This is a genomic window from Actinoallomurus soli (assembly GCF_024055715.1).
Classification (GTDB): Bacteria; Actinomycetota; Actinomycetes; order Streptosporangiales; family Streptosporangiaceae; genus Actinoallomurus; species Actinoallomurus soli.
Genome location: NZ_JAMXMV010000013.1, coordinates 114,645 through 225,372, shown reverse-complemented (window position 1 = coordinate 225,372; position 110,728 = coordinate 114,645). Strand labels below are relative to the sequence as shown.

At 71.9% G+C, this 110,728-nt stretch carries 121 protein-coding genes and 3 pseudogenes (2 of these 124 only partly in view); 62 read left to right on the top strand and 62 right to left on the bottom strand.

What is annotated here, in order from left to right; genetic code table 11:
• A protein-coding gene (locus NDW01_RS28955; RefSeq protein ID WP_252826906.1) for a TetR/AcrR family transcriptional regulator crosses the window boundary here: on the bottom strand, positions 1-39 show its beginning. The gene continues 561 nt to the left of window position 1, outside the view; 39 of the gene's 600 nt are visible here — the first part of the coding sequence; its start codon is at positions 37-39; its stop codon lies off the left edge, out of view.
• A gap of 97 nt (positions 40-136) precedes the next feature.
• Between NDW01_RS28955 and NDW01_RS28950 the strand changes: the two genes are divergently transcribed.
• The 3 genes from NDW01_RS28950 to NDW01_RS28940 all read left to right on the top strand — a co-directional run bounded on the left by NDW01_RS28950 (position 137) and on the right by NDW01_RS28940 (position 3,016).
• Entirely contained in the window at positions 137-1,300 is a 1,164-nt protein-coding gene (locus NDW01_RS28950) for an epoxide hydrolase family protein (RefSeq protein ID WP_252826895.1), read from the top strand.
• Positions 1,301-1,540: 240 nt separating this feature from the next.
• Positions 1,541-1,996 carry a nuclear transport factor 2 family protein gene (locus NDW01_RS28945; protein WP_252826893.1) on the top strand — a complete coding sequence of 152 codons (456 nt, stop codon included), beginning with the start codon at positions 1,541-1,543 and terminating at the stop codon, positions 1,994-1,996.
• Positions 1,997-2,050: 54 nt separating this feature from the next.
• Positions 2,051-3,016: a pyridoxal-phosphate dependent enzyme gene (locus NDW01_RS28940; protein WP_252826891.1), complete on the top strand. Its 966-nt coding sequence runs from the start codon at positions 2,051-2,053 to the stop codon at positions 3,014-3,016.
• A 71-nt stretch (positions 3,017-3,087) separates the two neighbouring features.
• Here the strand turns inward: NDW01_RS28940 and NDW01_RS28935 are convergent, their stop codons facing one another.
• Positions 3,088-3,927, bottom strand: coding sequence for a helix-turn-helix transcriptional regulator (locus NDW01_RS28935; protein ID WP_252826888.1), 840 nt, complete (start codon positions 3,925-3,927; stop codon positions 3,088-3,090).
• A 102-nt stretch (positions 3,928-4,029) separates the two neighbouring features.
• Here NDW01_RS28935 and NDW01_RS28930 point away from each other — a divergent pair, with 102 nt between their 5' ends.
• From NDW01_RS28930 to NDW01_RS28910, 5 genes are all read left to right on the top strand, one after another.
• On the top strand, positions 4,030-4,737 hold the full coding sequence (locus NDW01_RS28930) for an SDR family NAD(P)-dependent oxidoreductase (RefSeq protein WP_252826886.1): 708 nt from the start codon (positions 4,030-4,032) through the stop codon (positions 4,735-4,737).
• Positions 4,738-4,817: 80 nt separating this feature from the next.
• Positions 4,818-5,837: an aminotransferase class V-fold PLP-dependent enzyme gene (locus tag NDW01_RS28925; protein ID WP_252826884.1), complete on the top strand. Its 1,020-nt coding sequence runs from the start codon at positions 4,818-4,820 to the stop codon at positions 5,835-5,837.
• A 620-nt stretch (positions 5,838-6,457) separates the two neighbouring features.
• Positions 6,458-7,471: a zinc-dependent alcohol dehydrogenase family protein gene (locus NDW01_RS28920; protein WP_252826882.1), complete on the top strand. Its 1,014-nt coding sequence runs from the start codon at positions 6,458-6,460 to the stop codon at positions 7,469-7,471.
• Positions 7,472-7,496: 25 nt separating this feature from the next.
• Positions 7,497-8,162, top strand: a complete 666-nt coding sequence (locus NDW01_RS28915) for a class I SAM-dependent methyltransferase (protein ID WP_252826878.1) — start codon at positions 7,497-7,499, stop codon at positions 8,160-8,162.
• A 42-nt stretch (positions 8,163-8,204) separates the two neighbouring features.
• Positions 8,205-8,735, top strand: coding sequence for an alpha/beta fold hydrolase (locus NDW01_RS28910; protein ID WP_305883823.1), 531 nt, complete (start codon positions 8,205-8,207; stop codon positions 8,733-8,735).
• Between the two features lie 13 nt (positions 8,736-8,748).
• On the opposite strand, the gene NDW01_RS28905 is transcribed toward NDW01_RS28910, so the two are convergent.
• Positions 8,749-9,846, bottom strand: coding sequence for an NAD(P)/FAD-dependent oxidoreductase (locus NDW01_RS28905; RefSeq protein WP_252826875.1), 1,098 nt, complete (start codon positions 9,844-9,846; stop codon positions 8,749-8,751).
• 142 nt (positions 9,847-9,988) lie between these two features.
• Between NDW01_RS28905 and NDW01_RS28900 the strand changes: the two genes are divergently transcribed.
• Positions 9,989-10,489, top strand: a complete 501-nt coding sequence (locus NDW01_RS28900) for a MarR family winged helix-turn-helix transcriptional regulator (protein ID WP_252826864.1) — start codon at positions 9,989-9,991, stop codon at positions 10,487-10,489.
• A 112-nt stretch (positions 10,490-10,601) separates the two neighbouring features.
• On the opposite strand, the gene NDW01_RS28895 is transcribed toward NDW01_RS28900, so the two are convergent.
• A complete protein-coding gene (locus tag NDW01_RS28895; RefSeq protein WP_252826802.1) occupies positions 10,602-10,799 on the bottom strand; it encodes a hypothetical protein in 198 nt (65 codons plus the stop codon).
• 356 nt (positions 10,800-11,155) lie between these two features.
• On the opposite strand from NDW01_RS28895, the gene NDW01_RS28890 reads away from it, so the two are divergent.
• A complete protein-coding gene (locus tag NDW01_RS28890) occupies positions 11,156-11,305 on the top strand; it encodes a hypothetical protein (protein WP_252826800.1) in 150 nt (49 codons plus the stop codon).
• Between the two features lie 103 nt (positions 11,306-11,408).
• The gene (locus NDW01_RS43155) at positions 11,409-11,534 is read left to right on the top strand and encodes a hypothetical protein (protein WP_256513288.1); all 126 of its coding nucleotides are present in this window, start codon (positions 11,409-11,411) and stop codon (positions 11,532-11,534) included.
• A 19-nt stretch (positions 11,535-11,553) separates the two neighbouring features.
• Here NDW01_RS43155 and NDW01_RS28885 read toward each other — a convergent pair whose 3' ends face one another.
• From NDW01_RS28885 to NDW01_RS28860, 6 genes are all read right to left on the bottom strand, one after another.
• Positions 11,554-12,285: a dienelactone hydrolase family protein gene (locus NDW01_RS28885; protein ID WP_252826797.1), complete on the bottom strand. Its 732-nt coding sequence runs from the start codon at positions 12,283-12,285 to the stop codon at positions 11,554-11,556.
• A 315-nt stretch (positions 12,286-12,600) separates the two neighbouring features.
• Positions 12,601-13,803 carry a hypothetical protein gene (locus NDW01_RS28880; protein WP_252826795.1) on the bottom strand — a complete coding sequence of 401 codons (1,203 nt, stop codon included), beginning with the start codon at positions 13,801-13,803 and terminating at the stop codon, positions 12,601-12,603.
• A 290-nt stretch (positions 13,804-14,093) separates the two neighbouring features.
• Positions 14,094-15,335, bottom strand: coding sequence for an RNA polymerase sigma factor (locus NDW01_RS28875; protein WP_252826792.1), 1,242 nt, complete (start codon positions 15,333-15,335; stop codon positions 14,094-14,096).
• Complete coding sequence (locus NDW01_RS28870; protein WP_252826781.1) at positions 15,332-15,655, bottom strand: YciI family protein; 324 nt, start codon at positions 15,653-15,655, stop codon at positions 15,332-15,334. Before NDW01_RS28870 ends, NDW01_RS28875 begins: the two co-directional genes overlap by 4 nt.
• Before the next feature lie 53 nt (positions 15,656-15,708).
• A complete protein-coding gene (locus NDW01_RS28865) occupies positions 15,709-16,332 on the bottom strand; it encodes a dihydrofolate reductase family protein (protein WP_252826769.1) in 624 nt (207 codons plus the stop codon).
• A gap of 184 nt (positions 16,333-16,516) precedes the next feature.
• Entirely contained in the window at positions 16,517-17,200 is a 684-nt protein-coding gene (locus tag NDW01_RS28860) for a TioE family transcriptional regulator (protein WP_252826766.1), read from the bottom strand.
• A 90-nt stretch (positions 17,201-17,290) separates the two neighbouring features.
• On the opposite strand from NDW01_RS28860, the gene NDW01_RS28855 reads away from it, so the two are divergent.
• The 4 genes and pseudogenes from NDW01_RS28855 (at position 17,291) to NDW01_RS28840 (ending at position 20,195) form a co-directional block, all read left to right on the top strand.
• The gene (locus NDW01_RS28855) at positions 17,291-18,466 is read left to right on the top strand and encodes an erythromycin esterase family protein (RefSeq protein WP_252826764.1); all 1,176 of its coding nucleotides are present in this window, start codon (positions 17,291-17,293) and stop codon (positions 18,464-18,466) included.
• A gap of 483 nt (positions 18,467-18,949) precedes the next feature.
• Positions 18,950-19,081 (top strand): annotated as a pseudogene (locus NDW01_RS28850) (recombinase family protein); the annotation flags it as partial.
• 232 nt (positions 19,082-19,313) lie between these two features.
• A complete protein-coding gene (locus NDW01_RS28845; RefSeq protein ID WP_252826762.1) occupies positions 19,314-19,865 on the top strand; it encodes a hypothetical protein in 552 nt (183 codons plus the stop codon).
• Positions 19,866-19,931: 66 nt separating this feature from the next.
• Positions 19,932-20,195 (top strand): hypothetical protein, encoded by a 264-nt coding sequence (locus NDW01_RS28840; protein ID WP_252826750.1) that lies wholly within the window; start codon positions 19,932-19,934, stop codon positions 20,193-20,195.
• A 93-nt stretch (positions 20,196-20,288) separates the two neighbouring features.
• On the opposite strand, the gene NDW01_RS28835 is transcribed toward NDW01_RS28840, so the two are convergent.
• Positions 20,289-21,374: an IS110 family RNA-guided transposase gene (locus NDW01_RS28835; protein WP_252826748.1), complete on the bottom strand. Its 1,086-nt coding sequence runs from the start codon at positions 21,372-21,374 to the stop codon at positions 20,289-20,291.
• On the opposite strand from NDW01_RS28835, the gene NDW01_RS28830 reads away from it, so the two are divergent.
• A complete protein-coding gene (locus NDW01_RS28830; RefSeq protein WP_252826737.1) occupies positions 21,324-21,620 on the top strand; it encodes a hypothetical protein in 297 nt (98 codons plus the stop codon). The genes NDW01_RS28835 and NDW01_RS28830 overlap by 51 nt on opposite strands.
• Positions 21,621-21,723: 103 nt before the next feature.
• Here NDW01_RS28830 and NDW01_RS28825 read toward each other — a convergent pair whose 3' ends face one another.
• The gene (locus tag NDW01_RS28825; protein WP_252826735.1) at positions 21,724-22,236 is read right to left on the bottom strand and encodes a hypothetical protein; all 513 of its coding nucleotides are present in this window, start codon (positions 22,234-22,236) and stop codon (positions 21,724-21,726) included.
• A gap of 542 nt (positions 22,237-22,778) precedes the next feature.
• Between NDW01_RS28825 and NDW01_RS28820 the strand changes: the two genes are divergently transcribed.
• Entirely contained in the window at positions 22,779-22,973 is a 195-nt protein-coding gene (locus NDW01_RS28820; RefSeq protein WP_252826732.1) for a hypothetical protein, read from the top strand.
• A 135-nt stretch (positions 22,974-23,108) separates the two neighbouring features.
• On the opposite strand, the gene NDW01_RS28815 is transcribed toward NDW01_RS28820, so the two are convergent.
• The 3 genes from NDW01_RS28815 to NDW01_RS28805 all read right to left on the bottom strand — a co-directional run bounded on the left by NDW01_RS28815 (position 23,109) and on the right by NDW01_RS28805 (position 24,983).
• Positions 23,109-23,552: a DUF4158 domain-containing protein gene (locus NDW01_RS28815; RefSeq protein WP_252827179.1), complete on the bottom strand. Its 444-nt coding sequence runs from the start codon at positions 23,550-23,552 to the stop codon at positions 23,109-23,111.
• 240 nt (positions 23,553-23,792) lie between these two features.
• Positions 23,793-24,221 (bottom strand): hypothetical protein, encoded by a 429-nt coding sequence (locus NDW01_RS28810; RefSeq protein ID WP_252826729.1) that lies wholly within the window; start codon positions 24,219-24,221, stop codon positions 23,793-23,795.
• 54 nt (positions 24,222-24,275) lie between these two features.
• On the bottom strand, positions 24,276-24,983 hold the full coding sequence (locus tag NDW01_RS28805) for an SDR family oxidoreductase (protein WP_252826727.1): 708 nt from the start codon (positions 24,981-24,983) through the stop codon (positions 24,276-24,278).
• A 62-nt stretch (positions 24,984-25,045) separates the two neighbouring features.
• Between NDW01_RS28805 and NDW01_RS28800 the strand changes: the two genes are divergently transcribed.
• Positions 25,046-25,456, top strand: coding sequence for a MerR family transcriptional regulator (locus NDW01_RS28800; protein WP_252826717.1), 411 nt, complete (start codon positions 25,046-25,048; stop codon positions 25,454-25,456).
• A 190-nt stretch (positions 25,457-25,646) separates the two neighbouring features.
• Positions 25,647-25,973 (top strand): SbtR family transcriptional regulator, encoded by a 327-nt coding sequence (locus tag NDW01_RS28795; RefSeq protein ID WP_308211806.1) that lies wholly within the window; start codon positions 25,647-25,649, stop codon positions 25,971-25,973.
• 176 nt (positions 25,974-26,149) lie between these two features.
• Here the strand turns inward: NDW01_RS28795 and NDW01_RS28790 are convergent, their stop codons facing one another.
• The 5 genes from NDW01_RS28790 to NDW01_RS28770 form a co-directional block, all read right to left on the bottom strand.
• The gene (locus NDW01_RS28790) at positions 26,150-26,782 is read right to left on the bottom strand and encodes a TetR/AcrR family transcriptional regulator (protein WP_252826708.1); all 633 of its coding nucleotides are present in this window, start codon (positions 26,780-26,782) and stop codon (positions 26,150-26,152) included.
• A gap of 2 nt (positions 26,783-26,784) precedes the next feature.
• Positions 26,785-27,129, bottom strand: a complete 345-nt coding sequence (locus NDW01_RS28785; RefSeq protein WP_252826691.1) for a nuclear transport factor 2 family protein — start codon at positions 27,127-27,129, stop codon at positions 26,785-26,787.
• 333 nt (positions 27,130-27,462) lie between these two features.
• A complete protein-coding gene (locus NDW01_RS28780) occupies positions 27,463-29,853 on the bottom strand; it encodes an ATP-binding cassette domain-containing protein (protein ID WP_252826679.1) in 2,391 nt (796 codons plus the stop codon).
• 254 nt (positions 29,854-30,107) lie between these two features.
• A complete protein-coding gene (locus NDW01_RS28775) occupies positions 30,108-30,560 on the bottom strand; it encodes a pyridoxamine 5'-phosphate oxidase family protein (RefSeq protein WP_252826669.1) in 453 nt (150 codons plus the stop codon).
• 134 nt (positions 30,561-30,694) lie between these two features.
• On the bottom strand, positions 30,695-31,105 hold the full coding sequence (locus tag NDW01_RS28770; protein ID WP_252826659.1) for a VOC family protein: 411 nt from the start codon (positions 31,103-31,105) through the stop codon (positions 30,695-30,697).
• A 146-nt stretch (positions 31,106-31,251) separates the two neighbouring features.
• On the opposite strand from NDW01_RS28770, the gene NDW01_RS28765 reads away from it, so the two are divergent.
• Positions 31,252-32,325, top strand: coding sequence for a tyrosine-type recombinase/integrase (locus tag NDW01_RS28765; RefSeq protein ID WP_252826657.1), 1,074 nt, complete (start codon positions 31,252-31,254; stop codon positions 32,323-32,325).
• A gap of 73 nt (positions 32,326-32,398) precedes the next feature.
• Here the strand turns inward: NDW01_RS28765 and NDW01_RS28760 are convergent, their stop codons facing one another.
• Positions 32,399-33,322, bottom strand: coding sequence for an alpha/beta hydrolase (locus NDW01_RS28760; protein WP_252826646.1), 924 nt, complete (start codon positions 33,320-33,322; stop codon positions 32,399-32,401).
• A gap of 54 nt (positions 33,323-33,376) precedes the next feature.
• Between NDW01_RS28760 and NDW01_RS28755 the strand changes: the two genes are divergently transcribed.
• Positions 33,377-33,838 (top strand): MarR family winged helix-turn-helix transcriptional regulator, encoded by a 462-nt coding sequence (locus tag NDW01_RS28755; protein ID WP_252826635.1) that lies wholly within the window; start codon positions 33,377-33,379, stop codon positions 33,836-33,838.
• Positions 33,839-33,871: 33 nt separating this feature from the next.
• On the opposite strand, the gene NDW01_RS28750 is transcribed toward NDW01_RS28755, so the two are convergent.
• The 4 genes from NDW01_RS28750 to NDW01_RS28735 all read right to left on the bottom strand — a co-directional run bounded on the left by NDW01_RS28750 (position 33,872) and on the right by NDW01_RS28735 (position 36,146).
• Positions 33,872-34,594, bottom strand: coding sequence for a DUF3159 domain-containing protein (locus tag NDW01_RS28750; protein WP_252826603.1), 723 nt, complete (start codon positions 34,592-34,594; stop codon positions 33,872-33,874).
• On the bottom strand, positions 34,591-34,809 hold the full coding sequence (locus tag NDW01_RS28745) for a hypothetical protein (protein WP_252826593.1): 219 nt from the start codon (positions 34,807-34,809) through the stop codon (positions 34,591-34,593). The genes NDW01_RS28750 and NDW01_RS28745 overlap by 4 nt, the downstream gene beginning before the upstream one ends.
• Positions 34,810-34,956: 147 nt before the next feature.
• Positions 34,957-35,436, bottom strand: a complete 480-nt coding sequence (locus NDW01_RS28740; protein WP_252826590.1) for a hypothetical protein — start codon at positions 35,434-35,436, stop codon at positions 34,957-34,959.
• Between the two features lie 38 nt (positions 35,437-35,474).
• Positions 35,475-36,146 carry a DJ-1/PfpI family protein gene (locus tag NDW01_RS28735; protein ID WP_252826578.1) on the bottom strand — a complete coding sequence of 224 codons (672 nt, stop codon included), beginning with the start codon at positions 36,144-36,146 and terminating at the stop codon, positions 35,475-35,477.
• Positions 36,147-36,332: 186 nt separating this feature from the next.
• Between NDW01_RS28735 and NDW01_RS28730 the strand changes: the two genes are divergently transcribed.
• Positions 36,333-37,280, top strand: coding sequence for a GlxA family transcriptional regulator (locus NDW01_RS28730; protein WP_252826506.1), 948 nt, complete (start codon positions 36,333-36,335; stop codon positions 37,278-37,280).
• Positions 37,281-37,312: 32 nt separating this feature from the next.
• On the opposite strand, the gene NDW01_RS28725 is transcribed toward NDW01_RS28730, so the two are convergent.
• Positions 37,313-37,645, bottom strand: a complete 333-nt coding sequence (locus NDW01_RS28725) for an ArsR/SmtB family transcription factor (RefSeq protein ID WP_252826504.1) — start codon at positions 37,643-37,645, stop codon at positions 37,313-37,315.
• Between the two features lie 99 nt (positions 37,646-37,744).
• Between NDW01_RS28725 and NDW01_RS28720 the strand changes: the two genes are divergently transcribed.
• The gene (locus tag NDW01_RS28720; protein ID WP_252826502.1) at positions 37,745-38,479 is read left to right on the top strand and encodes an SDR family oxidoreductase; all 735 of its coding nucleotides are present in this window, start codon (positions 37,745-37,747) and stop codon (positions 38,477-38,479) included.
• 234 nt (positions 38,480-38,713) lie between these two features.
• Positions 38,714-39,178 carry a TetR/AcrR family transcriptional regulator gene (locus NDW01_RS28715; protein WP_252826493.1) on the top strand — a complete coding sequence of 155 codons (465 nt, stop codon included), beginning with the start codon at positions 38,714-38,716 and terminating at the stop codon, positions 39,176-39,178.
• Positions 39,179-39,201: 23 nt separating this feature from the next.
• On the opposite strand, the gene NDW01_RS28710 is transcribed toward NDW01_RS28715, so the two are convergent.
• The 7 genes from NDW01_RS28710 to NDW01_RS28680 form a co-directional block, all read right to left on the bottom strand.
• Positions 39,202-39,822, bottom strand: a complete 621-nt coding sequence (locus NDW01_RS28710; protein WP_252826491.1) for an ABATE domain-containing protein — start codon at positions 39,820-39,822, stop codon at positions 39,202-39,204.
• Positions 39,823-39,901: 79 nt separating this feature from the next.
• Positions 39,902-41,299, bottom strand: coding sequence for an NAD(P)/FAD-dependent oxidoreductase (locus NDW01_RS28705; protein ID WP_252826489.1), 1,398 nt, complete (start codon positions 41,297-41,299; stop codon positions 39,902-39,904).
• Positions 41,300-41,306: 7 nt separating this feature from the next.
• A complete protein-coding gene (locus NDW01_RS28700) occupies positions 41,307-42,134 on the bottom strand; it encodes an ABC transporter permease (protein ID WP_252826487.1) in 828 nt (275 codons plus the stop codon).
• A 64-nt stretch (positions 42,135-42,198) separates the two neighbouring features.
• Entirely contained in the window at positions 42,199-43,053 is an 855-nt protein-coding gene (locus NDW01_RS28695; RefSeq protein WP_252826485.1) for an ABC transporter permease, read from the bottom strand.
• A 3-nt stretch (positions 43,054-43,056) separates the two neighbouring features.
• Entirely contained in the window at positions 43,057-44,283 is a 1,227-nt protein-coding gene (locus NDW01_RS28690) for a polyamine ABC transporter substrate-binding protein (RefSeq protein ID WP_308211801.1), read from the bottom strand.
• Entirely contained in the window at positions 44,280-45,410 is a 1,131-nt protein-coding gene (locus NDW01_RS28685; RefSeq protein ID WP_252826483.1) for an ABC transporter ATP-binding protein, read from the bottom strand. Before NDW01_RS28685 ends, NDW01_RS28690 begins: the two co-directional genes overlap by 4 nt.
• A complete protein-coding gene (locus tag NDW01_RS28680) occupies positions 45,407-46,837 on the bottom strand; it encodes a gamma-aminobutyraldehyde dehydrogenase (protein WP_252826471.1) in 1,431 nt (476 codons plus the stop codon). Before NDW01_RS28680 ends, NDW01_RS28685 begins: the two co-directional genes overlap by 4 nt.
• A gap of 153 nt (positions 46,838-46,990) precedes the next feature.
• Between NDW01_RS28680 and NDW01_RS28675 the strand changes: the two genes are divergently transcribed.
• Together NDW01_RS28675 and NDW01_RS28670 are read left to right on the top strand one after the other, a co-directional pair.
• Positions 46,991-47,494 carry an Lrp/AsnC family transcriptional regulator gene (locus NDW01_RS28675; RefSeq protein WP_252826469.1) on the top strand — a complete coding sequence of 168 codons (504 nt, stop codon included), beginning with the start codon at positions 46,991-46,993 and terminating at the stop codon, positions 47,492-47,494.
• Positions 47,495-47,508: 14 nt separating this feature from the next.
• Entirely contained in the window at positions 47,509-48,864 is a 1,356-nt protein-coding gene (locus tag NDW01_RS28670) for an aspartate aminotransferase family protein (protein WP_252826457.1), read from the top strand.
• Between the two features lie 139 nt (positions 48,865-49,003).
• On the opposite strand, the gene NDW01_RS28665 is transcribed toward NDW01_RS28670, so the two are convergent.
• The 3 genes from NDW01_RS28665 to NDW01_RS28655 form a co-directional block, all read right to left on the bottom strand.
• Positions 49,004-49,522 carry a GNAT family N-acetyltransferase gene (locus NDW01_RS28665; protein ID WP_252826455.1) on the bottom strand — a complete coding sequence of 173 codons (519 nt, stop codon included), beginning with the start codon at positions 49,520-49,522 and terminating at the stop codon, positions 49,004-49,006.
• A gap of 92 nt (positions 49,523-49,614) precedes the next feature.
• On the bottom strand, positions 49,615-50,205 hold the full coding sequence (locus tag NDW01_RS28660) for a helix-turn-helix domain-containing protein (RefSeq protein WP_252826442.1): 591 nt from the start codon (positions 50,203-50,205) through the stop codon (positions 49,615-49,617).
• A gap of 43 nt (positions 50,206-50,248) precedes the next feature.
• On the bottom strand, positions 50,249-51,205 hold the full coding sequence (locus NDW01_RS28655) for a DMT family transporter (RefSeq protein ID WP_252826430.1): 957 nt from the start codon (positions 51,203-51,205) through the stop codon (positions 50,249-50,251).
• 553 nt (positions 51,206-51,758) lie between these two features.
• Between NDW01_RS28655 and NDW01_RS28650 the strand changes: the two genes are divergently transcribed.
• The 5 genes from NDW01_RS28650 to NDW01_RS28630 all read left to right on the top strand — a co-directional run bounded on the left by NDW01_RS28650 (position 51,759) and on the right by NDW01_RS28630 (position 55,977).
• On the top strand, positions 51,759-52,217 hold the full coding sequence (locus NDW01_RS28650) for a PaaI family thioesterase (protein ID WP_252826420.1): 459 nt from the start codon (positions 51,759-51,761) through the stop codon (positions 52,215-52,217).
• 71 nt (positions 52,218-52,288) lie between these two features.
• Complete coding sequence (locus NDW01_RS28645; RefSeq protein ID WP_252826418.1) at positions 52,289-52,951, top strand: TenA family transcriptional regulator; 663 nt, start codon at positions 52,289-52,291, stop codon at positions 52,949-52,951.
• On the top strand, positions 52,952-53,677 hold the full coding sequence (locus tag NDW01_RS28640; protein WP_252826416.1) for a hypothetical protein: 726 nt from the start codon (positions 52,952-52,954) through the stop codon (positions 53,675-53,677).
• A gap of 1 nt (position 53,678) precedes the next feature.
• Positions 53,679-54,758, top strand: a complete 1,080-nt coding sequence (locus NDW01_RS28635; protein WP_252826405.1) for a methyltransferase — start codon at positions 53,679-53,681, stop codon at positions 54,756-54,758.
• Positions 54,759-54,771: 13 nt separating this feature from the next.
• Positions 54,772-55,977: an acyl-CoA dehydrogenase family protein gene (locus tag NDW01_RS28630; protein ID WP_252826393.1), complete on the top strand. Its 1,206-nt coding sequence runs from the start codon at positions 54,772-54,774 to the stop codon at positions 55,975-55,977.
• A gap of 509 nt (positions 55,978-56,486) precedes the next feature.
• Here NDW01_RS28630 and NDW01_RS28625 read toward each other — a convergent pair.
• Both NDW01_RS28625 and NDW01_RS28620 read right to left on the bottom strand, forming a co-directional pair.
• The gene (locus tag NDW01_RS28625; RefSeq protein ID WP_252827166.1) at positions 56,487-57,320 is read right to left on the bottom strand and encodes a pentapeptide repeat-containing protein; all 834 of its coding nucleotides are present in this window, start codon (positions 57,318-57,320) and stop codon (positions 56,487-56,489) included.
• 140 nt (positions 57,321-57,460) lie between these two features.
• Positions 57,461-58,654 (bottom strand): thiolase family protein, encoded by a 1,194-nt coding sequence (locus tag NDW01_RS28620; protein ID WP_252826358.1) that lies wholly within the window; start codon positions 58,652-58,654, stop codon positions 57,461-57,463.
• Positions 58,655-58,812: 158 nt separating this feature from the next.
• On the opposite strand from NDW01_RS28620, the gene NDW01_RS28615 reads away from it, so the two are divergent.
• From NDW01_RS28615 to NDW01_RS28605, 3 genes are all read left to right on the top strand, one after another.
• Positions 58,813-59,250, top strand: coding sequence for a winged helix-turn-helix transcriptional regulator (locus tag NDW01_RS28615; protein ID WP_252826356.1), 438 nt, complete (start codon positions 58,813-58,815; stop codon positions 59,248-59,250).
• A 70-nt stretch (positions 59,251-59,320) separates the two neighbouring features.
• Positions 59,321-60,421, top strand: coding sequence for an LLM class flavin-dependent oxidoreductase (locus NDW01_RS28610; RefSeq protein WP_252826354.1), 1,101 nt, complete (start codon positions 59,321-59,323; stop codon positions 60,419-60,421).
• Positions 60,422-60,516: 95 nt separating this feature from the next.
• Positions 60,517-61,137, top strand: coding sequence for an FMN reductase (locus tag NDW01_RS28605; protein WP_252827164.1), 621 nt, complete (start codon positions 60,517-60,519; stop codon positions 61,135-61,137).
• Between the two features lies 1 nt (position 61,138).
• Here NDW01_RS28605 and glgC read toward each other — a convergent pair whose 3' ends face one another.
• Complete coding sequence (gene glgC, locus NDW01_RS28600) at positions 61,139-62,374, bottom strand: glucose-1-phosphate adenylyltransferase (RefSeq protein ID WP_252826352.1); 1,236 nt, start codon at positions 62,372-62,374, stop codon at positions 61,139-61,141.
• A 71-nt stretch (positions 62,375-62,445) separates the two neighbouring features.
• Here glgC and glgA point away from each other — a divergent pair, with 71 nt between their 5' ends.
• From glgA to NDW01_RS28585, 3 genes are all read left to right on the top strand, one after another.
• On the top strand, positions 62,446-63,627 hold the full coding sequence (gene glgA / locus NDW01_RS28595; RefSeq protein ID WP_252826350.1) for a glycogen synthase: 1,182 nt from the start codon (positions 62,446-62,448) through the stop codon (positions 63,625-63,627).
• 155 nt (positions 63,628-63,782) lie between these two features.
• Positions 63,783-64,577: an AraC family transcriptional regulator gene (locus NDW01_RS28590; protein WP_252826348.1), complete on the top strand. Its 795-nt coding sequence runs from the start codon at positions 63,783-63,785 to the stop codon at positions 64,575-64,577.
• A 107-nt stretch (positions 64,578-64,684) separates the two neighbouring features.
• On the top strand, positions 64,685-64,978 hold the full coding sequence (locus NDW01_RS28585) for a hypothetical protein (protein ID WP_252826346.1): 294 nt from the start codon (positions 64,685-64,687) through the stop codon (positions 64,976-64,978).
• Positions 64,979-65,075: 97 nt separating this feature from the next.
• On the opposite strand, the gene NDW01_RS28580 is transcribed toward NDW01_RS28585, so the two are convergent.
• Positions 65,076-66,371 carry an MFS transporter gene (locus NDW01_RS28580; RefSeq protein WP_252826344.1) on the bottom strand — a complete coding sequence of 432 codons (1,296 nt, stop codon included), beginning with the start codon at positions 66,369-66,371 and terminating at the stop codon, positions 65,076-65,078.
• 83 nt (positions 66,372-66,454) lie between these two features.
• Between NDW01_RS28580 and NDW01_RS28575 the strand changes: the two genes are divergently transcribed.
• From NDW01_RS28575 to NDW01_RS28565, 3 genes are all read left to right on the top strand, one after another.
• The gene (locus NDW01_RS28575) at positions 66,455-66,787 is read left to right on the top strand and encodes an ArsR/SmtB family transcription factor (RefSeq protein ID WP_252783411.1); all 333 of its coding nucleotides are present in this window, start codon (positions 66,455-66,457) and stop codon (positions 66,785-66,787) included.
• Positions 66,788-66,894: 107 nt separating this feature from the next.
• Positions 66,895-67,326 carry a VOC family protein gene (locus NDW01_RS28570; RefSeq protein WP_252826342.1) on the top strand — a complete coding sequence of 144 codons (432 nt, stop codon included), beginning with the start codon at positions 66,895-66,897 and terminating at the stop codon, positions 67,324-67,326.
• Positions 67,327-67,369: 43 nt separating this feature from the next.
• Positions 67,370-67,783: a MerR family transcriptional regulator gene (locus NDW01_RS28565; RefSeq protein WP_252826339.1), complete on the top strand. Its 414-nt coding sequence runs from the start codon at positions 67,370-67,372 to the stop codon at positions 67,781-67,783.
• Between the two features lie 9 nt (positions 67,784-67,792).
• On the opposite strand, the gene NDW01_RS28560 is transcribed toward NDW01_RS28565, so the two are convergent.
• Together NDW01_RS28560 and NDW01_RS28555 are read right to left on the bottom strand one after the other, a co-directional pair.
• The gene (locus NDW01_RS28560) at positions 67,793-69,091 is read right to left on the bottom strand and encodes an alpha-amylase family protein (RefSeq protein ID WP_252826337.1); all 1,299 of its coding nucleotides are present in this window, start codon (positions 69,089-69,091) and stop codon (positions 67,793-67,795) included.
• Positions 69,092-69,102: 11 nt separating this feature from the next.
• The gene (locus NDW01_RS28555) at positions 69,103-69,585 is read right to left on the bottom strand and encodes a MarR family winged helix-turn-helix transcriptional regulator (protein WP_252826335.1); all 483 of its coding nucleotides are present in this window, start codon (positions 69,583-69,585) and stop codon (positions 69,103-69,105) included.
• A 29-nt stretch (positions 69,586-69,614) separates the two neighbouring features.
• Here NDW01_RS28555 and NDW01_RS28550 point away from each other — a divergent pair, with 29 nt between their 5' ends.
• Positions 69,615-71,225 carry an FUSC family protein gene (locus tag NDW01_RS28550; protein WP_252826322.1) on the top strand — a complete coding sequence of 537 codons (1,611 nt, stop codon included), beginning with the start codon at positions 69,615-69,617 and terminating at the stop codon, positions 71,223-71,225.
• A 159-nt stretch (positions 71,226-71,384) separates the two neighbouring features.
• Entirely contained in the window at positions 71,385-72,314 is a 930-nt protein-coding gene (locus NDW01_RS28545) for an EamA family transporter (RefSeq protein ID WP_252826319.1), read from the top strand.
• A 141-nt stretch (positions 72,315-72,455) separates the two neighbouring features.
• On the opposite strand, the gene NDW01_RS28540 is transcribed toward NDW01_RS28545, so the two are convergent.
• Complete coding sequence (locus tag NDW01_RS28540; RefSeq protein WP_252826291.1) at positions 72,456-73,799, bottom strand: PP2C family protein-serine/threonine phosphatase; 1,344 nt, start codon at positions 73,797-73,799, stop codon at positions 72,456-72,458.
• A gap of 257 nt (positions 73,800-74,056) precedes the next feature.
• Between NDW01_RS28540 and NDW01_RS28535 the strand changes: the two genes are divergently transcribed.
• Both NDW01_RS28535 and NDW01_RS28530 read left to right on the top strand, forming a co-directional pair.
• Entirely contained in the window at positions 74,057-74,677 is a 621-nt protein-coding gene (locus NDW01_RS28535) for a YigZ family protein (protein WP_252826289.1), read from the top strand.
• A gap of 130 nt (positions 74,678-74,807) precedes the next feature.
• The gene (locus NDW01_RS28530) at positions 74,808-75,182 is read left to right on the top strand and encodes a VOC family protein (RefSeq protein ID WP_252826278.1); all 375 of its coding nucleotides are present in this window, start codon (positions 74,808-74,810) and stop codon (positions 75,180-75,182) included.
• A 95-nt stretch (positions 75,183-75,277) separates the two neighbouring features.
• Here the strand turns inward: NDW01_RS28530 and NDW01_RS28525 are convergent, their stop codons facing one another.
• Positions 75,278-76,174: an alpha/beta fold hydrolase gene (locus NDW01_RS28525; RefSeq protein WP_308211794.1), complete on the bottom strand. Its 897-nt coding sequence runs from the start codon at positions 76,172-76,174 to the stop codon at positions 75,278-75,280.
• Positions 76,175-76,280: 106 nt separating this feature from the next.
• Between NDW01_RS28525 and NDW01_RS28520 the strand changes: the two genes are divergently transcribed.
• Complete coding sequence (locus NDW01_RS28520; RefSeq protein WP_252826276.1) at positions 76,281-77,618, top strand: aminotransferase-like domain-containing protein; 1,338 nt, start codon at positions 76,281-76,283, stop codon at positions 77,616-77,618.
• Between the two features lie 134 nt (positions 77,619-77,752).
• Positions 77,753-78,526 carry a PIG-L deacetylase family protein gene (locus NDW01_RS28515; protein ID WP_252826274.1) on the top strand — a complete coding sequence of 258 codons (774 nt, stop codon included), beginning with the start codon at positions 77,753-77,755 and terminating at the stop codon, positions 78,524-78,526.
• 415 nt (positions 78,527-78,941) lie between these two features.
• Here NDW01_RS28515 and NDW01_RS28510 read toward each other — a convergent pair whose 3' ends face one another.
• The 3 genes from NDW01_RS28510 to NDW01_RS28500 form a co-directional block, all read right to left on the bottom strand.
• Positions 78,942-79,952, bottom strand: coding sequence for an aldo/keto reductase (locus NDW01_RS28510; protein ID WP_252826271.1), 1,011 nt, complete (start codon positions 79,950-79,952; stop codon positions 78,942-78,944).
• An 83-nt stretch (positions 79,953-80,035) separates the two neighbouring features.
• Positions 80,036-80,332, bottom strand: a complete 297-nt coding sequence (locus NDW01_RS28505) for a pyridoxamine 5'-phosphate oxidase family protein (RefSeq protein ID WP_308211793.1) — start codon at positions 80,330-80,332, stop codon at positions 80,036-80,038.
• A complete protein-coding gene (locus NDW01_RS28500; RefSeq protein ID WP_252783423.1) occupies positions 80,313-80,972 on the bottom strand; it encodes a response regulator in 660 nt (219 codons plus the stop codon). Before NDW01_RS28500 ends, NDW01_RS28505 begins: the two co-directional genes overlap by 20 nt.
• A 228-nt stretch (positions 80,973-81,200) precedes the next feature.
• Between NDW01_RS28500 and NDW01_RS28495 the strand changes: the two genes are divergently transcribed.
• From NDW01_RS28495 to NDW01_RS28485, 3 genes are all read left to right on the top strand, one after another.
• A complete protein-coding gene (locus NDW01_RS28495) occupies positions 81,201-82,022 on the top strand; it encodes a universal stress protein (RefSeq protein ID WP_252826269.1) in 822 nt (273 codons plus the stop codon).
• A gap of 137 nt (positions 82,023-82,159) precedes the next feature.
• Positions 82,160-83,368 (top strand): MFS transporter, encoded by a 1,209-nt coding sequence (locus NDW01_RS28490; protein ID WP_252826267.1) that lies wholly within the window; start codon positions 82,160-82,162, stop codon positions 83,366-83,368.
• 32 nt (positions 83,369-83,400) lie between these two features.
• Positions 83,401-84,090, top strand: coding sequence for an HAD family hydrolase (locus tag NDW01_RS28485; RefSeq protein WP_252826264.1), 690 nt, complete (start codon positions 83,401-83,403; stop codon positions 84,088-84,090).
• Positions 84,091-84,187: 97 nt separating this feature from the next.
• Here NDW01_RS28485 and NDW01_RS28480 read toward each other — a convergent pair whose 3' ends face one another.
• Genes NDW01_RS28480 through NDW01_RS28465 form a run of 4 tightly spaced genes read right to left on the bottom strand, consistent with a single transcriptional unit; the run spans position 84,188 to position 88,880 of the window.
• Positions 84,188-85,261: an alcohol dehydrogenase catalytic domain-containing protein gene (locus NDW01_RS28480; RefSeq protein ID WP_252826262.1), complete on the bottom strand. Its 1,074-nt coding sequence runs from the start codon at positions 85,259-85,261 to the stop codon at positions 84,188-84,190.
• Entirely contained in the window at positions 85,258-86,526 is a 1,269-nt protein-coding gene (locus NDW01_RS28475) for an aspartate aminotransferase family protein (protein WP_252826260.1), read from the bottom strand. Before NDW01_RS28475 ends, NDW01_RS28480 begins: the two co-directional genes overlap by 4 nt.
• Positions 86,526-87,950, bottom strand: coding sequence for a trehalose-6-phosphate synthase (locus NDW01_RS28470; protein ID WP_252783429.1), 1,425 nt, complete (start codon positions 87,948-87,950; stop codon positions 86,526-86,528). The genes NDW01_RS28475 and NDW01_RS28470 overlap by 1 nt, the downstream gene beginning before the upstream one ends.
• Positions 87,951-87,953: 3 nt before the next feature.
• On the bottom strand, positions 87,954-88,880 hold the full coding sequence (locus NDW01_RS28465; protein ID WP_252827162.1) for an SDR family oxidoreductase: 927 nt from the start codon (positions 88,878-88,880) through the stop codon (positions 87,954-87,956).
• A gap of 205 nt (positions 88,881-89,085) precedes the next feature.
• Here NDW01_RS28465 and aroB point away from each other — a divergent pair, with 205 nt between their 5' ends.
• The 3 genes from aroB to NDW01_RS28450 are packed head-to-tail and all read left to right on the top strand — an operon-like array spanning position 89,086 to position 93,384.
• On the top strand, positions 89,086-90,261 hold the full coding sequence (gene aroB / locus NDW01_RS28460) for a 3-dehydroquinate synthase (RefSeq protein WP_252826258.1): 1,176 nt from the start codon (positions 89,086-89,088) through the stop codon (positions 90,259-90,261).
• Positions 90,258-92,240 (top strand): TIM barrel protein, encoded by a 1,983-nt coding sequence (locus tag NDW01_RS28455; RefSeq protein ID WP_252826240.1) that lies wholly within the window; start codon positions 90,258-90,260, stop codon positions 92,238-92,240. The genes aroB and NDW01_RS28455 overlap by 4 nt, the downstream gene beginning before the upstream one ends.
• Positions 92,241-92,259: 19 nt before the next feature.
• The gene (locus NDW01_RS28450; protein WP_252826238.1) at positions 92,260-93,384 is read left to right on the top strand and encodes a sugar phosphate nucleotidyltransferase; all 1,125 of its coding nucleotides are present in this window, start codon (positions 92,260-92,262) and stop codon (positions 93,382-93,384) included.
• Positions 93,385-93,535: 151 nt separating this feature from the next.
• Here the strand turns inward: NDW01_RS28450 and NDW01_RS28445 are convergent, their stop codons facing one another.
• On the bottom strand, positions 93,536-94,099 hold the full coding sequence (locus NDW01_RS28445) for a dihydrofolate reductase family protein (protein WP_252826236.1): 564 nt from the start codon (positions 94,097-94,099) through the stop codon (positions 93,536-93,538).
• Positions 94,100-94,468: 369 nt separating this feature from the next.
• Here NDW01_RS28445 and NDW01_RS28440 point away from each other — a divergent pair, with 369 nt between their 5' ends.
• The 3 genes from NDW01_RS28440 (at position 94,469) to NDW01_RS28430 (ending at position 95,564) form a co-directional block, all read left to right on the top strand.
• Entirely contained in the window at positions 94,469-94,780 is a 312-nt protein-coding gene (locus NDW01_RS28440) for a histidine phosphatase family protein (protein WP_252826233.1), read from the top strand.
• Positions 94,781-94,879: 99 nt separating this feature from the next.
• Positions 94,880-95,023: a hypothetical protein gene (locus NDW01_RS28435; RefSeq protein WP_252826231.1), complete on the top strand. Its 144-nt coding sequence runs from the start codon at positions 94,880-94,882 to the stop codon at positions 95,021-95,023.
• A 127-nt stretch (positions 95,024-95,150) separates the two neighbouring features.
• Positions 95,151-95,564, top strand: a complete 414-nt coding sequence (locus tag NDW01_RS28430; protein WP_252826229.1) for a YunG family protein — start codon at positions 95,151-95,153, stop codon at positions 95,562-95,564.
• A gap of 235 nt (positions 95,565-95,799) precedes the next feature.
• Here NDW01_RS28430 and NDW01_RS28425 read toward each other — a convergent pair whose 3' ends face one another.
• Entirely contained in the window at positions 95,800-96,735 is a 936-nt protein-coding gene (locus NDW01_RS28425) for a quinone oxidoreductase family protein (protein ID WP_252826227.1), read from the bottom strand.
• A gap of 203 nt (positions 96,736-96,938) precedes the next feature.
• Between NDW01_RS28425 and NDW01_RS28420 the strand changes: the two genes are divergently transcribed.
• Positions 96,939-97,574, top strand: coding sequence for a TetR/AcrR family transcriptional regulator C-terminal domain-containing protein (locus NDW01_RS28420; RefSeq protein WP_252826224.1), 636 nt, complete (start codon positions 96,939-96,941; stop codon positions 97,572-97,574).
• An 85-nt stretch (positions 97,575-97,659) separates the two neighbouring features.
• The gene (locus NDW01_RS28415; RefSeq protein ID WP_252826222.1) at positions 97,660-98,703 is read left to right on the top strand and encodes a tyrosine-type recombinase/integrase; all 1,044 of its coding nucleotides are present in this window, start codon (positions 97,660-97,662) and stop codon (positions 98,701-98,703) included.
• Positions 98,704-98,909: 206 nt separating this feature from the next.
• On the opposite strand, the gene NDW01_RS28410 is transcribed toward NDW01_RS28415, so the two are convergent.
• From NDW01_RS28410 to NDW01_RS28395, 4 genes are all read right to left on the bottom strand, one after another.
• On the bottom strand, positions 98,910-99,209 hold the full coding sequence (locus NDW01_RS28410; protein WP_252826208.1) for a hypothetical protein: 300 nt from the start codon (positions 99,207-99,209) through the stop codon (positions 98,910-98,912).
• Positions 99,210-99,319: 110 nt separating this feature from the next.
• Positions 99,320-100,162 (bottom strand): alpha/beta fold hydrolase, encoded by an 843-nt coding sequence (locus NDW01_RS28405; protein ID WP_252826206.1) that lies wholly within the window; start codon positions 100,160-100,162, stop codon positions 99,320-99,322.
• A 2-nt stretch (positions 100,163-100,164) separates the two neighbouring features.
• Positions 100,165-100,500, bottom strand: a complete 336-nt coding sequence (locus NDW01_RS28400) for a hypothetical protein (RefSeq protein ID WP_252826204.1) — start codon at positions 100,498-100,500, stop codon at positions 100,165-100,167.
• 79 nt (positions 100,501-100,579) lie between these two features.
• Positions 100,580-102,058: an MFS transporter gene (locus NDW01_RS28395; RefSeq protein WP_252826202.1), complete on the bottom strand. Its 1,479-nt coding sequence runs from the start codon at positions 102,056-102,058 to the stop codon at positions 100,580-100,582.
• A gap of 198 nt (positions 102,059-102,256) precedes the next feature.
• Between NDW01_RS28395 and NDW01_RS28390 the strand changes: the two genes are divergently transcribed.
• Positions 102,257-103,267, top strand: coding sequence for a sigma-70 family RNA polymerase sigma factor (locus NDW01_RS28390; RefSeq protein ID WP_252826200.1), 1,011 nt, complete (start codon positions 102,257-102,259; stop codon positions 103,265-103,267).
• Positions 103,268-103,345: 78 nt separating this feature from the next.
• Here the strand turns inward: NDW01_RS28390 and NDW01_RS44470 are convergent.
• From NDW01_RS44470 to pdxR, 3 genes and pseudogenes are all read right to left on the bottom strand, one after another.
• A pseudogene (locus NDW01_RS44470) lies at positions 103,346-103,627 on the bottom strand (Tn3 family transposase); the annotation flags it as partial.
• 390 nt (positions 103,628-104,017) lie between these two features.
• Positions 104,018-104,779, bottom strand: a complete 762-nt coding sequence (locus tag NDW01_RS28380) for a class I SAM-dependent methyltransferase (RefSeq protein WP_252826181.1) — start codon at positions 104,777-104,779, stop codon at positions 104,018-104,020.
• A 251-nt stretch (positions 104,780-105,030) separates the two neighbouring features.
• Entirely contained in the window at positions 105,031-106,476 is a 1,446-nt protein-coding gene (pdxR, locus tag NDW01_RS28375; RefSeq protein WP_308211789.1) for a MocR-like pyridoxine biosynthesis transcription factor PdxR, read from the bottom strand.
• A gap of 124 nt (positions 106,477-106,600) precedes the next feature.
• On the opposite strand from pdxR, the pseudogene NDW01_RS44465 reads away from it, so the two are divergent.
• Positions 106,601-106,969 (top strand): annotated as a pseudogene (locus NDW01_RS44465) (MFS transporter); the annotation flags it as partial.
• A 19-nt stretch (positions 106,970-106,988) separates the two neighbouring features.
• Complete coding sequence (locus tag NDW01_RS28355; RefSeq protein WP_252826177.1) at positions 106,989-107,408, top strand: MFS transporter; 420 nt, start codon at positions 106,989-106,991, stop codon at positions 107,406-107,408.
• 104 nt (positions 107,409-107,512) lie between these two features.
• Here the strand turns inward: NDW01_RS28355 and NDW01_RS28350 are convergent, their stop codons facing one another.
• Complete coding sequence (locus NDW01_RS28350) at positions 107,513-108,142, bottom strand: LysE family translocator (RefSeq protein ID WP_252826175.1); 630 nt, start codon at positions 108,140-108,142, stop codon at positions 107,513-107,515.
• Positions 108,143-108,196: 54 nt separating this feature from the next.
• Positions 108,197-108,985, bottom strand: a complete 789-nt coding sequence (locus NDW01_RS28345; protein ID WP_252826173.1) for a hypothetical protein — start codon at positions 108,983-108,985, stop codon at positions 108,197-108,199.
• Between the two features lie 127 nt (positions 108,986-109,112).
• Between NDW01_RS28345 and NDW01_RS28340 the strand changes: the two genes are divergently transcribed.
• Positions 109,113-110,117, top strand: a complete 1,005-nt coding sequence (locus tag NDW01_RS28340; protein WP_252826171.1) for an AAA family ATPase — start codon at positions 109,113-109,115, stop codon at positions 110,115-110,117.
• 64 nt (positions 110,118-110,181) lie between these two features.
• Positions 110,182-110,728, top strand: partial view of a DUF58 domain-containing protein gene (locus NDW01_RS28335; RefSeq protein ID WP_252826160.1) — the 5' portion only. Its footprint extends 425 nt past the window's final position; 547 of the gene's 972 nt are visible here — the first part of the coding sequence; it begins with the start codon at positions 110,182-110,184; its stop codon lies beyond the right edge, outside the window.

The window sequence follows — 110,728 nt, the reverse complement described above, 5'->3', positions numbered from 1 at the left end:
CTCGTTCATCGAGCGCACACGGGAGGACTCGGTGGGCACGACAGCATTGTTGCACACCGGTGTGCAGTGAAGTAGATTGCACACCAGTGTGCAACGAGGAGTTGCGCTGTGCTTCGAAACCCAGGAGAAGAAGGCAATGACCGCACCGACGCCGCCGACCTCGGCCCTCGTCCGCCCGTTCACCGTCTCGATCTCGGATTCGGAGATCGCCGACGTGAAGCAGCGACTGGCCAGGACTCGATGGCCGGATCCGGAAACGGTGGGCGACTGGTCGCAAGGGGTTCGGGTAGAGAACGCCAGATCTCTGGTCGACTACTGGGAGCGCGGCTACGACTGGCGGCGCTTGGAGTCCGAGCTCAATCGCTTCCCGCAGTTCCTGACCGAGATTGATGGGCTGGACATCCACTTCATCCACGTCAGGTCCAAGAATCCCGACGCAATGCCGCTGATGCTCACGCACGGATGGCCGGGCTCGATCGTCGAGTTCCTGAAGCTGATCGGCCCGCTGACCGATCCGGTGCCGTTCGGAGGAGACGCCGCCGATTCATTCGACGTCGTCGTCCCGTCGCTCCCGGGGTTCGGGTTCTCCCAGAAGCCCACGGAGACCGGGTGGACCGTATCGCGCATCGCAAGCGCGTGGGCGGAGCTGATGAAGCGTCTCGGCTACACGAGATGGGCCGCGCAAGGCGGCGATTGGGGCGCCGTCGTCACCACCGCCCTCGGGGCCATGCAACCTGAGGGGCTTCTCGGAATCCATCTGAACACCCAGTACGCCTTTCCCGCACAGATGCCCGACACCTTGTCGCCCGAACAGCGCGACGCCGTGGAGGCCCTCGCCCTCTACGCCGGCGATCTCGGTGGGTCGAACCACCTTCAGGGCACGAAGCCGGAGACCGTCGGATTCGCCCTGGCGGACTCTCCCGCCGGTCAGGCAGCCTGGATCTACGAGAAGTTCCAGTCCAAGACCGACAACCACGGGCTCGCCGAGGACACCCTCAGCATGGACGACATGCTCGACGCGATATCCCTCTACTGGTTCACCAACAGCGCAGCGTCGTCCGGCCGCATCTACTGGGAGAACAAATCGGCCACTTTCGCCGGCCCGAAGCTGACGCTTCCGGTCGCGGTGACCGTCTTCCCGAAGGACATCCCACGCCTGCCACGAAACTGGATCGAAGACACCTACAGCAACCTGATCCACTACGGCGAGGCCGAGAAGGGCGGCCACTTCGCGGCCTTGGAACAGCCCGAGATCCTGGTCCGCGAAATCCGCACCGGCCTGCGCGCCCTTCGCTCCTGACACCAACGCGCGAGCTCAGGAGCGCACGGCGTGAGATCCACGACACCCTCCGATCGTCCGGAACCGTCAGCAGGCGCCGCAGAGCCGCAGCCGTCTCGGCCGGCGTCCGCTCTGCGGCAAGATCCTCCTCCTCACGGGCCGGTCGATCGCTCAGGGCGGTGGCACCGCCCGTTCAGCGAGCACTCCTAACGGGATTGCTACGATTCAAGCGTTAGGAGAGACCCGACCGAGGAGACCGCCGTGACCGGACGCCCGCCCTTCCCGCCGTTCACGCCGGAGACCGCGCCGCAGAAGGTCCAGGCCGCCGAGGACGCGTGGAACACGCGCGATCCCGAACGGGTGGCGCTCGCCTACACCGAGGACTCGGTCTGGCGGAACCGCGACCGGTTGATCACCGGCCGGGACGAGATCATCACGTTCCTGCGCGAGAAGTGGGACCGGGAACTCGACTACGCCCTCCGCAAGGAGCTGTGGAGCTTCCACGGCAACCGGATCGCGGTGCGCTTCCAGTACGAATGCCACGATGCGACCGGCCAGTGGTGGCGCAGCTACGGCAACGAGCTGTGGGAGTTCACCCCCGAAGGCCTGATGAGCCGTCGCGAGGCCAGCATCAACGACGTCCGCATCGCCGAGGCCGACCGGCGTATCTTCGGTCCGCGTCCCGCCGATGAACGGAGCATCCTCCCGATCCACTGAGGCAGGACCCATACGCCCACCGCCTGGCAGGAAGACCTCGCAGGAAGACGGAGCATGAACGCCACACTCCCGGTGACCCTGGAAGACGTCCGTTCCGCCGCCGCGCGCATCGAGGGCGTCGCGCACCGCACCCCGGTGCTGCGCTCGCGCACCCTCGACGCGCTCGTCGGCGCCGAGATCTTCCTCAAGTGCGAGAACCTGCAGCGGATCGGCGCGTTCAAGTTCCGCGGCGCCTACAACGCCGCCTCCCGGCTGACGCCGGAGCAGCTGTCCAAGGGCATCGCCGCGTACTCCTCGGGCAACCACGCCCAGGCCGTCGCCCTCGCCGCCCGTGAACTCGGCACGACCGCGGTGATCCTCATGCCCGAGGACACCCCGAAGTCCAAGATGGACGCCACCGCCGGTTACGGTGCGGAGATCGTCACCTACGACCGCTACACCGGCGACCGGGTCGCCATCGGCGAGGCGCTGGCGGCCGACCGCGGCCTGGCGCTCATCCCGCCGTACGAGCATCCGCACGTCATCGCGGGGCAGGGCACCGCGGCACTCGAGCTCCTCGATGAGGTCGGCGACCTCGACGCCCTGGTGGTCCCGGTCGGCGGCGGAGGACTCATCGCCGGCAGCGCCACCGCCGCCAAGGGCCTCGCCCCGGCGATCCGTGTGATCGGCGTGGAACCGGAGGCGGGCGACGACACCAAGCGCTCCCTCGAGGCAGGGCGGCGCGTGTCCATCCCCGTACCCCGCACCATCGCCGACGGTCAGGCCGCGGACATCCCTGGCGAGTTGACGTTCTCCATCAACCGGCGTCTGGTCGACGGGATCGCGCTGGTGACCGACGACGAGATCCGCGAGGCCATGCGGTTCGCGTTCGAACGCCTGAAGATCGTCATCGAGCCGAGCGGCGCCAGCCCGCTGGCCGCGCTGCTGAGCGGCCGCATCACCCCGCCGTCCCGCGTCGGTGTGATCATCTCCGGGGGCAACATCGGCGCACGGCGCTTCGCCGAACTCTGCGGCATCTGACCCCCTCGTTCACCCCGCCCGGGCCGCGGGCGGAGATCCGCCCACCCGGGTCGGGGCTGGGACAGGGGCGGTCACCCGAGGAGCGACTGAGTGCCGAGGACGGTCAGCAGCTCCAGGCGTTCGGCGTCCTCGGTGCCGGGCTCGGCCGTGTAGATCATGATGTGCAGGTCGCTGCCCGCCACGGTCACCACGTCGCAGTCCAGTGTCAGGGCGCCCACCTGCGGATGGTCGATGGTCTTACGCGCGGCCTCGTGGCGGCGGACGGCACCCGATTCCCACAGCTCGGCGAACCGGTCACTGCGCGCCTGGAGCTCCGCCACCAGCCGCCGCAGCCGCTGGTCGGCCGGATAACGCCCGACGGTCGCGCGCAGGTCGGCGACCAGAGCCGCTTGCAGCGCGCCCTGGGACTCCGGCGTCTGCCGGACCCGGTTCTCATAGCCCAGGAAGTTCCGCCACACGCCGTTGCGCTCGTTGCCCCGCCAACCGGACGGGTCGCCCATCAGCGCCGCGTACGGCGGGTTCGCGATGAGCAGCGTCCAGGACGCGTCGTACACCGCGACGGGCGTCCCGGTCAGCCGGTCCAGCAGCCGCTGGACGCTCGGAGTGATGTACGCGGGGACCGTGTCCGGCCCCGGCGGCGCAAGGCCGGCCAGGCCGAACAGGTGGGCCCGCTCGCCGCTCGACAGCCGCAGGGCCCGGGCCAGCGCCTCGACGACCTGCGGGGACGGGTTCGACGCGCGACCCTGCTCGAGGCGGGTGATGTAGTCGACGGAGATCCCGGCCAGCAGCGCCAGTTCCTCGCGGCGGAGGCCGGGCGCGCGCCGCTGCCCGCCGGTGGGCAATCCGGCGGCCTCGGGCGACACGCGGTCGCGCCAGCGGTGTACCGTCCGTCCGAACTCTGTCGTCGCCACATCCATCAGTCTGCACGGCGGGCCGGCGAACTTCCTGGTACCCGTAGTCCCAGGAAGACGGGACGACTGGGTGCCGCCGTCCCGCGGCGGCAACCTGGAGCCATGACGACAACACTGATCACCGGGGCGAACAAGGGCCTCGGTTTCGAGACCGCCCGTCGGCTCATCGCCGCGGGTCACACCGTCTACATCGGCAGCCGGGACGCCGAACGCGGCCGCCGGGCCGCCGAGCGCCTGGGCGCGCGGATGGTCCTCCTCGACGTCACCGACGACGCGTCCGTCGCCGCGGCGGCCAAGACGATCGAGGCGGACGGCGGCCTGGACGTGCTGGTCAACAATGCCGGCATCGAAGGGCGGACGCCGGACGGGGGAGTGGTCGGCGCCGCCGAGACGACCGCGGACCTGATGCGGGAGATGTTCGAGACGAATCTCTTCGGTCTCGTACGCGTCACCCACGCCTTCCTGCCGCTGCTGCAGCGGTCCGCGGCACCGGTCGTGGTCAACGTCAGCAGCGGCCTGGCCTCTCTCGCCAGGGCGACGGCCGAGGGCACCCCGGTGTACGCCTACCCGGGGATCGCCTACCCGGCCTCGAAGACCGCGGTCAACATGGTCACCGTGCAGTACGCCAAGGCGTTCCCGCAGATGCGGATCAACGCGGTCGAGCCCGGTTACACCGCCACCGACCTGAACGCTCACACGGGCATCCAGACCGTCGAGGAGGGCGCCGAGATCATCGTGCGCATGGCACAGGTGGGCCCCGACGGCCCGACCGGCGGCTACTTCGACATCGAGGGCCCTCTTCCCTGGTGAGCCACCCGGTTTCGCGTCCGAGTGCGGTCGGTCCGTACTCGGACGCGGGCGGCACCGCCCGACCCCCTAGGCTCACCAGGATGAATCTTGACGAGGCGGTACGCCTGTGGGACCCGGAGCCGGGATGGCTGAACACCGCGAGCTACGGCATCCCGCCGACACCGGCGTTCGAGGCGCTGCAGAGCGCGCTGGCCGAGTGGCGTCGCGGGGTCAACGGCTGGGACAAGTGGGATCGGTCCACCGATCGCGCGCGCGGCGCGTTCGCGCGTCTGGTCGGCGTCCCGGCCGACGACGTGGCCGTCGGCGCCTCCGCCGCGCAGGTGCTCGCCCCGGTCGCGGCCTCACTGCCACCCGGCTCGCGCGTCGTCGTCCCTGACATCGAGCAGACGTCGAACCTGTTCCCGTGGCTCGTGCAGGATCTCGACGTGCGCACGGTGCCGCCCGCGGACCTGCCCGCAGCGATCGATGAGCGTACGGACGCCGTCGCCTTCAGCCTGGTCCAGTCCGCGACGGGTGAGGTCGCCGCCGTGGACGAGGTCGTCGCGGCGGCGCGGGCGCACGGCGCGCTTATCATCGCCGACGCCACTCAGGCGGTCGGCTGGACGCCGGTCGACGCGACGCCCTTCGACGTCCTCGCCGTCTCGGCGTACAAGTGGCTGATGTGCCCGCGCGGCACCGCCTTCTGCTACGTCAGCCCGGCGGTACGCGACCGCATCCGGCCGATCGCCGCCAACTGGTACGCCGGTGACGGCGACGCCTCGTACGGCCCGCCGCTGCGGCTGGCGAAGGACGCCCGGCGATTCGACATCGCCGTCCCCTGGTTCTCCTATGTCGCGGCCGCCCCCACGCTGGAGCTGCTCCTGGAGATCGGCATCGGTCCGATCCACGACCATGACGTACGGCTGGCCAACCGGTTCCGGACCGGCCTCGGCCTACCGCCCGGCGACAGTGCGATCGTCAGCGTCACCCGCCCGGGCGCGGCCGAGCGGCTCGCGGCGGCCGGCATTCGCGCATCCGTCCGCAACGGCGCGGCCCGGCTCGCCTTCCACCTCTACACGACGGAAGCCGACGTGGACACCGCCGTCGCGGCGCTGATCTGAGCGCGGCGATCCAGTACGCCCTGGCCACCGGGGTAGGCGACCGACGACCGGCTGATATCGCCGGCGGAGGTGTGGAACGAGATCGAGCGGGTGGTGCCGCCTGAGAAGCCGACGGCTGCGGTCGAGGTGATCGCGTCGTTCGTGCCCGAGACCGACGATGAGGCCGCGGCATGCGTGGCGGGCCGAGCTGGTCAGGCGGTACCGGACGGTTTCGGCCGACCTTCAGCGGGCGCCCCTCCCACTTCCTCACCCGGCTCCCCGTCCCTGTTCCTCGAGGCCGGCTACCGCCGAAATCCGGTCCGATCCTCCTCGCGGGCCGACCGACCTTCTCTCGCCCCCGGGATCGGCTGGCGGGACCCGGCTCGGTCGTGCCCGCGTCCGCGCGGGAGGGGTGCCCTGCCAGTACACCTTCCGGCAGTGCCTTCTTCCTCTGCTGACCAGCGTCTTTGATGGGTAGTGGCCACTCAGAGGCCATGACCACTGCGAGCGGGACGTGGGCCCGCCGAGTCGGCGTCCGCGTGCGGCCGAGGCCGTACGCGGACCGCCGCCGGTGTGACGCGACACCGACCCCGGCATGTGATCGCAGTACGTCGACACACGAGTCCAAGGAAGTGAAGGCAATGCGTGGTGTGGTGATGCACGGTCCGGGTGACGTACGGGTGCAGGACCGCGAGAACCCAAGGATCATCGAGCCGACCGATGCGATCATCAAGGTGGCGGCGGCGTGTGTATGCGGGTCGGACCTGTGGCCCTACCGCGGCGTCGATGAGTTCCACGACCAGCCGATGGGCCATGAGTACGTCGGCGTGGTCGAGCAGATCGGCGACCAGGTCGAGGACATCACGATCGGTGACTTCGTGGTCGGGTCGTTCTTCGCCTCCGACAACACCTGCGAGATCTGCCGGGCCGGATATCAGTCCCGCTGTGTGCACGCCGAACTGGTCGGGGGTACCCAGGCGCAGAGGGCCCGCATCCCGCTGGCCGACGGGACCCTGGTCGCCACCCCCGGCATGCCCGACGCGGACCTGATCCCCTCGCTGCTGACCGCCTCCGATGTGCTGGGCACCGGCTGGTTCGCCGCCGTGGCGGCCGAGGCCGGGCCGGGCAAGACGGTGGCGGTCGTCGGCGACGGCGCGGTCGGCCTGCTGGGGGTGCTGGCCGCCCGGCAGCTGGGGGCCGAGCGGATCGTCATCTTCAGCCGGCACGCCGACCGGCAGAAGCTCGCCACCGAGTTCGGCGCCACCGACCTGATCATCGAACGCGGCGATGAGGGCGTGGCCAAGCTCAAGGAGCTGAACGGCGGACTGGGCGCGCACAGCGTGATCGAGGCGGTCGGCACCCAGGAGTCGATGATGCAGGCCATCCGCGCCACCCGCCCGGGCGGGCATGTGGGCTACGTCGGTGTCAGCCACGACGTCCGGCTCCCCGGCGAGGAGCTGTTCTTCTCCGGAGTGCACCTGCACGGCGGCCCCGCGCCCGTGCGCCGGTTCCTGCCCGAGCTGATCCGGCTGATCTGGGACCGCGAGATCAATCCGGGTCGGGTCTTCGACCTCGAACTCCCGCTGGAGGAGGCCGCCCAGGGCTACAAGGCCATGGACGAGCGCCGCGCCATCAAGACCCTCCTGCGCCCCTGACCCGGGCGGTCACCGGGGAGGAAGGATGACACCCACGATGGGGGGCGCGAGCGCCCGATGCCGGCATCCGCTGTTCGCTCGCTTCTACGCCCGCGTCTGCCCGCTGATGGACCGGGGCCTGGGCCCGCACCGTCACGCCCTGCTGGACGGCCTGTCCGGGCGGGTCGTCGAGATCGGTGCGGGCACCGGGTCCAACTTCGCCCACTATCCGCACCAGGTCGAGGCCGTGCTGGCCGTGGAACCCGAACCGTACCTACGGCGCCTGTCCGAGGCGACCGCCACCCGGACGCCCGTGCCGATCCAGGTCACCGGCGGATCCGCCGACCGGCTTCCGGCCGCCGACGCCTCCTGTGACGCGGCCGTGGCCTGCCTGGTGCTGTGCACCGTGCCCGCCCCGAACGCCGCCCTGGCCGAGATCCTCAGGGTGCTCCGGCCCGGCGGACGACTGCGGTTCCTCGAACACGTACAGGCCGATACTCCGGGCCGGCGGCACGTTCAACATGCCCTCGACGCCGTCCTGTGGCCGCGACTGAACGGCGGCTGCCACCTCGGACGCGACACCGCCGCCACGATCGAACGCGCCGGTTTGGTGATCGAACGACTCGACCGGCTCGGCCCTCGCGAGACCGGCATTCCCTTCCCTCTGGCCCCGCTGATCCTCGGCACCGCCGTCCGCCCGTCTCGGGGGTGATGGGGCCGGAACGGGACATCCCGCGGAGACCTCACCGCCATCATGACCGGCCCGATGGGCCACGACGCCAGGGACGCGTGGGTGCGCGCCATGTCCGGACGGTCACCCGACCCTGACGACCTTCCGCCTCCGGCGCCGGCGGTACTGGCGCACCTCGCCCGCCTCGCCGGGTCACCGCCCTCGGCACCCGAAGAGCGCATCGCGGCGGCCCTGGAGACGTGGCGGATACTGAACGGCGGCGTCCTCGCATTCGACGAGGACGCCGCGCGGCGCAACGTCGAGCTCTCCTACGAACGAGACCCCGACCAGGCCACCGCCGCCAACCATGACCTGGCCGCCAGGCGGATGACGGAGGACCGGCTCGTGCCCCTGTCCGGTATCACGGCACCGACGCTCGTCATCCACGGCACAGCGGACCCGCTCCGCCCACCGGCCCACGGCGAGGCCGTCGCCGCGAGGATCCCCGGGGCACGGCTGCGGACCACCCCCGGCATGGGGCACGGGTTCTTCTCTCCCGGGCTGCCTCACCGCATCGCCGAACTCATCCTCCAACACACCGGCGCCGCGGGCTGAGGCGATCGACCGGTCAGGCGCGGTCGAACCGGGAGGCGAACCGTGCGGTGAACAGGTCGGCGCCCTTGCGTTGGTAGACAGTCTCCGCCGTGGCCGCGGCGACGCCGTCTGGTGTCGGGAGCTGGCCGATGCCCGCCCGCGTTCCCAGCGGAAGCAGGATCCTTCGCTCGGGTGTCGGCGCGTGAACGGCGTCCGGCCGGTCGCCGGCCAGCTGCGCTCTGATGTTCTTCACCACGATGTCGGCATGTGTCATCGCGTAGGAGGCCATCTTGGGGTCGGGGAGAGCGGCGATGTCTCCGATCGCGTAGATGTGGTCGTAGCCCTGGACGTTCAGTCGCCCGGTGACCGGGACCGTCTTCCGCTCGGTCAGCGGCGAGAGGCATCCATCGGCCAGGTAGCCGGTGTTGATCTCGACCCCGAAGGCTTGGAACCAGATGTCCGCCACGATCTGCTCACCCTTGTGGGTGGTGACCGCGAAGCGGCCGGCCCGACCGGCCTCGACGGTCGGCAACGCGGTCAGACCGGCGCCCAGCCGCACATCGATGCCGAGCGCGTCCAGCTGGTGGCGTAGCCCGTCTCGCACCTCGGGAAGGAAGCCGGGGAGCAACTGATCGGTCCTGTCGAGGATGACCACATACTTGTCCGGCCAGACGTCCTTGATCTCCCCTGCGAGCTCCAGGCCGACCGGGCCGGCGCCGAGGATCAGCACGCGGTCGGTACCGGCCAGCTCCCCGTAGGTCTCGCGCAGATCGTCCAGTTGCTGGGCGATGCTCGTCGACGCGTGGTTCGGTTTGGCCGGATACGTGTAGCCGGAACCGGTGGCCAGGACCAGATAATCGGCCTCGACTCGCTCACCCGAAGCGAGGGTGACGCCCTTCGGGTCCACTGAGACGGCTCTGTCGCGGATCACCCGTCCTCGTTGGAGCAGCGTCGCGAACGGGAAGAACGCGTTGTGCGCCCAGTCCGGTCGCGTCAGTGCCCGCAGCGACGCGGCCGCATTGACGAAGGCCTCCCGGGGATCGATGAGCGTGACGTCCGCCTCGGAGTCCAGCTCCTTGGCGACCAGTGACCCCCCATACCCTCCGCCGATGACCGCCACTGTGTGATTCATTCCCGCTCCTCAGTGCATCGCCGTCATTGGGCAGGATGTGCGGCGCATGATGCCGAGAGGCCGCGCAGGACACGCCAGAAGTTGACGCGACAACTCTAGGCATGGCCAAGTTGTCGAGTCAACTTCGGGTTATGATCGTGGCATGGCGAAGCCCCGCACCCTGGAACCCGAGCAGTGGGAGCTTTGGAACAGCTGGATGCAGGCGCAGCGTCTCCTGGCCCGTGAGCTGGACCGTGATCTGCAGCGCGACTACGGCATCTCCAAGGCCGAGTTCAGCGTGCTCGTAACGCTTCACCGCGCGGCCGAGGGCCGGCTGCGCGTAAGCGAGCTCGCCGAGTCACTCGCCTGGGATAAAAGCCGCGTGGCGCACCAGCTGACGCGGATGGAGAACCGCGAACTCGTGGATCGGACCGAGGACCGGTCCGGCCGTCGGGTCGGGGTCGGGCTGACCGCCAAGGGCCGCAGCGCTGTGGAGAACGCCATCCTGGGGCACGCGGACAACATCCGGCGGTACTTCTTCGAGGCACTCACGCCCGATCAGGCCGCGGCCATTCACGTGTGGAGTCGGCGAGTCGTCGACCGCATCGAAGCGCGCTGCGGTGAGCGCGCCGATCAGCTGGACGCCAACCAGCCGATCATGTGACGGTCCGAACCAGGCGCGGCCGGGATAGACCATGCGGGCGGGTATCCGGTGCGCGGGCACCGACATGGTGAGATGTCTCAGGCGGCTCGCCTGGTGATGACTTGGTAGGCGATCAGGACGAGGACGGCTGCGACGGGGGGAAGAGTCCCGCTTCGATGAACTGGAAGGTCCGGTATCCGGATGCCGGCTGGTAGTGCACGACCAAGCGGTATCCGTCGGCGGACAGGCACTGTCGCACCCTGTCGGGGTCGTTCAAGACGCAGTCGGCCGGGATCGCCTGCTGGATGTTCCAGTCGTTTCCGCCGATCACGTGGCCGACGGCGTGATGGGTGGGATCGAGGACCTGTCCACCGAACTGCCAGGAGCCGCTGAGCAGCCCCCCGTGCAGGCGTGACAGCGGCAGGTTACGGCTCCGGCCGCGATGCCCAGCGCCACCGCGAACACTGCGTAGGCGACCGGGACCACGCCTTGCACGTCGAACTCGAACGGGTCGAACCGGTGGTGGTTGAGCGCGTTCTCGGTTCGCGACCACCAGGTCACCGAGGCGGCAACGACCGAGCCCCACACGGCGGCCGCCCACAGTGCCCCGCCGATCTTCGTCAGCAGCCATCGCCGGCGGGGTATCGATTGGGTCCAGCCGCCCCACGGCCTGCAACGTTGGCCGACATGATCCTTGAGCCCGGAATGTCCTTCGCCTTCGAACCAAGCTGCGGAATCGGCGACCACATGGTCACCATCGGCGGGACGGTTCTCGTCGGCGAGGACGAGCCGGTCGAGCTCAACCCGCTGACTGCAGAACTGCTGCGGGTCGCATAGCGCCTTTTCAGGAGTGGCGCTCCAGCATGGGGCGTTACGTGCGGCTGCTTCTCACCTGAACGCATCGGCCCGAGCGGAGGGCCCGACCGCGACGGTACCGCTGATGGCCGGTACTGCCGCGATCGGGGCGGTTGTGCATCTGCCGGCCACCGTCATCGGGGAGGGGCGGGACCTGTCCTCGATGAGCGGCGTCCTGATCGCCAACGCCCACCGTCTGCCGTCGGCCTGACGGCGGGGGTGGTCGGCGGTCAGCTCAGATGCCGGGTGAAGAACCGGATCGCGGCGTCCCCCTCGAACTGCGGGACGCCGGTGTGCCCGCCCATGTTGGCGTGGAGCGTCTTCTCCTTGGTGCCGAAGGCGTCGAACAGGTCCAGGGCCGCCTGCCGGTCGTTGCCTTCGTCGTCCCACTGCAGCAGGACATGCAGCGGAATGGTGACCTGCCGGGCCTCGTCGAACAGAGTGCGAGGCACGAAACTCCCGGCGAACAGAACGGCGGCCGAGATGCGCGGCTCGACCACCGCCAGCCGGACGCCGATGGCGATCACTCCTCCTGAGTACCCGACCGGCCCGCCGATCTCGGGCAGCGGAAGGAGGGCGTCGAGGGTGGCCTGCCATTCCGGGACCGCCGTGTCGACCAGCGGAAGGATGAGCCGGTCGACGATCTCCTCGTCGACCGGCTCGCCGGCCTGCAGCGCCCGGCGCAGGTCGGCGCGGGCCTGCTCGGCGGCGGCCGAGCGGGGCCGGTCCCCGCTTCCGGGGAGCTCGATCGTGGCAGCGGCGAAGCCGTACTCCGCCGAGTGCCGGGCCCGGGCCACCAGCCGGGGGCGCATCTTGTGCAGTCCGCCGGGGTGGCCGATCAGGATCAGCGGCGCCGGTTCGGATGCGGACACGGGTGTCCACAGGATGCCGGGGATCTCGCCGAGGGCGAATTCGCGTTCGAGGACGCCGTCGTCGAGGCGCCGCTCGGAGGTGAATCGCATGGTCGCGCCTTTCGGGAGTGCTCTGAACGGCGCTCCCGGACGACCTATCGTCCGACCGTGGCCCCAGAGGGGAGCACCCATGTCGATACTGCGTTCACGGGTACCACCTCCTCGTTCTCTCGCACGGCCTCCCGAAAGGTAGCAGTGGTCGCCGTGGTCCGCCAACGGGTTTTGCGAAGGCTCCGTGGTGGACCGGGCGTGCCCGGGGCTCCCGTTCACGACGCGGGCGATCGGGGCCCGCGGGTTCTCCCGGGTGATGTGGCCGCCCCGCACGAAGGCCACGTGCGCTCGGGGCGTAGCCGCTCGGTCCCGGTATCACTCCTCCGCGCCGGAATCGGTCTCCTCCCTACGAGGTGATCCCCCCTCTTGGGGACGGGCGGCGCGCAGCTCGGCGGTGATCGCCCGTTCGCGCTGGGTCTCTGCCTCGGCACGGGCGGCGGCGCGGTCGCGCTCCAGGTCACGGAGGCGGGCCTGCTCGACGCTCAACCGCAGTCGCGTCTGCTCGAGTTCGCCGCGCAGGCGCTCGGCGGAAGAGCGGGCTTCGGCGACTTCGGCACGGAGCCGTTCCGCGTCCGCGAGAGCCGCGTCCCGTACGGCCAGGGCGGCGGCACGCTCGGCGTCGGCGGCGGCCGCCCTGGTCTCGGCGCGCTCCCGGCCGGCCTCAGCGACCTCCGCCCGGGCGCGGGCGGCCGTCCGCTCACGGTCGGCCTGTACCGCGGCCGTCCGCGCCTCGGCGAGCTCGGCGCTTGCCTCCTCCAGCCGGGCGAGGGCCTGCTCGGTCTCGCGCTCGGCCCGCCGGGCGGCGGCCACGGCCTCCGCCTGCGCGCTCCGCGCGGCCTCGGCGTCCTGCCGGGCACGCTCGGCGTCGGCTCGGGCGCGTTCGACGTCCTCGGCGGCCGCGCGGCGGATGTCCTCGACCTCTTGCGCGGCCCGTCGTGCCGCTTCTTCGGCGGCGTCCTCGGCCTGACGCACCAGGTCGGCCGCCTCCGCCCGTGCGCGTTCGGCCTCGGTACGGGCCTGCCGGGCAGAGGTCTGCGCCTCGGCGCGGGCACGCTCGGCCTCCGCCGTCCGCTGGTCGGCGGCGTGGGCGCGGGCGTCGGCCTCCGCGGCCGCCTGCCCGGCCTGCTCGGCCGTTCGGGTCGCCTCCTCCCGGGCGGCCATGGCGGCGGCCACGCGGGCCTGGGCCTGCGCCCGCTCGGCGCTGATCCGGGCCTCGACCCCGCGGGGGGACAGCTCGGTCTCCAGCGCGGTCGCCAGGGGAGCGATGGCCGCGGCCAGGCCCTGCTCCATGCGGTCGTACAGATCTTCGGCGCGGGCCAGCGCCCCCTCCAGGCCGGGCACCGCACGGCGCAGTTCGCGGTCGCGTTTGGCGCGGGTCTGGCAGTCGGCGTCGGGGCAGTACGCACGCGGCCGGCCACGTCCACTCCGCTGGGGGACCGGCTTCCCGCAGTAGCGGCAAGGCCGCTCCGCGGGGGGCGCGTCGTTCGTAACGGAGTCTTCGGCGCTCGGAATCGTCACGCGCGCAGCCTACATTTTCTGTATTTCTGTTTCCAGTAAATAAGAAGGGTCAGAAAATCGTCCGCTCAACCCACGGGAATGATGATTCCCGCAAGTTACGGTCAGTCTTCGGGGTTCACCGCTCGTGGTCGACGTGCGTGGGGGACGCCCGGAGTGGCACCCCTGTCCTGCCTCGGGGAATCTGAGGCGGTCTCATCGCATCTGAGGCAGGCGGTGTCGTCGTCTCACTTCAGTCGGCGCATGCGGGGCGGCTGGATCGATGCGCTGCCGATGGAGAGGACCGGTGAGCGCTACCGCAGTTGGTCGCGGCGGCGGGTCAGGGAGGCGGTCTCGGCGGTGTTGCCGGCCAGCTCGATGGCTTTGTCGTAGGCCGCGCGCGATTCATGACCGCGGCCCAGCCGGCGCAGCAGGTCGGCGCGGGTGGCGTGGTAGGCGTGATAGTCGGCCAACCTGTGCTCAAGACGGTCGACGGCCGCCAGTGCCACCTCCGGACCGTCGAGTTCGGCGACCGCGATGGCCCGGTTGAGGGCGATGATCGGCGAGGGCTCGAGGCGGAGAAGCTGGTCGTAGAGGGCGAGGACCTGCGACCAGTCGGTGTCGCGTATGTCGCGGGCGGAGGTGTGCACGGCGTTGATCGCCGCGAGAATCTGGTAGCGGCCCGGAGCCGCCCCGGCGGCGGCAGCGGCGAGGCGCTCGCGCACCAGCCGATGCCCCTCGGTGATCAGCGCCGCGTCCCAGGCCCCACGGTCCTGCTCGTCGAGAGCGACCAGCTCGCCGCCGGCCGAGACCCGGGCGGGGCGGCGAGCCTCGATGAGGAGCATCAGCGCCAGCAGCCCGGCCACCTCACCGTCGTCCGGCAGGAGGGCACGGATCAGGCGAGTGAGCCGGATCGCCTCGGCGGTCAGGCCGGGACGTACCGGATCGGTGTCGGGGCCGGTGGCCAGGTAGCCCTCGTTGAACACCAGGTACAGGACGGCGAGTACGCCGGAGACACGCGCCGGCAGATCCTCGGCGGACGGCACCCGATAGGGGATGCGCGCGGCCTTGATCTTGGTCTTCGCGCGGGTGATCCGTTGCCCCAGGGCACTCTCGGCCACCAGGAAGGCACGGGCGATCTCGGGCACGGTCAGACCGCCGACCATGCGCAGTGTCAGCGCCAGGCGGGCTTCCATCGCCAGCGCCGGGTGACAGCAGGTGAAGATCAGCCGGAGCCGGTCGTCGTCGATGGCGCCGACAGGCTCGGGTGGGTCGGCGTCGTACACCATCTGAGCCTCCTTGTGCTTGTCGTCGCGCTTGTTCTCGCGCCGGAGCCGGTCGATGGCCTTGCGGCCCGCGGTGGTGGTCAGCCACGCGCCGGGGTTGGGCGGTACGCCGTCGGCCGGCCACCGCTCGACGGCGGCCGCGAACGCCTCGGCGGCCGCCTCCTCGGCGATGTCGAGGTCACCGAAGCGCCTGGTCAGGGCGGCGACGACCCGGGCCCACTCCTCGCGGTGGGCCCGGGTGACCGCCTCGCGGCCGTCGGCCCTGTTCACAGGAACGGCCGTACCTCGATCTTCCGATCGCAGACCTTCGACGCCTCGGCGGCGAGCTTGAGCGCCACATCCAGATCGGGGGCCTCCCACACCCAGACGCCGGCGAGGTACTCCTTCGACTCCGCGAAAGGCCCGTCGCTGAACACCGCCTGCTCGCCCCGGTTGTCGATGACCGTGGCCGTGGCGGTGTCCGCGAGTCCGCCCGCGAAGACCCAGTAGCCCTCGGCGATCAGTCGTTCGTTGAACGCGCTGATGGCAGGCTGCCTGTCCGTGCTGCCGGGACTGCTCTTGTCATCGATCACGGAAACCAGGTACCGCATCTGAAGATCATCTCCTGTGGTGCCAAGGCAACATGGTTCGGTGGTCAGGGGCTTCAAGCCGTTGGCGCATACTTCGGGCGCCCGGCCGGCCGGTAGACCTGGATGGTCACGCCCTTGGAGTCGACTCGCGACTCGACCAGGTCGAGCGCGAGATCCGGGCCCGCGTCGGGGAACAGCCGGGCGCCCTGGCCGACGACCACCGGGACGGTGATCAGAGTCATCTCGTCGACCAGATCGTTCTCCAGCAGCCACCGGGTCAGGATGCCACTGCCGTGCACCTGCAGTTCACCCCCCGGCTTGGCCTTCAGTTCTCGGACGGCGGCCGCGACGTCTCCGGACAGGACGGTCGTGCCCGACCACGCCGGATCGGTGAGCGTGCTCGACGCCACGTACTTGGGCCGTGTGTTCAACGCCTCCACGACGGACTCCCAGCCAGGGGCATCCCGGACCGTGAAGGTCCCCCATGAGCCGGCGAACAGCTCGTAGGTCCGCCGGCCGAACAGGAACGCATCGGCGCGCCGGTAGGTCTGGTCGATGAACGCGCGGGTCTCGTTGTCGCCCTTCCCCCGGGCCCATCCGCCGCGCTCGAATCCGTTCCTGCGGTCCTCGTCCGACGCGTGGCCGTTTCCCTGCATCACTCCATCGACGGTGACCTGAGTCATGGTCGTCAGCTTCATGGTCGCGGTTCCTTCACCTTGGCACCGCCCCTTGTGAGGGGCTCACCCCTGCTACGAACGCCACCGCCCCGATCCGACACCGCCTCCCGGATTTCTCTGAAGAACCTTCCGTCGAGGGCAACCTCGCCGGTGACGTGGCCGCCGCAAGGCGCACCGGGTATCGCCGCCCCTATCGCCGCCGGCCTCAGGATTCGCGGACGCGGAGGTAGGCGTCCAGGTCGGCGGCGCCCTTGAGCATGGCGCGGCCCCGGGCGGACAGGCGGGCCCGCCAGTCGCGCAGCGTCGACTCCAGCGGGGCGACGCCTCCGGCGGAGCGGACCTGAGCGATCAGCGGGGCGATCTGCTCGAGTAGGTAGCCGCCGCGTCTGAGCTGGTGGGCCAGGCGGACGTCCCGTACGTCGGCCGCGCTGTAGATCCGGTAGCCCGTCTGCGGATCACGGCGCGGCCGGACCAGCCCGGCGTCCTCCCATTTGCGCAGAGTCGCAGGGCGCAGGCCGAGTCGCTTGGCCAGAGGGCCGATGAACGTCTCGCCGCGTTCCTGCGGCACAGGGGCCAGATCGCGGAGCGCGGCTTCGACGGCCTGGAGGGTGCGGCGGTCGTCGAGGAGCTGGCCGTGGCTCTCGTCGACCAGCCGCAGCGCGTCCTCGGTGGCACCGCGGTTGACCGCCTGCATGATCGACGTGGCCGTCTGGTGACCGTGCCCGCGTACGAGGGCGAGGAACGCGCGCAGGGCCTGCGCGTGCAGGGGCGTGTAGGTGCGGTAGCCGTGGGCGGTGCGCTCGGCGGCGGGCAGGATGCCGGCGTCCTCGTAGTTCCTGATCGCCTGGGTGGACAGGCCGTGCTCACGCGCCAGGTCCACTGGCCTCATGGATGCACCACCGATTGAAGGTTCATGGCGTCTGACGCCGGATTTGGACGGGAAAGTTTACACCGAATGTTCAACGATACCGTTGAGGAAATGGACATCAAGAACACGGCCCGGCCGCTGGATGGCGCGGGCGTCTCGGCGTTCCTGCGGTCGCTTCCCGCCCAGCCCCTGCTGCTCGGCCTGGGCGAGGCCAGGCACTTCGTGGGGGAGCTGGGGGAGGTGCGCAACGAGATCTTCCGGCATCTGGTCGAGCACGAGGGCTACCGGTCGTTCGCCATCGAGAGCGACTGTCTCATGGGCCTCGTGGTGGACGACTACATCATGACGGGCGCCGGCACGCTCGACGACGTCATGGAACGCGGCTTCAGCCACGGCTTCGGCACCTCGCCGGCCAACCGCGACCTCGTGCGGTGGATGCGGGCGTACAACGAAGAGCATGACGAAAAGCTGCGGTTCTTCGGGTTCGACGGCCCGCTGGAGTATTGGGCGGCGAGCCCGCGCCAGGCGCTCACCGCCCTCTACTCCCTCCTCGACGGTCCGCTGCCGCGTACGGTGGTGACCAGGGAGACCCTCGACGCGCTGCTCGGCCCGGACGACCGGTGGTCCAACGAGGCCACGGCGATGGATCCGTCCCAGTCGATCGGCCGGTCCGCCGACGCGCAGCGGCTGCGGCTGATCACCGATGACCTGGTGGCACTGCTCGAAACGCAGGCGCCGCAGCTGAGCCCGGACGGCAGGGCGCGGGCGGCACTGTACGCGCGAACCGCCACCGGCCTGCTCCGCTACCACTACTGGATGGCCGACGCGTCCCCGGCGCGGTGGACCCGGCTGTCGGCCCTGCGGGCCGCGATGATGGCCGCCAACCTGCGTGCCGTCGCCGAGCACGGGCCGGCCCTGGTCTTCTCCTCCAACCTCCACCTGCAGCGGACCAGGAGCTGCATGCCGTTCGGTGACCAGCGGCTGGGGTGGTGGAGCGCAGGGGCGATCATCGGGACGCAGCTGGGCGACCGGTACGCCTTCCTGGCCTCGGCCCTCGGCACGGCCGGCGACGACACCCCGTCCCCGGACACCATTGAGGGCATCCTGTCCACGCTTCCGTGGGACCGAGCTCTCATCGACGCCCGCCGCCTGGCCGAGACCATCACGAGGCCCGCCCCCCGTGTCTCCCGCGACTTCGCCTATTTCCCGCTGGACCCGGCGCAACTCGACATGATCGACGGCATCGTCTTCCTCAAGCATGCGGTCAGGCTGCGCCCGCTGGGTTGACGGGCGCGTGGGGAGCCGGCGCCAGGGCGGCGTCGCCAGGCGACCGTGGAGTGTGGTGCGCGGCACCGTCCGGTGGCGGCGGAAGATCGAGGGCGACATCCCCGGCAACGGTGAACACCGGGTCAGACGTAGGCGTGTCCGGCAGCAACGGCCGGGTGCCGGCCAACCGCTTGGCGGAGCGCGGCCGACCGGAAGCCACCGGCTTCACCGCGCGACCGGGCCGCCAGTCGCCGTCTGGCGGCGACTGGTGCCGCGTGGGCCGCGGGGCTTGAGCAGCAACCGAACCGCCGGTCACGTTAAGGAGCCCCGGCGGGCTCGTCTTGTCGTGACTGGCCGTTCCGGCCCGAGACGTTGAGCTCGGCGAACGCGCCGCTGGTCGACAAGCAGGCCGGGCTGCCGCTGGCCCAGGCGTGGGGCGGCGGTCACTGGACACCTTCGCGCGCGGGAAGATCTTCCTGCGGAAGATCCGCCGCAACTGGGAGGATGTGGCCCGACCTGCTCACCTCGCTGTCCTACCTCCGCGACGGCGACCTGCTCACCGTCCACGAGGTCGACCGTCTGGGCCGAAACCTCCTCGAGGGGCTGATCGTCCTCAACGACCTGTTCCAGCACGGCGTCGCCGTCAAGGTGCTGGAGGGCATCGCCGCCGGCGAGCACACCGAACGCTCCCTCATCCTCGACCTGGCCTCGCGCCATCCTGGCCCGCCGCGCCCGCGGCGAGTCCATCCGCACCATCGCCACCGGCGTGAAGGTCTCCGTCGGCGTCGTTCACAGAACCGATGCGTGCGAACATTCAGGTCTACGGCAACAACGCCGCCGAGGACATCAAGAACTGGCGGGTGGCCAGATGACCAGCGCGAGCCCGGGATCGTCCCGTCTGATCGCAACGGTGGACGCCCTGCGTACGGCGCTGGCGGAGAGCACGGACCTGCTCCGGTTCACGCTCGGCGGGACCGTCGACGAGGAGACGGCGGCCGCCGCGGAGGCCGACGGGGTGCCCCGGGAGTTCCTGGACTTCTGCCGGGTGCTGGACGGTGCGAGCTGCGGGCCGTCCGTGCAGCTCTTCGGCCTGGAGGAGGCCAAGGAGCACCAGTTCTACCGCGGGCCGGTGGTCGACTCCCCGTTGGATCTGTCCCCGGAGAAGCTGTTCTGCGTCGGGTTGATCGGCGGCACACCGGTCTTCCTCGATCGCACGGGCTGCGGCATCCTCGGTATCCCGTACGAGCATTGGGAGTGGGTCGACGCGGAGCGCTTCGAGCGGCTCGCGCCCGGGCTGGAGGCGTTCTTCCTGGAGCGGTTGGCCACTCCGGAATACGCACGCCTTACGCCGATCGACGACGAGTTGGTGGAGTACGACGACTGGCTGAAGCTGTTACGACGAGCCGGTCTCGCCGGCTGAACCGCCGGCGCGGTCGGTGGGGGCCGGACACTGCTAGACGTACGACGAAGGGGAAACAGAGAACACGTGGCCACCCATGACGAGGTGGCGGAGTTGTTCGGCGCGGACCGCTTGGTCATGCTGGACCGTGCCGTCGCCGAGGATCGCGGGCTGTCCGAGGCCGACGCCAAGGTGCTGTGTGACGTCGTCCAGCATTCGATGAGGTCTTCCAGCTCCCGCTCCCGCAACCGAGAACCCGGGTGGGCCACCCGACAACCACCCGCACGACGATCGAGGACTTTAAAGACCGCTGTAACCGCCTTCCGCAATGCCACGAACTTCATCGGCTGACCCCGGCCCCAGCCACCCGCATCGGAACGGCCGGTCACGGCAAGACGAGCCCGTTGGGCTCCTTAACGCGACCGGCCGAGGCTGCTATATCTGTCAAGCCGCCAGCGGGAGGTCGTCGGTGACGGTTCGGCTTTCTTCAGCGGGCCTTCGCTCTAGGAGTTTGAAGACCTGGCGGGCGATGGTGCGTTTGAGGCAGCGTCGGGCTTCACGGGGCGATTTGCCCTCGGTGGTGCGTCGCTGGACGTAGGCCTTGGTGGCCGGATCGATGCGCATGCGGACCAGCACGATCGTGTGCAGTGCCCGGTTGAGCTGCCGGTCGCCGGTCTGGTTGAGCCGGTGACGGTTGGTCAAGCCGGAGGAGGCGGGGATCGGTGCGGTGCCTGCGAAGGAGGCGAACGCGGCCTCGGACCGGAATCGGCCGGGGTGGGACCAGCTCACCAGGATCTGCGCCGCGCTGATCGGGCCGACGCCGGGCAGCCGCAGCAGCTCAGGTGCCATCGCCTCGACCAGAAGGACGATCTCGGCCTCCAGGTCGTCGGCTTCCGCGCGCAGCGCCTGGATGCGGAGGGCAGTGGTCCGCAGAGCGCGGACGGTCATCCGGTGCTCGATGGTCTGGGCCGGCCGGTCTCGGAGCCGGGCACAGTAAGAGATCGCGGCCATGCGGCCCTTGCCGCGCAGCTCGGCCCGCAGATCCTCGGGCGCGGACACGATCAGGGCCTTGAGGTGATTGATCGCCGCCGTGCAGGAGGTGACCGCGCCCTGGCGTGTGGTCGGCAGAACCCGCAGCGCCTCGCGCTCACCGCGACGACGCGGATGGATCAGGTGCTCAGCCGTCAGCGCCTCACGGGCCGCCCGTACTGCATCGATCGCGTCGGTCTTGCGGCCTCCGCGCTGCGGGGGCCGCTTGGGACGGCACACCTCGACGACCCGTTCACCGGCAGCGTCGAGGAAGGCGGCGAGCCCGGCCCCGTAGCTGCCCGTTCCTTCCAGCGCCCAGCACCGAGCACCCGGGATCTGCTGTCGGGCGAAGGCCAGCAGCCGCTGGTATCCGCGCTGGTCGGCGAAGGCTTCGGCGTGTGCGAGCACCGCGCCGAGGACGGATACCGCCGCGGCGGCCAGGGTGTCGCGGTGGGTGTCGACGCCGATGACACCATCGACCTGTTCTGCCAGCATGGTCATGCGGTTGTTCTTCCTTCCGACGAAGACGACCGTGTGGTCGGTGTCGGCCTGGGTGAGATCACCGCGTGGCAGAACTGTGATGAGTCACGCCGCTGGGCGGCGGACAAGCTGCTGATCAAGCCAACGAAGGTGGGCCAGGCCGACGCCGGCACCCCGGCAGACATCTCGGCACACAAGGCAGCCCGTGGGCGCCAGTTCGGTTGCGAGTCAAGCCTGACAGCAATCCGACCCAGCCGGATCACCTAAATCAAGAATCACAGTTCGGTTGCTGCTCAAGCCCCGCCGCCCTCGTACAGACGAGCCACGGCCCCGAGACTCATCACTGTCTCGGGGCCGTGGTCAGGGCCGGCTATGAGATGGGTTCGGGGTTGAAGACCCAGTTCGCGGGGTTGGGGAAGGTGAAGTCGGCGCTGCAACTCGTCTGGATCCCGTCCGCGGAGGCCTCCGTGTTGGGGATGCCGCCTTCGACCAGGCCGCTGCCGTGGAAGTGCAGGTTCCGGCCGTTGTCGGTGATGGTGATCTCCGCAGGGTCGGTGCGCTGCACCGACCAGACAGGGTCCACACCGATCTTGTAGATGTCTCCTTGCTGTTCGGCGGACTTGGCGGTGCCGTCGGGGTTGAGCTGGACAACGATGTCCCAAGCCAGCGCGGCGATGCCACCCTGCCAAGCCAGGCACTGGAGCTTGACCGGCGCCGGGGTGCCGGTCGCCGTGGTGGTCGAGCCGGTGTCGGCGTGGGCGGGTGCCGTCCAGGCGGCCGTGATGGACATCGTCATCGTGGCCGCGATCGCCAGTGCGAGCGCCAGGACGAGTCGCCGCAGCTGGGCCGGGGTGTGGGTGATCGAATCGGTGAGGCGTTTCACAGCAGGTCCTCCTTCTGGGCGGAGCGGTCAATCCCAGATGTAGGACCTGGATCATTGTTCGTCACCGCCCAGGCCACGCGAACAAACAATGCCCGAACAATACCGATCAACCGCGGCGCCCTCCCCGGCGGGAGATGCCGGGCTCAGGCGCGGCGGAACGGTGCCTGACCGGCCTTCGAGGAGGATGAGTGCAGGAATCAGCGGTAGGCCACGGGGACCAGAAGTAACTCATCCGTGCCGGGATAGTCCGGGGATGGTGGTCAGCAGCAGCGGTACGGTCAGGAAGGCGAGGGCGGCGGTCAGGAAGGCGGCGGCGGTGGTGCCGCCCGCGATGCCAGCGGCGGTCGCGACGAGGGCTGGGACGGCGGGTTGGGCGATGCCCCAGGAAGAGCCGTGGAAGGCGAATCAGCGGGGGCGGTCTGCGGCGGGGGCGGTCTCGGCGAGCATGGCCTGCCAGCGGCCGAGCAGCACGCCGTTGACCGCCGTCCATCCCAGGTAGGCCGGCCACGGTGAGCGCCAGGTTGTGGCCGAGCAGCATCGCAATGGCTAGGACGCCCAGCAGGCTGGTTCCAGCGGCCGGCGCCGCCGTGTGCCGAAGGGCGTTGACCGGCCTGTGGGTCAGGCGGACGACCAACGGAGCCAGCAACGCCGAGCCGGTCAGCGTCAGGCCGGGCAGCCAGGCGGGCGCGTCCCGCTGGAGCAGCGCGAACGGCATGAACATCAAGACGGCCAGGTAGCCGTAGGCGAAGGCGGTGCCCGCCAGGGTCAGTTTCATCAGCAACGCTGGGGGCCGCCATCGGGTTCCCGACCGCTCCTGGTGGGGTCCCGGTAGCAATCGCGGAAAATCCAACGAACCTGTGTCTGAGCTGGGGTTACTCGAAGACGCGTTCAATGACTGCGGTGGTTTCGGCGGATCCGGCTCGGAAGTATCGGGCCGAGGTGTCCAGGGAGGCGTGGCCGAGGAGGGCTTGGACGGGGACGTCCTCGGCCGACTGCCGCAGGTAGGAGTAGGAGGCCTCCAGCGCAGACCGGTGCCCGTGGTCGCGGGGCAGCGGCTTCCAGCCCATCGCCGACACCTCGCGCAGCGCCTGCATCCCTATCTGCTCCCGCAAGATCAGAAACTCCGTGGCCTGCTGGAACAGCAGCGACGGGGTGTCGTGCTCCATCGCCCGGTCCAGCAGGAACTGCTCCAGCTCCTTCAACGACTCCCCGCCACTGGACGCCGGGCTCCAGTCCAGAGAGGCCTGCACCAGCCGAAGATGGTCGCTACGGGTCTGCGCCCGCCGCCCGTACTGCTCCAGCGACCCCGGGAACACCGCCAAGTATCGGAACCGACACGAACCGTAGCGGCAGAGATCAACGCCTGCCCTCGGAACCCGAATAACCCCAGCTCGGACGCTGGTTCGTTGGATTTTCCGCGATCGCTACAGGCACCCCTACAGGCTGCTGCCCCGGTCTGAACGGACCAAGCGGATCAGGCTCAGGACACCGGCGGTCCGGACAGCCGGAGGCCGCCGTGCCCGGCGAGGTGGGCACGGCGGCTCGTGGAGTGGGGCTTACCTCGGTGGAGTGTTGGTCCACTCCGCCACGGCGAACGCCTGATACGAGGAAACCTCGCCTGTCTTCAGGAAGCAGTCCGGCATGTCCGCAGCCTCCAGGCGGCGGGGCTTGCCGTCGGTCGTCTCCCGGCGGGAGTGCCCGGCTGCCGTGTGGCGGCGTGGCCACCAGGTCGCGGATGGCCAGAAGGCGCCCGCCGACCGGATCGATGATCCACTGACGCTGGTAGGTGCCCAGTTGCTTGGGCGCGGTGTACAGGCGAGCGGGACGGTCGTCGCCAGCGCTAGGGAGATCACCCTTCCGGTACGGCCCATCGGGTCGGCCGCCGTGCCCTCGGCCTTGACGCCGGGCAGGGTGGCGAGCATCTGGAACGCCGCCGCCCGCACCCGCGGCGGGGCGGGTGCCTGAGACAGCAGGGTTCCGGCCACATCGCTCAGCGCCCGGGTGCGTTCCGCACCTTGCAGGGAGCGGATGGGTTGCGGTCAGGCGTTCAGGAACTGGTGGAGCTGCTTGTCGAACTCCCGCGGGTCCTTGCTCAGCGATGCCTTGACCATTTCGGTGAACTCGTCGACGACCACCTCGAATGCGTCGGCCTCGACACCGTCGAGGGTGATACGGGCGACATCGGCTGGGTCCATCTTGGGCACGTCGTAGCCCTTCATCATGTCGGTGTCGGCCGCCCCGAGATGGACCGAGGTGACGAGCGTGCCCTGACCGGCCAGTTCCTGGCGCAGTGCTTTACTCATGCTCCAGACGGCCGCCTTCGACACCGCATAGGCGCTGCTGCCGGGGAAGACGAACCAGGACGCCGAAGAGGCGATGTTCACGATCGCGCCCCCGCCATTCGCTGCGAGGACCGGCGCGAAGGCACGGACCATCGACAGCGTGCCCCAGAAGTTCACGTCCAGCGCAGCGCGGACCGCCTGCAGGTCACCGAGCAGGGCGCCGCCTCCGATGCCGGCATTGTTGACCAGCAGATTCACATCGCCCGCTACGCGGGCTGCGGCCGCGACGGAGTCCGGGTCGGAGATGTCCAGGGCGAGGACCTCGACGCCGTCGAGATCGATGGACTCGGGACGACGGGCAGTCGCGTAGACCTTCGCGCCTCGCTCGACGAGCTGGGAGGCGAGGTGGCGGCCGATGCCGCGATTGGCTCCGGTGACGAGCGCAGTCGCTCCGTGAATGTTCATAAGACGTACGCTAGATCCTCACGCCAACGTGAGGATCAAGTCCGGACTGCACGGGAGGTGCCATGCGCATCGGAAAGGTGGCCGAACGTGCTGGAGTCAGCGTCCGCGCGCTGAGGTACTACGAAGAGCAGGGGCTCGTCATCGCCGACCGCAGCCCCAGCGGCCACCGCCAGTACCCCGAGTCTGCCGTTGAGCGGGTGAAGTTCATCCAGCTCCTCTACGCGGCCGGTCTGACCAGTAAGGCGATCCTGCAGATCCTCCCGTTCCTGGGCACCCTCATCGCGACCCCGCAGATGACACGCCGACTCACGGACGAGCGTGCCCGTATCCGGGTCAAGATCGACGCCCTGACCAGGGCGCACGATCGACTCGAAGAGCTGATCCGCCTCGCCGCCGAGTACGAGAATTCTCCGGCGACGTGCTCGGCGAGCGCGGACGTCGCCGCATCGCACACGTCACCTCCGCGGCACTGACTGCAATGCGAGAGGCTGTTCCGGCAGCGCTGGCAGGTAGACACAAGAACCGCTTCCCGGCCGAATTCATCCCGCCGGGACCTGGCGCCTCAACGGCGGCCGGGCCGGTGCTTAGCGGCGGTTGTCGCCCGGAACGACCATCCGCGCTACGCCGACTCCACCAGGCCCACTAACGCGACTTTTCGGTCCGATGCTGGTCGCCCCCCACGCCGCGCTGGAGCACTGGATCGGGCGCTTCGCTGACTTCCTAGTCACCAGGCACGGCCTGGCCACCGTCCTGCAGTCCGATCAGGCGGGCTTCGAGGTGCTGCACACCTACTTCTTGGACCGGCTCATACCCGTATGCACCCAACTGCTCAAAGCCGCGGCCGCCGTTGGCGAGATCCGCGCCGATCTGGGGGCCTACGAGCTCATGCGCGGTGTCGGCAACCTCTGCATCGGGGCCGACAGCGATCCCCGGTACGACCCGTGCCGGCTGGTCAAGGTCCTTACCGCAGGACTACGTGCGCCGCAGTAAGCACGCGGCGCGGCCAGACCACGCGCCCCGGCCGACCCGCAGCATCAAGGCGGCTGGTTGCCCCGCACCGCTTCCCCTCAGGTCGCGGCGTGACGGTCAACGGCGAACGCCGCCTCGCTGTTAGCCGCAGTACGGGCACGTGCCTTGATGCCTGCATCCCCGCACGGCCTGACGGATCATGTCGCCAGGCTCCCCTGCAGGAAGGCGAGGACCGTCTCGCGTACGCGTGCCGCGGCCTCGGGTGCCGCGTCTCGGATGATCGTGTGCAGGCCGACACCCCGTAGCATGGCGATCAGCGCCAGGGTGATGCCTTCGGTGTCGATGTCGGGCCGGATGTCGCCGTCCGCGATGCCGGCACTGAGGTCTTCGCCGATCTCGCGGGCGAACAGGTTGTCGCGTTCGGCGAACATGGCCCGCAGGTGCGGCGTGGCGCCGATCGATTCGGCCCACAGCAGCAGGAACGCACGCGCATGCTCGTCGCCGGCGGCGATCTGGTCGATGTAGCGCGCGGCCCGCTGCCGCAGCCTGGTCAGGCCAGGACTGGACGCCTCCGGTGGTGCCACTCGCAGCTGGGCCCCCGTGACCAGCGCGGCGAGCAGCGCCTCCTTGGTCCCGAACATGTGGTTCACGATGCCCCGGCTGTAGCCGGCCAGCCGCCCGACCTCCTGCAAGGTCACCGCACGCGACCCGCCGGCCGCCACCAGTGTGGCGGTCGCGTCGAGGAGGCGCCGCTCGGTCTCCTGCCGGCGCTGCCGCTGCGTGCGCGTCCCTTCCTTGGGTGACCGCTCTTTGGCCGGCTGCGACGGCATGGTCAGGGCGCCGGCTCGAAGAAGCCGGTCATCTGGGCCAGCCGGCCGTCGTCGCCGTAGCGCGCCCAGCTCGTCCCGGTGAAGATGGCCTTGCCGTCCCCGTCGAACATCGTCCAGTTCGATATCGCCTGGTCATGGTGCTGAGCGAACTTGTCGTTGCGGAACGTGGCGCCGGGGAAGTTGCGCTGCGTGGTCTGCATCTTGGCGGTCAGCTCGCGGTGACCACGGGAGACGCTCGCCGGGTCGGTGTAGACGCAGTCCGGCGTCACGCTGTCATCGAGCATCCGCTGCCGCTCGCCGTCAGAGACGGCGGACCACGCGGCCTGTTCATCAGTCAGAAACTCCACCGGCACGAGCGGACCGTAGCTAGCCCCGATACCCGCGCGGCGATCTTTCCGCGTACCCCAGCGGAGCCCTCAGCCGGTGTGCTATCCGGCGTCGCCGATGAGCGTTCCGTTGTTCCCGATGGGCCGTGCCTGGTTCAGCGGCCGCGGAGCCGGGACGCCCTCGACCACCGGTGGAAGCGCTGCCCGGAGACGTACCAGTGGTCACCGCGGACGCACTTCGCGGAGATCGGCCTGCCGGTGAACGAAGTGGTGCGGTGCATCCGCCGGCCGAGCGCGCCGTCGGGCCCGGCCCGGCCGCCGAGGCGGGGCCGGACCGGGCCCGACGGGTGTCGCTCAGGCGCCGACGTAGGCGGCGAGGTGCTCGCCGGTGAGGGTGGAGCGGGCGGCGACGAGGTCGGCGGGTGTGCCCTCGAAGACGATCCGACCGCCGTCGTGACCGGCGCCGGGGCCGAGGTCGATGATCCAGTCGGCGTGCGCCATGACCGCCTGATGGTGCTCGATGACGATCACCGACTTGCCCGAGTCGACGAGCCGGTCGAGCAGGCCGAGCAGTTGCTCGACGTCGGCGAGGTGGAGGCCGGTGGTCGGCTCGTCCAGGACGTACAGCCCGCCCTTCTCGGCCATGTGGGTGGCCAGCTTGAGCCGCTGCCGCTCGCCGCCGGACAGCGTCGTCAGCGGCTGGCCGATGACGAGGTAGCCGAGCCCCACGTCGGCGAGCCGGTCGAGGATGGCGTGTGCGGCCGGTGTGCGCGCCTCGCCCGTGCCGAAGAACTCCCGGGCCTCGGCCACCGACATCGCGAGCACCTCGCTGATGTCGCGGCCGCCGAACCGGTACTCCAGCACCGCCGCCTGGAACCGCTTCCCCTCGCACTCCTCACAGGTGGTGGCGACGCCGGCCATGATCGCCAGGTCGGTGTAGATGACGCCGGCACCGTTGCAGTTCGGGCAGGCACCCTCGGAGTTGGCGCTGAACAGCGCAGGCTTCACGCCATTGGCCTTCGCGAACGCCTTGCGGATCGGGTCGAGCAGTCCGGTGTAAGTCGCCGGGTTGCTCCGGCGCGAACCGCGGATCGCGCTCTGGTCGATCGAGACCACGCCGGCCCCGGCGGGGATCGACTCGTGCACGAGCGAGCTCTTGCCGGAGCCGGCGACGCCGGTGATGACGGTGAGCACCCCGAGCGGGATGTCGACGTCGACGTCACGGAGGTTGTTCGCCGTCGCGCCGCGGATCTTCAGGGTGTCGGTGGGCTTCCGCACCGTGTCCTTGATGGCGGCCCGGTCGTCGTAGTGGCGGCCGGTGATGGTGTCGCTGGCCCGTAGCTCATCGACGGTGCCTTGGAAGCAGAGGGTGCCGCCCCCGGTACCGGCGCCGGGCCCGAGGTCGACGATGTGGTCGGCGATCGCGATGACCTCCGGCTTGTGCTCCACGACGAGCACCGTGTTGCCCTTGTCCCGCAGCCGGAGCAGCAGTTCGTTCATCCGCTGGATGTCGTGGGGGTGCAGGCCGGCGGTGGGCTCGTCGAAGACGTAGGTCACGTCGGTGAGTGAGGAGCCGAGGTGGCGGATCATCTTGACGCGCTGGGCCTCGCCGCCCGACAGCGTCCCCGACGCCCGGTCGAGCGAGAGGTAGCCCAGGCCGATCTCGACGAACGAGTCGAGGGTCTCCCTCAGCGAGGTCAGCAGCGGCGCCACCGACGGCTCGTCGAGTCCGTGGACCCATTCGGCCAGGTCGCTGATCTGCATCGCACAGGCCTCGGCGATGTTGACGCCCTTGATCCGCGAGGACCGGGCCGTCTCGCTGAGCCGGGAGCCGCCGCACTCGGGGCAGGCGGTGAAGGTGACGGCCCTGTCCACGAACGCCCGGATGTGCGGCTGCATCGCCTCCTTGTCCTTGGACAGGATCGACTTCTGGACCCGGGGGATCAGCCCCTCGTAGGTCAGGTTGACGCCTTCCAGCTTGATCCGGGTCTGCTCCCGGTAGAGGAAGTCGTGCAGCTCTTTCTTGGTGTAGTCGCGGATCGGCTTGTCCGGGTCGAGGTATCCCGAGGCGGTGAAGAGCTTGTAGCTCCAGCCGCCGGCCTTGTAGCCCGGGACGGTGATCGCGCCCTCGTTGAGCGACTTGGAATCGTCGAAGAGCTCGGACAGGTCGATGTCGGAGACCTTGCCCCGCCCTTCGCAGCGCGGGCACATGCCGCCGGTGATGGTGAAGCTGCGGTCCTCCTTCCCGTCTTTTCCGGAGCGCTCGGAGGTGACCGAGGCCGTTCCGCTGACCGAGGCGACGTTGAAGGAGAACGCCTGCGGCGAGCCGATGTGCGGCTTCCCGAGCCGGCTGTACAGGATGCGCAGCAGCGCGTAGGCGTCGGTCGCGGTGCCGACCGTGGAGCGGGGATCGGTGCCCATCCGCTGCTGGTCGACGATGATCGCGGTCGTGATCCCGTCGAGTACGTCGACGTCGGGCCGCGCGAGCGTCGGCATGAAGTACTGCACGAAGGAGCTGTAGGTCTCGTTGATCAGCCGCTGCGACTCCGCGGCGATCGTGCCGAACACCAGCGAGCTCTTGCCCGAGCCGGACACGCCGGTGAACACCGTCAGCCGGCGCTTCGGGATCTCGACGCTGATGTCCTTGAGGTTGTTCACGCGCGCGCCGTGCACCCGGATCAGGTCGTGGCTGTCGGCCACGTGGGACGCCGGCGCCTGGGTGTCCGTCCTCGTGGCAATGCTCATCGTGTCTCCATCCATCGGGCGGGCCGCCTCCGGGGTCGCCGTCGGCGTCGCCTGGCTCAGTCTGACCGGCTTCGAGTCGTAGGTTCGGTTCTGTCCTTGCCGGCGTGGTCGCGGCGATGACCACCGCCGGCCGGCGGGGCGGCACCCGTACGGCCGACGCCGACGGGTCGCGACCGGCGCACGCGACCGAGCATCCCACGCGGTCTCGCCGGGAAGGAGGTGAGCGCGGCCACGCGGCGCGCCCGGCCGAGGCGTCAGACCAACCAGCGGCCGTCGCGCATCAGTTCGCGGTCGTCCAGTTCGTTCACCTCGCGCCATGCTTGGATACGGCGCGGGAGGACGCGGAACCAGCGGTACGGCGTGGTCAGCTCACGTGGGTCGAAGCCGGTACGGGCGGCGAACCGGTCACCCTGCTCCTGCGGCAGCGCGTCGATCTCGAGGATCTCGACCTCGCCCTCGATCATGGACACGTCGCGGGTGGGGCCCAGTCCCAGCCGAGTGGACCGGGCGGCGGCCAGGTTCCTTCCGGTCCGGCTGTCCGTCGGCGTGGCGAGCAGCAGCGCCTCGCCGTCCCAGTCGAAGGACAGCGGCACGAGGTAGGGGGCACCGTCCGCGGAGGCACTGGCCACCCAGATGTCCGTATCGTTCGCGAGCCGGTGCTCGGTGTCGCGACGACGTTGGGCGCGGGAGCGAGGATCGGCAGTCATGGGTCCTGAGAAAGGTCGGGGACGTTGCGGTCGGGAACGGTGGGCGTGGCCGCCGGGCGGCCGCCACCGGCGCCGGGCGCCGGCTCCGTCACTGCAGCCTCCGTGCCGGCCTGACCGTGACGGAGGGCGGTGGCTCAGCGGATCTCGTTGATGCGGACCATGTTGCCCGCGGGGTCGCGGAAGGCGCAGTCACGGATCCCGTACGGCTGCTCGGTCGGCTCCTGGACGACCTCGGCGTCACCGGCCTGGAGCCGCTCGAACGTGCCGTCGAGGTCGTCCGTGGCCAGGACGATGATGGCGTAGGTCCCCTTGGCCATCATCTCGCTGACCGTGCGGCGCTCGTCCTCGGTGATACCGGGATCGGCGGCCGGCGGGTGCAGCACGATGGACGTGCCGGGCTGGCCCTTGGGGCCGACCGTGATCCAGCGCATCGTGCCGTGGCCGACGTCGTTGCGGACCTCGAAGCCGAGCGTGTCTCGGTAGAAGGCCAGGGAGGCGTCCGGGTCGTCATGAGGCAGGAAGGTGTTGTGAATCCTGAGGTCCATGGCCGTCAGGCTAGTTGCGGCCGGTGCGTGCGCGCTTCTCGATTCCTGATCGGTCCGGTCGCCTGGTGCGGGGCGTAGGACGGGGTCACCGCGGTCGTACGCGCCGGTCGAAGAAGGCGGCGATCGGATGACAAGATGGTCCGCCGATGGCTGAAGACGAATCTCACGGCACGGCATCGAGCCCCGACCGGATCCGCGGAGGCGGCGTGCCGGCCCGGCCGGCGTCGGCCGCCGGGGGCGCGCTGCGCGACTGGGGGGCTCCGGGCCTGCCGTCGGCGTACGACCCGGAGCGCGACCCGTACCGCGTCTACCTGGACCGGCTGGACAGCGAGCAGTCGCGGCGTACGATGCGCGGCTGCCTTGACCGTATCGCCCGGATCGTCGCCATGGACGAGAACGTGACCGGGGCCGGACGCCCGTGGTGGCTGCTCCGCTACGAGCACACGACGCGGATCCGCGCCGAACTGCGCGCCAGGACGGGGGAGGACGGGCGGCCGGCCTACTCGCCGTCCTCGATCAACAAGCATCTCGTGGCGCTGCGGCAGGTGCTGCGCGAGTGCTGGCGGCTGGGGCTGATGACGGCCGAGGACTACCAGCGCGCCGTGGACCTGAAGTCGGTGGAGGGGAGCCGGCTGCCGAGCGGCCACCACATCCCGGACCGTTCCCTGGCCGCCGCCCTGGCCGTGTGCGACGCCGATCCCTCGCCCGCCGGGCGGCGGGACGCGGCGCTGCTGGCCGCGCTGTACACCACCGGCGCCCGGCGCGGGGAGATCGCCGGGTTGGCGGTCGGCGACTATGACCCGGCGGAGCGGTCCCTGCGGGTTCGCGGCAAGCGCGACAAGGAGCGGCTGGTCTTCGTGACGGTCGAGGCGGCCGCGCGGCTGGACGCGTGGATCGCCGTACGCGGCCGCGGGCCGGGGGCACTGTTCCCGCCGATCAGCAGGATGGGCCGGTGCCGGGTCCGGGACGGGGCCCTGGCCCACCCCACGGGTCAGGCGATCGCCGGGATCCTCGCCCGCCGACTGGCGGAGGCGGGTGTGCCGTCGCACACGCCCCACGACTTCCGGCGGACCTTCATCGGCGAGTTGCTCGACGCCGGAGTCGACCTGGCCACGGCGCAGCAACTCGTCGGTCACGCCTCACCGGCCACGACGGCACGCTATGACCGCCGTCCCGAGCGACGGCGTCGTGACGCCGTCGACCGGCTCCGCCTGCCCTGATCGGCCGGAACGCCCCGGGTACCCGCCGAAGGGCCCCGGGGGAGTCACAGCCCCCGGGGGGCCGGAGGCGGGGCTACTCCGCTGACGCGTGCGCCGTGCCTTCGGCGTGGACGCGCTGGGCGAGGAAGAGAGCCGCACGGTCGAGCGCCTCGTCCGCCTCGTCCAGGACGCCGGCGAACGACTGGAACACGTGCGGCACGTCGGCGGTGACGTCCAGGATGACGTCCACTCCGGCTTCTCTCGCGCGTGCGGCCAGGCGCGTGGAATCCTCCAGGAGGATCTCGTTGGTGCCCACCTGGATCAGCATCGGGGGGAAGCCGGTCAGGTCGGCGAGGACGGCCGGGCTGAGCAGGGGCTGGTTCGGGTCGGCTCCCGCGAGGTACATGGCCCCGGTGTATTCGACGGCCGCACGGGTGAAGATCGGGTCGATGCCCTCCTTCGTGTCCATGCTCTCGCCCGTTCGGGTGGCGTCGAGGCCCGGGGAGAACGCCACGATGGCGGCGGGAAGCGGAAGGCCCGCGTCGCGGGCGGCGAGGCAGGTGGTGACGGCGAGGCCGCCGCCGGCGGAGTCACCGGCGAACGCGATGGCCGAGGGATCCTCGCCGCTGTCGAGGAGGGCGCGGTAGGCGCTCAGGGTGTCCTCGATCGCGGCCGGGAACGGATGCTCGGGGGCGAGCCGGTAGTCCACCGAGTAGGCCCCGAGGCCGGTCTTGGCCACCAGGTGCCCCGTGAGCGACAGGGCGGTCTCGGGAGAGCCGAACACCCACGCGCCGCCGTGGAAGTACAGGATCGTCCCGGCGCGCGGCCCATCGCCCGGCTCGACACGCAGCGCGGGCCGGTTTCCGAGCGTCGTCTGCGCGGTGCGGATGTCCCGGGGCACGAGCATCTGCGCCATCAGCGCCTTGAACCCGGTCCGGAGCGCCTCGACCGACCTGGGACCTGCGGGGCGCGGCTGCCGCATCATCGCGTCGACCTTGGCGCGCTGTTCCCTGCTCATGGGTATGCTCTCCTCGAAATAGCTTCCATCGCACTATATGCCAAGGAATCTAAGTTGAGTGACGCTGACGACCTGCTGAGCCTCTTCGCCGACCTGGTCCGATGCGAGACGCGCCTGTACAACACCCTCAACGACCGTCTCCGGGAACGGCACGGGATCGTCACATCACAGTTCGAGGCCCTGCGCTACCTGCGCGACCACCCGGGGTCCCGCGTGGCGGACCTCGCCGCCGAGTTCGCCATCGGCATCGGGGCGACCAGCAAGAGCGTCGACCGTCTGGAGAGGCAGGGATGGGCCGTCCGGCAGCCGAATCCATCCGATCGCCGGTCCTCGCTGCTGGCCCTGACCCACGACGGATCGCGGCTCGTCGACGCGGCGGAGGCGACCGTCACCGATGCGCTGGCCGAGCTGATCGGAGGCGCTCTCGACCGTGCCGCGGTGGCGACCGCCGCCCAGGCCTTCTCGAAGCTGCGCTCCGTCCTCGAACGCGACCAGATCGGCACGCCCACGGGCTGACGATCCCGTGGGCGCGGTCGGCGGCGCCCTCGGTCATCGGTCCGTCGCGGCCCGGTCGGCCGGTCTCGCCGCGGCCGGGTGCCGGTGGCGGGTCACGGCCATGCGCGACAGGACGATCGAGGCGGCCGTGACGCCGGCCCACAGCGGTGCCATGAGGATGTGCAGGATCCCGAGCCAGGTGACCGCGGAAAGGCGGTAGAGGGCCACCTGTGCCGCCAGGCTCGCGAAGCTCACCACGGAGATGCAGAGGGTCGCCCGCAGGTAGAAGCGGTGGAGCGGCCGGTGCGAGCGCCAGTCGGGCGGGCCGCCCACGATCCGGTTCGCGACCAGGCCGGCCAGGGGGCGGCCGGCGAACACGGACAGGAGGCAGGCCGCCGTCGCGGCCGCCGGAAGCAGCATCGGGAGGAGGAAGAAACCTCTCGCCTGCCCCGTGCCCGCCGCCGTCGCGGCGCAGAGCAGGGCGAGGAGCGCGCCGAGGACCGCATGCCCGACCTGCCGCCGGGCGCGCAGCCGCCAGCCGAGGGCGAGGAGACCGGCGGCGACGGTCGCGATCAGGGCCGCCCGCAGTCCGCCGATGCCGTCGGCCACGACGAAGATGAGGGTGGGGGCCGCCGTGGTCACCAGTGAGGAGACTCGGCCGCCCCGCCCGATCGCCGTCGCCACCGCGCGCGCGGCCGTGTCGTGCTGGACCGGGGGCGACGCCGCGTCGGGGTTGTGATGGTTCTGCGACCGGGGCTCACTGGGCGAAGTCCTCATGACCGCCCTCGCGTCGGGGCGGCGTGCCGTCCGGAACCGGCGGCGGGATCCGCCGGCGTGTGCGGGCTCCGGGCCTGCTCGTCGGCGCGATCCAGGGCGCGGAGCGCGAGCAGGCCGCCGATGCCGGGGACCGCGGCGCGCACCGCGATCCCGGTGGTCCGGCGCGGGTCGCGCCAGGTGGCGAAGACGCCGAAGAGCCAGGCGATGCCGTGCACGGGCCCGAACAGCGCGGCGATCTGGGGTACGTGCGCGGTCGCCAGGTTGGCGAGCAGGACGGCGAGACTGACCAGTTCGACGGTCGCGGAGACGCGCAGCGGCCTGCGGATGTGCCGTGACGTCGGGGTCGTGGGCGCGGTGATGGGTCACACTCCTGTGGTGGAGCCGGGGCGGACGATCATCAGAACGGTGACCGTGGCCCACAGCAGGTTGAAGGTGCCGGTCAGCATGGCCAGTCGCTTGATGAGCGCAGGCTCGATGCCCGTCGCCGTCGCGGCGCCGGCACCGGTCAGGCCGACGAGGACGGTCTCCTGAGCCGGGAGCACCAGCAGCGCGAGCACGAGTGCGGCGGCGCCGGTGAGGAAGATGGAGATGATCAGCCAGGGCGTGCCGAGGACGTGCAGGCTGCCGGCGGTCGCGAATCCGAATACGGGAACGGCGAGGCCGACGACGGCGTAGACGCGGCAGATGCGGTGCAGCAGCCGCACGACGGCGGTCGCCTCGGTCCCGCCGGACGCGTCGGCGGCCCTGCGGGCCGCGGCGGGGAACATGCTGCCCGCGACGGTGACCGGGCCTACGGCGATGACCGCCGCGAGTACGTGGAGGATGAGGAGGATCTTGGTCATCGCCGGAGTGTGCCTTCGGTCTGAGAGAGGGAACGGGGTCAGGCGCTCAGCGGGACGGGACCGAGGTCGCGCCACACGACACCGCGGCGCTCGTGCTCGAGCAGCTCCTCGACGGCGAGGGCGATCTTCGGCCCCACCTCCCTTTCCAGCAGGTACAGCCCAAGGTCCAGGCCGGAGGTGACGCCGCCGGAGGTGACCAGGTCGCCGTCGTCGACGACCCGGGCCCGGATGACGTTGACGCCGCTCGCGCCGAGCGCGTCCAGGCCCTGGTGATGCGTGATGGCGTTGCGGCCCTGGATGAGCCTGGCCATCGACAGGAGCAGCGAGCCGCCGCACACCGTGGCCACCGTGGTGCCGGGGGCGGCCATGGCCTTACCCAGCAGCGCCGGGAGCCCGGTGGTCAGGGTGCGGCCGAGGACGGCGGGGACCGTGGCCGGCCAGTCCTCGTCGGTGACCTCGTCCTGATCCTGCGCACCGGATCGGCCGGAGGCGCCGGGAACGACGATCAGGTCCGCGCGGTCGGGGTCCAGGCCGGCGGTGGCCGGCAGGGAGACGTGGGGGATGCCGCTGGGAACCTCCCGCGGTCCGTCGGCGGCGACCAGTTCGGCGCTCACCTGCTCGGTGAACAGGCCGGCGGCGCTGAACACCTCGAACGGGGCGACGATATCCAGCGGGTCGAAGCCATCAAAGAGGACGAATTGCGCAAGCATCGATGTCTCGTCTCTGTCGTTCCGTTACTGCCGCGCTCACGCTAGGAGACCCGATGCGCGCGGACCACAGGCTGGATCGACAGATTTGAACGAGTTCTCGCCAACTCACTGAGCTGCGGATTTCATCTTCCCAGCCATTCCAATGCACGGCTACGCCTTGGCTGGAATCCGGCGTACGCTGCGTTCGTGCATACGGTGGCGGTTCTGGTGATGGATGAGACGGTGGTCTTCGACATGGCCGTTCCGGTCGAGGTCTTCGGCCGGGTCCGCCTACCGGACGGGCGCCGTCCGTATCGGGTCCGGGCCTGCGGCCCCCAGCCGCACGTGTCGACCGAGATCTTCACGATCCACCCGCCGTGGGGGCTGGAGGCGCTCACGGATGCCGACACGATCATCGTGCCCGGCCGCAGTGAGACCGCCGGGCCACCGTCAACCGACGTCCTGGAGGCGCTGCGGGACGCGGCCGCCCGCGGCACGCGCATCGCCTCGATCTGCGGCGGCGCCTTCATCCTGGCCGCCACGGGCCTGCTGGACGGTCTGGCCGCGACCACGCACTGGACCGCTGCGGAGCATTTCGCCGAGATGTTCCCCAAGGTCGAGCTGCGGCCCGACGTGCTCTACGTCGACAACGGGCAGTTGCTCACCTCGGCCGGCGCGTCCGCGGGCCTGGACCTGTGCCTGCACATGGTCCGCCGCGACCTGGGCTCGGCCGTCGCGGCCGACGCCGCGCGCCTGGCCGTCACGCCGCTGGAGCGGGAGGGCGGCCAGGCGCAGTACATCGTCCACGAGCGCCACCCGGTACCCCGGGGCTCGCTCCTCGAACCGACGCTGGCCTGGATCGAGGACCACCTGGGGGAGGACCTCACCCTGGAGGCCATGGCCGCCCGCTGCGGCATGAGCACCCGTACCTTCAGCCGCCGCTTCCGCGAGCACACCGGCACCACGCCCCTGCAGTGGCTGCTGCGGGCCCGGGTCAGGCGGGCGCAGTACCTGCTCGAGCACACCGACCACTCCGTCGAGCGGATCGCCGCCCAGGCCGGCTTCGGATCCGCGACGGCCTTCCGCGAGCGCTTCAAGCGCGTCGCCGGCACCACCCCGCATGCCTATCGGGCCGCCTTCCGCGGCTCGCGCTGAACACGACTGGAACGACCCGTTCGGCCGGCAGGTCAGGTTTCGATGAACTTGGAGGCGGTGTGGAGCACGGCGTTCAGCAAGCCGGGGAAACAGGCGTCCAGGTCGTCGCGGCGCAGGCTGAGGATGCGCTGAGAACCGCTCACCCTGACCTGGATCACCCCGGATTCGCGCAGAACCCGCTGGTGGTGGGAGAACGTGGACCGGCTGATCGTCAGGCCGGCCGTTTGCTGCAGCCGGGTGCACGACGATTCCCCCACGCGGTTCAGGGCGCGCACCATCAGCAACCGCGCAGGGTCGGCCAAGGCCGCCAAGACCTTCGGTAGTCGCAGGTCGGCCGTGACGGGGTGGGTCTCATCGATCAGCACGATGCTCCCTCAGGGCGTCGTTTCGCCATCATGTCGATGACTATCGTACTGTTCGATACCCATCGATGTATTCGTTGTCTGTCGAATCGAGGTCATGACATGGACGACAGCAAGGTGGCGCTGGTCACTGGAGGTTCTCGGGGGATCGGCGCGGCCATTGTGCGCCGACTGGCGGCCGATGGCATGCGGGTGGCCTTCACCTACGCCACCAAGCGGGACCGGGCCGAGCAGGTCGTCAACGAGGTGAACGCCCATCAGGGCCACGCGCTCTGCCTGGAGGCCGATGCGGCCGATCCCGCCGGCATCGCCGGGGTGGTGGAGCACGCCCTGGACCGATGGGGGCGGCTCGATGTCGTGGTGGCCAACGCGGGCGTGGCCCGTGCGGGAGGCATCGACACCCTTCCCGCCGAGGAGATCGACCAGATGATCGACGTTAACGTGCGCGGGGTCGTGCACACCATCCGAGCGGCCCTGCCCCACCTCCGCGACGGCGGCCGCATCGTGACGATCGGCAGCGTCAACGCCGAGCGGGCCCCCTTCGCCGGAGCGGCCGCCTATGCCATGACCAAGGCGGCCGTCGCCGGCCTGGTCCGCGGCCTGGCCCGAGATCTGGGACCCCGCGGCATCACGGTGAACAACGTCCAACCCGGCCCCACCGCCAACGACAGCATGACCGTGGACGGTCCCGCCGCCCACGCCATGACCAAATGGCTGGCGCTGCCCAGGATCGGGACGCCGGAAGAGGTCTCGGCGCTGGTCTCCTACCTCGCCGGCCCGGAGGCCGCCTTCGTCACCGGCGCCAGCCTCACCATCGACGGCGGCTTCGCCGCCTAGTCGACACCGTTTCGACATCGGCGGCGGCCCAGGCAACAGAGAAGGGAGCGCGGGGAGGGCCCCGGGCTCGCGCAGGCCTTAGGCGGGTGCGGAGGCCGCGATGGAGTAACGACCCGGGCGGTCGAGGTGGGGCCGATCAGGGCGCTCAGGTGCCGGGGGTCTCATCCGGCGCTACCGGCCGCCAGGTGACGGTGAGGGCGTCACGCCGTCCGGTCTGTTCCAACGGGCGTGACGATGTCGGGCATCACCAAGGACACCGGCGTCGGGCGAGCGACGCTGTACAAGTACTTCCCCGACGTCGAGTCGATCCTGCGCGCCTGGCATGACCGTGAGATCGACCGGCATCTGGACCGGCTGCTCCAGGTTCGCGACGGCACGGAAGGCGCCATGCGGCGGCTGGAGACGGTGCTGACCGCGTACGCGGCGGCGATCTCGCACCCGGGACGGCACGACTCCGAGATCGCCGCCGAGCTCGACCGCGGCGATCATGTCGCCGCCGCCCACCAGCGTCTGCGCGACTTCATCCGGGATCTGGTGGCCGACGCCGCGGAGGCCGGCGCCGTACGCCGGGACGTTCCGGCCGACGAACTGGCCGTCTACTGCCTGCACGCACTGGCCGCAGCCGCCCGTCTCCAGGACGCGGCGGCGGTCCGGCGCCTCGTGCGGACCACCCTGTCCGGCCTTCAACCCGGACAGTGAGCGAACGGCGAGGCGGCCCGGCCTCAGGAGGCCGAGCGGCGGTGGCGCCGGTAGTGGCGGGCCGCGCGGACCCGGTTGCCGCAGGCCGCGGAGCACCACTCACGGCGAGGGTGGTCCTTGCGGAAGTACAGGACGCATCCGGGGGCCAGGCAGGCACGCAGCCGCAGCCGGTCGGGGCGGCCGAACAGGTCGACGGCCTCTTCGGCGATGGCCGACACCGCCGCGGCGGGCGCCCGCCCGCCGGCGCGGATGAGGCGAGCGGGCGTTCCGCCGGGCGTCCATGTCAGCGCCGCCCACCGGGGTACCGCGCCGGCCGCCTCGTTGACGACGGCGACGGCCGCCTCCAGGTCCCGGATCGGGGCCGTCGCCGCCGGCCGGGGGTCGCCGGTGGCCTCGGCCGCGAGGCGCCGCAGGGCGTCCCGCAGCCGGAGCAGCCGCCCCGTCAGGTCCCCGGCGTCCTCCGCGGTCAGGTCGTCCAGGTCGGACGCGGTCATCGGCGCCAGGCGGGGAAGAACGGCCCGCAGCCACGCCGCGGCGCCGGCGGGCCCGTCGAGCGCGTCGTGCACGCCGTCGCGGTCGCCCCAGACCGTGTTCATCAGCTCGATGGGCAGCGGTTCGCCCAGCAGCGGCGCGCTCGTTCCCATGGCCGCACCCTACCGCGCTCTAACGGAACTCCCCGCGGCCATGCGTTATACGGCCGCTCCGCCGTCCCTCCGGAGCCGCTCAGGAGTCGAAGCCGACGCCCAGGTGGTCGAGGGTGCGCAGCCACAGGTTGCGGCGGCCCCGGTGGCGGTCGGCGCGGGCGAGCGACCAGCGGGTGAGCTGGATGACGCCGTAGCGCAGCGGCTCGGGCGGGAACGGCATCGGCTTGGAACGCACCATCTCCAGCCGGGTGCGCTCGGTTTCCGCGCCGGACAGCAGGTCGAGCATGACGTCGGCGCCGAACCGCGTCGCGCCGACGCCCAGGCCCGTATAACCGGCCGCGTACGCCAGCCGGCCGCCGTACGCCGTGCCGTAGAACGCACAGAAACGGCTACAGGTGTCGATCATGCCGCCCCACGCGTGGCTGAAGCGGACCCCCTCCAGCTGCGGGAACGTCGCGAAGAAGTGCCGGGCGAGCGTCGCGAACGTCTGCGGGCGGCGTTCCAGCTCGGACGCCACCCCGCCGCGGAAGTGGTAGATGGCGTCGTAGCCGCCCCACAGGATCCGGCCGTCCGCGGTGAGCCGGTAGTAGTGGAACTGGTTCCCGGCATCGCCGACGCCCTGGCGGTTCCGCCAGCCGATCGACGCGAGCCGGTCGGCGGGCAGCGGCTCGGTGACCAGCACATAGTCGTACACCGGAACGGCGAAGTGCCGCAGGCGGCGCAGGGGCCCGGCGAAGGCGCCCGTGCCCACCGCGACCTTCTCGGCCTCGACGGAGCCGTACGGCGTGCGCAGCCGCAGCCGGCCGTGGTGTTCGTCCTCGACCGCGTCGACCGGGGTGCGCTCGTACAGCCGGACGCCGGCCGTCAGGCACGCCTGCCGCAGTCCCCAGGCGAGCTTGGCCGGATGCACCATCGCGACGCCGTCCCGGTCCCACAGCCCGCCCTGGTAGGTGGGTGAGGCGATCTCGGCCTGGACGGCGTCGGCGTCGAGCAGCTCGGCGGGGCGGCCGAGGGCGGCGGACTCCTCGGCCAGCGTCCGCAGGCCGTCGAGCTGCCAGTCCTCCGTCGCGACGCTGAGCTCACCGGTGCGCTCGAAGTCGCAGTCGATGCCGTGGCGCCGCACCGTGTCCTCGATCCCGTCGAGGTTCTCCCGGCCGAGGCGCTCGAGGACGGGCATCTCCTCGCGCCAGCGGGCCAGGCCGTTGCCGAGTCCGTGGGTGAGGCTGGCCGCGCAGAACCCGCCGTTGCGGCCGGACGCGGCGCCGCCCGCCACGTCCGCCTCGACGACGACCACGTCCAGGGACGGGTCGCGTTCCTTGGCCCGCAGCGCCGTCCACAGTCCGGTGTAGCCCGCGCCGACCACGGCCAGGTCGCAGGAGGTCGGGCCGACGAGCGCAGGCGCGGGTTCGGGCGCCGCCGGGTCGGCCAGCCAGTACGGCGCGGGCTCGGCCTCGGCCAGGGCCGCCAGGACGTTCATCTCCGGATCACCGCCGCCTGCGGGCGAGCACCGCGTTGCCCACCGCGAGGAGGACGCCCGCCAGGAAGATGAGGGTTCCCATGACGTTGACCTGCGGCGGCAGGCCGTTCTTCTGCGCGCCCCAGATCCACAGCGGGAACGTCAGGGTGGAGCCGCTGTTGAAGCTCGTGATGATGAAGTCGTCGATGGACAGCGCGAAGGCCAGCAGCCCGCCGGCCAGCACCGCCGGGAAGATCATCGGCAGCGTGACGAGCCGGAACGTCGTCCAGCCGCTCGCGCCCAGGTCCTGCGCGGCCTCCTCCACGAACGGGTCGAGGGTCAGCACCCGCGCCCGTACCGTGACCGCCACGAACGACAGCGAGAACATGATGTGCGAGACGAGGATCGTCAGGTAGCCGCGGCCGACACCCAGCTGGACGAAGAACGACAGCAGGGACGCGCCCATCACCGTCTCCGGCGCGGAGATCGCCGCGAACTGCACGAGGTTCAGCGCGCCCTGCCCGCGGAACCGGAACCGGCCCAGGGCCAAGCCGATCAGCGTGCCGAGGACCGTCGCGCCGAGCGCCGCCAGGACCGCGATCGTCAGCGAGTTGACCAGCGCCGTCGTCAGGTCCGGCACCGCGAAAAGCTTGCCGTACCACGTGAACGTGAAGCCCTGCCACGTCAGGTTCAGGCGCCCCTTGGCGTTGTTGAACCCGAACGCGATCATCACGGCGATCGGCAGGCACAGCCAGACGATGATCAGCCAGGTGTAGGCGTACAGGAGCCGGTCGCCCCAGCCATGCCGGCCCCGCCGTGCCCGGACGGCGGGCCCGGCCTGCGTCATGGTGGTCATGAGGCCTCCTTCGTCGGCCTCATGACCAAGGTGCTGTGCCTGGTGATTCCCTCGCTTCGCTCGGTCATCTGGCCGCCACCTCCAATACGTCCTCGGTGCCCAGCGCCCGCGCGTACGCGAAGATCCCGATCAGCAGGATCGCCATCAGCGCGAACGACAGCGCCGCGGCCTGGGGGTAGTCGTTGTTCACCAGGTAGAGGTTCTGGATGACGTTGCCGATCATCGTGTTGTTGGTGCCGCCGAGCACCGTCGCGTTGACGTAGTCGGCGCTGACCGGGACGAACGTCATGAGCACGCCCGCGAACACCCCCGGCACCGACAGCGGCAGCACCACCCGCAGGAACGCCTGCGCCCGGCCCGCGTACAGGTCCTGCGCCGCCTCGATCAGCCGCGGGTCCACGCGCTCCAGCGCCACGTAGATCGGCAGCACCATGAACGGCAGGTAGTTGTAGGTGAGGCCGGCCACGACGGCGAAGCCGGTGGCGAGCACGTGGAAGTCCTGGGGCAGCAGCCCGGCGTTCTTCAGGGGACCCAGGACGATGCCGTCATCGGCCAGCAGGAACTTCCAGGAGAACGTCCGCAGCACGAACGACACGAAGAACGGCAGCAGCATCAGGAACAGGTACGTCGACTTGCGGCTGCCGCCGCGGAAGGCGATCCAGTACGCGGCCGGGTAGGCGAGCAGCACGCACGCCGCCGTCGCCAGCAGGCCGTACACCAGGGAGCGGATCAGCTGGTCGTCGTAGGCCGACAGGCTGTCGGTGTAGTTCTGCCAGTGCCAGGTGAGCTGGAAGCCGTTGACGACGTCGCCCTGCATCAGCGAGAACGACAGCATCACGACCATCGGCAGCACGAAGAAGATCGCGAGCCAGAGCCCACCGGGCAGGACCAGCAGGTACGGCGCGAGACGTCTGCGCATCGGTCACCCCGCCGTGATCTGCTGGAAGACCGCGTTGTACTGCTGCTCCTCCGCCGTGGTCATCTTCCGGTAGTGGTGGAGCCGGGCGTAGTCGGCGTCGGAGGGGAAGATCAGCGGGCTGTCCGACAGCGTCTGCAGCGTCTTCTTCCGCGACCCGGTGGCCTTGGCCGCCTCGGCCGCGAGGACCTCCTTGGCGCCCGGGACCGGGGTGACGTAGCTGACGATCTCGGCGAGCTGGGCGGCGACGTCCGGCCGGTAGAAGTAGTCCAGCAGCGTGATGGCGTCGACGGGGTTCTCGGCGGTCTTGGGGATCGTCAGGTTGTCGGTCCAGATCGTGCCGCCCTCCTTCGGGATGACGAACTTCAGGTTCGACCCCTCCGAGAGGTTCTGCTGGAAGATGTCGCCGGAGTACGCCATGGACAGCCAGATGTCGCCGCGGGTCAGCGCGTCGATGTAGTCCTGGTCGAAGTACTTGCGGACGATCCCCTGGTCCCGCTGCTCCTTCAGCTTGGCGCCGGCCTTCTTCCAGTCGTCCGGCGTGGACTGCTCCGGGTTGACGCCGACCGCCATCATCCCGAAGTTGCCGATCTCCTGGACGTCGGACAGCATCCCGACCTTGCCCTTGAATTTCGGGTCCCACAGGTCGGCGAGGCTGGTGATCTCCCGGCCGGTCTTCGTCGGGTCGTAGGCGATCCCGGTGATCCCGGTCTGGTAGGGGACGCTGTAGACGTTGTCCGGGTCGAAGGACTCGTTCTTGTACGCGGCGCCGGCGTTCTTGGTGAAGTTCGGCATCCTGGAGTGGTCCAGCGGCACGAGGTAGCCGAGCTCGGTGAGCTTGGTGAACGACACGCCGTTGGTGATGACCATCAGGTCGTACCCGATCGACTGGTTCGCCTGCAGCTGCGGCTGGATCTTGCCGAACCATGACGGGTCGTCCTGGATGACCTCCCGGTAGGTCACCGAGATGCCGGTCTCCTTGGTGAACTGCTTCAGCGGGGTACGGCCCTTGTCCATGTACAGCGGCCAGTTGGCGAAGTTCACGTGGCCGTGCTTGGTCTTGCCGTTCCAGTACTTCTGGACGTCGCTCTGCTTGGCCGGGGCGGCCTTGGTGCCCTTGACGCCGCAGGCGGCCAGGCCGAGACCGGCGCCGGCCAGGCCGAACAGCCGCAGGGCGTCGCGCCGGCTCCGAGTCATGCCGCGCAGGAGCTCGGGGTTGATCTCGTTCATCATGCTCCGATCGCGTAGGAGTGGCGGGGCTCCCAGGAGAGCCAGACGGTGTCCCCGGACGCGGCGACGTCGTCCGCGGAGGAGGCGTTCTGCACGAAGACCACGACCTCGGCGCCGGTGGACGTACGGACCGTGTAGTTCGTGAACGTGCCGAGGTAGACGACCTCGGTGACGGTGCCGCGCAGCGCGCACGCCTCCCCGTCCGGAGGGTGCAGGCCGATGGCGATCTTCTCGGGCCGTACGGTGAGCTCGACGGTCCCGCCGGCCTCCGCAGCGGCACCGGGGATCAGGATCCGCTCGCCGGGTCCCGGCTCGATGACGGCCGTGTCGCCGTCGGCGCGGGCGACGGTGCCGGACAGCACGTTCGAGGTGCCGATGAAGCCGGCGACGAAGGCGGTGGCGGGCCGCTCGTAGACCTGCCGCGGCGGGCCGAGCTGCTCGATCACGCCTTCGTTCATGACCGCGATGCGGTCCGACATCGTCAGCGCCTCGCCCTGGTCGTGGGTGACGTAGACGAAGGTGATGCCGACCTCGCGCTGGATGCGCTTGAGCTCGACCTGCATCGCCTGGCGCAGTTTCAGGTCCAGCGCGCCGAGCGGCTCGTCCAGCAGCAGCGCCCGCGGGCGGTTGACCAGCGCGCGTGCCAGCGCGACCCGCTGCTGCTGGCCGCCGGACAGCTCGCGCGGCCGGCGCTTCTCCCGGCCGGCGAGGTCCACGATCTCCAGCATCTCCCCGACGCGGCGGGTGACCTCGTCCTTGGGGGTGTTCTTGCGACGCAGCCCGAACGCGACGTTCTCGAACACGCTCATGTGCGGGAACAGCGCGTAGGACTGGAAGACCATGTTGACGTCGCGGCGGTTGGGCGGCACGCCGACGACGTCGCCGCCGTGCAGGATGATCTGGCCCTCGGTGGGCTCGTCGAACCCGGCGATCATCCGCATCGTCGTCGTCTTGCCGCACCCGGACGGGCCCAGCAGGGAGAAGAACTCGCCTTCGGCGATGGTCAGGTCGACGCCCCGTACGGCGGTGACCGTCTCGCCGTGGGACTGGAAGCTCTTGACGACGCCGCGCAGCTCGATCGCGGCGACCTTCGCGGCGGTGGCGGCCTCGGTCTCGCGCAGCTCGGTCATTCCCCGGCTCCGATGTAGCTCATGACGTGCTTGATCCGCGTGTAGTCCTCGAAGCCGTACATCGACAGGTCCTTGCCGTAGCCGGAGTGCTTGAAGCCGCCGTGCGGCATCTCGGAGACGAAGGGGATGTGGGTGTTGATCCACACGGCGCCGAAGTCGAGCCGCTTGGACATCCGCATCGCCCGCCCGTGGTCGCGCGTCCAGACGCTGGCGGCCAGCGCGTACGGCACACCGTTGGCCATGCTGATCGCCTCGTCCTCGTCGGCGACGCGCTGGACGGTGATGACCGGGCCGAAGATCTCGCTCTGGATCATCTCGTCGTCCTGGCGCAGGCCGGTGACCACGGTCGGGGCGTAGAAGTAGCCGCGGTCGCCGACGCGTCCGCCGCCGGCCACCACCTCGGCGTGCGCGGGCGCCCGGTCCAGGAAGCCGGTGACGCGGTCCAGCTGGTTCGCGTTGTTCAGCGGGCCGTAGAAGGCGTCCTCGTCGCTCGGCGGGCCGACCCGCGTGGCCTGGGCCCGCTCGGCGAGCGCGGCGACCAGGTCGTCGTAGACGCCGGGCGTGGCCAGGACCCGGGTGGCGGCGGTGCAGTCCTGGCCGGCGTTGAAGTACCCCGCCTCGGCGATGCCGCGGGCGGTCTTGGCCACGTCGGCGTCGTCGAAGACGAGCACCGGGGCCTTGCCGCCCAGTTCGAGGTGGACCTTCTTCAGCGAGCCGGCCGCCTGCCGGGCGACCTGCATGCCCGCCCGTACCGAGCCGGTGACCGAGATCATCTGCGGGATCGGGTGGCCGACCAGCTCGCGGCCGGTGTCACGGTCGCCGCAGACGACGTTGAGCACGCCCGGCGGCAGGAACTCCGCGGCGATCTCGGCGAGCATGAGCGTGGTGACCGGCGTGGTGTCGGACGGCTTGAGCACGACCGTGTTGCCCGCCGCCAGCGCCGGCGCGATCTTCCAGGTCGCCATGACCATCGGGTAGTTCCACGGCGTGACCTGCGCGCAGACGCCGATCGGCTCGCGGCGGATCATGGAGGTGTGGTCGGTCATGTACTCCCCGGCCGAGCGTCCCTCCAGCAGCCGGGCGCAGCCGGCGAAGAACCGGAACTCGTCGGCCATGGGGCCGACCTCCTCGTCCCGGGTGAGCTGCAGCGGCTTGCCGGTGTTGCGGCACTCGGCCTGGACGAGGTCCTCGGCCCGGGCCTCGATGGCGTCGGCGATCCGTAGCAGGGCCAGGCTCCGCTCGCCGGGCGTGGCGTCGCGCCACTGTTCGAACGCCGCGGCGGCGGCGGTCATCGCCGCGTCGACGTCCGCGGGCCCCGACAGCGGCGCCTGGGCGTACGTCTCGCCGGTGCTGGGATCGATCACGTCGGACGTGCGGCCGTCCTTGGCATCGACGTGCTCGCCGCCCACGAAGTTCCGCAAGGTCACGGTCGGCCTCCGGGGTCTACAGGCTGTGATGAGCCGACCCTGACAGAACGAACCTCCCAAAACAAGCGATTCCGTTGTTACGAATAGATTTCACGACGAAATCCTTGACTTCTGGAGCTGATCTGCCACGATGTCGCAGCAAGGGAGGTCGCGATGACCGACGATCAAGGGCCACCCGCACGGCCGGTGGCGAACGGACGGCGCACGGGCAACAACGCCCTCGACGAGACGTCCAAGAAACTGATCGAGCTGCTCCAGGCGGACGGCCGCAGTTCGTACGCCGCGCTGGGCAAGGCGGTGGGCCTGTCCGAGGCCGCCGTACGGCAGCGCGTCCAGCGGCTGCTGGAGTCGGGCGTGATGCAGATCGTCGCGGTCACCGACCCGCTCTCGCTGGGCTTCTTCCGGCAGGCCATGATCGGCGTCCGCTGCGAGGGCGACCTGGAGAGCGTCGCCGACGCCCTCGCCGGCTTCCAGGAGATCGACTATGTCGTGATCACCGCGGGCTCCTTCGACCTGCTGGTCGAGATCGTGTGCGAGAGCGACGACCACCTGCTCGACCTCCTCGGCCGGATCCGGGCGGTGCCCGGTGTGGCCGGCACCGAGAGCTTCGTCTACCTCAAGCTCCGCAAGCAGACCTACGCGTGGGGAACCCGCTGAGAGAAAGCAGAAAGATGAACCTCCAGGACGCCGCCAAGCGCCATCTGTGGATGCACTTCACCCGGATGTCGTCCTACAAGGACGCCGACGTTCCCGTCATCGTCCGCGGGGAGGGCGCCTACGTCTACGACGACAAGGGCCGGCGCTATCTCGACGGCCTGTCCGGCCTGTTCGTGTCCCAGCTCGGGCACGGCCGCCGCGAGCTCGCCGACGCCGCGGGCGCCCAGGCCGGAGAGCTGGCCTACTTCCCCCTGTGGTCCTACGCCCACCCGGGCGCGATCGAGCTGGCCGAGCGGCTCGCCGCCCTGGCCCCCGGCGACCTGAACCGGGTCTTCTTCACGGCGAGCGGCTCCGAAGCGGTCGAGTCGGCGTGGAAGCTGGCCCGCAACTACTTCAAGCTGATCGGGCAGCACGGCCGCTACAAGGTGCTCAGCCGCGACATCGCCTACCACGGCACCTCCATGGGCGCCCTGTCGATCACCGGCCTCGCCCCGATCAAGCACCCCTTCGAGCCCCTCGTGCCGGGTTCGGTCCGCGTGCCCAACACCAACTTCTACCGCGCGCCCGAGTACGGCGACTCCGCGGAGCGGTTCGGGCAGTGGGCGGCCGACGAGATCGAACGGGCCATCCTGCGGGAGGGCCCCGAGTCGGTGGCCGCCGTCTTCCTCGAGCCGGTGCAGAACGCCGGCGGCTGCTTCCCACCGCCGCCCGGCTACTTCGAGCGGGTCCGGAAGATCTGCGACAAGTACGGCGTGCTCATGGTCTCCGACGAGGTGATCTGCGCGTTCGGGCGGCTCGGGCACTACTTCGGCGCCGAGCGGTACGGCTACCAACCCGACATCATCACCTTCGCCAAGGGCGTCACCTCCGGCTACTCGCCGCTCGGCGGCATGATGGTCAGCGACCGGCTCGTCGAGCCGTTCGCCGACGGGCCCGCCACCTTCCTGCACGGCATCACCTTCGCCGGGCACCCGGTCTCCACCGCGGTCGCCCTGGCCAACCTCGACCTGTTCGAGAAGGAGAAGGTCCTCGACCACGTCCGTGAGAACGAGGCCGCCTTCCGCGCCACCCTGGAGAAGCTGACCGACCTGCCGATCGTGGGGGAGGTCCGCGGCGCCGGCTACTTCTACGGCATCGAACTCGTCAAGGACAAGGACACCCGGGAGACCTTCAGCGGCGAGGAGTCCGAGTGGCTGCTGCGGGGCTTCCTGTCCTCCGCGCTGTTCGACGCCGGCCTGGTCTGCCGGGCCGACGACCGCGGCGACCCGGTGATCCAGCTGGCCCCGCCGCTGATCTGCGGCCAGGAGCACTTCGACGAGATCGAGCGGATCCTGCGCGCGACGCTGACCGAGGCCTGGTCCCGGCTCTGAGCCGGCGGCAGGCCCTCCGGCCCGGCATCACCTCCTGACCTCATGTCACCGAGGTGGTGCCGGACCGGCCCGCGACGACCAGGCGACGCATTCGCTCGTCCCTCCGCCGGGCGGTCCTTCCCGGCGCGCGCGGCCGGGCTCACCGCAGGCGCTTGTAGAAGAAGCTGCAGTCGCGCAGCACGCCCGACGGGTCGCTCGCATAGTCCGGAACGATGCCGTACCGCGTCCAGCCGGCGGTGGTGTAGAGGCTCTCGGCGACGCTGCCGGTCTCGGTGTCCAGGAGCAGGAGCCCGGCGCCGAGCTCCGCGGCGGCACGCTCGGCGGTGGCCAGCAGCGCCCGGCCCAGTCCCCGGCCCCGCGCGTCGCGGTGGACCATCAGTTTGACCACCTCGGCGCGGTGCCGGCCGTTGGGCTTGGATTCCAGGGCGAGGCCGACGGTCCCGTCGACGCCCCGCGGGCCGGGGCAGGCCCACACGAGCAGGCTCCCGTCGGCCACGGCCGGGGTGCGCGCCCGCCACCAGTCGAGCGCGGCGCCGCGCTCGAACGGCTCCACGAAGCCGAGGGAGTGACCGCCGGCGACGGCGTCCATCAGGAGGTCGGCCAGGTCCGGCACGCGGGCGGTGAACTCGGCGGCGGACAGGCGGGTGATGGCGTGCACCGGGGGATCTCCTTCGCCGGCCGGCGATGGGGGAGGGGACTGGGTCAGCGGCCGCACGGCGCCCGAACCGGACTCTCGCGCGGTGAAGGACGTCACGGCAGGACCACCAGCAGGACGTAGCGGACCGGCTCGGCTCCGGTGCAGCGGAAACGCGACCGGCCCCACAACCGGAACCGGAGGCAGTCGCCTTCGCCCAGCCGGTACGTGTGCCCGTTGGCGCCGATCTCCAGGGTCCCTTCGAGCACCCAGATGTGCTGCTCCAGGCCGGGGACGGGCGGTCCGTCGTAGGAGATGTCCGCGCCCGGGGTCAGCAGCCCCTCGATGACCTCGCCGCGGAGGCCGGGGTGCGGAGGCGACACCGACCGCCGCACGAAACCCGACGCCTCGTCCCGCCACACGGTCTGCTCACCGGCCCGTACGACGTGGGGAGGGTCGGTCTCGACCTCGGCGAGGAGGCGTGACATCGTCCGCTCGTAGGCCGCGCACAGCCTGCCGAGCAGGGCGGCGGTGGGGCTGATCTCGCCGCGTTCCAACCGCGACAGGGTCGAACGACTCACCCCCGTCCGGCGGCCCAGCTCCTCCAGCGACCAGCCACGCTCGACGCGCAGCTCCGCCAGCCGGGCCGCCAGCCGGGCGTCCACCCCATCCGGCCCGCGCTCCTGGACCGGGCTCTCTTCTCCCATATAGGGGAAGATATCCCAGAATTGAGAGAAGGTCGTGCTCTTGTCAGCTCCGCGCCGGGCGTGATTCGGCGATCGCCAGGCCGGTGATGGCCGCCAGCAGCAGCGCTGTGCCGCCGACCGTGGCGTCGGTGAGCCGCTCGCCCAACAGCACGACCGCCAGTACCGCGGCGCTGACCGGCTCGATCAGCATCACCACGGCCGCGGTGGCCGCCCGCACGACGGCCGCGCCGGCGAAGTACAGCGGATAGGCGAGCGCCGTCGTGACGACGGCCACGTACAGGATCATCAGCAGGACCCGGCCGAGGTGCGCCGTGTGCGGCCAGAGCCCTTCACCCCACGCGAAGGGAAGCATGATGGCCGCGCCGATGCCGAACGACCTTACGGTCAGGGTGTAGGGGTTCTCCCCGGTCCCGTGTCGCCCGGTCCAGCGGCCCAGGACGTTGGTCACGGCGTATCCGGCCGCCGACAGCAGCGCGAGCCCGACGCCGACGGGACGGACGACGCTCTGCTGATTTCCCAGGACGAGGATCGCGAGGCCGGCCAGGGCGCCGCCGACGGCGAGGAACCCTCCGCGTCCGAGGCGCTCGCCCAGGAACAGCCGCCCGCCGCCGGCGGCGAACACGGGAGCGGCGCCCAAGGCCACGATGGTGCCGACGGCCAGTCCGGTGTCCCGGACGGCGCCGAAGTAAGCGGTCTGGAACACCGCCAGGCCGATGCCCGTCCCCGTCGGCAGGAGCACCCGCCGCCGTACCGGCTGGGACGTGCGGGGTCTGCGGGAACGGCGCAGTGTCCGTGCCGCGACCAGCAGCGCCATTCCCGTAAGGAAGCGCCAGAAGGAGATCGCCATCGGCCCCAGGTCACTCGACCTGTAGACGACCTCCACCGCGGCCCCGGTCGTCCCCCAGGTGGACCCGGCGATCGCGAGATAGATGAGTCCGCGTGGCGCCGAGCGTGGAGCGCTCAGTACGGCGGACGGCGTCGTAACGGCAGTTTTCGACACAGAATCTCCAGACGGAGCAGAGCGGTCGTGGTCGCCTGCGCGGGCACGACCGGCCGGCACGTCGATACGCTCATCGACGTGCGGTCTCGATCGCGACCCGTCTAGAGGGTCGGAGGCGCAAGCGCTGCCGTACACATGGGCCTCACTCTAAGCCAACGGCACGGCAAGCCCCATGAGCCGCGGCCCGGGATCGGTACGACCCGCGCATGGCCGCCGGATCGCTGGCCGGATCCGGTCTCCGCGGCCGGCCGCGTCCCGGCCGGCAGTCGATATTCGGGCCATCTGTAAAAGATGGGGCGTTCGCTCCCAATCATGGGACGCGTGTTCCGGGACCTGTGGAATTCACGAGAACGGCCGTGATTCACCGCGCCAGAGGCGTTGGGCCACCGTGCGCGTACATAGAGTGGACGGATCGGCGTCATCGTTGACTTGACAAAGATCATGAAGTCATTGAATCTGTCGGGCGAGGCCGGGTGCCTCGCCGACGCGAATTACGGACGGACGGGCTTCGGGGGCCGAGGCCCGTTGAAGTATCAACGAAAGCGACTCGTTCGTGCCTGAGACCAACACGACGGAAGAGACCATCTTCGACCGCCTGGGCGACCGACCGCAGGTCGCGGCGCTGGTCGACTGGACGCTGCTGAAACTCGACAAGAACTCGGATTCGATCCATCTGTCGTTCACCACGACCGAGGCTTTCACGAATCCCGGCGGAAGCGTCCACGGCGGATTCATCACGGCCATGCTCGACGAGTGCATGGGCTCGGCCATTGTCGGGCTCACCGACGCGCGGTTCCTGCCCGTCACGATTTCGATGTCGATCGACTTCGTCAAGCCGGTTCCCGTGGGCCGGATCTTCGGCGAAGGCCGCATCACCTCAATGGGCAATACGTCCGCTTTTCTCGAGGCACGGCTCATGGACCAGGCCAGTCGGCCCCTGGCCCGGGCGATCGGGACCTACCGCCTGACCCCCTTCCCCAACGGCCCGGACCACGACTCCGGGTCCCGGTAGCGGTCCCGCCGCCTCGCAGATCACGCCGCCTCTCGCCCGCCCAGCGGGCCTCGAAGGATGGAACGCCGCGCATGAGCAATTTCGAGAGACTGCTGTCCGCCACCGACAGGGAGTTCACGAGCGAGATCGAGAACAACCCGCTGATCGAACTCGTCCTCGGCGGCGGGATGAAGCGCGAGCACTACATCAGCTATCTGCGCGAGACGTACCACATGGTCCGCCACACCTCCCGGATGCTGTCGCTGGCCGGAGCGCGTCTCGGCGACGAGTACCGCGGACTGCGGGACTGGTTCTTCGACCAGGTCCGCGAGGAGAACAACCACGACCTGTTCTGCGTCAACGACCTGCGGAACCTCGGCGAGGACGTCGACCGGGTCCTGGCCGTCCCGCCGATGCCCGGCTCCTGGGGCCTGGTCGCACAGAACTACTACATGGCGACCTACGGAAGCCCGCTGGGCATCCTCGGCGTGGCCAGCCTGACCGAGGGGCTCGGCGCGGACCTGGGCAAGGTGATCGCGGACACGCTCAGGCAGCAGTACGGCCTGGAACGCGACCAGGTGACCTTCATCAGGAGCCACGGCGGGTTCGACACCCGGCACATCGAGGACGTCAAGAAGGCCGTCGACGAACTGCTGGTCGGGGACTCCGACCTCGATGAGGTCATCCAGGGCAGGCGGATGACGATCCACTATTACGGCCAGATGTTCCGCGACGTGATGAGCGCCACCTCCTAGATGATCACCTACGACGGTCTCCACCTGGAAGACGACGCGATCCTCGCCAACCGCGACGTGACGTCCCCGATCACCCTGGTCGCCGCCCCCGCCGACGAGTCGGTCCTGCGGGAGGTGCGCAAGTACCAGACCTGCGAGATCCAGGACGTGCACGAGCACGATGAGTACCGGGAGTTCCTGGAGAAGGCCCTCAAGCCGCTCGGGCTCTACAGCGAGGACTTCCTTCCGAGCACCACGTCGAGCTGCTACAAGGTCACCTACCGCGATCAGGCGGTGGCCATCTTCCGGCTCACGCCGGTCGCCCCGGACTCGGTCTTCCACCGGACGATCCCCGGAGCGTCCGGCAGGAAGATCCTCCAGGTCAACAACGTCGCGGTCGAGCAGACCTACCAGGGCGATCTCCTCCTGGGCATCATCCTGAAGAACTGCGCCCTGCTGTCGTACACCAAGGGGTTCGACTTCGTCGCCGGGCTGGTCCGGTACGAGGTCCTGCCCCTGTTCGTCGACTTCGGAACGCTCCCGGTCCGGCACGAGCCCCTGCACCTGCTGGGAGACGCGGCCATCTGCGACTACGTCACCTACTTCAGGACCGACCGCAGGGAGCACATCGACTACGCCCTCGCCCGCAGCTACCACTACTTCCACCGGAAGGTCACGATGAAGAGCATCGCCGCCGACGTGAAACGGTCGGCCCCGCGCGCGACGGACGAGCTCGGGGGCGTGTGAGGTGGGCTCGACGGATCAGGACGCCGCCACGGCCGGCGGCACGGCCGCCGGTTCGAACGGGCGGCCGGCGCCGGCCCGCCTCATGCAGACCGTCCTGCACGCGATGGCCGCCAAGACCGTCTACGCGGCCGCCGAGCTGGGCCTGGCCGACCTGCTCGGCGACGGGCCCCTGACGACGGCCGAACTGGCCGAGCGCACCGGCGCGCACGGGCCGTCGCTGCGGCGGCTGCTGCTGGCCCTGGCCGGGATGGGGCTGGTGACCCAGACCGCGACGGACCGGTTCGAGCTGGCCGAGTCCGGGCGGCCCCTGCGCAAGGACGCCCCGGACTCCATCCGCGAACTCGTGCGGATGCTGTGCGGCCCGGCGGTCTGGCGGAGCTGGGACGAACTGGTGCCCAGCGTGCGCACCGGAGAGCCGGCCTGGGACCTGGCGCACGGGGTCTCCTGGATCGAGTACTACGCGCGCGAGCCCGAGGAGGCGGCGACGTTCAACCGGGCCATGGCCGAGCACACCCGGGACGCCGCGCCCGGCATCCTCGCCGCGGCCGACCTGTCGCGCTTCGGCACGGTCGTCGACGTCGGCGGCGGCGACGGCACCCTGCTCTCCCACGTCCTGCGAGCCCATCCGGGCGTACGGGGCGTGGTGTTCGACGTGCCGACCGGCCTGGCCGCGACGGCCACGACGCTCGCCGAAGCCGGTGTCGCCGCGCGGTGCGAGGTGGTCAGCGGCGACTTCTTCGTCTCGGTGCCCGCGGGCGCCGACGCCTACCTGCTCAAGCAGATCCTCCATGACTGGGACGACGAGCGCGCCACCGCGATCCTCCGCAACGTCCGCGCCGCGGTGCCGCCGGGCGGCCGCCTGTTCGTGATCGAACGGGCCGTGCCCGAGCGCGTCACTCCCGGCGACCCCGCCGAGACCCGGGACCTGCTGCTGGACCTGCACATGCTCGTCGCCACCGGCGGCCGGGAGCGCACGGAGCGGGAGTTCGAGCGGCTGCTCGACGCCGCCGGGTTCGAGCAGGTCCGGCTGACCGCCCTTCCCCGCTTGGACTTCCGGGTGATCGAGGCGACCCCGGCCTGAGGAGGCACCGCGCATGACGCTCCCGACCGACACCACGGTCCTGGACGGCCCGGCGATCCTGGCGGCCGCCCGCGCCGTCGCCCCGGTCCTGCGCGAGGAGGCCGAGGCGGGCGAACGCGGCCGCCGGCTGACCCCGCGCGCGGTGGAGGCGCTGCGCTCGACGGGCGTGTTCCGCATGGCGATGCCGCGCGCCTGGGGCGGGCCGGAGGTGGACATCCGCACCCAGACCGAGATCATCGAGGAGTTGTCCGCGGCCGACGGGGCGGCCGGCTGGTGCGCCATGATCGGCTCGGACGGCGGCTTCTACACCGCGCCCCTGGAGGACTCCGTCGCCCGCGGGCTCTACCCCGACCTGGACATGATCACCGCGGGCTGGATCGTCCCGGCCGGCCGGCTGCACCGGGTGGCGGGCGGCTACCGGCTGGAGGGCCGCTGGCAGTTCGGCAGCGGCTGCACGCACGCCGACGTCATCATCGGCGGCGCGCTGGTGTTCGAGGACGGCGCCCCCGTGATGACGGAGGACGGGCGGCCGGAGACCCGCGTCGCGATGCTGCCGGCCGGGGAGTTCGAGATCCTCGACACCTGGCACACCACCGGGCTGGCCGGCAGCGGCAGCCACGACTACGCCGTCGAGGGCGCGTTCGTCCCGGCCGGGCAGACCTTCCGGTTCGGCGACCTTCGCCGCCGCCGGCGCGCCGGCACCCTCTACGCGTGGCCGGGCATGTTCTTCGCCAACCTTCCCGGGGTGCCGCTGGGCATCGCCCGCGCCGCGCTGCGATCCGCCGAGCAGATCCTGGCCGACAAGATGCTCGTCCCGGAGATGCGCCCGGCGCGCGAGGACCCGCGGGTACGCGCCGGCGTCGCCCAGGTCCACGCGATGGTCGGTGCCGCCCGCAGCTACCAGTACGACGTCCTGGGCGAACTGTGGTCGACGCTGGAGACCGGCGCCGAGCCGTCGCTGCGCCTGCGGGCCGCGCTGGTCGGCGCGCACATGCACACGATCCGGACCTGCCGCGACGCCGTACGCCTCCTCGCGGACGTCGTCGGCAGCGCCTCGATCTACCGGCGCTGCCCGCTCGAGCGCCACCAGCGCGACCTGACCACGATCGGGCAGCACCTCATGGGCCAGCCCAAGATCATGGAGATGGCGGGCGCGCTGTGGCTGGGCGTCGACAAGGCCCTGGCCCGGCACCCGCTGTCGGCCGAGGGCCTGATCTGACGGCCCGCGCGCATCCGGCCACGGGCCGGAGGGACCGCCGCACCGCCGTCGACGGCCGGTCGTCCGCCACGGCGGGCCCGCGTCCGGCGGGCGCCTACCGCTTGCGCGGGTGGGTCTCGCCCGTGCCAGTTCGCTCCAGCGCCTGACTTCTTCTCGATGGGAACCCGTGCGCGTCGCGTGAGCGGCCGCGGCGGCCGTCGCCTCGTCGGCGGGACCGCCGCGGTACAGGAGCGTCAAGGGCCAGCTCGGTTCGCGCGCGCCGGTCCGTCGAAGGGATGCCAGTCCCACGGGACGTCGAAGCGCCGGGCCTGTCGCCGATGCGGCGGGGCGGCTCCACGTTCGGTCGTTCCCCGGTCACGGGCGCCGGTCCCGGCCCGGCGCGTCCCCTGCCCCCTCGCCGCCGATCCGAACACCGCCGTCACGGCCCGCGGCTCGCTCCTGCCCGCCTGGTGACGGCGCCCGGCGCGCCGGATCGTACGGACAAGGCCGGTCACGGGTGGCCGTGCGGGTCACCAGTGCGCCGGGCGGGTCAAGGCGGACGGCAGCCGTGTGGCGGCGTCGCCGCGGGCGGCGTTGACCTGGGCCTGGGTCAGGAAGATCGCGCCGGTCAGGTCCGCTCCCCGCAGGTCGGCGTCGCGCAGGTCGGCCCCGATCAGGTCGGCCGTGCGCAGGTCGGCGTTCCGCAGGTCCGCGGCGATGAGGTAGGCCCCGCGCAGGTCGGCGCCGCGCAGGTCCGCGCCGCGCAGCCGCGCCCCCATGAGGTCGGCGCCCCGGCGGTTCTTGGGGCGGCCGGGCACCCCGGCCCGTACGAGCTCGCTGGCGCGCAGCAGGAGCGGATTGACGCGGGCTCGGTGCGCGGCGACGTCCGCCTCGGCCAGCTCCTCGGCGCCGGCGCGGGTGAGGCGTTCGGTGTCGGTCAGCGCCCGGCGCAGCTCGCCGTGGACCGGGCGGGCGGCGGGCAGCGCGAGCGCCTCGGCGAGGTACCACAGGATCTCGTGGAGCTGCCGCATGACGGCGAACACCGCGAACATCCGCCGGGCGGTGCCGGGCGACTCCCTCCAGTCCTGTCCGGCGAAGGTGACCTGGCAGACCTGCTGCCCGGCGCCGAAGCAGTCGAAGACGGTGCAGCCGGAGAAGCCCTTGCCGCGCAGGTCGGCGTGGATGCCGCAGCGGAAGTCGGCGTTCAGGTTCGGGCAGGGCCGTCCGGCGTCCTTGTCGATGGCGAAGCCGGCCGAGGCCGCGAACGGCAGCGCCACGCAGCACAGCCCCTGGCAGCGTCCGCAGTCGGCGCGCAGGTCCGTACGGGCCGTCGTGAGGGGGATGGTCTGGCGTTCGCGGGGCAACGGCGCGCTCTCCTGGCTGGGCTCGGCTCCGGGCGCGGCGCCCGGCACGGACCTTCATTGTCCGGGACCTGGCGCCGTGCCGGAGCCCGCGTGCCGTTCAGAGGCCTTCGGCTCAGAGCGTTCGGCTCAGAGCGTTCGGCTCAGAGGCGTTCGACGATGGTCGCGTTGGCGAGGCCGCCGGCCTCGCACATCGTCTGCAGCCCGTAGCGCCCGCCACGCTGTTCGAGGACCGACAGCAGCGTGGTCATCAGGCGTGCGCCGCTGGCTCCCAGCGGGTGTCCCAGGGCGGTGGCCCCGCCGTTGACGTTGACCTTGGCCGGATCGGCGCCGGTCTCGGCGAGCCAGGCGAGCACGACGCTGGTGAAGGCCTCGTTGACCTCGAACGCGTCGATCTCCTCCAGCGACAGGCCCGCGCGGTCCAGGACCTTGCGCGTCGCGGGGATGATGCCGGTGAGCATGAGCAGGGGGTCGTCGCCCACCACGGCGAAGGAGTGCAGGCGGGCGCGGGGCCGCAGCCCGAGCCGCCGCGCCGTCGCGCCGCTGGTGATGAGGACGGCGGCGGCGCCGTCGTTGACGGGTGAGGAGTTGCCCGCGGTGATCCGCCAGTCGAGGTCGGGGAAGCGCTCCTGCCACACGTCGGCGCGGAAGGCGGGCCGCAGGCCGGCCAGGATCTGCGGCGTGGTGCCCGGCCGTACGGACTCGTCGCGGGTGACCTGCACGGGCGTGCCGTCGGCCGAGGGCGCCTTGAGGGGGGATACCTCGCCGGCGAAGCGGCCCTCCTCCCACGCCCGCGCGGCGCGGTGGTGGCTCTCGACGGCGAAGGCGTCCAGCCGTTCGCGGGACAGATCCCAGCGCTGGGCGATCAGCTCGGCACTGACGCCCTGCGGCACCAGGCCGCCCGGGTAGCGCTCGGCCACGCCCGCGCCGAGGAAGTCGCGTCCGGCCGTCTGGCTGCCGATCGGCACCCGGCTCATCGACTCGACACCGGAGGCGATCACCACGTCGTACGCCCCGCTGATGACACCCTGGGCCGCGAAGTGGATCGCCTGCTGGCTGCTGCCGCACTGGCGGTCCACCGTCACGGCGGGCACCGACTCCGGCAGCCCGGCCGCCAGCGCCGCCCACCGCGCGGTGTTGGCGCTCTGCTCGCCGATCTGGCCGACGGCTCCGCTGATCACGTCGTCGACGGCGGCCGGGGCGATCCCGGTCCGTTCCAGCAGCGACCGGATCGCGTGCGCGTGCAGGTCGACGGGGTGCATCCCCGACAGGGCGCCGCCCGGCTTGCCCTTGCCGATCGGCGTGCGGACCGCGTCGACGATGACCGCGTCGTTCATGAGACATCCCCTCACTCGCCATCGAAGCTACTGACGGGTATACCGTGCAAAGTTGGATTTCACAACCCACTGATCGCGGGCGTCACCGCGTCCTGGGGGTAGGTTGGGCCACAGGACCGGCCGGTGCGCCGACGGCGCCGAGCGAGGAGGGCAGCCCCGTGGCCGTACGCGGCCGTCAGTGTTCGATCGCCGACGCGCTGGCCGTGATCGGCGAGAAGTGGAGCCTGCTCGCCCTGCGGGAGATCCTGCTCGGCGAGCGGAGGTTCGACCAGATCGCCCGCAACACCGGCGCCAGCCGCGACATCCTCGCCACGCGGCTGCGGACGCTGGTGGACGCCGGGGTGCTGACCAGGCGCCAGTACGAGGCGCACCCGCCGCGCCATGAGTACGTGCCGACCGAGGCCGGGCGGGCGCTGCAGCCGATCCTGCTGAACCTGATGGACTGGGGCGACCGCTACGTCGCCGAGGGCCCGCCGCCGACGGTCTGGCGCCACTCCTGCGGTGCCGACCTGCGCCCGCAGACGGTGTGCGCGCACTGCGGTGAGCCGGTGACGGAGGAGGGGGTCAGCCCGGTCCGTCTCGGCCCCGTCCGGTGACCCGCGGGGGAATGGTCGACGGGAAACGTTGCTATCGTTGAAGATTCAATCAGCATGGAAGGGTCGCGTCATGCAGTTCGGGATCTTCACGGTCGGCGACGTCACGCCGGATCCGACCACCGGCAGGACGCCGAGTGAGCATGAGCGGATCACGGCGATGGTGACGATCGCGCGCAAGGCCGAGGAGGTCGGTCTGGACGTGTTCGCCACCGGCGAGCACCACAACCCGCCGTTCGTGCCCTCGTCCCCGACGACGATGCTGGGCTACATCGCGGCCTGCACCGAGCGGCTGATCCTGTCGACCGCGACCACGCTGATCACCACGAACGACCCGGTGAAGATCGCCGAGGACTTCGCGATGCTCCAGCACCTGGCCGGCGGGCGCGTCGACCTGATGCTGGGCCGGGGCAACACCGGCCCCGTCTACCCCTGGTTCGGCCAGGACATCCGCCAGGGCATCCCCCTGGCCGTCGAGAACTACGCGCTGCTGCACCGGCTCTGGCGCGAGGACGTGGTCGACTGGAAGGGCCGCTTCCGCACCCCGCTGCAGGGGTTCACCAGCACGCCCCGGCCGCTGGACGGCGTCCCGCCGTTCGTCTGGCACGGCTCGATCCGCAGCCCGGAGATCGCCGAGCAGGCCGCCTACTACGGCGACGGATTCTTCGCCAACAACATCTTCTGGCCCAAGGAGCACTTCCAGCGGCTCATCAGCCTGTACCGGGAGCGTTACGCCCACTACGGGCACGGCACGCCCGAGCAGGCGATCGTCGGCCTGGGCGGGCAGGTGTTCATGCGCAAGAACTCCCAGGACGCCGTGCGGGAGTTCCGCCCCTACTTCGACAACGCCCCCGTGTACGGGCACGGCCCGTCGCTGGAGGAGTTCACGGCCGAGACGCCCCTCACCGTCGGCAGCCCCCAGCAGGTCATCGACAAGACCCTGACCTTCCGCGAGCACTTCGGGGACTACCAGCGCCAGCTGTTCCTCATCGACCACGCCGGACTGCCGCTCAAGACCGTCCTGGAGCAGCTGGACCTGCTCGGCGAGGAGGTCGTCCCGGTGCTGCGCGAGGAGTTCGCCGCCAGGCGGCCCGCCGGGGTCCCCGACGCGCCCACCCACGCCTCCCTGCTGGCCGCCCGCGGCACCGAGACCCCGGCCGAGGCGGCCTCATGAGCGAGCGGAGCGAGCAGCACGGCGCCGCTGGGGACTCCTCCGGCGAAGCAGGCCGCACGGGTGAGCGAAGCGCCTCCTCGGGCGGAGAAGGCCGGATCGACCCGCTGCGGGTCGTCGCGGTCTCGGCGGGCCTGGGCACGCCGTCCTCGACCCGGCTGCTGGCCGACCGCCTGGCCGCGGCCACCCGCGAGCACCTGACCGAGGGCGGGCGCCCCGCCGAGGTCACGGTCGTCGAGCTGCGCGACCTGGCCACCGACATCGCGGGCGCCATGGTCACCGGATTCCCCGGCGCCCGGCTGCGCCCGGCGATCGAGGCGGTCACCGGCGCGGACGGCCTGATCGCGGTCACCCCGATCTTCTCGGCCTCCTACAGCGGGCTGTTCAAGTCGTTCTTCGACGTGATCGACAACACCGCTCTCGCCGGCCGCCCCGTCCTGATCGCCGCGACCGGAGGCACCGCCCGCCACTCGCTCGCCCTCGAGCACGCGCTGCGGCCGCTGTTCACCTACCTGCGCGCGATCACGGTCCCCACCGCGGTGTACGCCGCGCCGGAGGACTGGAGCTCCGGCGGCGACGGCACCGGCGACCTGGCGGCCCGGATCGGCCGCGCGGCGGGCGAGCTGGCCGCCCTGATGGGCGACCGCCCGTCCGGGCCACCGCCGGAAGGGGCCGTCGTGCCCTTCGCGGAGCAACTGGCGGCCCTGCGCCCGGAGTGACTCAGCCCGGCACGATCTGGTTCTTGCCCAGGACCCGTACGCCGCTCGCGGTGACGGTGAAGTGCTGCCGGTCGTAGTCCTCATCGACGCCGATCCGGGCGCCGTCGGGGATGACGACGTTCTTGTCGATGATGGCGTTCCGGACGACGGCGCCGCGCCCGACCCGTACGCAGTCCATCAGGACCGAGCCGTGCACGGAGGCGCCCGCCTCGATGTGGACGCCGGGGGACAGGATGGAGCTCTCGGCCACCCCGCCGGCGACGATGACGCCGGGGGAGACCATCGAGTCGACGGCGTACCCGCGCCGCCCCTCCTCGTTGAACACGAACTTGGCCGGCGGCAGCGGGTCGTGACCGGTGTAGATCGGCCACTCCTGGTTGTACAGGTTGAACACCGGGTGGATGGAGATCAGGTCCATGTGCGCCTCGTAGAAGGCGTCCAGGGTCCCCACGTCGCGCCAGTACCCGCGGTCACGGTCGGTGGAGCCGGGCACCTGGTTGTCGGCGAAGTCGTAGACCTGCGCGCGGCCGGCCTTGACGAGCTTGGGGATGATGTTCCCGCCGACGTCGTGCTTGCTGGACAGGTCGGCGGCGTCCTCCTTGACCACGTCGACGAGGACCTTGGTGTCGAAGACGTAGTTGCCCATGGAGGCGTAGACCTGGTCGGGTGCGTCCGGCAGGCCCACCGCGTCCTTGGGCTTCTCCCGGAAGGCCGCGACACCGACGCCGTCGGGGTCCGTCTCGATCACCCCGAACTGGTCGGCGAGGGACAGCGGCTGGCGGATGGCGGCGATCGTGACTCCTGCGCCGGACTCGATGTGCTGCTCGACCATCTGCCGCGGGTCCATGCGGTAGATGTGGTCGGCGCCGAAGACGATCACATGGTCGGGCCGCTCGTCCTCGATCAGGTTGAGGTTCTGCAGGATCGCGTCGGCCGAGCCGGCGAACCACCGCGGCCCCAGCCGCTGCTGGGCGGGCACGGGCGTCACGTAGTTCCCCAGCAGCGTCGACATCCGCCACGTACGAGACACGTGCCGGTCCAGGCTGTGGTTCTTGTACTGCGTCAGCACCACGATCTTGAGGTAGCCGGCGTTCGCCAGGTTGGACAGCACGAAGTCGATCAGCCGGTACATTCCGCCGAAGGGCACCGCGGGCTTGGCCCTGTCGGCCGTCAGCGGCATCAGCCGCTTGCCCTCCCCGCCCGCCAGCACCATCGCCAGGACATGAGGTCTCGCCATGGCCAGACCTTAGCCCTCCCACCAGCGTTGAAACAGGACGAGGAGGCATATTCGGCACTACGCTGCCGGGCATGCGCGTCGACCTGCTCACCCGTGAATACCCGCCGGACGTCTACGGAGGCGCCGGAGTCCACGTCGAGTACCTGGCCCGGGAGCTGCGCCGGCTGTGCGACCTGCGGGTCCACTGCTTCGACGGCGAACGTACCGAGCCCGGCGTGACCGGCTACCGCGTCCCGGAGCCGCTGCGGGCGGCGAACCCGGCCCTGCAGACGCTCGGCGTCGACCTGGAGATGGCCGCCGGCGCCGGGGGTGCGGACCTGGTGCACAGCCACACCTGGTACGCGGGCCTCGCCGGTCACGTCGCCAAGCTCCTGCACGGCGTCCCGCACGTGGTCACCACCCACAGCCTCGAGCCGTTGCGGCCCTGGAAGGCCGAGCAGCTCGGCGGCGGGTACGCGATCTCCTCCTGGGCCGAGCGCACCGCGATCCTGGCCGCCGACGCGGTCGTGGCCGTCTCCGAGGGCATCCGCCGCGACGTGCTCGCCTGCTATCCCGAGGTCGACCCCGGCCGGATCACGGTCCTGCACAACGGCATCGACACCGACCAGTACGCCCCGGACCACGGCACCGACGTGCTCACCCGCCACGGCATCGACCCCGAGCGCCCGTCCGTGGTCTTCGTCGGGCGCATCACCCGCCAGAAGGGCCTGCCCTACCTGCTGCGGGCCGCCCGGTCCTTCGACCCGGCCGCCCAGCTCGTCCTGTGCGCCGGAGCGCCGGACACCCCGGAGATCTCCGCGGAGGTCGAGGGGCTCGTCGGGGAGCTGCGCCGCGACCGCGGCGGGATCGTGTGGATCGAGCAGATGCTGCCCCGCCCCGAGGTCGTGCAGATCCTCAGCCACGCGACCGTGTTCGTCTGCCCGTCGGTGTACGAGCCGATGGGCATCGTCAACCTGGAGGCCATGGCCTGCGAGGCGGCCGTCGTCGCCACCGCGACCGGCGGCATCCCCGAGGTCGTCGCCGACGGCGAGACGGGACTGCTCGTCCCGATCGAACAGGCCGCCGACGGCACCGGCACCCCCGTCGACCCCGATCGCTTCGCCGCCGACCTCGCCGAACGCGTCAACGCGCTGCTCGCCGACCCCGCGCGCGCCGCCGCGATGGGCGAGGCGGGCCGCCGCCGGGCGATCGAGCACTTCTCCTGGTCCCGGATCGCCCGCCGCACCCACGACCTGTACGCCTCCCTCACCTGACACCGTCCCCACGCGCGGAGTACGGGATTACCCGGATCCCCCGGAGGCGGTTCACCGGGGAGACTGTGCCCCGTCACCGGTGAAAAGGGCGGGCGATGGTGAATGGCATCGGCGGAGTCATACTGGAATGCCCGGATCCGGGGTGTGAGCCCCGGATGGTGGCGGCACGGCCGGCACCCGTGCTGCGCGGCCACGTCGCCGGGTACGCCGGTCTGCGCGTCGACGCCGACCGGCCGCTGCGGGGTCGCGCCGTGGCCGGCTGCGGGGTCACGCTGTTCCTCGACTTCGCCGCCTCGGTACGGGTGGTGAGCGGGCCGGACCGCCCCCTGCGCGTCCAGGCCTCGCACGTCACCGGCCTGCACGACCGTCCCGTCCTGTTCGAGCAGCACAGCCGCCACCGGGGAATGGCCGTCGAGCTCACCCCGCCGGGGGCGTACGCGCTGTTCGGCGTGCCGATGCGGGAGCTGAGCAACACGACCGTGGACCTGGCCGACCTGCTGGGGCGCCGCGCGGAGCGGCTCACCGGGCGGCTCCGTGACGCGCCGGACTGGGCGACGCGGTTCGCGCTGCTGGACAGTGTGCTGCCGGCCTGGTTCGGCGCCGGGCCGCAACCGGCGCCGACGGTGCTGCGCGCGTGGCGGCTGCTGCGGCGGACCGGCGGCACGGTGAGCGTCGCCGCGCTGGCCGAGGAGGCCGGTGTGACCCGCCGCTGCCTGGAGATGCGTTTCGCCGCGCAGATCGGGCTGCCGCCCAAGACGATCGCCCGCCTCGTGCGGTTCGAACGCGCCGCGCGCCTGCTCACCGCGCCGGCGGGACCGCCGCCGGCGCGGATCGCCGCGGTGTGCGGCTACGCGGACCAGGCGCACCTGACCCGGGAGTTCCGTGCCCTGGCGGGCCGCACGCCCACCACGCTCCGCGCCGAGCACGCCGCCGCCACCACGGTCCACTGATCACGTTTCGCGTTCGCATGCGAACGCTTCGCATTCGTTCAAGACCCGCGGAGGGGCCCGCACCTAGCGTTCGAGGTGGAAATTCCCCCGGACGAAAGGGTCCGCTCATGCGAATACCGAAGATCACGACGGCGGCCGCCGCCGCGGGCGCGCTGGTCACCGCCGGCGTCGTCCTCGCGTCCCCCGCGAGTGCGGCGCCGGCCCCGGCCCAGGGGACGCTCACCCTCCGCTGCAACCACCCCTGCAGCGACCCGCCCGGCCCCGGCTGGCGCTACATCGACAACTACTACTGGGCCAGCAGCTGCATCGAGGTCGGCAACCGCGGCATCAACAACCGCTCCTGGTCCAAGTACCAGTGCTACGGCAGCACCTGGACCAATTACGACCTCTGGGTGATCTGATCACCCACCGGTGAGGGCGGGCGCCCCCCTCGGCCGCCCGCCCTCACCGGTCTCCAAGAGCTCACGGCCGGTGGCCCGGCCCCGGGGTCGCGCCGGGTCACCCGGCGGCGCGGTCGCCGACCGGGCACGGCGCGGCCGGCGCCGGGGCCGCGGGAGCCGGAGCGGCCGCGGGCCGGCCGGTCCGCGACCCTACGGTTTCGGAGACGGCCGCGATCAGGGACAAGGCGATGACGACGGCGCCGTAGGCGGTCGCGGTCGCCCGCAGGCCGAACGACGGGACCGCGATCCCGGCGACGACGGCGGGCACGCTGAAGGCCAGATAGCTGATGACGTACACCGAGGCGAACAGTTCCGCCCGCTGCCCGGTGCCCGCCAGGGCCGCCACGGACCGGAACGCCCCGAGGAACGCGCCGCCGAACCCGCAGCCCGCGATGGCCGTTCCGATGAAGAACAGCGACGTCGAGGCGGTGCCCAGCGCCAGGAGCGTCACGGCGGTCCCGGCGGCCAGCGCGGCCGACCCTGCGGCCATGACCCGCTGCGGCGCCCGGTCGCGGACGAGCACCGAGACCACGGCGCCCGCCCCGGTCAGGGCGGTGACGACGAGCCCGCCGACCAGGTGGTTGCCGATGTGCAGCACGCCCGCGGCCAGCGAGCCGCCCAGGGACAGGTACAGCCCGCCCAGCGCCCAGGTCGCCACCAGGCAGGGCGCGACGGCCAGGAACGCCGCGCGGGCGGGGGCCGGGACGGCCGCCCGGGGCCGTAGAGACGCCAGCGCGCCGGGGCGCGGGGTCACCAGGTCGGGAATGAACGCCATCACGGCCGCCAGGACCACGAAGACCCCGGTGAGCACCGCGAAGACCAGGGTCGTCGGCGCGGGGGCGTACTGGACCAGCGCTCCGCTGCCCAGCGCGCCGGCGGCCAGGCCCAGGGAGGGGGCCACGCTGTTGACCAGGGAGCCCAGCCGCGCGCCGGGCTGCAGGTCGACCAGGCCGGCGCTGATGGCGCCGGTCGCGGCGCCGGTCGCCAGGCCCTGCACGACGCGCGCGGCCAGGAGCGTCCCGACGTCCCCGGCGGTGAGGAACACGACCATGGCGGCGGTCTCGGCCAGCAGCGCGGCGATCAGCACGGGCCGGCGGCCGAGGAAGTCCGACAGCCCGCCGACGGTCAGCAGCGCGACGAGCAGGGCGAGGGCGTAGACGGCGAAGACGGCCGTCAGGGTGGTCGCCGAGAATCCCCACCGGTGCTGGTAGACGACGTAGAGCGGGGAGGGGGCGCTCGCTGCGCCCATGAAGGCCAGCAGGGTCGTCCCGAGCAGCCAGAAGCCGGCCGTGCGCGGCAGGCGCCGGGCCGCACGGGCGGCCGCGGGCGTGACGCGGTCGTCCACTGTGGACATTGTGATGCTCCTCAATAGTTCCAAAATCTTCGAACTATTGGAGGTTACTCCGGCCCGGCCCACTGTTCAACTATTATCGAACCATGCGGCCCGGATCGACACGTGAACTCGCCCATCCCGACGCGGCGGACCTCGTCCTGACCGACGTGCTGTTCGCGCTCAGCGACCCGGCGCGCCTGGAGATCACCCGCCGCCTCGCCGAGGGCCCCCTCGAGGTCGCGGCCTGCCAGCCCACCGGCGGCGACCTCCCCAAGTCGACCCTGTCCCACCACCTGAAGACGCTGCGCGAGGCCGGTGTCATCCGCAACGTCCCGCACGGCCGGCAGCGCTACGTCAGCCTGCGCCGCGACGACCTGGAGCAGCGGTTCCCCGGCCTGCTCGCCGCCGTCCTGCGCCCGGCCCCCGCCGGCGAATGACCCCCTGACCGCCACCACGGCCCCGGCGGGCGATCCCGCCACCGGCGCCACAACGCCGCCCGCGCCACAACGCCGCCCGCGACCGCCGACCGAAAGGACGACCCGCCGTGTCCACGCTCGACTCCCCGATCCCGCGCTTCCACCTGGCCATGCCCGTCGACGACCTGGAGGCCGCCCGCGTCTTCTACGGCGAGGTCATCGGCTGCGCGCAGGGCCGCAGCGCCGACACCTGGATCGACTGGAACCTGCACGGACACCAGTTCGTCACCCACCTGGCACCCCGCCGCGCCGAGCGCGTGCACAACCCGGTCGACGGCCACGACGTTCCCGTGCCGCACTTCGGACTGATCCTGACCATCCCGGAGTTCCACCGGCTCGCCGAGCGGTTCCGCGCGGCGGGCACCACGTTCGTCATCGAGCCGTACCTGCGATTCGAGGGGCTGCCCGGCGAGCAGTGGACGATGTTCCTGCTGGACCCGGCGGGCAACGCCCTGGAGTTCAAGGCGTTCGCCGACGACGCGCAGGTCTTCGCCGTCTGAGCCCCGCGCCGCCGCCGGTAAGGGTGGGCCTACGCTGGGCGGCATGCCGGATCCCGCACCACTGCTGACCATCGGGCAGGTCGCCGAGCGAACGGGCCTGAGCGTGCACACGCTGCGCTTCTACGAGCGTGAGGGCGTCCTGGTCGACCCGGTGCGGCGCGACCCCGGCGGCCGGCGCCTCTACAGCGACAACGACGTCGACTGGCTGACGGTCTGCGTCATCCTGCGGGCCTCGGGCATGCCCCTGCCGGCGATCCGCCGCTACACCGAACTGGTCCGGGAAGGCGACGGCAACGAGGAGGAACGCCTCACCCTCCTGCGCGCCCACCGGGAACGGCTCACCGCCCAGATCGGCGACCTGACACGGTGCCTGGACCTGGTCGACCACAAGGTCGGCGTGTACGAGGACGTCCTCGCCGGCCGCGCGGCGCCGTGCCGTCCCGCGTCCGCGGGCTGAGGACCCGGCCTACCGGTCGCGGGTCGCGATCGCCCAGCCGGCCGCCGGCAGGCTCACCCGGTCCCCCTCGATCCGCCCGGGCCCGGCGGCGTGCCGCCATGGGCCCGCCGGCAGGTCGGTCTCGGCGGGATCGTCCGCGGCGTTCAGCGCGACCGTGACGCCCTCGTCGCCTTCCGCGGCCGTGTAGACCAGCACGGTGTTGGTCAGCGCCGTCACCGTCGTACGGGCGCGGACCAGCCACGGGTGTCGCCGCCGGAACCCGATGAGGTCCTGGTGGAGCCGGTAGTGGGGACGGCCCTGCCCGGACAGTCCGGCCGGGTCGTCGGGGAACGCGGGCCGGATCGCGTCGTCGCCGCCCTCACGCTCCTCCTTGATCCCGCGGAACGCCTGCTCGTCCCCGGAGTAGATCGCGGGGATCCCCCCGACCGTGCACAGGATCACCAGGGCGTGCTCCAGGTGCCGCGGGTCGTCCAGGCGGCTGGCGATCCGCGTGACGTCGTGGTTGCCGACGAAGGTGTACGGCGCGAAGGTCTCCAGCAGGGTGTTGTGCCGTTTCAGCGCCCAGGCCAGCTCGAACAGGTTGCGGTCGTTGAGCGAGCTCCAGATCGCCTTCCACAGCTCGTACTGGGTGACCGAATCGAGTCCGCCGTCGGTGACGTAGGAGGCGTAGTCGCCGTGGATGACCTCGCCCATCAGCCAGGCGCCGGGGAACCGCGCCCGGACCCGGCCGGTGACGGTGCGCCAGAACCGCGGCGGCACGGCGTAGGCGGCGTCCAGCCGCCAGCCGGACACCCCGCGCTCCAGCCAGTGCGTCATCACCTCGGTGACGTAGTCGGCGACCTCGGGCTCGTCGTGGTCGAGCGCGACGAGCCGGTGGTGGCCCTCGAAGGTCTCGTAGCCGCCGCCGGGCGCGGGACGGAACCAGGAGGCGTACCGTGAGCGCGGCCCGTGCGCGGCCACGTCGGCGAAGGCGGGGAAGCTCCGGCCGACGTGGTTGAACACCCCGTCCAGCAGCACCCGCACCCCGCGCTCGGACGCCCGCTCGATCAGCCGCAGCAGGTCCTGCTCGGCGCCCAGGCGCGGGTCGACGCGGAAATGGTCGACGGTGTCGTAGCCGTGGGTCTCGGAGGCGAACACCGGGCCGAGCGCCAGCCCGTTGCAGCCCAGGTCGATCAGGTAGTCCAGCCAGCCCGCCAGGCGGGACAGCCGGGGCACCGGCGGCGCGCCCGGCGGCAGGGCCCGGGGTTCGGCGCCCGTGAAGCCGAGCGGGTACACGTGCCACCAGATGGCGTGGTCGGACCAGTGCATGGCGGATCCCGTCAGTGGTCGGTGGGCCGGCCGCCCGGGCGGCCGGGAGGGGAAGGGTCGCCGGCGAGCCGCTCCATCAGCGCCCCGGCCAGCCGCAGCACCTGGCGTTCGGTGTCCGAGAGCCCGGCCATCGCCGAGGCCAGCCACGCGTCGCGCTCGGCCATGTCGTGGGCCAGCGCGGCGGTGCCCGCCGGGGTGATGGCCAGCACCGACTGGCGGCGGTCGCGGTCGTCCCGGATCCGGGTGATCAGGCCGGCGCGCTCCAGCTCGGCGAACACCCGGGTGAGGGACTGCGGCCGCTGGTACTCGGCGGCGGCGAGCTCGCCGGCGGTGGCCGGGCCGTGCCGGTGCAGGTGGCCGAGGACCCCGAGCTTGTTGGCGCTGAGCGCCCCGGGCGCGCGCGCCGCGCGCAACCGCCGCCCGAGCCGCGTCACGCCCTGCCGCACCTGCGCGGCGCCGTCCAGGAGGTCGGCGCCCTCATCCGTCGCGCTCACATTGTTACGCTATCACTTAGCATCTGGTCATGAGCGACAGGCCGATACGGCGTTCCTCAGCTCTCAACTCGTACGTATTTCGTACCGTTCGTTCCGGCTTCTCCGCCGCCCAGCGCCTCGATCCGGGCCTGACGGCGCTGCGGGCGACCGCCGTCGGCATGGCCGCGACCCTGGCGGCGTACGGGTCGGCGCTGCTGCTCGAGCACACCGCGCACCTGCACGTGGACATCCTCATCCAGGCGGTCGCGCTGACGCTGACCCTCTCGCGCGCCGGGTCCGGCACCGGCGTCGCCGACCGGCTCATCGCCCTGGCGGTCCTGCCGCCCCTGGCGGTCGCGGCTGCCGAGACCTCCCGGCTCATGGCCGGCCACCGCGTCGCCGGCGACGCGGTCTTCACCGTCCTGCTCGCCGCCACGATCGCGGTACGGCGATTCGGGCCGCGCGCGACCAGGGCCGGCACCCTCGCGGTGCTGCCGCTGGTCGCCGTGCTCATCGTGCAGGTGCCCGGGGTCCCGCCCGCCGGCCACGGGCAGGACCTGTGGGCGGCGCTCGTCGCGCTGATCGCCGCGTCGTGGGGGCTCACCGCCCGGTGGGCCGCGGAACGCACTGGGTTCACCCGCCCGCACCCCCCGGCGTACACGCCACCGGCCCGGGCGGGCGGCGGGCGGCGGCCGTCCGCGAGCACGCGCATGAGCCTGCAGATGGCCGGCGCCGTCGGCGCCGCCTTCGTCGCGGGTCACGCGGCGTTCGCCGAGCACTGGACGTGGGCGGTGCTCACCGCGTTCGTCGTGTGCAGCGGGGCGCGGGGCCGCGCGGACGTCCTTCACAAGGGCGTGCTGCGGACCGCCGGCGCGGCGGCCGGCACCGCGGCCGCCACGCTGATCGCCGGCACGTTCGGCGTCCACGACCACCGCACGGTCGTCGTGATCTTCATTGTCCTCGCCGCGGCGACCTGGCTACGGCATTTCGGGTACGCCTACTGGGCCGGGTGCGTCACCGCGGTCCTGGCCCTGCTCTACGGCTACTTCGGGCAGTCCGCCCCGGGCCTGCTGGGCACCCGCCTGGAGGCGATCGCCGTCGGCGCCGTCCTGGGCGTGGCGGCGTTCTGGCTGATCCTGCCGATCCGGTCCGCCGACGTACTGCGCCGCCGCACCGCGGACGCGCTGGCCGTGCTGGGGGACTTCCTGGCCGCCGCGCGCCGGGAACCGGCCCGGCTGGCCGACGACCAGGCCAGGTTCGACGCCGCCGTACGGCGGCTCGAGCAGATCGCCGGCCCGCTGCGGGCCCACCGCGCCCTCCACGGCCTCCACCACCCCGGTCGCTCCCATCCCGCCGACGCGATCGACGCCGTGCGCCGGTGCGCCGCGCCGGTCCACGCCATCGCGCGATGCGCGGCCGAGCACCACGCCGTGCTGGACGCGCCCGGTGTGCTCCGCATGCACGCCGCCGTCGCGGCCGACCTGACCCGGGCCCGCCTCGCGGTCGGGCGCCGTACCCTCCCCGGGCCGCCCCCGCCCGCCCGGGACGAGACGGTCCCCGCAGCGCCGGAATCCCCGGCCGACCGCGTACGCGCGGCGCTCACCGACCTCGACGCGGCGCTGCGGACCCTGCAGCGGATCTTCGTCCCCGCCCGTGGCTGAGACGCGACGGCGGCCGCGCGGCCCGTGCCGGTACGAGGATCCGCACGCGGAGGCGTCGGCGAGTCACCGGGCCCGCCTCTGGCATCATGACCGCAAGTCCGGTGAAACGGGCACGGAGCAGGGCGTCACCCGGCGAGCGCCCCGGAAGCGGGAGGTCGCTTGCTGCAGGACACGCGACGGCGTCGCGCGATCGGGCGCACGGCCGGCCTGATCCTCGCCGCCACGGCCGCCGTCCTGTGGGGAGTGGGCGGGGTCGCGGCCCAGGAGCTGTTCCACCGGCACGGCATCGATCCGCGCTGGCTGGTCGCCGTCCGCATGGCGGGCGCGGGGCTTCTCCTGCTGGCGGTCTTCCGCCCCGCCTGGCCGGGCCGGCACATCGGGCGGCTCCTCGTCCTGGGCCTCGTCGGCATGGCCGCGACCCAGTACACCTGGTTCGCGGCCATCGAGCACTCCGACGTCGCGACGGCCACGTTCCTGCAGTACAACGCCATCGCCATCACGGCCGGATGGCAGATGCTGCGCGGCGAGGTCCGCCCCTCGCCCGGCCGCCTGGCGGCGCTGGCGGCCGCGGGCGTCGGCGTGGCCCTGCTCATCCTGGGCCGGCGCGGCGGCCTCGCCGCCCTGCGGATCGGTCCGCTCGGCGTCGTGTTCGGCCTGGCGTCCGCCGTCGCCTTCGCGTACTACATGCTCGCCTCGGCGCGGATGGTCCGGGTCATCGGCTCCGGAGCGACCACGGCGTGGGGGCTGAGCATCGCGAGCGTCCCCATGCTCATCTGGGCCCCGCCCTGGCGGGCCCACCCGGTCGGCGACGCCGTCACCGTGACCGCCCTGACCGCGATCGTGGTCGTGCTGTCCACGGCGCTGGCCTTCAGCCTGTCCGTCACCGGCCTGCGCCACATCACGGCCACCGAATCGGCCATCGTCAGCACGATCGAACCGGCCGTCGCCGGGCTGGCCGGAGCGCTGTTCCTCGGCGTGCGGCTGCTGCCGTTGCAGTACCTCGGCGCGGCCCTGACCCTGGCCGCCGTCCTGCTCCTCACCGCCGCCGGCCGGCCCCCGGACGACCGGCCCGGCGCGCCGGGCCGCTGACGACCCGGCCGTCGGCGCCGCGTCGCGCCGCTGACGGCCCATCGGCCGCCGTCACCGGCGCGCGGCGGCCTCTCGCGCGGCCCGCAGCACGGCGTCGCCGACGCGCCGGCCGGCCTTACTCGGCCCGCAGGGCGGCCGCGATCAGGCGGGGATGCTGAGGGCGACCATGGCGATGTCGTCGTCGGCGGGCTCGTCGAACGTCGCGACCAGGCCCCGCAGGCGTTCCATCAGCGCCGGGGCGGCCAGGCCACCGCAGCCGGCCAGGAACGCCCGCAGCCCGTCCTCGCCGAGCCGGGCGCCGTCACGGTGGGCGTCGATCAGCCCGTCGGTGTACAGCAGCAGCGTGTCACCGGCGGCCAGCTCCAGGTGCACGTTGTCGTACACCGCGCCCTCGAGACAGCCGATGATCGGACCGCGCAGCTCACGGCTCTCCAGCCCGCCGCCGGCGCGCAGCACGATCAGCGGGGGATGACCGCCCGCGGCGATCGTGATGATCGCACCGGCCGGGCCCGGGCGCACGATCGCCGCCGCGGCGGTGCAGAACCACATCTCCGCGCCGCCGGACCCATAGACGGCCTGGTCCAGGGTGATCGCCGCGTCCAGCCCCGTCAGCATCCGCGCCGGGTTCGGGCGGGTGATCGCCTCGGTCCGCAGCGTGTAGCGGACCAGGGACGTGCGGCCGGCCGCCTGGGCGCCCTTGCCGACGACGTCACCGATGAACAGGCCCCACCGCCGGCCGTGCTCGTCGAGGGGGAACAGGTCGTAGAAGTCCCCGCCGATCGGCTCGATGGCCGGCTGGTAGTGCGCGGCGATCTCACAGTGCGGCATCTCGGGCAGGGTCGGGGGCAGCAGCGACCGCTGCAGGGCGTCGGCCAGGGCCGTCAGCTGCGTCCTGTCCCGCTCGGCGGTCTCGTGCACCGCGCGTTCGAGCGCGGCGGCGCGCAGCGCCGACGACCGCAGCTCCAGGTGCTCCATGGCCAGGGCCGCCAGGTCGCCGAGCACCGTCAGCTCCTGCGGGCCGGCCTCGCGCGGCCGGGTCCCCATGACGTTCACCGTCCCCAGCCGGTGCCCGTCCGGCGTCGTGATCGGCGCGGCCGCGTAGAACCGCACCCCCGTCTCGCCCGCCACCAGCGGATGCTCCCGTGCGTCCGGGTCCTGCGCGGCGTCGGCGACGGCGTACGGCCCGGGCCGGGACACCGCCTCGGCGCACAGGCCCGGCCCCCGGGGCACCTCCTCCACGCCCGGCAGCCCGTGCGCCGCCTTGAACCACACCCGGTCGCCGTCGACGATCGTCACGGTCCCGATGGGCGCGCCGAAGATCCTGGCGGCCAGCGCCGCGATCCGGTCCAGCGCCGCGTCCGGCGGGGTGTCGAGGATCCGGTAGCGGCGGACGGCCGCGAGCCGCGCCGCCTCGCCGGCCTCCTCGCCGGCGGGCGCGACCGGGGCCGGCGGCGGGACGCGGTCGGGGACCTCGAACGATTCCATCAGCCTGGCTCCCTGTGCCGCCCATCCGTGTGTGATCGACGAGTAATCATCTCGCATGCCCCAGGCACGCGCCGTCCGGGCGGGCCGTTCCACTATGCCCGATGCGAATCACCACCTCAGACCGGTCGACGGACCCGACGGCGCCGCGGTACGGGCGGGCGGACCGGCCGGTACGGCCCGGCACCGCCTGTCACTCTCGGTGACGAGAGGCGGCGGCGGGGCCGCCACGGCGGCCGCGCCCTACCGTGGGAGGCGACATGCGCACCATCAAGCACTCCGGCGTCCACGAGCTGGAGATCCGCCGGTCCCGGTTCATCTGTGCCCTGGCCCGCGTCGTCACCGAGGAGGAGGCGCAGGCGTTCATCGCCGGGCGCCGCCGCGCCCACCGCGACGCGAACCACAACTGCACCGCCTTCATCCTGGGCGAGCGCGGGGAGATCACGCGCAACAGCGACGACGGGGAACCGGCCGGGACCGCCGGCCCGCCCATGCTGGAGGTGCTGGGCCGCCGCGGCCTGACCGGGGTGGCCGCCGTGGTCACCCGGTACTTCGGCGGGGTCAAGCTCGGCGCCGGCGGCCTGGTCCGCGCCTACGGCCAGGCGGTCGCCGAGACGATCGACGCGGTCGGCGTGGTCGAACGCCGTCCCGTCGTCACCGTCACCGTCGCCGTCGGCCACGAGCGGGCCGGCCGGCTCCAGCGGGACCTGCACGCCTCCCCGTACCCGCCGATCGGCGCCCGCTACGGTCCCCGCGCCGAGATCGACGTCGCGGTGCCGGAGGAGGACCTCGCGGCGTTCGAGGCGTGGGCCGCGGCCGCCACCGGCGGACAGGCCGCGCTGCGGCGCGGCGCCCGCACCCTTGTCGACGTCGAGATCTGACACGGCCGCCGCGGGACCGCGGCCGCAGGAGCGCACGCCGCCTCGAGATGCCCCCGGCAAAACTGCCAGAAGATGTCAGGTATCGCCGGAATGATCGGCCCATCACCGACGAACGAAAGGGCGGCGTCACATGACCGCGATCGCCTCTTTGGCCATGTTCAACTTCGACTGCGCCGATCCAGGCGCGCTCGCCGAGTTCTACCACGAGGTCCTCGGCATGCCGATCACTCACCGCGAAGGCGACTACGCGATGATCGGCGACGGCGTGACCAACATCGGCTTCGGGCGCGTCGAGGGCTACCAGGCGCCGAGCTGGCCCGACGAGAACGCGCCCAAGCGCTACCACCTGGACCTGTACGCAGACGACCTGGACGAGGCCGAGGCGCGGTGCGTGAAGCTGGGCGCCTCCCGCCCGGACTTCCAGCCGGGCGAGGGACGCTGGCTGGTGCTGCTGGACCCGGCCGGGCATCCCTTCTGCGTCTGCCCGCGTCCCGCCTCCTCCTGACAAGGCCGCACAGGGGCCGCACAGGGGCCGCCTCCTGACGGCCGCCGCCTCGGCGCGCGAGTCGCGCGCCGAGGCGGCGCACACGCCGTGGCGGGTCAGGCGTCTCTCGCGGCACCGCCTACGGAGCGGCCGGCTGCTTCGCCGCGGCCGCCGCCGCGATCGTCGGCGGCGCGCTCCGCGGGCGCGCCGGCCGGGTCGTCCCGGCCGGTCAGGAAGGCGCGCAGGACCCGGTTGAACTCCTCGGGCCGTTCCAGGTTCGGCAGGTGCGCCGCCCCGTCGAGGACCGCCAGCCGCGAGCCGGGGATCCGCTCGTGCATGAACCGCGCGTCGGCCACGGGCGTGAACTCGTCCTCACGGCCGACCACGATCAGCGTCGGCACGCCGACGCGGGAGAGCAGCCCGGTGTAGTCGGGCCGTTCGGCCCGGCCCCGCAGCGCGGCCGCCGCGCCCGCCGGAAGGGCGCCGCGCATCATGTCCAGGACGTGACGGGCGACGTGGGGGAGCGCCTCGACGTTCGCCGGGGAGATCATCTTGGCCAGGTTCTCGCGGGCGTAGCCGTCCATGCCCTCGCGCTCGAGCCGGTCGGCCATCGCGTACCGCGCCGCCCGGCCCTCGGCGGTCTCGGCCTGGGCGAACGTGTCGGCCAGCACCAGCGCTCGCACCCGGCCGGGGAACAGCCGGAGGAACTCCAGCACGATCTGCCCGCCCATCGACAGCCCGCCCAGGGTGATCTCCCCGATCCCCAGGTGGTCCAGGAGCGCGGCGATGTCCTGCGCGAAGGTCCGCAGGGGAGTGGCACCCGGCACGACGGAGCAGGCCCCGTACCCGCGCAGGTCCGGCACGATCACCCGCCATCCCTCGGCCGCGAACGCGGCCGCCTGCGGCCCCCACATCGTCCGGTCGAACGGGTGGCCGTGCACCAGCACCAGCGGCTCGCCCGCGCCCTCGTCGTCGTAGCCCACCGTGATCCCGTTCACCGACGCCGAACCCACCACGGGCCCCTTCCTGCCTGCGCACACCGACTGCTCGATGCTATTGATCAGAGCATTCTCGGTGCAATAGGATCATTGCCCTCGGAGCAATCGAAGGGAATGCCCGATGGAGGACTACCGGCGCATCGCCGACACCATCGCCGCCGACATCACCGCCGGGCGGCTGCGGCCCGGCGACCGGCTCCCACCCCAGCGCAGGTTCGCCCGAGACCACCGCATCGCCGAGTCCACCGCCGCCCGCGTCTACCGCGAACTGACCCGCCGCGGCCTCGTCGTCGGCGAGGTCGGCCGTGGCACCTTCGTCCGGGCCGCCGCCCCCGTTCCCGGCCCCGCGCTCGCCGAACCCGCCGCCGCCCGCATCGACCTGGAGCTGAACTACCCGCTCGTCGCGAGCCAGGACACCCTGCTCGCCGGCGGCCTCACGCCCCTGCTCCGTCCCGACGTCCTGGGCTCGGCACTGCGCCCCTGCGCCGCCACCGGCACACCCGCCGCCCGCGCCGCGGCCGCCGCGCTCTTGAGCCGCCCCGGCTGGGATCCCGACCCGGCCCGCGTCCTGTTCGCCGGCAACGGCCGCCAGGGGATCGCCGCGGCCCTGGCCGCCCTCGTCCCACCCGGAGGACGCCTCGGCGTGGAGTCCCTGACCTACCCGGTCATCAAGGCCATCGCGGCCCGGCTCGGCATCACCCCGGTCCCGCTGCCCCTCGACGAGCACGGCCTGCGCCCCGACGGCGTCACCGACGCCTGCCGCGCCACCCCCCTGCACGCCGTGTACCTGCAGCCGACCCTGCACAACCCGCTCGGCCTCACCATGCCGCCCGCGCGGCGCGCCGAACTCGCCGCCACCCTCACCCGCCTGAACCTGACCGCCGTGGAGGACCGCATCTGGTCCTTCCTCACCAACGGGCCGCCGCCGCTGGCCGCCTTCGCCCCCGACCACACCGTCCTCGTCGACAGCCTGTCCAAACGGCTCGCGCCCGGCCTGACCGCCGGCCTCATCCTCACCCCACCCGCGCTCACCGACCGCCTCACCTCCGCGCTGCGGTCCGGTGCCTGGACCGCGACCGGATTCGCCCTGCAGGCCGCCACCCGCTGGATCACCGACGGCACCGCCGCCGTCATCGGCCAGGCCAAACGCGACGACGCCGCCGCCCGCCAGCGAATCGCCGCACGCGCCCTCACCGGCTTCACCGTGCACGCCGACCCGCACGCCTACTACTGCTGGTGGCGGCTGCCCGATCCCTGGCGCGCCGAGACGTTCGTCGCGGCCGCCGCCCGGCGCGGCATCGCCATCACCCCCGCGGCGGCGTTCGCCATCGGCCGGCCCGCCGCGCCCGGCGCCGTACGCCTCGGGCTCGCCTCCCCACCGCCCGACACCCTCGACCACGCGCTCACCACCCTGGCCGCCATCGCCCACGGCACCCCCGAGGACACCGTCGCCGAATGACGCGGGGAACCGCCGAACGCCCGCCCGGCGGAGATGCCCGAAGGCCCACCGGGTCGGGACCTTCGCCACTGCCCGCCCCCGGCCGCTGCCGGAGATCATCGACGTGGACCGATCACCCCGACAGGAGCCGCCCGATGAGCACCACCACGATCAGCACGCCACCGGCCAGGACCCCGCATCCGCGCACGGCGGCGTCCCGGCCCCGCCGGCCGGCCACCGAACTGCCGCCGGCCCGCCGCGTCCTGGCCGTGGTCGCCCGCCCCGGCGATGAGACCTGGTACCTCGGCGCCGTCCTGGACGCCTTCCGCTCCCGCGGCGCCCGCATCGGCGTGCTGTGCTTCACCCACGGCGAGAGATCCCCCTACAACGACTCGCTGTGCCGCCTGGAGACCATCCGCCCCTGGGAATTCGAAGCGGCCACCGCCGTCCTGCGCGCCGAGCACCGCACCCTGATCGACTACCCCGACGACGGGCTGAGCGGCCCCCCGATCGAGGAGCTCACCGAGCACATCACCCGCGTGATCACCGAATGGGACGCCGACCTCCTGCTCACCGTCGACGGGCGCGGCACCGAACGCACGACCGCCCGCGCGGCCGTCCACGCCGGACGCGAACGCGGCGTCCCGGTCCTGGCCTGGACGCTCCCGCACGACCTGGCCCGGGCGGTGCGGCACGCCGGCGGCCCGCCGATGAGCGGCGACCTGTACTCCCGCATCGACTTCGAGGTGCGGGTCGACCGGCGGGTCCAGCTGCAGGCCGCCCGCGCGCACCGCAGCCAGCACGACGGCGACCGCCCACAGCGCGCCCGCCTCGCCCTCCAGGGCGACCACGAGTGGCTGCGCCGGCTCCTGCCTCCCGCCCCCACCGCAGCCATACCGGCCGCCGATCCCGCCCGGAAGAGTTCGTGACGCTTCTGCGGAAGGTCTGGGAGCGGGCCGGCCGCTTCCCGATCCGCAGGCGTCGCGTCGATTCGTCGCTGGAGGCCGAGCGGGTCGCCAGCGGATGGCCCGCGACGCCGACGAGCAGCGCCGGCGGGAGGCGGATGCGGCCTGGCGGCGGGCGATGGAACACCAGGACAAGGCCGCCCGGGCCGCTGAGCGCGCCGGGGCCCAGCGGTCCAGCGCGCGGTGCGCACGCTGGCGGCCGCCGGCCTGGCCGAGACCATCCGCAGTCAGACCGGGCGGGCCTACTACACCCAGCGGCGCTGGGCCCGTAGCGCGCGGATCATGCAGTTGCGCGCGACCGCCCGCAAGCACCGTCGGGCCGACCACAGGGCTGAAGGCCGGGGCCAAGGACTCGTCGAAGGCCCGGTGGCAGCCCGGACTACCGGGAGCCCGCCCCAGGACGCGACTTGTAGAAGGACTCCTCCAGGTAGGCGGCCTCGTGCGGCTGGTAGGGCTCCTCCAGGTAGGCGGCCTCGTCTTCGTCGAGTTCGACGTCCACCGCGGCGACCGCGTCGGCCAGCTGGGCCGGCTTGGTGACCCCGACGATGGGCGAGGTCACCACCGGGTTGCGCATGACCCAGGCCAGGGCGACCTGGGCCGGGGACAGACCCCGCTTGCCCGCGATCTCGTGGACGCGCTCGGCCACTGCCTGGTCCTCGTCGCGGTAGAGGATCTTGCTGCCCTCGTCGGTCCCGGCACGCGCCGTGGCGGTGTCCCGGGCCCGCGTCAGCCTGCCCCGCGCCAGCGGGCTCCACGGGATCACGCCGATGCCCTGGTCGGCGCAGAGCGGGAACATCTCCCGCTCTGCTTCTCGGTGGATGAGGTTGTAGTGGTCCTGCATCGACACGAAACGGGTCCAGCCGTTCAGGTCAGCCAGGTACAGGGCCTTGGCGAACTGCCAGGCGTACATGGAAGAGGCTCCGATGTAGCGGACCTTCCCGGACTTGACCGCGTCGTGCAGCGCCTCGAGGGTTTCCTCGATCGGGGTGTCGTAGTCCCAGCGGTGGATCTGGTACAGGTCGATGTAATCGGTGCCCAGTCGCCTCAGGGAGGCGTCGAGCTCGGCGAAGATCGCCTTGCGGGACAGCCCGGCGCCGTTCGGGCCGGGGCGCATCCGCATCCAGACCTTGGTGGAGAGAACGACCTCCTCGCGCCGGGCGAAGTCCTTGACCGCCTGGCCGACGATCTCCTCGCTGCTTCCGGCGCTGTACCCATTGGCCGTGTCGAGGAAGTTGACGCCGCTCTCGAGGGCCTGGTTGATGATGTCCCGGCTGGCGTCCGCGCCCAGCGACCAGGGCTCGCCGCCCCGGTCCGGCTCGCCGAAGCTCATGCAGCCGAGGGTGATGGCGGACACTTCCAGTCCGGTCGTTCCGAGTTTGATGTATCGCATGCTTCGGAACCTAGGAGTTGGAGCGCGCTCTAACGCAAACCCCCCTCGCGGGTCCGTCGCCACGACCGATCATCGCTCGATCACTAAGAGATTCCGCTGGTCCGGGCGGCGGTATCGCGCCTCACCGGGTCGAACTCGTCGGCCTCGAACGCGACGACCGCGCCGCGGGCGGCCGCCGCCGGTTTCGACCCCGCCATGGTCCGGATGACGACGTCCCCGCCGCTGAGCGCGAAGTTCACCGGCCACACCGCCGGCAACGCCCGGTCGGTGAACACGATCCGGCCGATCGGGACGGCGCCCAGCAGCGCCAGGCACTCCTGCCGGCCCAGGACCTCCAGGCCACCGGAGTCCAGCACGACCTCACTCGGCACGGGGCTCACGGCCCTCGGCCGCCTTCAGCTGCGCCACGAACGCGGCCGCCTGCGTCCGGCGGCGCATGTCCAGCTTGGAGAACAGGTTCGACACGTAGTTCTTCACCGTCTTCTCCGCCAGGAACAGGCGCTCGCCGATCTGCCGGTTCGTCAGGCCCTCACCGATCAGCTCCAGGATCTGGCGTTCCTGCGTCGACAGGGCCGCCAGCGGATCCTTGCGGGTCTGCCGCTCCCGCAGCCGCTGCAGCATCTGCGCGGTGCTGCGCGGATCCAGCAGCGACTGCCCGGACGCCACCGTCCGCACCGCGCTGACCAGGTCCGACCCGTGGATCTGCTTGAGCACATACCCCGCGGCCCCGGCCATCACCGCGTCGAACAACGCCTCCTCGTCGGAGAAGGACGTCAGCATCAGGCACGCCACCTCCGGCAGCCGCGACCGGACCTCCCGGCACACGCTGACACCGTCACCGTCGGGCAGCCGCACGTCCAGCACGGCCACGTCCGGGCGTGCCGCCGGGATCCGCACCAGCGCCTGCTCGGCGGTGCCCGCCTCACCCACGATCTCGATGTCGGACTCGGAGGACAGCAGCGCCGCCACCCCCCGCCGGACCACCTCGTGATCATCCAGCAAGAACACCCGGACGGTCATTCCCGCCTCGCCTCCGCTCTCCTGCAGACGCCCCACGCTAGGCACCGATCCCGCCCGGACGGCAGGGCGGCACGCCCCCGAAACCGAGGACCAAAGACCCTTCCTGCGCCGGCACCCGCCCCCGCAGCCCCGCCCGGTGAGGGCCCATGGCCGCGCCGCCGCGGGCCGTTGGTCCCTGCCCCGTCCCGTACCCGCCTGATGAGCTGAAGACGACCAGAGGAGGTCCCCATGCACGACCAGACCGGAACCGGTCCCCTGATCGTCGGCGTCGACGGCTCCGAGGAGAGCCTCACCGCGGCCGAGTGGGCCGCCGAGGAGGCACGCCTGCGCGACGTCCCGTTGCGCATCGTCCACGTGTTCGTCCTGCCGATGCCGTACGCGCCCCTGGGCGCGCCCATCCTCGGCTCGGAACTGAACTACCTCAGAGACTCCTCCGACCAGGTCGCCCGCACCGCCGAGCACCGCGCGCGGGCCCGCGCGCCCGAGGTCACCGTCGAATCGGTCGTCCTCGAAGGCTCACCCGTCCCCGTCCTGCTCCAGCAGGCCGCCCACGCCTCACTCATGGTCGTCGGCTCCCGGGGACTCGGCGCCGTCGGGACCGTGCTCGTCGGCTCCACCGGCGTCGAACTCGCCGCCCGCGCCGCCTGCCCCGTCGTCGTCGTACGCGGCCGCCCGCACAAGGCGCAGCGGATCGTCGCCGGCGTCGACGGCTCCACCGCCTCCCTGGACGCCCTCGCCTACGCGTTCGAGGAGGCGGCGCTGCGCGGGGCCGAACTGACCGCGATCCACGCCACCGACGACGCCACCGGCGACGCCGACCCGGGCATCACCGAGGCGATCGAACGGTACGGCCGGCGCTTCCCGGACCTGCCCGCCGACCTCGTCACCATGCCCGGCCACCCCGCCGAAGCCCTGATCAACGCCTCCACCGGCGCGGACCTGCTCGTCGTCGGCTCCCGCGGCAGGGGCGGCTTCCGCGGCCTGCTGCTCGGCTCGGTCAGCCAGACCGTCCTGCACCACGCCGACTGCCCCGTCGTCGTACGCCGCTGACCCCCGGCCCCTGGGACGAACCGGGCGCAGTGGGGAACAACGCCGGGCGAGGGACGGCGCGCTTCGGTACCGTGATCACTTCCGGATGCTGACCGACACGGGCCGAAGGAGTCGTCATTACCTCGCCACGCAGCCTGGTGCTCTCCGCGTTCACGGCATTCGCCGCGTTCGGCTCGTTCTGGGGGGTCTGGGGCGCGTCGGTGCCCCGGGTCCAGGACCAGGCCGGAGTCACCGACGGTGAGCTCGGCTTCGCCCTGCTGTTCGTCGGCGCCGGCGCCCTGCCGGCCATGATGCTCATCGGCCGGGCGCTCGACCGCTGGGGACTGCGGGTCTCCGCCGCCGTCATCGCCCTGCTCGGCCTCGTCGGCGCCGCCCTGGCCCTCACCGCGGTCGACCTGCCCTCCCTGTGCGTCGGCCTCGCCGTCGCGGGCGCCTCCAGCGGCGCGGCCGACGTGGCCATGAACGCGGTCGCGGGCCGGGCCGAGAAGACCGCCGGACGGCCCGTCATCACCCGCGCCCACGGAACCTTCTCCGCCCTGGTCGTCCTCACCAGCCTGGCCACCGGCGCCGCCTCCGCCGCGTCCTGGCCGCTCGCCGTGCCCTTCGCCGCCGTCGCCGCCCTGTCCGTCGCCGCCGGCGCGGCCCTGTTCATCGCCCTGCCGGCAGGCGCCACCGACACCGCAGGCGCCGCCGCCGACGGCGCCGAGGAACGGTCCACAGCGCCGGGACCGGCCGTGGTCACCCGGTCACGGCTTCTTCCCCTGCTGCTCATCGGGGTGCTGGGCACGCTCGCGTTCGCCAGCGAGAACGCCCACCAGAGCTGGAGCGCGGTCTTCGCCCAGGACGAACTGCACGCCGGGGCGTGGCTCACCACGGTCGCCCCCGCCGTCTTCGCCGGGACCGTCGCCATCACCCGGTTCTCCCTGGGCGGGCTCGGCGACGCCCACGCCCGGACCGTCCTGCTCGGCGGCGCCGTCACCGCCGCGCTCGGAGCGCTGGTCATCGCGGCCTCCCCGAACCTGCTCACCGCCGCCGTCGGGCTCGTCCTGGGCGGTGCCGGGACCGCCGTCCTGTTCCCCACCCTCCTGGGCGTCGTGTCCCGCAACGTCGAGGAGGCCTACCGGGGCCGCGCCACGTCGATCGTCGGCACCGTCTCCTACATGGGCTTCCTCCTCGGCCCGGTCTACGTCGGCCTGTGGGCCGACGCCACCGGCCTGCGCGGCGCCATGGTCGCGGTCGCCGCCCTGGCCGCGGCCCTGACGGCCCTCACGCCGCCGCTGCTGCGCCTCAGCGGGTTCACCGCCCCGGCGGCCGCGCACCCGGCCCCCGACCACGCCGACGCCTGACCCCACCGCGCCCACCGCCCTATGCTGGCGCCGTGGATGATCTCGCCGACGCCCGTGTCGAAGCCGTTCTGTTCGACTTCTCCGGCACCCTGTTCGACGACACCGGGGTACTGGACCCGGCCTCCCTCACCGCGGCCGCCGCCCGCCACGGCGTACGCCTCGACCCGGCGACGGCCGCCGACGTGATCCGGCGGACCCTGCGCCACGTCGACTCGCCCGAGGGCTTCGCAGCCCGCGAAGGATGCGACCTGTCACCGCAGGCCCACCGCACGACCTGGACCACGCTGATCGCCGACGCCGGCCCGTTCGAGCCCCCGCTCGTCGAGGCGGTCTACGCCTGCCTGACCGACCCGCACGCCTGGCGGCCCTACCCCGACACCGTCCCGGTGCTGCGCGCCCTGCGGGACCGCGGCGTCCGCACCGGAGTGCTCAGCAACATCGGCTGGGACATCCGCCCGGCGTTCGCCCGCGCCGGCGCCCTCGACACCCTGCACACCGTGGTGCTGTCCTGCGAGCACGGCATCGCCAAACCCGACCCCGCGCTGTTCACCCTGGCCTGCGAACGCCTGGGCGCCCCTGCCGGGCGGGTCCTGTACGTCGGCGACGACCCCGTCAAGGACGGCGCGGCCGTACGCGCCGGCCTGCCCGTCTACCTGCTGCCCAGCGAACGGTCCGCCGACACGGCCCGGGGCCTGGCCGCGGTCCTGCGGCTGGCCCGCTGACCGGTCCCGGTCCCGCCTGGCCGCCACGAACCGGTACGCCACCGGCCCCGGCCGCCGCGCCTGGTCATGGAGGGCGGCCACCGGGCCGGCCGGGCGGTCAGGGACGCGCCAGCACCTTCCCGAAGCACCGCCCGGCGGCGAGACGGCGCAGGACCGCCGGCAGCTCCCGCAACGGCACCTCCGCCGTGATCAGCCGCTCCACGCCGAGCCCGTCCGGAAGCTCCGACAGGGCGCGCAACGCCACCGTGAAATCCTCGGGCGTCGTACCGTAACTCCCGCCCACCCGCACCGGCCGGCCCCGCCACGACACCGCCTCCACCCGCTCCCCGCGCCGTACCCGGTCCAGGTCGCAGTCCAGGCCGGGCAGCCGGTCACCGGCGGCCGTACCCCCGTACAGCATCACCAGCCCGCCCGGGCGGACCAGCCGCAGCGCGTGCTCCAGCAGCTCCGGCAGCACGAAGCTCGTGGCGATGACCACGACGTCGTGCCCCCCGGCCGTCCCCTTCACCGGCCCGGCCGCCCCGGGGGACTCGGACAGCGGCACGCCGCCGCCCCCGGGCAGCATCCGCCGCGCCGCCAGGAACGCGAGCCGGTCGGCGTCCCGGTTCGCCAGCAGGACGCGGGCGCCGCCGGCCTCGGCCAGCCGGGCGATGAAGACACCCGCCGTCCCCGCGCCCAGCACGCACACCGACGCGCCCCGCAGGCCGGCGCCGCCCCGGTGCCGCCGCGTCATGGTCAGGCAGTGCGCCGCGCACGCCAGCGGCTCGGCGAACACCAGACGGCGTTCGACGACCCCGGCGGGCGCCAGCGGCAGCGCCCGCGTCAGCGCGTCGGCGTCCCCGCCCACCCACATGGCGCGCGCGAACCCGGGTCCCCGCGCGACGGGCACGTTCGGGTCCAGGCAGACCCGCGCGCCCACCGGCAGCCGCGGCGTCGAACTGCGCGCGACGACCCCGACCAGCTCGTGACCGAACTGGCTCGGCCCCGGCCGCCGCCCGGCGATCTCCTTCAGGTCCGAGCGGCAGACCCCGACGACCAGGGGCTCGACCAGGACCGTCTCCGCGCCGTCCGGGCGGCGGGGCCGGGCCCGCGACAGCCGCGGCCCCGACCCCGTCAGTTCCACGCTCAGCGGACCCGGCGCCGCCGGGCCTGTTCCCGGGACCGCGCTCACGTCCGCAGCGTCTCCAGCGCCTCACCGAACCGGTCGGCGATCAGGCCGGCGTCCTCCACCGACAGCACCAGCGGCGGCCGCAACTCGATCACGTTGCCCAGGCCGTGCTCCGACACCCGCGTGATCACCGACCGGTCGTACAGGGCCTTGTTCAGCGCGGTGGCCAGCCTGGGGGAGCGGGCCCCGTCCGGCTCGACCAGCTCCACGCCCAGCATCAGCCCCACACCGCGCACGTCCCCGACGCACGGGAAGTCCGAGCGCAGCGCCCGCAGCCGCTCGAGCAGCACACCGCCCGACGCGCGCACCCCGGCGAGGAACTCCGGCCGGCGCACCTCCTGCAGCGTCACGACCGCGGCCGCCGCCGACAGCGTGTGACTGCCGTAGGTGAACCCGTGCATCGAACGCGGCATCCCGACCAGGCGCTCCTCGGTGAGGATCGCGGCCAGCGGCAGGCCGCTGCCCGTCAGCCCCTTCGACACCGTCATGATGTGCGGCTCGACACCGAAATGCTCGGCCGCGAACAGCCGGCCCGTACGCCCCAGGCCCGTCTGGTTCTCATCGAAGATCAGGATGATGCCGCGCTCATCGCAGAACTCCCGCAGCCGCCGCAGGTAGCCCGGGGGAGGGACGACGTTCCCGCCCACCCCGCTGATCGGCTCGATGATCATCGCGGCGACGCTGCCGGAGCTGGCATAGGTGAGGAAGTCCTCGATGCGGTCCACGCACCACATCCCGCACCGGTCCGGCGTCTGCCGGTAGAAACACCGGAAACAGTACGGGTCCGGGACGTGCACCGCACCCGGCAGGTGGTACGGGAACGGAGCCCGCATCCGCGACGTCCCGTTGTAACTGGCCGTGGCCATGCTCTGCCCCAGATGCCCCCGGAACGGCACGATCACGTCCCGCCGCCCCGTCACCCACTGAGCGATCTTGATGGCGCCCTCGTTCGCCGTCGACCCGCCCGAGCTGCGCAGATTCACCCGCGTCAGCCCCGGCGGGCTCAGCTCCACCAGCAGCTCCATCACCCGGTCGGTCGGCTCGGTGCGGAACGACGAACTGGCGAACACCAGGTCCTCCAGCTGACCCCGCACCGCCGCCAGCACCGCCGGATGGTTGTGCCCCAGCACCAGGTTGAACGTCCCGGCCACGCAGTCCAGGTACTCCCGGCCGTTCTCGTCCCAGACCCGCACGCCCTCACCGTGCACCAGCCGGACATCGCCCAGCTCGTAGTACGCGAACGCCTGCGCGCCGGCATCGGCGCCCATCAGGCCGCGCCCAGGCTCGTGAGCTGCGCGGTCACCCACGCCTCCAGCGTCCACGGCCGCGCCGTGTCCCGCCGCCGCCGCGCCGCCTCCGCCCGCTCGGCCGGCCCGGCCAGCAGCCCCGCCGCGATCGCCTCGGCCTGTTCGGCCAGATCGAAGGGGTTCACCGTCCGGCACACCGGCCCCAGGATCTCCGCCGCGCCCGCCATCTCCGACAGGACCACGTCGGCGTCCCGCTCGTTCACCAGCGGCGCCTCGAACACGCTCAGGTTCTGGCCGTCCACCGTGGAGTTGAACACCAGCAGGTCCGCGCGCTCGAAACACCCGAACGTGTGACCGACGTCGTTGTCGCAGTGCGTCCGCACGGTGTCCGCGCCCAGCTTCGCGTTCGCCTCGGCCACCGCCGCCTCCACCCGCCGCCGGTAGGCGTCGTTGGCCTCCACGTACAGCCGGTTCGGGTTCATCCGCACCAGCATCCGCGTCCCGCGCAGCCGCTCGTTCGCCTCCACCGCCAGGACGAACGCCCGTACGGCGCGCTCGGCGTTCTTGATCGGATCGGTGCGGCCCGAATGCACCACCAGCGGCCGGTCACCGGCCCACTCGGCGATCCCGCCGGGCAGCCGCGCGTCCCGGCGGTGCAGCGTCTCGGGACTGTACCCCAGCGGCTGCGTGCACACCCGCGTCACGTGCCCGCCCCGCCGTACGGTGCCGGCGGCCGCGTCGACCTCGGCGTCGGGCAGCAGGTCGGCCACGCACGCCAGGAAGTTCGCCGACCATCGGCGCGCGAAGAACCCGATCACGTCGGCCGCCAGCATCCCCTCCAGCACACCCGTCCGTACCTCCTTCGGCAGGATCCGCCAGTAGTCCGCGGACGGCCAGGGGATGTGCACGAACAACAGGATCGGCGCGTCCGGCCGCCCCGCCCGCAGCCGCTGCGGCACCCGCACCAACTGGTAATCGTGGACGAGGAACACCGGATCCGGCTCACCCTCCGAACGCCGCAGCAGCTCCCCGGCGAAGTCCTCGGTGAACTCCCCGAACCGCTCCCACGCCGCCCGGGTCTCCGCCCCGAACGACGGCCGCGTCCACCGGTCCCAGCCGTAGTTGTTGCCCGCCCACATCAGCTCGGCGGTGAAGAAGTCCTGCACCACACGGAACGTCTCACGGTCGTGCCGCAACTGGTGCAGCCGCACCCCGCGCCCCGACGGCAGCTCGATCCGCATCCCCTCGGGATTCTCCAGCGCCGCACGATGGTCCGCGTCACTGTCCGCGCTCACGATCCACGCCACGTCCAGGTACCCGGCCTGCTCGGCGACCACGTTCCCGGTCCCGCCGGGCGCCAGCCACGCGCGCAACGCCCCGGTCTCCGGATCGGGCGCGTAAGTGACGACCGCGCGCTTGCTGGCGAGGAACACCCGCTTGCTCAACTCTCACTCCTTCACGGGTCGGGGGGCGGGGACGACAGGAGGCCCACCGGCGGCGAACGCCACCGGGGCCAGGCGCCGGGCGCCCTCGTCCACATCGACCGGCCACAGACCGGCCAGCTCCGGCAGGCCCGCCGCCTGCTCACTGTGCAGGCAGGCGTTCCGCGGCCGGCACGCGTACGCCGTGCCCGCCTGCGCGACGGGACGGACCAGGCCCTCCGGCAGGCCCAGGCCCGCGGCGATCCGGCGCGCCCACGCGTACCGCGACAGCCGCTCGGGCCCGGCCAGGTGCAGCACTCCGGTCCGCCGCGTCCGGACCAGCTCCGCCGACCAGGCGGCGACATCGTCGACCAGCACCGGGGTGTTCCAGTGGTCCTCCGGGGCCTCCACCACGCGTCCCGCGCGCAGCGCCCGCACGCACGTCGTGAAGTAGTTGGGGCGGTGCCCGTCGGGATCCCAGCCGTAGACCAGGCTGACCCGCAGCACCAGCGCCGACCCGGTGTCCAGCAGCGTCCGCTCGGCCGCCAGCTTCGCCCGGCCGTAGGCGTTGGCGGGCGCGACCTCGTCGGACTCGCCGTAACTGTCCCGGGCCCCGGGGAAGACGTTGTCCGTCGAGATCAGCAGCATCGGCAGCCCCCCGGCGGCGGCCGCCAGGTTCACCGCGCCCGCGCCGTGCGCGGCCATCGCCTCGTCCGGATGCCGCTCGCACCAGGTGATGTCGGACGGGCCGTGCACGAGGACGAGGGAGTCCGGCGCCACGCGGCGCACCAGATCCCGGCACGCCCGCGGGTCGCGCACGTCGAGCTCGCACCACCGCAGGCCCGCGGCGGACCGCGCCGCCGGCGGCCGCCGGGAGCACAGGACCGCCTCACCGCCGAGCGCGCGGATCCGCGCGCCGATGTGCCCGCCGAGGTAACCGCTTCCCACGACCATCGTCAGCACCCCGGGACCTCCCGCGCGCCGCGCGTGGCGTTCCTCTCGAGGCCTGGCCGGCCGGCGCACCCGGCGCCATCAGATCTGCGCATCAGCTCACATCATTGACAAATCTGACGTTTGCCAAACACAGCCATCAAAAGGTTATCGTGCGCCCCATGAGGGTACCTCCGACACATTTGGTCGATCTAAGTAAGGAAGGAAGATGGCCGTAAACGGGCATATCGTTCGTGACCGCATCCCTCTCTCCACGACCCCGTCGGCCCTCCAGGTCACCCACGAACGCCAGGACACCTACCGCATCCACGTCACAGCGGATCCGCACAAGGCCCTCCAGGCGATCCTCGACGAACTCGACGGCCGCCGCGCCGCCGTCATCACCGAACGCACCGTCGCCGCCCTGCCGCCCTACGACGACCTCACCCGCACCCTCCAGCAGCACGGACTGCTCCTCGGCACCATCGCCGTCCCACCGGGGGAGCGCAGCAAGACCCTCGACACCGCCTACCTCCTCCTCGACTGGCTCTCCCAACTCGACCTCGCCCGCCGCGACGTCATCATCGCCCTCGGCGGCGGCATGATCATCGACACCGTCGGCTGGGTCGCCAGCGCCTACATGCGCGGCGTCCCCTACATCAACGTCCCCACCACCCTCCTCGCCCAGGTCGACGCCGCCATCGGCGGCAAGGTCGCCGTCGACCACAACTCCGCCAAGAACCTCGTCGGAGCCTTCCACCAGCCACGCGCCGTCATCTCCTGCCTCACCCACCTAGACACCCTCGACACCAGGCAGACCAGCGCCGGCCTCGCCGAAGCCGTCAAAAAAGCCGTCATCGCCTCCCCGGAGTACTTCGACTTCATCGAGACCCACGCCGACGACCTCCTCCACCACCGCCTCCCCGCCACCGAAACCCTCGTCCGCGCCGCCGGCGCCATCAAATCCCAGCTCGTCGGCCGCGACCCCTACGAGAACGACCTGCGCCGCCCCCTCAACTTCGGCCACACCGTCGGCCACGCCGTCGAGACCACCACCGGATACGGCCCCGTCCTGCACGGCGAGGCCGTCGCCTACGGCATGGTCATCGCCGCCGACATCTCCCGCGCCCGCGGCCTCCTCGACCCCGCCACCGCCGACCGCATCACCCACCTCCTCACCGCCCTGAACCTCCCCGTACGCCTCCACCAGCTCCGCGCCGAGCCCCCCATCGACGACGTCCTCGCCGCACTCGGGAAGATCCGCCAGATCCGCGACGGCAGCCTCCGCTTCGTCCTCCCGCTCGAACTCGGCACCACCCTCATCGTCGACGACGTCACCGAAGACGAGGTCCGCGCCGCCCTCCTGCGCACCACCGCCGACGACCTCCCGGCAGGCCGCCCATGACGGCACTGTGGGCCGCCGACGCCGGCGGCACCACCACCACGGCGATCCACCCCGGCACCCACGCCATCACCACCTACGGCCCGATCAACCCCGCCTCCACCGGCCCCGACACCGCCGACCGGACCCTGCGCACCCTCCTCCACGACATCGCCCGATCCCTCGACGGAGCACCCGCGACAGGATGGCTCGCCACCGCCACCGTCGACCTCACCGACCCCGGCACCGAACCCGACCGCCTGCGCCGCCTCGCCCGCGACGCCGGCCTGCGCGGCCACCTCCTCCTGTCCAACGACGCCCTGCCCTGGCTCGTCGCCCCACCCCTGGGCGGCCGCGGCGTCGCCCTCGTCTGCGGCACCGGAACCGGCTTCATCGCCGCCGGCGACCACCCCCGCCTCGCCCGCACCGGCGGCTGCGAATACCTCGGCAGCGACGAAGGCAGCGCCTACGACCTCGGCATCGCCGGACTCCGCGCCGCCGTACGCGCCGACGACGGCAGGGGACCGGCCACCACCATCGGCGCCCGCCTCACCGCCGCCCACGGCCACACCCCCGCCGAACTCGCCCGCCGCCTCGCCGCCACCGCCTTCCCCAAAGCCGCCATCGCCGCCCTCGCCCCCGCAGTCACCGCCGCCTGGCTCGACGGCGACGAGGTCGCCACCGCCCTCATCACCGCGGCCCTCGACGAACTCGTCCTCGGCGTCCGCGCCGCCCGCGACCGCGCCGGACTCACCGGCCCCCTCACCGTCGCCGCCGGCGGGGGAGTGCTCCGCGAATGCCCCCCGCTCCGCACCGAACTCGACCGCAGACTCCGCACCGAACTCGACGCCGGCCACGTCATCCCCGTCACCGAACCCGTCGCCACCGTCCACGCCGCACTGCACCACACCCTCAGCGACGGACCACCCCGCCCACCCGACGGCCCCGCCGGCACCGCCACCTGGCTCATCGACCTCGACCCGCCACCACACCGCACCCCACAACCGCCACCACCGCACCCCCGCACCGGCGACCCCCAGATCACCATCGGCCTGTGCCTCGCCGCCTGGGGCGGCACCGACCTCACCACCGCCCTCCAGCACGCCACCCACATCGGCGTCCACACCGTCGACCTGCCCACCGACACCACCACCGGGCTACTCGACCTCACCCGCTGGTCACACGACCCCGACTACCGCGCCGACCTGCGCACCGCCCTCACCGGCGTCACCGTCGGCTGCGTCTCCAACAGCCGCGACACCCAGCTCCTCCTCGGCCCCCACGGCCCCCACACCGACCCCGTCCTGCACGGCACCCCCCAGGCCAAACACGACCACGCCCTCCGCCACGCCCAGGACACCATCCGCCTCGCCGCCGACCTCGGCGCACCCCACGCCCGCCTCATGCTCGGCGTCCCCGACCTCACCCGCTGGCTGTCCTGGTGGCACAGCACCGTCACCTGGGACGACAACATCACCGCCTGGTGCGAACACGCCCACCCCATCCTCACCCTCGCCGCCGAACACGGCATCACCCTCCTCATCGAACCCCACCCCAAACAGGTCGCCTACGACCGCACCAGCACCCGCCGGCTCCTCGACGCCGCCGCCCGCACCGAACCCCGCGCCACCGTGCAGATCTGCCTCGACCCCGCCAACCTCGCCGCCACCGGCCACGACCCCGTCGACGCCGTACGCGGCTGGGGCACCGACCTCGGCGCCGCACACGCCAAAGACCTCCAGCGCCACACCACCGCCCACCCACCGACCGGCACCGGCTGGTCCCGCTACGGCCCCGGACCCGCCATCCGCTTCCGCGCCCTCGGCGCCGGCGACCTGCCCTGGCCCGCCATCGTCGCCGCGCTCCTCGACGAGGACTTCCACGGCGTCCTGTACGTCGAACACGAAGACGCGCTCCTGCCCCGCGAACAGAGCGTCCACGTCTCGACCCGGCTCCTGCGCGACCTGCTCCCACAGCACGCCCCGCAGGGCCGCACCTGGTGACCACCCGCAGGAGGACCCGATGACCCTGCCCGACGTACGCGCGGCACTGCTCGCCGGCGGCCTCGGCGAACGCATGGGCCACCTCACCGACACCCTCTGCAAACCCCTCGTCCCGTACGCCGCCTCCTGCCGCCTCGTCGACTTCAGCGTCGCCAACGCCGCCCGCTCCGGCGTCCCCGAGATCGTCCTGCTGTCCCTCCACCGCGAACGCGACCTCATCGACCACCTCCTCACCCACTGGGACGGCAGGGGAGTGCGCATCAACTTCGGCCCCCACGACCGGCTCATCCGCTCCGGCGCCCTCACCGCGGGGGAGACCCTGCCCCCGCGGCCCCCCGAATCCGGCACCGCCGACGCCCTCCTGGGCAACGCCGAGTACCTGTTCGCGCCCGGTGCCCGCGACGTCCTCATCCAGCACGCCGACCACGTCTACGTCCACGACTACGGGCCCATGACCGCCGCGCACCGCGCCGCCGACGCCGACGTCACCATCGGCGTCCAGCGCATCGAACGACGCTTCGTGCACCTGTTCGGCATGGTCGACGTCGACGACGACCTGCGCGTACGCCGCCTCGTCGAAAAGCCCGCCGAGCCGACCTCCGACCTGGTCTTCACCGCCTTCTGCCTCTTCAAGGCCGACGTCCTGGAGGAGGTCCTCACCTCACTGGCCGCACTCGGCGACGACGGCTGGCAGCACGACATCAGCCGCGACGTCCTCCCGCTCATGATCCGCGAAGGCCGGCGCGTCCTGGCCCACCCGATCACCGGATACTGGGCCGACATCGGCACCGTCGAGCGCTACCACCTCGAACAGCTCAAACTCCTCGACCGGCCGTTCCCGCTCCCGCCCGAAACCCTCCCGCGGACCCTCGCCGCCACGGCCCCGCGCTACCGCCCCGAGCACGAAAGCCTCACCGGCACGGACGTCACGGTCCCGCCCGGCGCGTCCGTCCGCTCCAGCCTGCTGTTCCCCGGCTGCGTCATCGAACCCGGCGCCGAAATCGACCGGTCCGTGATCCTGCCCGGAGCGACCGTACGCGCCGGAGCGCGCCTGGAAGACACCATCGCCGCCACCGGCGAGGACGTCACCGGCACCCGCACCGGCCTGGCCCACCTGCGAACCGGCGGGGCGCCGTCCCGATGAACACCGGCATCGAGCGCGCCCGCGACTCGCCCCGGGGGAGGGGCCGCGCAACGCCACCTTCGAACACGCCGACGCGCAGGCCCACCGCTTCCCGCAGGAGCGCTTCGATCCTTGGGCGGCCCGAAGCACGGGCCGATCCGAGGTCGGCTACTCAGCGCCTGGTCTCGTACCTGGTCAGGAGTACGCCGCCGGGGAACGTCCGGGTCTCCACCAGGGTCAGGTTCACCCAGTTGTCCAGGGCCGTAAAGAATGGCGTGCCGCTGCCCACCAAGACCGGTGCGGTGACCAGCACGTACTCTTCGATCAGCCCGGCCCGCATCGCCACCCCGGCGAGTGTGGCGCCGCCGATGTCCATGGGGCCGCCGTCCTCGGCCTTGAGCCGGGTGATCTCGGTGACCGCGTCGCCGGTGACCAGGCGGGTGTTCCAGTCGACCGTGCTGGTCGTCGAGGAGAACACCACCTTCGGCATGTCCCGCCAGCGCCGGGCGAACTCGATCTCCGCCGGTGTGGCGCCAGGCTGCTGGTCGGCGATCGGCCAGTGGGAGCTCATCGTCTCCCACAGTTTGCGGCCGTACAGCGCCAGGCCCGTCGCCTCCACCCGGTCGGACCACCACTGGAACAGCTCGTCGCTCGGCACGCTCCAGCCGAGGTCGTCGCCGGGCGCGGCGATGTAGCCGTCCAGGCTCAGGTTCATGCCAAAGGTCAGTTTCCGCATGGCGTCAGCCTCCTGTGAGTCGGTACTCGGCGTACAGACCGGCACGGCGCGGAAAAATCACCGGTGAGACCACACCGAGGGCCGGTTCGCCCCTTGGCCCTCAACCCACATCGCGGCCTGCAGTGCGGCCCGCCTTAGTGAGAGAGATCGGCTGGTGGCCCGGTTTCAGTGAAGTGGCCCAGGTCGAGTGAGAGCGGACGACACCGCTTCGGTAAGTCACCTCCGGTGGGGGAGGCGCTCACTTACTGGTGGGCTTCAATATTCGATCTGCCGGTATTCCTGGCTCAGAGCCGGGCGACCCCTTGGGCACCCGAACCAGGTCGGGAATTCGGATGCCTGGCCTGAGGCCGGCGGGGGATCCTGCGTGCTGTGACGATCTTCTATGTGGTGCAGCATGGCGAGAAGGAGCGGCTGCCTGGTGACCCAGGATTGACTGATCTTGGTCGTTGGCAGGCCGAGCGTACTGCCGTTTGGCTGGGCCGGGCGGGGGTCACTGCGGTGTTCAGCAGCCCGATGCGGCGAGCTCGTGACACTGCCGATGCGATCGCGTCGGTGATCGGCGCTCCGGTCCGGGAGGACCCGCGGTTGCGGGAGCGGATGAACTGGGACGGTTCACGACCGTTCGCGGAGTTCTTGATCGAGTGGGCGGCCTGGGTCCGTGACCGGCATTACACGCCTTAGGCCGGCGACACGTCGTGGCAGGCCGGTGAGCGGTTCCGCTCCTTCCTCCGAGAAGTTCCGGCGGAGCTCGGGGTCGTCGCCGTGTGCACTCATGGCGGCGTGACCGTGGACCTGCTGCGGTCGTTGCTCGGCGACCAGGCGCTGGCGCCGCAGTTGCTCGAGGGCGGCGTCCCGCCCTGTGCGATCACGACGCTTCAAGACCAGGCGGTCCTGGATGTCGCTTCGGTGAGTCACCTCCGGTGAGGGAGACGCCCGAAGCAGCTTACTTGACATAATGTGCATTATCGAGCATCCATCGGGGCCCTGGAGAGAGCGTCGAAAGGGGCCGTCGAGCCGCGGCGTTGTCAGCGTCGACTGACATGATGCGGCCGTGACCCCATGGACGCTCCGGGACATCGATCAGGCGCTGCGGGACAGCTGGGCGGCCGACACGTGCTCGCCCGACGATCTCGAACGCACCGGCTGGAGCCCGGACAATCCCGCGGTGGGCCACTGCGACATCACCGCATTGCTCGTGAACGATCTGCTCGGCGGCGAACTGGTGCTCGGCACTGTCCACTCGGCCACCGGCGAGCCCCAGGGTCATCACTGGTGGAACCGCCTGGCCAACGGCGTCGAACTGGACCTGACCCGGGACCAGTTCCGCGACGGCCAGGTGATCACCGAGATCCGCGTCGTCGAGCGGCCCCGGCCGCAGCCGCGCCGCCGCAGTCACGAGTACGAGCTCCTGCGCGACCGGGTCGCCGCCCGCCTCGGCCCGCTGCCCGCCCCCGGCTCCGCATGACCCGCCCCCACCGTTCCGGCACCGCCATCCGGCCGCGAAGGTCCATGATCGATACCGGACAGAATCCAGCTTCTGTCCGGTATGACCTAATTGTCCAGTCATATGGCGTGATGCGTGGTGCGATATCCCGCCGGGTCCGCGCCCGCGAGCCTGATGGCGGCCGCCCACCGCGCGGGTCCGGCGACAGGGCGACCCCGTCTCACCGGATCCGCGCGGTGGGCGGCGGCCGTACGCGTCACCGCGCCAGAAGGACGATCTTGCCGCGGTTGGCGCGGGCCTCGATGAGGCGGTGGGCGTCGGCCGCGCGCTCGAGGGGCATCGCCTCATGGACGACCGGGCGCAGGTGCCCGTCCCGGTGCAGTTCCCACAGCTCCCGCTGGTGGCGCTCGTAGGTATCGCGCCGCCGGGCGGCCAGGTGCGCCACCGCGAACCCGATGACCGAGGTGCCGCGCATCCGCAGCGCGTTCGTGTCGACGGTCCCGCCGACTGCGTTGAACGCGACCAGCCGCCCCAGCGGCGCGAGCGCCCGCAGCCCGGCGTCCTGAACCTGACCGCCGACGCCGTCCAGGACCACGTCCACCGGGTCGCCCCAGTCGTCCTGGTCGTAGGTGACGACGTGACCGGCTCCCTGCTCGCGGGCGAACCCGGCCTTGGCGGCGTCTCCCACGGCGGCCGTCACGCGTCCCGCACCCAGCGCGGCGGCCAACTGGACCGCCAGGTGCCCGACGCCACCGGCGGCGGCGGTGACCAGCACGCTGTCACCCTCGGCGAATCCGCCGGCGCGCAGCGCGCCGAGCGCGACCTGGCCGCTGCGGGTCAGCGCGAGCGCCGCGAGGTCGTCGACGTCGTCGGGCACGGCCGTCACCATGACGGCCGGAACCGCCACGGTCTCGGCGTACGCGCCACTGAAGGCGAGCCCGGCGACCCGCTCCCCCACCCGGCGGCCGCTCACCCCCCGGCCGATCCCCGCCACCCGCCCGACGATCTCCCCGCCGGGTATGTGCGGGAGCGGCACGCCGGACTCCCCGCGGGTGGCGCGGACGACCGGGAGCGTGACGCCGACGGCGTCGACCTCGATCAGCAGCTCACCCTCCCCCGGTTCGGGCGCCGGGGTCTCCTCGGCCCGCAGAACCTCCGGGCCGCCGTACTCGTGCAATCGGACCGCGCGCACGCGGCACCGCCTCCTTCGCGTTCGTGGAACGGGACGTGCCGGAGGCCACCGGCCGGTGGCCGCCGCGGCCGCGTCACCCCATGGTCCCGATCAGCGACCTGGTCTCCTCTCTCACGGAGAACTTCAACAGCGTTGAAGTTCAACAGTGTTGAAGTGTGCGGGATACTGAAGGGCACCGTCAACCGGTTACGGGAGGCACACGGATGCGGCTGACCCGCGAGCAGGTGGTCACCGGCGGACTCGACCTGCTGGACGAGGCCGGCCTGGACAAGCTGACGATGCGCCGGCTCGCGGCCGCGCTCGGCGTGCAGAACGGCGCGACGTACTGGCATTTCTCCAGCAAGCAGGCCCTGTTGGAGGCGATGGCCGACCGGATGCTCGAGGGCGTGACCGCCGGGCTGGCCCCGGACCTGCCCTGGGAAGCGCGGGTCGCGGAGACCGCGCAGCGCCTGCGCCGCGCGCTGCTGGCGCGGCGGGACGGTGCCCGGCTGTTCGCCGGGGTCTTCTTCCCGCTGCCCAACGCCCTGTCCTACGGGGAGACGATGGCCGCGACACTGCGGGACGCGGGTCTGCCGCTGCGGGACGCCGTGTGGGCCGTGGACGCGCTGACGTACTTCGTCGTCGGTCATGCGGCCGAGGAGCAGCTGGCGGCCGCGCTGCCCGACGGAGGCCGGTCGGCGGTCGCGCGGCTGGTGTCAGCGCTCGACTCTCAGCGTCATCCGGCCCTGCACGCCGCGGCGGGCGACGTGGCGGCCCCGCATCCGCAGGAGCATTTTCGCTTCGGGCTGGAGCTGTTGCTCACCGGGATCCGCGCCCGCCTGGACGGTCCCGTGCACTGACCGTGGGCGGGGGTGCGGGTGCCCGGGCGGGGCCGTGGCCGGTGGGCGGGCGCCGGTGTCGTAGGGGGCCGGTAAGGTCCGGCGGGTGCGTCCTGTCGATGTCCAGCGAGTCACTGTGGAAGAGGCCGCGGATCGTTACGCGGAGATGGTGCGGGCCAAGACGGTCACCGGCGCGCTGGCGCCGAGCACCGCGGAGATCTACACGCGTGACGTGCACACGTTCGCGGTCCTCGCCGGCGCGGATCGGGTGCTGGACGATCTGACCGGTGAAGACGTCGACGAGGTGCTGCTGCGGTTCGCCCGCAAACCGGACGGCCGACGTAAGACGCCGGCGGCCGGCGGCGGGTCCGCTCCCCTGCAGAGCGCGTACTCCCAGGCGCGGTTCCGCCGGTCGGTGTCGGCGTTCTTCCGGCACGCCGCCGTGGCGGGGTGGGTGCAGCTGAATCCGATGCGGGCGGTGACGGTGACGCCGCGACAGCGGGGCGGTCTGCGGCCGGAGCGGCGGGCGTTGACGCGTGAGCAGGCGGAGGGGCTGCTGGGCACGGCGCGGGGGCTGGCGTCGGCGGGGCCGGACGAGCGTAAGCGGGCGGATCAGCGCACCGAGTTGCGTGACGCGCTGATCGTGCTGCTGCTGGCGACGGTCGGGCCGCGCGTGTCGGAGCTGACGCGCGCGGACGTGGAGCATTTCTTCACCAATGACGGGGTGCGGTACTGGCGGATCTTCGGGAAGGGCGGCCGTACGCGTGACGTGCCGCTCCCCCACGGTGTCGTGCAGGTGCTGGACGCCTACCTGGCGGAGCGGCGTGCCCGCGTGGTGGAGACCCCGGCGCTGCTGCTGTCGTGGCGGGGGCGCAGGCTGGCGCGCGGGGACGTGCAAGGGGTGATCGACCGGGTGCTGGCGCGGGTCGACCCGGACCGGCGGCGTTCGGTGACCCCGCACGGGCTGCGGCACACGACCGCGACGCATCTGCTGGCGGCGGCGACGGACATGGACGCGGTACGGCGGGTGCTGGGGCATTCGGACCTGTCGACGCTGGGCCGCTACCGTGACGAGCTGCCCGGGGAGCTGGAGGCGGCGATGCGGGTCCATCCTCTGCTCGGCGGCCCGGAGGCCGGCGAGCGGGAATAGCCTCCGCGTGCGCCGGCGCGCTCGGCCGGACATCGCCTGCCGAAAGCGTCCGGTCTTCGCAGTGGCGCGGCCGCGGACCCGACGCGGTGGCGACCACCGAGGCCGTCCGGGGCCGTCGAAGGTCAGGACGTGGTAGCCGCGTTCCTGTCCGCCGGCAGTGCCGGAGAAGTGCGGTTCCTCGGCGGCGCCGTCGAATCCGTTGTGCATCACCAGTGTTGTAGCTGGTTGGAGCGGGGATGCAACGACGCTCGAGCGTTCGGCTCGGGCGTCGTTGGCGGCTCTCCGCGCTCCAGGCAGTGCTGTCCCCGCTCTCCGCGGGCCGGTGCGGCGGGGGTCCGCCCGGCCGGAGGGCGGACCGCCAGCAGCTCCTCGTCGTAGGGGTGCGGTTCGACGCGGTAGCCAGCCTCGGGCAGGACCTGGGCGGCGCGGGTGCGCGCGGCCGGTTGCCGGGCGGGGTCGGTGAAGTCGTCGCAGACGCCCACGGTGAACGGGTCGTGGCTCTCCACCGAGAACCCGGCGCGGGCGGGGAACTCGGCGCAGCCCGCGGCGCGCAGGACGACGCAGACCTGCTCGGCCTCCCAGCAGCCGCTATGCCGAGAGATGCCGACGGCCTTCGTCAGCGATGACGGCTCGGAAAACCGGGTCGCCCCGTCTCCTCCGCACCCTGCGGCCGGTTGCGCCGCAGGAATGTCGTAATGATCCTCAGCCACTCGTCCGGATCTTCACCGAACGGCGCGTGGCCCGTGGCGATCTCGGCTGACTTCGCACCGGGAATGCGGTCGGCGAGGCATCGTTGCGTCTCGGGGGGAACGAGCCAGTCGCCTATCGTGACGACTACGAGCGTTGGAACTTCGATCTGCGAGAGGTCGTCGCTGACGTCGATCCGCTCGAGCAGATCGGCTTGTTCGGGCGTGCCCGGCGGGAACGCCCCGGCGATCCGTTCAATCGTGGCCTGCAGCCTCTCGCTCGGCATCGTGTTCAAAGTACGGGTGCTGAAGGCCATGAGGGCACCGAATTCGGCGAGAACCCTACGGTCTCCGGATTCGTAGAGTCGGCGCCAGATCGAGTTGAACAGGCGCACTTTGGCATCGGGCCGAGCGAAGGTGGCGGTGAGTACGAGGGCCGTGATCCGATCGGGGTGGCGGACGGCGGCACGGATGCCGATGGGGCCTCCGAGAGAGATGCCGGCGATCGTGAAGGTGTCCAGGCCCTCAGCGTCGGCGGCGGCGACCAGCTGATCCGCGAGTTCGTCGATGTCGAGCGGAGTTTCGGATCGAGGTGTCGCGCCCGAACCCGGGAGGTCGACCCCGACGACGGTGTGATCCGCCGCGAGCCCGTCAAGGATCGGTCCGAACTGACGCTCGATGCTTCCATTCGCGCCATGGGAGAGCACCAGACCGGGACCCGAACCACGGACCGTACGAGCCAGACCAGGTTCCGGCAGAACGGTCTTCCGCATCTTCACTCCCCGCCTGTCAGGTCAGGGGCGGTCTGGCTCCAGAAACGATACGACCCGACAAGGGTCGCGGCGGTTCGTACGCGAGTGCCGGGGATCTGGCGCTCACCGATTCCCTGCTGGAACTCCGTGAAAGCGGCGGAGCGCGACAGCGGATCACGATCGTCTTCGCTGACTACGATGTGAGCGAAGGTGACCCCGTCGTCGAGGCGGAACGCGGCGTACCGCAGCCCGCCTGGGTCATTGTGCGCGAGCTCGGACATGACCTCCTCGATCAGCCGTTGATTCTCATCGGCGGATTCAGGGCGAATCTCGTACTGCACGATATTGATCTTGTTCATCCGGACCTCCAGGTACTCGAGATGGGGGCTTCCAGCCTGCATGGGCACCTTTGTCGACGCCGTGACCGCGTCCGAGTCGCTATCGGACGGCGTCAGGCCGCCCGGCTCGGCGTACGGTGCGGGCGAGGGCGATACCGCCGACGACGCCGACGACGCTCAGGAACGCCATCCATTCCGCCGCCGTCGACATCGCATGTGCCGATGAGTGCGCTCGTGCCGGCGAATGCTGCGGGAGCGGCTCGGCCAGGGAGAGGTAGAGGCTGCCGAACACCGCGACGCCGATGACCTGTCCAAGTTGCATCGTGGTGGTCAGCACTCCGCTGGCGTCAGCCGCCTTGGTCAGTGGCACGTGGACCAACGCCAGGGCCAGTAGTGGGCTGAGCGTCAAAGCCATGCCGAGCCCGCAGACGATGAGCCCGGCCCACAACAGCGGGCTGTCCTGGGTCCCGCCGTGGAAGCCGGCAGCGATGCCGAGGTAGCCCGGGACGCACATCGCCATGCCGGTCGGCGACAGTGTGTGGTGAATGGATCTGGGCAGCGCCCGCCAGTAGAACCCCACCAGCCCGAACACCGCGGCGACCGGCACGAAGGTCAGGCCGGCACGCAGCGCGCTGTCCCCGAGACCACCTTGCAGGTGCAGCGCGAGAGTGAACATGAACCCGCCGTAGGCGACCTGCATGCAGGTGAGAGTGCCCACGCCGGACGCCATTCCAGGCGCGCGCAGCGCCGACAGGCTCAGCAACGGGTCACCGCCGCGGGCCGCGATGCTCCGCTCGACCAGGACGAAGACCCCGGCCAGCACAATGCCGGCGGCGATACAGATGAACGTCCAGGGCCGCCAACCGACCTGGTGCCCGAGCACCAACGGCAGCACCGCAAGGAATACTGCCGGCACCGCAATGGCGAGACCGGCGAAGTCGAGCCGGCGGGTGCCGCGGGGCTCGTCGGCCGGCACGAACACCGGGACGAGCGCCACCAGGAGCACTCCCAGGGGCACGTTGACCAGGAAGACCGGTCGCCAGGTGGCGTTCAGCAGGTTGGCGTCGACCAGGATGCCGCCCAAGACCAGGCCCGCCAGAGCACCGGTCGACAACACGACTCCATAGGCCGACAGCGCCTTGGCGCGTGCCATGCCGTCGAACCGGGTCTGGATGACGCTGATGATCTGCGGCACCATCACCGCCGCGCCGGCACCCTGTATGAAGCGAGCGACGATCAGCGTCGCACTGTTCGGCGCGAGCCCGCAGATCAGCGAGGTGAGGGTGAAGACGACGGCACCGAGTAGATACATCCGCCGCCGGCCGTAGAGGTCGCCGAGCCTCGCTCCTGTGATCAGCAGCATCGCGTACGCGACCGTGTACCCGCCGACCACCAATTGAAGGGACGCTCCGGAGGCGTGTAGATCCGCCCCGATCGTTGGCACCGCCACGTTGACGATGGTGACGTCCAGCAGGCCCATGAACTGGCCGAGCAACAGCACGACCAGCATGAGCCAGAGCCGTCCTGCTCGCTGGGTGGCCGGTCCTGACGGCCGGGCCGTGAAATCCGTACTGACCACTGTTCGGGCTCCTTCCCCTTGGTCGCACGTCCGCCGGCGAACCGGCCGTGCGCGGTCACTCGTACAGATACGGCCGACCGCTTGACCTCATCGGTCCGCGAGGCACCGAAGACCGATGAGTTTCTGTGGTGGCGGGGATCTGTACAGGTGAGGGACCCAGGCGTGGAATTGCTCGTGTGATGGGGGTTGGTAACTGCGATGCAGCGTGAGGAAACGATGACGTCAAGCGGCGAGGACTTCGCTCACCTCACCGCTCCGTACCGTCGTGAACTGCTGGCGTACTGCTACCGGATGCTCGGTTCGGTGCATGACGCCGAAGACCTCGTTCAGGAGACCCTGCTGCGCGCGTGGCGCTCATACGACGGGTTTCAGGGCCGGGCGTCGCTGCGTACCTGGCTCTACCGGATCGCGACCAACGTCTGTTTGAGAGCGCTGGAGGACCGTGGCCGCCGTCCGTTGCCCTCCGGCCTGAGCGGTCCCGCCGAGGGACCGGAAGCGTCCGTGGCGCCCGCGCTGCACGAGGTGGCCTGGTTGGAGCCGATCCCCGACACCCTGTTCGGCACCGCGCCGACCGACCCTGCCTCGATCGTCGCCTCCCGCGCGGGGATGCGCCTGGCCTTGATCGCGACCCTGCAGTACCTGCCTGCCAGGCAGCGCGCCGTTCTGATCCTGTGCGACGTGCTGCGCTGGCAGGCGTCCGAGGTCGCCGAGCTCCTCGAAGTCTCGGTCGCCGCGGTCAACAGCCTGCTGCAACGCGCCCGAGCGAACCTCGAACGCGCCACGCCCGCCGAGGACGAACTCGTCGAACCGACCGACCCGCAACAGCGCACCCTGCTCGACCGGTACGCTACCGCGTTCAAGAACGCCGACGTGACCGCCCTCATGCGAGTGCTCACCGCCGACGCCGTGTACGAGATGCCGCCGATCCCGACCTGGTTCACCGGCCGCCAGGTGATCGGACGCTTCCTCGGCTCCCGGATCCCCGCGAATCCCGCCGACATCCACGTCGTCCGGACCGCCGCCAACGGTCAACCCGCACTCGCCACCTACCGACGCGACCGCGACGGCATCCACCATGCACACTCGATCCAGGTCCTCACCATCGCGGCAGCGCGCATCACACGAGTGACCTCATTCCAGGATCCGGCGTTGTTTTCGACATTCGGCCTGCCGCGCACCCTGCCCGATGCCGGAACAGGTCTTGAATGAGCGCACGACAACATCGACCGACGGTTGTCTACCGCGACTTCATGCCCGCTGCTGGTCGCCGCCCGACTCAGGCGGGCGGTGCACCGAACAGCACGCGGGGTTCCGGGTCCAGGGGATGAAGTGGGAGAACAGTGCGATGTAGGTGTTGGACACGTGCCGGTAGGCGATCCGGCCGTACCGGATGCTGGTCTCGGCCAGCAGGTTGTCCTCCCAGGTGTCGATCTGGGCGCCGGCGTCCACCGCCGCGGCGACGGCGGCGAGCTCGTCGCGGTAGTGCCGGGTCAGCGCGGCCGCCTCGGTGGGGATCCCGACCTGGGCGCAGAACGCGGGCACCAGCGGCCGGCAGTCCTCCCAGGACATCAGCTGGTGGTGCAGGTTGGCGTAGGAGTCCGACCCGGCCGCCGCGATGTCGCCCGAGCTCAGCTCGGCCGCCAGGTAGGTGAACACGCACACCTCCAGGTGGCGGCGCACCAGCATCCCGGGGCCGCGCGGGATCGCGGACGGTCTTGCGCCATTGCAGCGAGGTGAAGGCGTCGACGTCGATCGACAACCTCACCGGCACCGGCTCGCCGCCAAGGTCTGGCCGTTCCACCACAATCTGCTCGGGCACCAGAGCGGCCTTGGCGCCGCGCAGCGCAATCAGGAACTCCGCCGCGTCCAGCACGCTGCGGTCGGCGCTGGTGGCCTCCAGCTCCACCGCCTCCACCAGGGTGAACAGCGCCGACCGGTGCGAAGGGAAACGACGCCACGTCACGGACGAGCGGCTACCAGCAGATCGACCACATAGGTCTCTTCCACCGTCTCATCGGGGAAGACCTCACGTAGCCGGGTACGTTCCTCGGCGAGAAAGGCGTGGTTCGCCGTCTGGTCGAGGATCAGGAACGCCGAGCGGCTGCTGATGTTGGCGAGGTGCGTGTCGAGAGGGACCGTTCGCTGCCAGCGGATGTGCCGACGCGCGACCCGCAGCCCGGTCAGGCCCGCGAGCCGGATGGCTTCGCCGTCGTCGGGACGCACCGCGGAACGCGGGGGCACTCCGCAATGGCGTGCGATGCGCTCATGCTGGGCACGGGCCCACGGCACGTCGAAGGCGGTGGTGTTCCACCAGATCGCGAGCGCACCGCCGGCGCGCAGGACACGCAGCGCCTCCGGGACGGAACGAGAGGTGTCGGTCCACTGCCAGGACTGCGCATACGTGATGAGGTCGTGCGAGGAATCGGCGAGGGGGAGGGCGTTGCCGTCGCCCCGGACGATCGGTATGCCCGGGAGCACCTGACGAAACTCGGCGGCCATCGCCTCCCCCGGCTCGACGGCGATCACATCAGCGCCCCGCCGGTGCAGGAGGGCGGACGAGATTCCGGTGCCCGCGCCGACATCGGCGACGCGGATGCCCGCCAGAGGCCGGCTCACGAAGTCCTCGATGAAGTCGAAGACCGAGGGCGGATACGACGGACGGCTCGCGTCGTACTGGGCAGCGGCCGCGTTGAACGAATGAGCGCGTGAGCCGGCAGTCATCTCCTCATCATCTCCCCTGACCCGGTGCAGCAGGACCCCGAACACCGATCCCGGTGATCATTTCCGGTCACAGCAGGTGGACCTCCGCCGCATCGATGCACAGGCCCCTTGTGATGCGGACCAGGCTTCCGGGCACGCCCCGCGCCTCACGGCGCGCTGTTCAGCCCTACCCGCCCAGCGGCGGCTTGGCAACGAGGACCGACCGGCCGCGCGTACGGGGGCGGCGCGCCATGGCCCGTACGCGCGGCCGGTCAGCGTCGTACGGTGGGGTGCGCTTCGCGGAAGGCGCGGCGCAGGAGCCGCAGGCCGTCGCCGATGCGTTCGGCCGGGATCATCCCGTAGCCCAGGACCAGGCCCGGCTGCGGCCGGTCGGCGCAGTAGGCGGCCAGGGGCTCGACGGCGACGCCGAGCCGGCCGGCCCGGTCGTGGACCTGCTCCAGGTCGGCGCGGACGCCCGGGCGCAGGCGCGCGCACAGGTGCAGTCCGGCGGTGGAGGGCACCGGGGTGAGCCAGTCGGCGAGGTCCTCCCCCAGCGCCGTGGTGAGGCGTTCGTGGCGGGCGGCGTAGACGCGGGTGGCCTTGCGGACGTGGCGGGACAGCTCCCCGGAGTCGATGAGGCGGGCCAGCGCGGCCTGGGCGGCGGGGTCGCCGTGCCAGTCGGTGAGCTGCCGGGCCGCGCGCAGCGCCGGCCGCAGCGCGGCCGGGGCGACCAGGAAACCGGAACGCAGCAACGGTGACAGGGTCTTGGAGAACGTTCCGACGTAGATGACCCGTCCGGTGCGGTCGAGGCTCTGCAGCGGTTGCAGGGGCCGGGCGGAGAACCGGAACTCGCTGTCGTAGTCGTCCTCGACGATCACCGCGCCGTGCCGGTCCGCCCAGGCGAGCAGCGCGGTACGGCGGGCCGCGGACATGGGGGTGCCCAGCGGGAACTGGTGGGAGGGCGTGACGTACACGAGGCGGGCCGTGGCGGGGAGCGCGGTGACGTCCAGGCCCTCCTCGTCGACGGGCACGCCGGTGACGCGGGCGCCGAGCGCGGTGAACAGGCGCCGTGCCGGCGGGTAGCCGGGTTCCTCGACTGCGATGTGGTCGCCGGGGGCGATGAGGACGCGGGCGAGCAGGTCGAGGGCCTGCTGGGCGCCCTGGGTGATGAGCACGTCGTCGGTGTCGGCGCGTACGGACCGGGACACGCCGACGTGGCGGGCGACGGCGGCGCGCAGCGCGGGATGCCCGCCGGGGTCGCCGTAGCCGGAGACGCGCAGCGCCGAGGCGCGCAGTTCGGCGGTGAGGAGCCGCCGCCAGGTGGCCAGGGGGAACAGGGCGCCGTCGGGCATGCCGACACCGAAGTCGTACGGGGCCGGAGCGCCGGTGGGGTGCGGTGCGGGGGTCAGGGAGTCCCAGGGCGGGCGGGGGCGTACGGCGCCGCCGGTGGGTGCGGCGCGGCGCCGGGCGCGGGTGTGCCGGGCGTCGCCGACGTAGGTGCCGGATCCGACGCGGGCGATGAGGAACCCTTCGGCGGTCAGGCGTTCGTAGGCGACGCAGACGGTGTTGCGGGAGACCTGGAGGCGGCGGGCGAGTTCGCGGCTGGGCGGCAGCCGCTCCCCGGGGCGCAGCCTGCCGTCGAGGATCGCGTCGAGGAGCTGGTGGTAGATGCGGGTGGACAGGTCACCGGGACCGTCGAGGGTGATGTGCGGGTCCACGCCCCCTATTTTGGCCCGTTCGACCGGGCGCTGATTGGCTCTTCTGCCGGCCAATGGGGCGGGGTTGGCTGGTTCCGGGCGCCCGGGTGGCGGGTCCGCCCGGCGGGGGAAGGAGCGGCCGCGCATGGTCCGTATCGTGGCGACGTCCGGGCCGGCGCGGACGCCGGCGGTGGCGCAGCTGGTCGGCTCCGTGGGCGATGGGGCGTTCTACGCCTGCTCGGTGCTGTTCTTCACGCGCGTGGTGGGGCTGTCACCCGCGCGGGTGGGGTTCGCGCTGACACTGGGCTGGGCGGTGGGCATGCTCGCCGGTGTCCCGCTGGGGCGGCTGGCCGACCGGTGGGGACCACGCCGTACGGCGGTGGGGCTGGCCGCCGCGACGGCCGTGACACTGGCCGCGTTCCTGGTGGTGCGGTCGTTTCCGCTGTTCACGGCGGCTTTCGCGGCGTATGCGTGCTGCCAGGCGGGTCTGACGTCGGCGCGGCAGGCGCTGCTGGCGGGGCTGGTGCCGGCCGGTGAGCGCACGGGCGACGCGGCGCGCGGGCGTGCTGATGGCGGCGTCGTGCGCGGTGTACGCGATGTCGGGGGCCGGTTCGGGTGTCGTGGTGACGGTCGTCCTGCTGGTGGCGGGCGCGCTGGTGCAGGTGTTCGGGGAGATGCTGCACGGGGCGGGCGGCTGGGAGCTGAGCTTCGCGCTGGCGCCGGAGGGCCGGCACGGGCAGTACCAGGGGTTCTACGGGATGGCGCCGCAGTGCGCGCGGATGGCCGGGCCGCTGGTGCTGACGACGCTGCTGCTGGGCTGGGGCGGGCCGGGCTGGCTGCTGCTCGGCGCGGCGTTCCTGACGGCGGGGGCGGCGATGGGCCCGGTGACACGGTACGCCGAGCGGGCCCATGCGGCGCCGCGGGTGGCCGTACGCACGGGGACTTGTGGATAACCACGTCCCACACCGCCCGGCGAAAGCCGCGTCACGCCAGGATCCGGGCGGCCGGCTGGGGATGACGCTGTGGAGGACCCGCGAGCGCCCCGAACCCGGCGCCCCTACCGGGAGTCCGTGATCAGCCTCACGCCCAGGCCCACCAGCACGACACCGGACACCTGCTCCATCCGCCGCCGCACCCGCGGGCCGCGCAACAGCCGCCCGGCGCGTCCCGCCAGCCAGATCACCCCGAGGTACCACGCCACATCGACCAGCGCCCACACCAGCGCCAGCAACGCCAGCATCGGCGGGACCGCGGCCCCATGGGGGACGAACTGCGGCAGGAACGACACCGCGAACACCCCCGCCTTGGGGTTGGCGGCGTTGGTCAGCAGCCCCAGCCGGAACAACCGCCCCCGCGCCGGCGCCGGCGCCGGGCTCTCCTCCCCCGCCACCGGCGCGCCGTCCCGCCGCGCCCGCCACAGCGCCCGCGTCCCCATCCAGATCAGGAACACCGCCCCGGCGACGCGCATCACGTCATAGGCGACCCGTGAGGCCAGCAGCAGCGCCGACAGGCCGAACACCGCCGCCAGCCCCCACAACAGCACCCCGATCTCGTTGCCCAGCATCACCGCGACGCCCGCACGCCGGCCCGAACGCACCGACTCCCGCACGATGACCGCCGTGCTGGGCCCGGGCACCATCGCGACCAGGAACGCCGCGCCGACGAACACGATCAGACTCTGAACCATGGCCTCATGCCCCCGGCCACCGGCCGGCACCGGCAACCGAGTTCCCGCGACACCTCAGCGGACCCGGCGGCCCGCGACACCCGCCAGCGGACCGCCCGGCGGGTTCCCGCTGTCTCCGCCGCTCGGGCGGGGCCGCGGCGTCCCCGGAGTGGACCGGCCCGGTGACGGCGACGGCTGCGACGACGTGAGCGACGGCGACGGCTCCGGGCTGGCCGGCGTGGACGTGGGGGTCTGCGTCGGGATCGGCGGCGCCGGCTGCTCCGGCTCACAGGAGAACAGCAGGAGCACCAGCAGGGCCAGCAGCGCGAGCAGCGCCGCCAGCGACAGCACCGCCGTGGCCAGCCCCTTCGAATCCCCGAACGCCGCCACCGGCCCGGAGACCGGCGGCCCCTCGGTGCTCACCGCCGGGCCGGCCGGACCCGACGCCCAGTGGGCCTGGAACTGCGGGCCCCGGCGGACCCGGCCCGTCCAGCCGCGCTGCGGCAGCACCGGCTCCAGGAACCGCTCCGCGCCCGCGCGCCCCTCCTCGTAGGTCGTCGCCACCCACGGCGCGCCGCCCTCGGCCAGCGCCGCGATCACGGGAGCGGGCTCCCCCGGGGCGGGCTCCGGCAGCACCCGCGGCACCGGGTCCGGCGGCGGCGTCTCACGGGCGATCGCCGCGCGGAACCGGTCCCGGGCGGCGGCGTCACCGGCCGCCGCCGCGGTCAGCAACGCCACCGTCACCGACCGGCCGTTCGGGTCGGCGCCCAGGTAGACGATCCCGGCGACGGACTCGCGCAGACGAGAGTGCAGCCGGAACGGCCCCAGCTCGGCTGGGTCGCCGACCTGCAGCGGTTTGGGCATCGATGCCCCCTCCCCCGGCTTCTCCGTGTCGCGCGCGACACCCTAACAGCTAGGGGATCAGACGACTTTTCGCCTGAATCGCATAGGGTCATCAGCGTTGAAGCATGCCCCTGACCCGAGGGATCAGATGACGATCGCCATAGGTGACATCGAAGAGGCGGCGGCTCTGCTGCGGCAGAGCGTGGCGGAGGTCAAGAAGGTCATCGTCGGCCAGGAGCACATGGTCGAGCGCATGGTCATCGCCCTGCTCGCGCGCGGCCACTGCCTGCTCGAGGGTGTCCCCGGCGTCGCCAAGACCCTCGCCGTCGAGACCCTGGCCACCGTCGTCGGCGGGTCGTTCGCCCGCCTGCAGTTCACGCCCGACCTGGTGCCCTCCGACATCGTGGGGACCCGGATCTACCATCCGTCCACCGAGCAGTTCGATGTGGAGCTCGGCCCGGTGTTCGTCAACTTCGTCCTCGCCGACGAGATCAACCGCGCCCCGGCGAAGGTGCAGTCCGCGCTGCTGGAGGTGATGGCCGAACGCCAGGTCTCACTCGGCGGGCGGACCCATCCCCTGCCGGAGCCGTTCGTGGTGATCGCCACGCAGAACCCCATCGAGTCCGAGGGCGTCTACCCCCTGCCCGAGGCGCAGCGGGACCGGTTCCTGATGAAGGTGAACGTCGCCTACCCCGGCGCCAGCGAGGAGATGCAGATCCTGCAGCGGATGAGCGTGGACCCGCCGGACGCCGAGCGGATCCTCGATCCCGGCAGTCTCATTGCGCTGCAGCGCGCCGCGGACGAGGTCGCCGTCCACGAACTGGTCGCCGACTACATCGTGCGGCTGGTCATGGCCACCCGCGAACCGGAGCAGTACCGCCTGCCCGACCTGGAGGGCGTCATCGAGATCGGCGCCAGCCCCCGCGCCACGCTCGGTCTCGTCGCCTCCGCCCGCGCCCTGGCGCTGCTGCGCGGCCGTGACTACGTCCTGCCCGACGACGTCCGTGCCGTGGCCGTCGACGTGATGTCCCACCGGATCCTGCTGTCCTTCGACGCGGTCGCCGACGGGGTCGACCCGGTCGCGATCGTCGAGCGGATCCTGGCCACGGTCCCGCCGCCGCGGGTGGTGTGGAACCACCAGCACGCCTCATGAGCGGACGGAGCGGACGAACCGGAGGCACGGCGCTCGTGGTCACTCCGCCGGCGGAGGAGGCTCCGTGAGCAGGTCGCCGAAGCTCGGCAGGCTGGCGCCCGAGCGATCCCTCAAGCGACTGGAGCTGCAGGTGACGCGCCGCCTCGACGGGCTGCTGCACGGCGAGCACCTGGGCCTGCTGCCCGGGCCCGGCAGCGACCTGGCCGAGGCCCGGCTGTACCAGCCCGGTGAGGACGACGTCCGCCACATGGACTGGGCCGTCACCGCCCGGACGACGGTCTCCCACGTACGGGACCTGATCGCCGACCATGAACTGGAGACGTGGGCGCTGGTCGACATGTCGCCCAGCATGGACTTCGGCACCGCGCGGATGACCAAACGCGACCTGGCCGTGGCGGCGCTGGCCGCCGTGGGGTTCCTCACCGCCCGTCTGGGTGACCGTCTCGGCGCCTACATCATGCAGGGCGGTCAGGTGCGCCGCTGGCCCGCCCGTACGGGCCGGTCCGCGATGTACGCGCTGCTGCAGGGGCTGCTGGACACCCCGCGCGGGGGCGCCGGGGCCGGGTCCGCCGCCGGTCCCGGGCCGGGCCTGGCCGACGGGATCTCCGGTC

Coding starts and splice junctions, on each gene's coding strand:
- NDW01_RS28950 (WP_252826895.1), top strand. CDS start 137: ATGACCGCACCGACGCCGCCGACCTCGGCCCTCGTCCGCCCGTTCACC.
- NDW01_RS28940 (WP_252826891.1), top strand. CDS start 2,051: ATGAACGCCACACTCCCGGTGACCCTGGAAGACGTCCGTTCCGCCGCC.
- NDW01_RS28930 (WP_252826886.1), top strand. CDS start 4,030: ATGACGACAACACTGATCACCGGGGCGAACAAGGGCCTCGGTTTCGAG.
- NDW01_RS28925 (WP_252826884.1), top strand. CDS start 4,818: ATGAATCTTGACGAGGCGGTACGCCTGTGGGACCCGGAGCCGGGATGG.
- NDW01_RS28920 (WP_252826882.1), top strand. CDS start 6,458: ATGCGTGGTGTGGTGATGCACGGTCCGGGTGACGTACGGGTGCAGGAC.
- NDW01_RS28915 (WP_252826878.1), top strand. CDS start 7,497: ATGACACCCACGATGGGGGGCGCGAGCGCCCGATGCCGGCATCCGCTG.
- NDW01_RS28910 (WP_305883823.1), top strand. CDS start 8,205: ATGACCGGCCCGATGGGCCACGACGCCAGGGACGCGTGGGTGCGCGCC.
- NDW01_RS28905 (WP_252826875.1), bottom strand. CDS start 9,846: ATGAATCACACAGTGGCGGTCATCGGCGGAGGGTATGGGGGGTCACTG.
- NDW01_RS28900 (WP_252826864.1), top strand. CDS start 9,989: ATGGCGAAGCCCCGCACCCTGGAACCCGAGCAGTGGGAGCTTTGGAAC.
- NDW01_RS28890 (WP_252826800.1), top strand. CDS start 11,156: ATGATCCTTGAGCCCGGAATGTCCTTCGCCTTCGAACCAAGCTGCGGA.
- NDW01_RS43155 (WP_256513288.1), top strand. CDS start 11,409: ATGGCCGGTACTGCCGCGATCGGGGCGGTTGTGCATCTGCCGGCCACC.
- NDW01_RS28885 (WP_252826797.1), bottom strand. CDS start 12,285: ATGCGATTCACCTCCGAGCGGCGCCTCGACGACGGCGTCCTCGAACGC.
- NDW01_RS28870 (WP_252826781.1), bottom strand. CDS start 15,655: ATGCGGTACCTGGTTTCCGTGATCGATGACAAGAGCAGTCCCGGCAGC.
- NDW01_RS28865 (WP_252826769.1), bottom strand. CDS start 16,332: ATGAAGCTGACGACCATGACTCAGGTCACCGTCGATGGAGTGATGCAG.
- NDW01_RS28860 (WP_252826766.1), bottom strand. CDS start 17,200: ATGAGGCCAGTGGACCTGGCGCGTGAGCACGGCCTGTCCACCCAGGCG.
- NDW01_RS28855 (WP_252826764.1), top strand. CDS start 17,291: ATGGACATCAAGAACACGGCCCGGCCGCTGGATGGCGCGGGCGTCTCG.
- NDW01_RS28845 (WP_252826762.1), top strand. CDS start 19,314: ATGACCAGCGCGAGCCCGGGATCGTCCCGTCTGATCGCAACGGTGGAC.
- NDW01_RS28835 (WP_252826748.1), bottom strand. CDS start 21,374: ATGACCATGCTGGCAGAACAGGTCGATGGTGTCATCGGCGTCGACACC.
- NDW01_RS28820 (WP_252826732.1), top strand. CDS start 22,779: ATGGCTAGGACGCCCAGCAGGCTGGTTCCAGCGGCCGGCGCCGCCGTG.
- NDW01_RS28805 (WP_252826727.1), bottom strand. CDS start 24,983: ATGAACATTCACGGAGCGACTGCGCTCGTCACCGGAGCCAATCGCGGC.
- NDW01_RS28800 (WP_252826717.1), top strand. CDS start 25,046: ATGCGCATCGGAAAGGTGGCCGAACGTGCTGGAGTCAGCGTCCGCGCG.
- NDW01_RS28795 (WP_308211806.1), top strand. CDS start 25,647: ATGCTGGTCGCCCCCCACGCCGCGCTGGAGCACTGGATCGGGCGCTTC.
- NDW01_RS28790 (WP_252826708.1), bottom strand. CDS start 26,782: ATGCCGTCGCAGCCGGCCAAAGAGCGGTCACCCAAGGAAGGGACGCGC.
- NDW01_RS28780 (WP_252826679.1), bottom strand. CDS start 29,853: ATGAGCATTGCCACGAGGACGGACACCCAGGCGCCGGCGTCCCACGTG.
- NDW01_RS28775 (WP_252826669.1), bottom strand. CDS start 30,560: ATGACTGCCGATCCTCGCTCCCGCGCCCAACGTCGTCGCGACACCGAG.
- NDW01_RS28770 (WP_252826659.1), bottom strand. CDS start 31,105: ATGGACCTCAGGATTCACAACACCTTCCTGCCTCATGACGACCCGGAC.
- NDW01_RS28765 (WP_252826657.1), top strand. CDS start 31,252: ATGGCTGAAGACGAATCTCACGGCACGGCATCGAGCCCCGACCGGATC.
- NDW01_RS28760 (WP_252826646.1), bottom strand. CDS start 33,322: ATGAGCAGGGAACAGCGCGCCAAGGTCGACGCGATGATGCGGCAGCCG.
- NDW01_RS28750 (WP_252826603.1), bottom strand. CDS start 34,594: ATGAGGACTTCGCCCAGTGAGCCCCGGTCGCAGAACCATCACAACCCC.
- NDW01_RS28740 (WP_252826590.1), bottom strand. CDS start 35,436: ATGACCAAGATCCTCCTCATCCTCCACGTACTCGCGGCGGTCATCGCC.
- NDW01_RS28735 (WP_252826578.1), bottom strand. CDS start 36,146: ATGCTTGCGCAATTCGTCCTCTTTGATGGCTTCGACCCGCTGGATATC.
- NDW01_RS28720 (WP_252826502.1), top strand. CDS start 37,745: ATGGACGACAGCAAGGTGGCGCTGGTCACTGGAGGTTCTCGGGGGATC.
- NDW01_RS28715 (WP_252826493.1), top strand. CDS start 38,714: ATGTCGGGCATCACCAAGGACACCGGCGTCGGGCGAGCGACGCTGTAC.
- NDW01_RS28710 (WP_252826491.1), bottom strand. CDS start 39,822: ATGGGAACGAGCGCGCCGCTGCTGGGCGAACCGCTGCCCATCGAGCTG.
- NDW01_RS28705 (WP_252826489.1), bottom strand. CDS start 41,299: ATGAACGTCCTGGCGGCCCTGGCCGAGGCCGAGCCCGCGCCGTACTGG.
- NDW01_RS28700 (WP_252826487.1), bottom strand. CDS start 42,134: ATGACCACCATGACGCAGGCCGGGCCCGCCGTCCGGGCACGGCGGGGC.
- NDW01_RS28695 (WP_252826485.1), bottom strand. CDS start 43,053: ATGCGCAGACGTCTCGCGCCGTACCTGCTGGTCCTGCCCGGTGGGCTC.
- NDW01_RS28690 (WP_308211801.1), bottom strand. CDS start 44,283: ATGATGAACGAGATCAACCCCGAGCTCCTGCGCGGCATGACTCGGAGC.
- NDW01_RS28685 (WP_252826483.1), bottom strand. CDS start 45,410: ATGACCGAGCTGCGCGAGACCGAGGCCGCCACCGCCGCGAAGGTCGCC.
- NDW01_RS28675 (WP_252826469.1), top strand. CDS start 46,991: ATGACCGACGATCAAGGGCCACCCGCACGGCCGGTGGCGAACGGACGG.
- NDW01_RS28670 (WP_252826457.1), top strand. CDS start 47,509: ATGAACCTCCAGGACGCCGCCAAGCGCCATCTGTGGATGCACTTCACC.
- NDW01_RS28660 (WP_252826442.1), bottom strand. CDS start 50,205: ATGGGAGAAGAGAGCCCGGTCCAGGAGCGCGGGCCGGATGGGGTGGAC.
- NDW01_RS28645 (WP_252826418.1), top strand. CDS start 52,289: ATGAGCAATTTCGAGAGACTGCTGTCCGCCACCGACAGGGAGTTCACG.
- NDW01_RS28640 (WP_252826416.1), top strand. CDS start 52,952: ATGATCACCTACGACGGTCTCCACCTGGAAGACGACGCGATCCTCGCC.
- NDW01_RS28630 (WP_252826393.1), top strand. CDS start 54,772: ATGACGCTCCCGACCGACACCACGGTCCTGGACGGCCCGGCGATCCTG.
- NDW01_RS28620 (WP_252826358.1), bottom strand. CDS start 58,654: ATGAACGACGCGGTCATCGTCGACGCGGTCCGCACGCCGATCGGCAAG.
- NDW01_RS28610 (WP_252826354.1), top strand. CDS start 59,321: ATGCAGTTCGGGATCTTCACGGTCGGCGACGTCACGCCGGATCCGACC.
- glgC (WP_252826352.1), bottom strand. CDS start 62,374: ATGGCGAGACCTCATGTCCTGGCGATGGTGCTGGCGGGCGGGGAGGGC.
- glgA (WP_252826350.1), top strand. CDS start 62,446: ATGCGCGTCGACCTGCTCACCCGTGAATACCCGCCGGACGTCTACGGA.
- NDW01_RS28590 (WP_252826348.1), top strand. CDS start 63,783: ATGGTGGCGGCACGGCCGGCACCCGTGCTGCGCGGCCACGTCGCCGGG.
- NDW01_RS28585 (WP_252826346.1), top strand. CDS start 64,685: ATGCGAATACCGAAGATCACGACGGCGGCCGCCGCCGCGGGCGCGCTG.
- NDW01_RS28580 (WP_252826344.1), bottom strand. CDS start 66,371: ATGTCCACAGTGGACGACCGCGTCACGCCCGCGGCCGCCCGTGCGGCC.
- NDW01_RS28575 (WP_252783411.1), top strand. CDS start 66,455: ATGCGGCCCGGATCGACACGTGAACTCGCCCATCCCGACGCGGCGGAC.
- NDW01_RS28565 (WP_252826339.1), top strand. CDS start 67,370: ATGCCGGATCCCGCACCACTGCTGACCATCGGGCAGGTCGCCGAGCGA.
- NDW01_RS28560 (WP_252826337.1), bottom strand. CDS start 69,091: ATGCACTGGTCCGACCACGCCATCTGGTGGCACGTGTACCCGCTCGGC.
- NDW01_RS28550 (WP_252826322.1), top strand. CDS start 69,615: ATGAGCGACAGGCCGATACGGCGTTCCTCAGCTCTCAACTCGTACGTA.
- NDW01_RS28540 (WP_252826291.1), bottom strand. CDS start 73,799: ATGGAATCGTTCGAGGTCCCCGACCGCGTCCCGCCGCCGGCCCCGGTC.
- NDW01_RS28535 (WP_252826289.1), top strand. CDS start 74,057: ATGCGCACCATCAAGCACTCCGGCGTCCACGAGCTGGAGATCCGCCGG.
- NDW01_RS28530 (WP_252826278.1), top strand. CDS start 74,808: ATGACCGCGATCGCCTCTTTGGCCATGTTCAACTTCGACTGCGCCGAT.
- NDW01_RS28520 (WP_252826276.1), top strand. CDS start 76,281: ATGGAGGACTACCGGCGCATCGCCGACACCATCGCCGCCGACATCACC.
- NDW01_RS28515 (WP_252826274.1), top strand. CDS start 77,753: ATGAGCACCACCACGATCAGCACGCCACCGGCCAGGACCCCGCATCCG.
- NDW01_RS28510 (WP_252826271.1), bottom strand. CDS start 79,952: ATGCGATACATCAAACTCGGAACGACCGGACTGGAAGTGTCCGCCATC.
- NDW01_RS28500 (WP_252783423.1), bottom strand. CDS start 80,972: ATGACCGTCCGGGTGTTCTTGCTGGATGATCACGAGGTGGTCCGGCGG.
- NDW01_RS28495 (WP_252826269.1), top strand. CDS start 81,201: ATGCACGACCAGACCGGAACCGGTCCCCTGATCGTCGGCGTCGACGGC.
- NDW01_RS28475 (WP_252826260.1), bottom strand. CDS start 86,526: ATGGGCGCCGATGCCGGCGCGCAGGCGTTCGCGTACTACGAGCTGGGC.
- NDW01_RS28465 (WP_252827162.1), bottom strand. CDS start 88,880: ATGGTCGTGGGAAGCGGTTACCTCGGCGGGCACATCGGCGCGCGGATC.
- aroB (WP_252826258.1), top strand. CDS start 89,086: ATGGCCGTAAACGGGCATATCGTTCGTGACCGCATCCCTCTCTCCACG.
- NDW01_RS28455 (WP_252826240.1), top strand. CDS start 90,258: ATGACGGCACTGTGGGCCGCCGACGCCGGCGGCACCACCACCACGGCG.
- NDW01_RS28450 (WP_252826238.1), top strand. CDS start 92,260: ATGACCCTGCCCGACGTACGCGCGGCACTGCTCGCCGGCGGCCTCGGC.
- NDW01_RS28445 (WP_252826236.1), bottom strand. CDS start 94,099: ATGCGGAAACTGACCTTTGGCATGAACCTGAGCCTGGACGGCTACATC.
- NDW01_RS28420 (WP_252826224.1), top strand. CDS start 96,939: ATGCGGCTGACCCGCGAGCAGGTGGTCACCGGCGGACTCGACCTGCTG.
- NDW01_RS28405 (WP_252826206.1), bottom strand. CDS start 100,162: ATGCGGAAGACCGTTCTGCCGGAACCTGGTCTGGCTCGTACGGTCCGT.
- NDW01_RS28400 (WP_252826204.1), bottom strand. CDS start 100,500: ATGAACAAGATCAATATCGTGCAGTACGAGATTCGCCCTGAATCCGCC.
- NDW01_RS28390 (WP_252826200.1), top strand. CDS start 102,257: ATGCAGCGTGAGGAAACGATGACGTCAAGCGGCGAGGACTTCGCTCAC.
- NDW01_RS28380 (WP_252826181.1), bottom strand. CDS start 104,779: ATGACTGCCGGCTCACGCGCTCATTCGTTCAACGCGGCCGCTGCCCAG.
- NDW01_RS28350 (WP_252826175.1), bottom strand. CDS start 108,142: ATGGTTCAGAGTCTGATCGTGTTCGTCGGCGCGGCGTTCCTGGTCGCG.
- NDW01_RS28345 (WP_252826173.1), bottom strand. CDS start 108,985: ATGCCCAAACCGCTGCAGGTCGGCGACCCAGCCGAGCTGGGGCCGTTC.
- NDW01_RS28340 (WP_252826171.1), top strand. CDS start 109,113: ATGACGATCGCCATAGGTGACATCGAAGAGGCGGCGGCTCTGCTGCGG.